The 115,343-nt window shown below is 45.7% G+C and carries 109 protein-coding genes, 2 tRNA genes and 3 pseudogenes (1 of these 114 running past the window's edge); 62 read left to right on the forward strand and 52 right to left on the reverse strand.

Features of this window, described 5'->3' with window-relative positions; all coding sequences use genetic code 11:
- The 3 genes from QXR61_01565 to QXR61_01575 all read left to right on the forward strand — a co-directional run.
- A partial coding sequence (locus tag QXR61_01565; protein MEM3756640.1) for a carbohydrate ABC transporter permease occupies nucleotides 1–616 on the forward strand: 616 nt, incomplete at its 5' end.
- Nucleotides 617–751: 135 nt separating this feature from the next.
- Entirely contained in the window at nucleotides 752–2,236 is a 1,485-nt protein-coding gene (locus QXR61_01570) for a DUF4147 domain-containing protein (protein MEM3756641.1), read from the forward strand.
- A 43-nt stretch (nucleotides 2,237–2,279) separates the two neighbouring features.
- Complete coding sequence (locus tag QXR61_01575; GenBank protein ID MEM3756642.1) at nucleotides 2,280–3,551, forward strand: enolase C-terminal domain-like protein; 1,272 nt, start codon at nucleotides 2,280–2,282, stop codon at nucleotides 3,549–3,551.
- A 31-nt stretch (nucleotides 3,552–3,582) separates the two neighbouring features.
- On the opposite strand, the gene QXR61_01580 is transcribed toward QXR61_01575, so the two are convergent.
- A complete protein-coding gene (locus tag QXR61_01580; protein MEM3756643.1) occupies nucleotides 3,583–4,683 on the reverse strand; it encodes a hypothetical protein in 1,101 nt (366 codons plus the stop codon).
- A gap of 237 nt (nucleotides 4,684–4,920) precedes the next feature.
- Here QXR61_01580 and QXR61_01585 point away from each other — a divergent pair, with 237 nt between their 5' ends.
- Complete coding sequence (locus QXR61_01585) at nucleotides 4,921–6,093, forward strand: Gfo/Idh/MocA family oxidoreductase (GenBank protein MEM3756644.1); 1,173 nt, start codon at nucleotides 4,921–4,923, stop codon at nucleotides 6,091–6,093.
- A gap of 3 nt (nucleotides 6,094–6,096) precedes the next feature.
- On the opposite strand, the gene QXR61_01590 is transcribed toward QXR61_01585, so the two are convergent.
- The gene (locus tag QXR61_01590; GenBank protein MEM3756645.1) at nucleotides 6,097–6,603 is read right to left on the reverse strand and encodes a zinc-ribbon domain-containing protein; all 507 of its coding nucleotides are present in this window, start codon (nucleotides 6,601–6,603) and stop codon (nucleotides 6,097–6,099) included.
- A 182-nt stretch (nucleotides 6,604–6,785) separates the two neighbouring features.
- Here QXR61_01590 and QXR61_01595 point away from each other — a divergent pair, with 182 nt between their 5' ends.
- From QXR61_01595 to QXR61_01605, 3 genes are all read left to right on the forward strand, one after another.
- A complete protein-coding gene (locus QXR61_01595; GenBank protein MEM3756646.1) occupies nucleotides 6,786–8,165 on the forward strand; it encodes a TrpB-like pyridoxal phosphate-dependent enzyme in 1,380 nt (459 codons plus the stop codon).
- A 231-nt stretch (nucleotides 8,166–8,396) separates the two neighbouring features.
- A complete protein-coding gene (locus tag QXR61_01600) occupies nucleotides 8,397–9,518 on the forward strand; it encodes a TIM barrel protein (GenBank protein MEM3756647.1) in 1,122 nt (373 codons plus the stop codon).
- A gap of 80 nt (nucleotides 9,519–9,598) precedes the next feature.
- Nucleotides 9,599–11,824, forward strand: coding sequence for a DUF5696 domain-containing protein (locus tag QXR61_01605; protein ID MEM3756648.1), 2,226 nt, complete (start codon nucleotides 9,599–9,601; stop codon nucleotides 11,822–11,824).
- A 162-nt stretch (nucleotides 11,825–11,986) separates the two neighbouring features.
- On the opposite strand, the gene QXR61_01610 is transcribed toward QXR61_01605, so the two are convergent.
- From QXR61_01610 to QXR61_01640, 7 genes are all read right to left on the reverse strand, one after another.
- Complete coding sequence (locus QXR61_01610) at nucleotides 11,987–12,667, reverse strand: ribonuclease activity regulator RraA (GenBank protein ID MEM3756649.1); 681 nt, start codon at nucleotides 12,665–12,667, stop codon at nucleotides 11,987–11,989.
- Nucleotides 12,668–12,777: 110 nt separating this feature from the next.
- On the reverse strand, nucleotides 12,778–14,151 hold the full coding sequence (locus QXR61_01615; protein ID MEM3756650.1) for a sulfatase: 1,374 nt from the start codon (nucleotides 14,149–14,151) through the stop codon (nucleotides 12,778–12,780).
- A gap of 274 nt (nucleotides 14,152–14,425) precedes the next feature.
- On the reverse strand, nucleotides 14,426–16,123 hold the full coding sequence (locus QXR61_01620; GenBank protein ID MEM3756651.1) for a post-COAP-1 domain-containing protein: 1,698 nt from the start codon (nucleotides 16,121–16,123) through the stop codon (nucleotides 14,426–14,428).
- A 50-nt stretch (nucleotides 16,124–16,173) separates the two neighbouring features.
- The gene (locus QXR61_01625) at nucleotides 16,174–16,380 is read right to left on the reverse strand and encodes a hypothetical protein (protein ID MEM3756652.1); all 207 of its coding nucleotides are present in this window, start codon (nucleotides 16,378–16,380) and stop codon (nucleotides 16,174–16,176) included.
- A 261-nt stretch (nucleotides 16,381–16,641) separates the two neighbouring features.
- Nucleotides 16,642–16,719: transfer RNA gene (locus tag QXR61_01630), tRNA-Lys, on the reverse strand.
- 216 nt (nucleotides 16,720–16,935) lie between these two features.
- Complete coding sequence (locus QXR61_01635; GenBank protein MEM3756653.1) at nucleotides 16,936–17,232, reverse strand: hypothetical protein; 297 nt, start codon at nucleotides 17,230–17,232, stop codon at nucleotides 16,936–16,938.
- Nucleotides 17,233–17,280: 48 nt separating this feature from the next.
- Complete coding sequence (locus tag QXR61_01640) at nucleotides 17,281–17,724, reverse strand: hypothetical protein (GenBank protein ID MEM3756654.1); 444 nt, start codon at nucleotides 17,722–17,724, stop codon at nucleotides 17,281–17,283.
- 129 nt (nucleotides 17,725–17,853) lie between these two features.
- Here QXR61_01640 and QXR61_01645 point away from each other — a divergent pair, with 129 nt between their 5' ends.
- The 4 genes from QXR61_01645 to QXR61_01660 all read left to right on the forward strand — a co-directional run bounded on the left by QXR61_01645 (nucleotide 17,854) and on the right by QXR61_01660 (nucleotide 22,213).
- Nucleotides 17,854–19,746 carry a beta-propeller domain-containing protein gene (locus tag QXR61_01645; protein MEM3756655.1) on the forward strand — a complete coding sequence of 631 codons (1,893 nt, stop codon included), beginning with the start codon at nucleotides 17,854–17,856 and terminating at the stop codon, nucleotides 19,744–19,746.
- Between the two features lie 133 nt (nucleotides 19,747–19,879).
- Nucleotides 19,880–20,455, forward strand: coding sequence for a pyruvate kinase alpha/beta domain-containing protein (locus tag QXR61_01650; GenBank protein MEM3756656.1), 576 nt, complete (start codon nucleotides 19,880–19,882; stop codon nucleotides 20,453–20,455).
- Between the two features lie 13 nt (nucleotides 20,456–20,468).
- Nucleotides 20,469–21,530: an aldo/keto reductase gene (locus QXR61_01655; protein ID MEM3756657.1), complete on the forward strand. Its 1,062-nt coding sequence runs from the start codon at nucleotides 20,469–20,471 to the stop codon at nucleotides 21,528–21,530.
- Nucleotides 21,531–21,595: 65 nt separating this feature from the next.
- Nucleotides 21,596–22,213, forward strand: a complete 618-nt coding sequence (locus QXR61_01660) for a DUF4443 domain-containing protein (GenBank protein MEM3756658.1) — start codon at nucleotides 21,596–21,598, stop codon at nucleotides 22,211–22,213.
- 2 nt (nucleotides 22,214–22,215) lie between these two features.
- Here the strand turns inward: QXR61_01660 and QXR61_01665 are convergent, their stop codons facing one another.
- The 3 genes from QXR61_01665 to QXR61_01675 form a co-directional block, all read right to left on the reverse strand.
- Nucleotides 22,216–22,980 carry an ATP/GTP-binding protein gene (locus QXR61_01665; protein ID MEM3756659.1) on the reverse strand — a complete coding sequence of 255 codons (765 nt, stop codon included), beginning with the start codon at nucleotides 22,978–22,980 and terminating at the stop codon, nucleotides 22,216–22,218.
- Between the two features lie 59 nt (nucleotides 22,981–23,039).
- Nucleotides 23,040–23,867, reverse strand: a complete 828-nt coding sequence (locus tag QXR61_01670; protein ID MEM3756660.1) for a nicotinamide mononucleotide deamidase-related protein — start codon at nucleotides 23,865–23,867, stop codon at nucleotides 23,040–23,042.
- Between the two features lie 102 nt (nucleotides 23,868–23,969).
- Nucleotides 23,970–24,182: a hypothetical protein gene (locus tag QXR61_01675; GenBank protein ID MEM3756661.1), complete on the reverse strand. Its 213-nt coding sequence runs from the start codon at nucleotides 24,180–24,182 to the stop codon at nucleotides 23,970–23,972.
- Nucleotides 24,183–24,326: 144 nt separating this feature from the next.
- On the opposite strand from QXR61_01675, the gene QXR61_01680 reads away from it, so the two are divergent.
- Nucleotides 24,327–24,415, forward strand: a tRNA-Ser gene (locus tag QXR61_01680).
- A gap of 402 nt (nucleotides 24,416–24,817) precedes the next feature.
- Here QXR61_01680 and QXR61_01685 read toward each other — a convergent pair.
- Nucleotides 24,818–25,243: a ParB/Srx family N-terminal domain-containing protein gene (locus QXR61_01685; GenBank protein ID MEM3756662.1), complete on the reverse strand. Its 426-nt coding sequence runs from the start codon at nucleotides 25,241–25,243 to the stop codon at nucleotides 24,818–24,820.
- Between the two features lie 462 nt (nucleotides 25,244–25,705).
- Between QXR61_01685 and QXR61_01690 the strand changes: the two genes are divergently transcribed.
- Nucleotides 25,706–25,927 carry a hypothetical protein gene (locus QXR61_01690; GenBank protein MEM3756663.1) on the forward strand — a complete coding sequence of 74 codons (222 nt, stop codon included), beginning with the start codon at nucleotides 25,706–25,708 and terminating at the stop codon, nucleotides 25,925–25,927.
- A gap of 52 nt (nucleotides 25,928–25,979) precedes the next feature.
- Here QXR61_01690 and QXR61_01695 read toward each other — a convergent pair whose 3' ends face one another.
- Both QXR61_01695 and QXR61_01700 read right to left on the reverse strand, forming a co-directional pair.
- Nucleotides 25,980–26,423: an integrase gene (locus QXR61_01695; GenBank protein MEM3756664.1), complete on the reverse strand. Its 444-nt coding sequence runs from the start codon at nucleotides 26,421–26,423 to the stop codon at nucleotides 25,980–25,982.
- 110 nt (nucleotides 26,424–26,533) lie between these two features.
- Nucleotides 26,534–26,716, reverse strand: coding sequence for a hypothetical protein (locus tag QXR61_01700; GenBank protein ID MEM3756665.1), 183 nt, complete (start codon nucleotides 26,714–26,716; stop codon nucleotides 26,534–26,536).
- A gap of 262 nt (nucleotides 26,717–26,978) precedes the next feature.
- Here QXR61_01700 and QXR61_01705 point away from each other — a divergent pair, with 262 nt between their 5' ends.
- Together QXR61_01705 and QXR61_01710 are read left to right on the forward strand one after the other, a co-directional pair.
- Nucleotides 26,979–28,217 (forward strand): hypothetical protein, encoded by a 1,239-nt coding sequence (locus QXR61_01705; GenBank protein ID MEM3756666.1) that lies wholly within the window; start codon nucleotides 26,979–26,981, stop codon nucleotides 28,215–28,217.
- Between the two features lie 38 nt (nucleotides 28,218–28,255).
- A complete protein-coding gene (locus QXR61_01710; protein MEM3756667.1) occupies nucleotides 28,256–28,933 on the forward strand; it encodes an SAM-dependent methyltransferase in 678 nt (225 codons plus the stop codon).
- An 11-nt stretch (nucleotides 28,934–28,944) separates the two neighbouring features.
- Here QXR61_01710 and sfsA read toward each other — a convergent pair whose 3' ends face one another.
- Nucleotides 28,945–29,673 (reverse strand): DNA/RNA nuclease SfsA, encoded by a 729-nt coding sequence (sfsA, locus tag QXR61_01715; protein MEM3756668.1) that lies wholly within the window; start codon nucleotides 29,671–29,673, stop codon nucleotides 28,945–28,947.
- 155 nt (nucleotides 29,674–29,828) lie between these two features.
- Between sfsA and QXR61_01720 the strand changes: the two genes are divergently transcribed.
- Complete coding sequence (locus QXR61_01720) at nucleotides 29,829–30,911, forward strand: mRNA surveillance protein pelota (GenBank protein MEM3756669.1); 1,083 nt, start codon at nucleotides 29,829–29,831, stop codon at nucleotides 30,909–30,911.
- Between the two features lie 15 nt (nucleotides 30,912–30,926).
- Here the strand turns inward: QXR61_01720 and QXR61_01725 are convergent, their stop codons facing one another.
- Nucleotides 30,927–32,291 (reverse strand): phosphomannomutase/phosphoglucomutase, encoded by a 1,365-nt coding sequence (locus QXR61_01725; protein ID MEM3756670.1) that lies wholly within the window; start codon nucleotides 32,289–32,291, stop codon nucleotides 30,927–30,929.
- Nucleotides 32,292–32,419: 128 nt separating this feature from the next.
- On the opposite strand from QXR61_01725, the gene QXR61_01730 reads away from it, so the two are divergent.
- Nucleotides 32,420–32,845 (forward strand): DUF371 domain-containing protein, encoded by a 426-nt coding sequence (locus tag QXR61_01730; GenBank protein MEM3756671.1) that lies wholly within the window; start codon nucleotides 32,420–32,422, stop codon nucleotides 32,843–32,845.
- 15 nt (nucleotides 32,846–32,860) lie between these two features.
- On the opposite strand, the gene QXR61_01735 is transcribed toward QXR61_01730, so the two are convergent.
- Together QXR61_01735 and QXR61_01740 are read right to left on the reverse strand one after the other, a co-directional pair.
- The gene (locus QXR61_01735; GenBank protein ID MEM3756672.1) at nucleotides 32,861–33,205 is read right to left on the reverse strand and encodes a hypothetical protein; all 345 of its coding nucleotides are present in this window, start codon (nucleotides 33,203–33,205) and stop codon (nucleotides 32,861–32,863) included.
- Nucleotides 33,206–33,401: 196 nt separating this feature from the next.
- On the reverse strand, nucleotides 33,402–34,361 hold the full coding sequence (locus tag QXR61_01740; GenBank protein ID MEM3756673.1) for a DHH family phosphoesterase: 960 nt from the start codon (nucleotides 34,359–34,361) through the stop codon (nucleotides 33,402–33,404).
- Between the two features lie 131 nt (nucleotides 34,362–34,492).
- On the opposite strand from QXR61_01740, the gene QXR61_01745 reads away from it, so the two are divergent.
- Together QXR61_01745 and QXR61_01750 are read left to right on the forward strand one after the other, a co-directional pair.
- Nucleotides 34,493–35,602, forward strand: a complete 1,110-nt coding sequence (locus QXR61_01745) for an SPOUT family RNA methylase (GenBank protein ID MEM3756674.1) — start codon at nucleotides 34,493–34,495, stop codon at nucleotides 35,600–35,602.
- Between the two features lie 54 nt (nucleotides 35,603–35,656).
- The gene (locus tag QXR61_01750; protein MEM3756675.1) at nucleotides 35,657–36,397 is read left to right on the forward strand and encodes an aldo/keto reductase; all 741 of its coding nucleotides are present in this window, start codon (nucleotides 35,657–35,659) and stop codon (nucleotides 36,395–36,397) included.
- Between the two features lie 9 nt (nucleotides 36,398–36,406).
- Here the strand turns inward: QXR61_01750 and QXR61_01755 are convergent, their stop codons facing one another.
- Nucleotides 36,407–37,939 (reverse strand): alpha-L-arabinofuranosidase C-terminal domain-containing protein, encoded by a 1,533-nt coding sequence (locus QXR61_01755; GenBank protein ID MEM3756676.1) that lies wholly within the window; start codon nucleotides 37,937–37,939, stop codon nucleotides 36,407–36,409.
- 78 nt (nucleotides 37,940–38,017) lie between these two features.
- Here QXR61_01755 and QXR61_01760 point away from each other — a divergent pair, with 78 nt between their 5' ends.
- Nucleotides 38,018–38,434, forward strand: coding sequence for a heavy metal-binding domain-containing protein (locus QXR61_01760; GenBank protein ID MEM3756677.1), 417 nt, complete (start codon nucleotides 38,018–38,020; stop codon nucleotides 38,432–38,434).
- Between the two features lie 28 nt (nucleotides 38,435–38,462).
- Here the strand turns inward: QXR61_01760 and QXR61_01765 are convergent, their stop codons facing one another.
- Both QXR61_01765 and QXR61_01770 read right to left on the reverse strand, forming a co-directional pair.
- Entirely contained in the window at nucleotides 38,463–39,041 is a 579-nt protein-coding gene (locus QXR61_01765) for a TMEM165/GDT1 family protein (GenBank protein MEM3756678.1), read from the reverse strand.
- A gap of 13 nt (nucleotides 39,042–39,054) precedes the next feature.
- Nucleotides 39,055–40,152, reverse strand: a complete 1,098-nt coding sequence (locus QXR61_01770) for a tyrosine--tRNA ligase (protein MEM3756679.1) — start codon at nucleotides 40,150–40,152, stop codon at nucleotides 39,055–39,057.
- 80 nt (nucleotides 40,153–40,232) lie between these two features.
- Here QXR61_01770 and QXR61_01775 point away from each other — a divergent pair, with 80 nt between their 5' ends.
- The 3 genes from QXR61_01775 to QXR61_01785 all read left to right on the forward strand — a co-directional run bounded on the left by QXR61_01775 (nucleotide 40,233) and on the right by QXR61_01785 (nucleotide 42,321).
- A complete protein-coding gene (locus tag QXR61_01775) occupies nucleotides 40,233–40,748 on the forward strand; it encodes an RDD family protein (protein MEM3756680.1) in 516 nt (171 codons plus the stop codon).
- A gap of 177 nt (nucleotides 40,749–40,925) precedes the next feature.
- Entirely contained in the window at nucleotides 40,926–41,957 is a 1,032-nt protein-coding gene (locus QXR61_01780; protein ID MEM3756681.1) for an isocitrate/isopropylmalate dehydrogenase family protein, read from the forward strand.
- 94 nt (nucleotides 41,958–42,051) lie between these two features.
- The gene (locus QXR61_01785; protein ID MEM3756682.1) at nucleotides 42,052–42,321 is read left to right on the forward strand and encodes a hypothetical protein; all 270 of its coding nucleotides are present in this window, start codon (nucleotides 42,052–42,054) and stop codon (nucleotides 42,319–42,321) included.
- Between the two features lie 496 nt (nucleotides 42,322–42,817).
- Here the strand turns inward: QXR61_01785 and QXR61_01790 are convergent, their stop codons facing one another.
- Nucleotides 42,818–43,108 carry a hypothetical protein gene (locus tag QXR61_01790; GenBank protein MEM3756683.1) on the reverse strand — a complete coding sequence of 97 codons (291 nt, stop codon included), beginning with the start codon at nucleotides 43,106–43,108 and terminating at the stop codon, nucleotides 42,818–42,820.
- 64 nt (nucleotides 43,109–43,172) lie between these two features.
- A complete protein-coding gene (locus tag QXR61_01795) occupies nucleotides 43,173–43,802 on the reverse strand; it encodes an arylamine N-acetyltransferase (GenBank protein MEM3756684.1) in 630 nt (209 codons plus the stop codon).
- Nucleotides 43,803–44,036: 234 nt separating this feature from the next.
- On the opposite strand from QXR61_01795, the gene QXR61_01800 reads away from it, so the two are divergent.
- The 4 genes from QXR61_01800 (at nucleotide 44,037) to QXR61_01815 (ending at nucleotide 49,450) form a co-directional block, all read left to right on the forward strand.
- Nucleotides 44,037–44,282, forward strand: coding sequence for a ribbon-helix-helix domain-containing protein (locus tag QXR61_01800; protein ID MEM3756685.1), 246 nt, complete (start codon nucleotides 44,037–44,039; stop codon nucleotides 44,280–44,282).
- A gap of 63 nt (nucleotides 44,283–44,345) precedes the next feature.
- Complete coding sequence (locus QXR61_01805; GenBank protein ID MEM3756686.1) at nucleotides 44,346–47,039, forward strand: SdrD B-like domain-containing protein; 2,694 nt, start codon at nucleotides 44,346–44,348, stop codon at nucleotides 47,037–47,039.
- A 179-nt stretch (nucleotides 47,040–47,218) separates the two neighbouring features.
- Nucleotides 47,219–48,343, forward strand: coding sequence for a hypothetical protein (locus tag QXR61_01810; protein MEM3756687.1), 1,125 nt, complete (start codon nucleotides 47,219–47,221; stop codon nucleotides 48,341–48,343).
- A 204-nt stretch (nucleotides 48,344–48,547) separates the two neighbouring features.
- Nucleotides 48,548–49,450 carry a hypothetical protein gene (locus QXR61_01815; protein ID MEM3756688.1) on the forward strand — a complete coding sequence of 301 codons (903 nt, stop codon included), beginning with the start codon at nucleotides 48,548–48,550 and terminating at the stop codon, nucleotides 49,448–49,450.
- Nucleotides 49,451–49,767: 317 nt separating this feature from the next.
- Here the strand turns inward: QXR61_01815 and QXR61_01820 are convergent, their stop codons facing one another.
- Together QXR61_01820 and QXR61_01825 are read right to left on the reverse strand one after the other, a co-directional pair.
- Entirely contained in the window at nucleotides 49,768–51,522 is a 1,755-nt protein-coding gene (locus tag QXR61_01820) for a S8 family serine peptidase (protein ID MEM3756689.1), read from the reverse strand.
- 176 nt (nucleotides 51,523–51,698) lie between these two features.
- Entirely contained in the window at nucleotides 51,699–51,989 is a 291-nt protein-coding gene (locus QXR61_01825) for a nucleotide-binding domain containing protein (protein ID MEM3756690.1), read from the reverse strand.
- A gap of 79 nt (nucleotides 51,990–52,068) precedes the next feature.
- Between QXR61_01825 and QXR61_01830 the strand changes: the two are divergent.
- A pseudogene (locus tag QXR61_01830) lies at nucleotides 52,069–52,632 on the forward strand (4-hydroxythreonine-4-phosphate dehydrogenase PdxA).
- Between the two features lie 51 nt (nucleotides 52,633–52,683).
- On the opposite strand, the gene QXR61_01835 reads toward QXR61_01830, so the two are convergent.
- Nucleotides 52,684–53,610, reverse strand: a complete 927-nt coding sequence (locus tag QXR61_01835) for a 4Fe-4S binding protein (GenBank protein ID MEM3756691.1) — start codon at nucleotides 53,608–53,610, stop codon at nucleotides 52,684–52,686.
- A 209-nt stretch (nucleotides 53,611–53,819) separates the two neighbouring features.
- Here QXR61_01835 and QXR61_01840 point away from each other — a divergent pair, with 209 nt between their 5' ends.
- Genes QXR61_01840 through QXR61_01860 form a run of 5 tightly spaced genes read left to right on the forward strand, consistent with a single transcriptional unit; the run spans nucleotide 53,820 to nucleotide 59,230 of the window.
- Entirely contained in the window at nucleotides 53,820–55,136 is a 1,317-nt protein-coding gene (locus QXR61_01840; GenBank protein MEM3756692.1) for an alpha-glucosidase/alpha-galactosidase, read from the forward strand.
- A gap of 30 nt (nucleotides 55,137–55,166) precedes the next feature.
- Nucleotides 55,167–55,970 carry an NAD+ synthase gene (locus QXR61_01845; GenBank protein MEM3756693.1) on the forward strand — a complete coding sequence of 268 codons (804 nt, stop codon included), beginning with the start codon at nucleotides 55,167–55,169 and terminating at the stop codon, nucleotides 55,968–55,970.
- Nucleotides 55,971–56,027: 57 nt separating this feature from the next.
- On the forward strand, nucleotides 56,028–57,221 hold the full coding sequence (locus tag QXR61_01850) for a pyridoxal phosphate-dependent aminotransferase (GenBank protein MEM3756694.1): 1,194 nt from the start codon (nucleotides 56,028–56,030) through the stop codon (nucleotides 57,219–57,221).
- The gene (locus QXR61_01855; GenBank protein ID MEM3756695.1) at nucleotides 57,205–58,305 is read left to right on the forward strand and encodes a M42 family metallopeptidase; all 1,101 of its coding nucleotides are present in this window, start codon (nucleotides 57,205–57,207) and stop codon (nucleotides 58,303–58,305) included. Before QXR61_01850 ends, QXR61_01855 begins: the two co-directional genes overlap by 17 nt.
- Entirely contained in the window at nucleotides 58,283–59,230 is a 948-nt protein-coding gene (locus QXR61_01860) for a hypothetical protein (protein ID MEM3756696.1), read from the forward strand. The genes QXR61_01855 and QXR61_01860 overlap by 23 nt, the downstream gene beginning before the upstream one ends.
- A gap of 25 nt (nucleotides 59,231–59,255) precedes the next feature.
- Here the strand turns inward: QXR61_01860 and QXR61_01865 are convergent, their stop codons facing one another.
- Nucleotides 59,256–59,918: a hypothetical protein gene (locus QXR61_01865; GenBank protein MEM3756697.1), complete on the reverse strand. Its 663-nt coding sequence runs from the start codon at nucleotides 59,916–59,918 to the stop codon at nucleotides 59,256–59,258.
- 319 nt (nucleotides 59,919–60,237) lie between these two features.
- On the opposite strand from QXR61_01865, the gene QXR61_01870 reads away from it, so the two are divergent.
- A complete protein-coding gene (locus QXR61_01870; GenBank protein MEM3756698.1) occupies nucleotides 60,238–61,269 on the forward strand; it encodes a Gfo/Idh/MocA family oxidoreductase in 1,032 nt (343 codons plus the stop codon).
- Between the two features lies 1 nt (nucleotide 61,270).
- Here QXR61_01870 and QXR61_01875 read toward each other — a convergent pair whose 3' ends face one another.
- Both QXR61_01875 and QXR61_01880 read right to left on the reverse strand, forming a co-directional pair.
- Nucleotides 61,271–62,305 carry an Ldh family oxidoreductase gene (locus tag QXR61_01875; GenBank protein MEM3756699.1) on the reverse strand — a complete coding sequence of 345 codons (1,035 nt, stop codon included), beginning with the start codon at nucleotides 62,303–62,305 and terminating at the stop codon, nucleotides 61,271–61,273.
- A 63-nt stretch (nucleotides 62,306–62,368) separates the two neighbouring features.
- Nucleotides 62,369–62,821 carry a PqqD family protein gene (locus QXR61_01880; GenBank protein MEM3756700.1) on the reverse strand — a complete coding sequence of 151 codons (453 nt, stop codon included), beginning with the start codon at nucleotides 62,819–62,821 and terminating at the stop codon, nucleotides 62,369–62,371.
- Nucleotides 62,822–62,956: 135 nt separating this feature from the next.
- Between QXR61_01880 and QXR61_01885 the strand changes: the two genes are divergently transcribed.
- Genes QXR61_01885 through QXR61_01895 form a run of 3 tightly spaced genes read left to right on the forward strand, consistent with a single transcriptional unit; the run spans nucleotide 62,957 to nucleotide 65,041 of the window.
- Nucleotides 62,957–63,607, forward strand: a complete 651-nt coding sequence (locus tag QXR61_01885; GenBank protein ID MEM3756701.1) for a translin family protein — start codon at nucleotides 62,957–62,959, stop codon at nucleotides 63,605–63,607.
- A gap of 1 nt (nucleotide 63,608) precedes the next feature.
- Nucleotides 63,609–64,292: a deoxyribonuclease V gene (nfi, locus tag QXR61_01890; protein MEM3756702.1), complete on the forward strand. Its 684-nt coding sequence runs from the start codon at nucleotides 63,609–63,611 to the stop codon at nucleotides 64,290–64,292.
- Nucleotides 64,293–64,321: 29 nt separating this feature from the next.
- Nucleotides 64,322–65,041, forward strand: coding sequence for an HDIG domain-containing protein (locus QXR61_01895; protein ID MEM3756703.1), 720 nt, complete (start codon nucleotides 64,322–64,324; stop codon nucleotides 65,039–65,041).
- Here the strand turns inward: QXR61_01895 and QXR61_01900 are convergent.
- The 9 genes and pseudogenes from QXR61_01900 to QXR61_01940 all read right to left on the reverse strand — a co-directional run bounded on the left by QXR61_01900 (nucleotide 65,038) and on the right by QXR61_01940 (nucleotide 70,454).
- The gene (locus QXR61_01900; GenBank protein ID MEM3756704.1) at nucleotides 65,038–65,754 is read right to left on the reverse strand and encodes a hypothetical protein; all 717 of its coding nucleotides are present in this window, start codon (nucleotides 65,752–65,754) and stop codon (nucleotides 65,038–65,040) included. The two genes, QXR61_01895 and QXR61_01900, sit on opposite strands and share 4 nt — an antisense overlap.
- Before the next feature lie 57 nt (nucleotides 65,755–65,811).
- Nucleotides 65,812–66,336 carry a metallophosphoesterase gene (locus tag QXR61_01905; protein ID MEM3756705.1) on the reverse strand — a complete coding sequence of 175 codons (525 nt, stop codon included), beginning with the start codon at nucleotides 66,334–66,336 and terminating at the stop codon, nucleotides 65,812–65,814.
- Nucleotides 66,337–66,670: 334 nt separating this feature from the next.
- Entirely contained in the window at nucleotides 66,671–66,892 is a 222-nt protein-coding gene (locus QXR61_01910) for a 30S ribosomal protein S27ae (GenBank protein ID MEM3756706.1), read from the reverse strand.
- Between the two features lie 7 nt (nucleotides 66,893–66,899).
- Nucleotides 66,900–67,196, reverse strand: a complete 297-nt coding sequence (locus QXR61_01915; GenBank protein MEM3756707.1) for a 30S ribosomal protein S24e — start codon at nucleotides 67,194–67,196, stop codon at nucleotides 66,900–66,902.
- Between the two features lie 47 nt (nucleotides 67,197–67,243).
- Complete coding sequence (locus QXR61_01920; protein MEM3756708.1) at nucleotides 67,244–67,771, reverse strand: DUF359 domain-containing protein; 528 nt, start codon at nucleotides 67,769–67,771, stop codon at nucleotides 67,244–67,246.
- Between the two features lie 2 nt (nucleotides 67,772–67,773).
- The gene (spt4, locus tag QXR61_01925) at nucleotides 67,774–67,959 is read right to left on the reverse strand and encodes a transcription elongation factor subunit Spt4 (GenBank protein ID MEM3756709.1); all 186 of its coding nucleotides are present in this window, start codon (nucleotides 67,957–67,959) and stop codon (nucleotides 67,774–67,776) included.
- Between the two features lie 11 nt (nucleotides 67,960–67,970).
- A pseudogene (locus QXR61_01930) lies at nucleotides 67,971–68,543 on the reverse strand (DNA-directed RNA polymerase).
- 225 nt (nucleotides 68,544–68,768) lie between these two features.
- Nucleotides 68,769–69,773, reverse strand: coding sequence for an adenylosuccinate synthetase (locus QXR61_01935; protein MEM3756710.1), 1,005 nt, complete (start codon nucleotides 69,771–69,773; stop codon nucleotides 68,769–68,771).
- A gap of 108 nt (nucleotides 69,774–69,881) precedes the next feature.
- Nucleotides 69,882–70,454: a hypothetical protein gene (locus tag QXR61_01940; protein ID MEM3756711.1), complete on the reverse strand. Its 573-nt coding sequence runs from the start codon at nucleotides 70,452–70,454 to the stop codon at nucleotides 69,882–69,884.
- A gap of 104 nt (nucleotides 70,455–70,558) precedes the next feature.
- Here QXR61_01940 and cofE point away from each other — a divergent pair, with 104 nt between their 5' ends.
- Nucleotides 70,559–71,317 (forward strand): coenzyme F420-0:L-glutamate ligase, encoded by a 759-nt coding sequence (gene cofE / locus QXR61_01945; GenBank protein MEM3756712.1) that lies wholly within the window; start codon nucleotides 70,559–70,561, stop codon nucleotides 71,315–71,317.
- Between the two features lie 6 nt (nucleotides 71,318–71,323).
- Here cofE and QXR61_01950 read toward each other — a convergent pair whose 3' ends face one another.
- Nucleotides 71,324–71,965, reverse strand: a complete 642-nt coding sequence (locus QXR61_01950; protein ID MEM3756713.1) for a molybdenum cofactor guanylyltransferase — start codon at nucleotides 71,963–71,965, stop codon at nucleotides 71,324–71,326.
- Nucleotides 71,958–72,857 carry a RimK family alpha-L-glutamate ligase gene (locus tag QXR61_01955; GenBank protein ID MEM3756714.1) on the reverse strand — a complete coding sequence of 300 codons (900 nt, stop codon included), beginning with the start codon at nucleotides 72,855–72,857 and terminating at the stop codon, nucleotides 71,958–71,960. Before QXR61_01955 ends, QXR61_01950 begins: the two co-directional genes overlap by 8 nt.
- 84 nt (nucleotides 72,858–72,941) lie before the next feature.
- Here QXR61_01955 and QXR61_01960 point away from each other — a divergent pair, with 84 nt between their 5' ends.
- Nucleotides 72,942–74,069 carry a uroporphyrinogen decarboxylase family protein gene (locus tag QXR61_01960; GenBank protein ID MEM3756715.1) on the forward strand — a complete coding sequence of 376 codons (1,128 nt, stop codon included), beginning with the start codon at nucleotides 72,942–72,944 and terminating at the stop codon, nucleotides 74,067–74,069.
- A 53-nt stretch (nucleotides 74,070–74,122) separates the two neighbouring features.
- Here the strand turns inward: QXR61_01960 and QXR61_01965 are convergent, their stop codons facing one another.
- On the reverse strand, nucleotides 74,123–75,070 hold the full coding sequence (locus QXR61_01965) for a zinc-binding dehydrogenase (GenBank protein ID MEM3756716.1): 948 nt from the start codon (nucleotides 75,068–75,070) through the stop codon (nucleotides 74,123–74,125).
- A 108-nt stretch (nucleotides 75,071–75,178) separates the two neighbouring features.
- Between QXR61_01965 and QXR61_01970 the strand changes: the two genes are divergently transcribed.
- Complete coding sequence (locus QXR61_01970; GenBank protein ID MEM3756717.1) at nucleotides 75,179–75,871, forward strand: DUF72 domain-containing protein; 693 nt, start codon at nucleotides 75,179–75,181, stop codon at nucleotides 75,869–75,871.
- Between the two features lie 9 nt (nucleotides 75,872–75,880).
- Here QXR61_01970 and QXR61_01975 read toward each other — a convergent pair whose 3' ends face one another.
- Entirely contained in the window at nucleotides 75,881–77,233 is a 1,353-nt protein-coding gene (locus QXR61_01975) for a tRNA (N(6)-L-threonylcarbamoyladenosine(37)-C(2))-methylthiotransferase (GenBank protein MEM3756718.1), read from the reverse strand.
- Nucleotides 77,234–77,370: 137 nt separating this feature from the next.
- Between QXR61_01975 and QXR61_01980 the strand changes: the two genes are divergently transcribed.
- Entirely contained in the window at nucleotides 77,371–79,764 is a 2,394-nt protein-coding gene (locus tag QXR61_01980; protein ID MEM3756719.1) for a DNA polymerase domain-containing protein, read from the forward strand.
- 23 nt (nucleotides 79,765–79,787) lie between these two features.
- On the opposite strand, the gene dnaG is transcribed toward QXR61_01980, so the two are convergent.
- The gene (gene dnaG, locus QXR61_01985; GenBank protein MEM3756720.1) at nucleotides 79,788–80,927 is read right to left on the reverse strand and encodes a DNA primase DnaG; all 1,140 of its coding nucleotides are present in this window, start codon (nucleotides 80,925–80,927) and stop codon (nucleotides 79,788–79,790) included.
- 190 nt (nucleotides 80,928–81,117) lie between these two features.
- Between dnaG and QXR61_01990 the strand changes: the two genes are divergently transcribed.
- The gene (locus tag QXR61_01990; GenBank protein MEM3756721.1) at nucleotides 81,118–82,275 is read left to right on the forward strand and encodes a uroporphyrinogen decarboxylase family protein; all 1,158 of its coding nucleotides are present in this window, start codon (nucleotides 81,118–81,120) and stop codon (nucleotides 82,273–82,275) included.
- Between the two features lie 53 nt (nucleotides 82,276–82,328).
- Here QXR61_01990 and QXR61_01995 read toward each other — a convergent pair whose 3' ends face one another.
- Together QXR61_01995 and QXR61_02000 are read right to left on the reverse strand one after the other, a co-directional pair.
- Nucleotides 82,329–82,751: a toprim domain-containing protein gene (locus tag QXR61_01995; protein ID MEM3756722.1), complete on the reverse strand. Its 423-nt coding sequence runs from the start codon at nucleotides 82,749–82,751 to the stop codon at nucleotides 82,329–82,331.
- A gap of 61 nt (nucleotides 82,752–82,812) precedes the next feature.
- Entirely contained in the window at nucleotides 82,813–83,688 is an 876-nt protein-coding gene (locus tag QXR61_02000) for a coenzyme F420-0:L-glutamate ligase (protein ID MEM3756723.1), read from the reverse strand.
- A gap of 72 nt (nucleotides 83,689–83,760) precedes the next feature.
- On the opposite strand from QXR61_02000, the gene QXR61_02005 reads away from it, so the two are divergent.
- The 4 genes from QXR61_02005 (at nucleotide 83,761) to QXR61_02020 (ending at nucleotide 88,692) form a co-directional block, all read left to right on the forward strand.
- Nucleotides 83,761–85,479 (forward strand): lipopolysaccharide kinase InaA family protein, encoded by a 1,719-nt coding sequence (locus QXR61_02005; GenBank protein ID MEM3756724.1) that lies wholly within the window; start codon nucleotides 83,761–83,763, stop codon nucleotides 85,477–85,479.
- A 60-nt stretch (nucleotides 85,480–85,539) separates the two neighbouring features.
- A complete protein-coding gene (locus QXR61_02010; GenBank protein MEM3756725.1) occupies nucleotides 85,540–86,856 on the forward strand; it encodes an MBL fold metallo-hydrolase in 1,317 nt (438 codons plus the stop codon).
- A 105-nt stretch (nucleotides 86,857–86,961) separates the two neighbouring features.
- Nucleotides 86,962–87,612 (forward strand): corrinoid protein, encoded by a 651-nt coding sequence (locus QXR61_02015; protein MEM3756726.1) that lies wholly within the window; start codon nucleotides 86,962–86,964, stop codon nucleotides 87,610–87,612.
- Nucleotides 87,613–87,618: 6 nt separating this feature from the next.
- Nucleotides 87,619–88,692: a uroporphyrinogen decarboxylase family protein gene (locus QXR61_02020; protein ID MEM3756727.1), complete on the forward strand. Its 1,074-nt coding sequence runs from the start codon at nucleotides 87,619–87,621 to the stop codon at nucleotides 88,690–88,692.
- A gap of 23 nt (nucleotides 88,693–88,715) precedes the next feature.
- Here QXR61_02020 and QXR61_02025 read toward each other — a convergent pair whose 3' ends face one another.
- Nucleotides 88,716–89,816, reverse strand: coding sequence for a uroporphyrinogen decarboxylase family protein (locus tag QXR61_02025; GenBank protein ID MEM3756728.1), 1,101 nt, complete (start codon nucleotides 89,814–89,816; stop codon nucleotides 88,716–88,718).
- A gap of 257 nt (nucleotides 89,817–90,073) precedes the next feature.
- Between QXR61_02025 and QXR61_02030 the strand changes: the two genes are divergently transcribed.
- Nucleotides 90,074–91,822 (forward strand): ABC transporter ATP-binding protein, encoded by a 1,749-nt coding sequence (locus QXR61_02030; protein ID MEM3756729.1) that lies wholly within the window; start codon nucleotides 90,074–90,076, stop codon nucleotides 91,820–91,822.
- Between the two features lie 3 nt (nucleotides 91,823–91,825).
- Nucleotides 91,826–93,643: an ABC transporter ATP-binding protein gene (locus tag QXR61_02035; GenBank protein MEM3756730.1), complete on the forward strand. Its 1,818-nt coding sequence runs from the start codon at nucleotides 91,826–91,828 to the stop codon at nucleotides 93,641–93,643.
- A 26-nt stretch (nucleotides 93,644–93,669) separates the two neighbouring features.
- On the opposite strand, the gene QXR61_02040 is transcribed toward QXR61_02035, so the two are convergent.
- Entirely contained in the window at nucleotides 93,670–94,665 is a 996-nt protein-coding gene (locus tag QXR61_02040; GenBank protein ID MEM3756731.1) for a zinc-binding alcohol dehydrogenase, read from the reverse strand.
- Between the two features lie 125 nt (nucleotides 94,666–94,790).
- On the opposite strand from QXR61_02040, the gene QXR61_02045 reads away from it, so the two are divergent.
- The 4 genes from QXR61_02045 to QXR61_02060 all read left to right on the forward strand — a co-directional run bounded on the left by QXR61_02045 (nucleotide 94,791) and on the right by QXR61_02060 (nucleotide 98,968).
- A complete protein-coding gene (locus tag QXR61_02045) occupies nucleotides 94,791–96,650 on the forward strand; it encodes an aldehyde ferredoxin oxidoreductase family protein (protein MEM3756732.1) in 1,860 nt (619 codons plus the stop codon).
- Nucleotides 96,651–96,658: 8 nt separating this feature from the next.
- Nucleotides 96,659–96,928 (forward strand): MoaD/ThiS family protein, encoded by a 270-nt coding sequence (locus QXR61_02050; protein MEM3756733.1) that lies wholly within the window; start codon nucleotides 96,659–96,661, stop codon nucleotides 96,926–96,928.
- A 71-nt stretch (nucleotides 96,929–96,999) separates the two neighbouring features.
- Nucleotides 97,000–97,989, forward strand: coding sequence for a class II fructose-bisphosphate aldolase (locus tag QXR61_02055; GenBank protein ID MEM3756734.1), 990 nt, complete (start codon nucleotides 97,000–97,002; stop codon nucleotides 97,987–97,989).
- Between the two features lie 115 nt (nucleotides 97,990–98,104).
- A complete protein-coding gene (locus QXR61_02060) occupies nucleotides 98,105–98,968 on the forward strand; it encodes a sugar phosphate isomerase/epimerase family protein (GenBank protein MEM3756735.1) in 864 nt (287 codons plus the stop codon).
- Between the two features lie 24 nt (nucleotides 98,969–98,992).
- Here the strand turns inward: QXR61_02060 and QXR61_02065 are convergent, their stop codons facing one another.
- Together QXR61_02065 and QXR61_02070 are read right to left on the reverse strand one after the other, a co-directional pair.
- A complete protein-coding gene (locus QXR61_02065) occupies nucleotides 98,993–100,333 on the reverse strand; it encodes an NAD(P)/FAD-dependent oxidoreductase (GenBank protein MEM3756736.1) in 1,341 nt (446 codons plus the stop codon).
- Nucleotides 100,334–100,415: 82 nt separating this feature from the next.
- Nucleotides 100,416–100,889 (reverse strand): hypothetical protein, encoded by a 474-nt coding sequence (locus tag QXR61_02070; GenBank protein ID MEM3756737.1) that lies wholly within the window; start codon nucleotides 100,887–100,889, stop codon nucleotides 100,416–100,418.
- 138 nt (nucleotides 100,890–101,027) lie between these two features.
- On the opposite strand from QXR61_02070, the gene QXR61_02075 reads away from it, so the two are divergent.
- From QXR61_02075 to QXR61_02085, 3 genes are read left to right on the forward strand one after another with little or no spacing between them, the layout of a single operon-like run.
- Nucleotides 101,028–101,741: a hypothetical protein gene (locus QXR61_02075; protein MEM3756738.1), complete on the forward strand. Its 714-nt coding sequence runs from the start codon at nucleotides 101,028–101,030 to the stop codon at nucleotides 101,739–101,741.
- A complete protein-coding gene (locus tag QXR61_02080; protein ID MEM3756739.1) occupies nucleotides 101,738–102,742 on the forward strand; it encodes a triphosphoribosyl-dephospho-CoA synthase in 1,005 nt (334 codons plus the stop codon). The genes QXR61_02075 and QXR61_02080 overlap by 4 nt, the downstream gene beginning before the upstream one ends.
- An 18-nt stretch (nucleotides 102,743–102,760) precedes the next feature.
- Nucleotides 102,761–103,801, forward strand: coding sequence for a nucleotidyltransferase domain-containing protein (locus QXR61_02085; protein MEM3756740.1), 1,041 nt, complete (start codon nucleotides 102,761–102,763; stop codon nucleotides 103,799–103,801).
- Here the strand turns inward: QXR61_02085 and QXR61_02090 are convergent.
- Nucleotides 103,796–104,848 carry a hypothetical protein gene (locus QXR61_02090; GenBank protein ID MEM3756741.1) on the reverse strand — a complete coding sequence of 351 codons (1,053 nt, stop codon included), beginning with the start codon at nucleotides 104,846–104,848 and terminating at the stop codon, nucleotides 103,796–103,798. The genes QXR61_02085 and QXR61_02090 overlap by 6 nt on opposite strands.
- A 203-nt stretch (nucleotides 104,849–105,051) precedes the next feature.
- Between QXR61_02090 and QXR61_02095 the strand changes: the two genes are divergently transcribed.
- Complete coding sequence (locus QXR61_02095; GenBank protein MEM3756742.1) at nucleotides 105,052–105,906, forward strand: aldo/keto reductase; 855 nt, start codon at nucleotides 105,052–105,054, stop codon at nucleotides 105,904–105,906.
- A gap of 88 nt (nucleotides 105,907–105,994) precedes the next feature.
- Nucleotides 105,995–106,333 (forward strand): hypothetical protein, encoded by a 339-nt coding sequence (locus QXR61_02100; GenBank protein ID MEM3756743.1) that lies wholly within the window; start codon nucleotides 105,995–105,997, stop codon nucleotides 106,331–106,333.
- 121 nt (nucleotides 106,334–106,454) lie between these two features.
- Here the strand turns inward: QXR61_02100 and QXR61_02105 are convergent, their stop codons facing one another.
- Nucleotides 106,455–108,647: a transaldolase family protein gene (locus QXR61_02105; GenBank protein ID MEM3756744.1), complete on the reverse strand. Its 2,193-nt coding sequence runs from the start codon at nucleotides 108,645–108,647 to the stop codon at nucleotides 106,455–106,457.
- A 162-nt stretch (nucleotides 108,648–108,809) separates the two neighbouring features.
- Here QXR61_02105 and QXR61_02110 point away from each other — a divergent pair, with 162 nt between their 5' ends.
- The 5 genes and pseudogenes from QXR61_02110 to QXR61_02130 all read left to right on the forward strand — a co-directional run.
- Nucleotides 108,810–109,724 carry a dihydrodipicolinate synthase family protein gene (locus QXR61_02110; protein MEM3756745.1) on the forward strand — a complete coding sequence of 305 codons (915 nt, stop codon included), beginning with the start codon at nucleotides 108,810–108,812 and terminating at the stop codon, nucleotides 109,722–109,724.
- A gap of 5 nt (nucleotides 109,725–109,729) precedes the next feature.
- The gene (gene ilvD / locus QXR61_02115) at nucleotides 109,730–111,409 is read left to right on the forward strand and encodes a dihydroxy-acid dehydratase (GenBank protein ID MEM3756746.1); all 1,680 of its coding nucleotides are present in this window, start codon (nucleotides 109,730–109,732) and stop codon (nucleotides 111,407–111,409) included.
- Nucleotides 111,410–111,575: 166 nt separating this feature from the next.
- Nucleotides 111,576–113,094, forward strand: a pseudogene (gene glpK / locus QXR61_02120) (glycerol kinase GlpK).
- 18 nt (nucleotides 113,095–113,112) lie between these two features.
- Complete coding sequence (locus tag QXR61_02125; protein MEM3756747.1) at nucleotides 113,113–114,621, forward strand: NAD(P)/FAD-dependent oxidoreductase; 1,509 nt, start codon at nucleotides 113,113–113,115, stop codon at nucleotides 114,619–114,621.
- Nucleotides 114,594–115,343, forward strand: the 5' portion of a protein-coding gene (locus tag QXR61_02130) for an FAD-dependent oxidoreductase (protein ID MEM3756748.1). It continues 507 nt past the right edge of the window; 750 of the gene's 1,257 nt are visible here — the first part of the coding sequence; the start codon lies at nucleotides 114,594–114,596; its stop codon lies beyond the right edge, outside the window. Before QXR61_02125 ends, QXR61_02130 begins: the two co-directional genes overlap by 28 nt.

Genomic DNA, 115,343 nt, shown 5'->3' on the forward strand with positions numbered 1-115,343 from the left:
CAGCCTCATAGTGTCATTAAGCGTAATGTGTATAGCGGTCGCATTAGGCTCCCTGGCAGCCTACAGCCTAGTCTTCATCTATTACCGCGGAAAAGACTTAGCGTCATCCTTCATCCTGTTCGCATATGTTTTTCCAGGCTTCGTCTTAATGGTCCCAATATACATGATCTTTAGCTCTCTCGGATTAAAGAACACATATCTAGGCCTCATACTTGCGGATCTCATTGGAGCCGTGCCTTTTGCCACATGGATGCTAAGGGGTTACTTTATGGGTATACCCGCAGAGCTAGTCGACTCAGCAAAAGTTGATGGTTGCAGCCATATTTCAATCTTATTTAGGATAATTTTGCCCGTAGCTGCGCCGGGAGTGGTGACAGCCGCCATCTTTTCATTTGTTAGCTCGTGGGGCTCACTTCTATTTCCACTATTGCTTATAGAGGGCGAGAGGCTGCTTACCCTACCGCTGGGGATAATGAGGTTTGCTTTTGGAGAAGCCTATCACTGGGGTCCGTTAATGGCTGCGGCAATAATCTCGGCAATACCGCCAACAGTTCTTTACGGGATAGTTCAGAAGTACTTGGCGAAAGGACTGCTGGCGGGAGCTGTTAAAGGCTAATTTTAACATTCAGCTTTATTTCGGTTACTCCCTTTTATTTGGGCGGCCGAAAAGAACAAGTTGTTGTAAATTTAAAAACCCCAAGCAATTTTAAAAATCTTAGGTCATGAGGATTTGGGTTAGAAGGCGGTGGCAATGTATAATCTTAAGAGGATACTGAATTCGAAAGAATTATCCTCCCATGGAAATATTGAAGGTAGAAGAGATGCTCTAGAGATACTTGAAGCTGGGCTTGAAGCCGCGGATCCCTATAACAATATCCGAAGGCTCATCAGGATTGAAGGCAGCACCCTAATAATTGGATGTAGAGAATTTGAGCCAGCAGGGGATCCGGGAAGCGGCGACCTCAAAATCGACTTAAATAGCATTGGCTCCATTTATGTTGTTGGTGCAGCAAAGGGTGTACAGCTTGCCGCTAAAGCCATCGAGGACATATTAGGCGACAGACTAACAGATGGACATGTTATCGCTAAGAAGGGCGATGAGAAAATACTCAACAAGATTAAAGTGACGTTCGGCGCGCATCCCCTGCCGGATGAAGACTGCGTAAAAGGTTCCCAAGCCATATATGAGATTGCTAGGAAGGTCAGGAAAGGCGACCTAGTGTTTACAATTTTCGGTAACGGTAACTCAGCGCTACTAACGCTGCCGCCTCCGGGAATAACGATAGAGGATGTACGTGAGCTAACATACAAGATGCAGGTGGAGAGAGGCGTTCCAACAGGAGACTTAAATGTTGTGAGAAACCACATTGATATGTTAAAGGTTGGGAGAATTTCCCTCTTAATGAAGGATGCCCTTCAAATACATATTCTTCTATGGGATGCCGGCGACCCATTCCCGCAGGAAGCGGGCATATCGAGCTATGAGAAGCTCCTCACACAGAACCGTTGGCTGCACGGATTGCCGGATTGCACAACATTCAGGGACGCCGTTTCAGTTCTTAAGAAATGGGATATGCTGGACAAGATACCTCCCTCAATACGTAAGCATATTGAAGAGGCAAAACCAGAGTATGAAACGCCCAAGAGAGAAGATTTTAAGGACATAAACTTTAGAGTTTTCGGGGTTTTGCCGAGGAGAGGGCCGATAATAGAGGCTGGCAAAAAAGCTGAAATGCTTGGATATTCACCCATAATTCTTACAGAATGGCTGCAAGCGGAGGCTGCTGAAGCGGGTAAAGTTATTGCAAGCATAGCTAAAAATGTCGAGTTTTCAGGTAAACCCTTTAAGCCTCCATGCGTCCTTCTGACGACTGGGGAACTCATAGTGACCGTGGGTGAAAATAGGGGTATTGGTGGAAGAAACCAAGAGTTCGCTCTCTCAGCAGCTCTGCAGATAAAGGGCAGTAAAAAAATTGTTATTGGCGCCGTTGACACGGATGGAACCGATGGCCCCGGAACACAGTTCGTTAAAGGATATGGAGAAATACCTTGCCTTGCAGGAGGGCTCGTAGATGGCTACACCGCTGAAGAAGCTGAGAGGCAGGGGATAGACATATTCAAAGAGATTAAAAACCATAATTCGACAATACCGTTGATTAAGCTAGGTGACGGCATAATAACGACGCAAGGGATAAGTTTAGGCGACCTAGGGGTAACCCTTATAATTGGTCCTTAAAATATGCTATAATGGCGTAAGTATTGTTTAACGGTGTCTAAAAATGGGCACGCGAATAAAAAATGTTTATGCGGAAGAGATAATTTCTATGCGTGGGCATCCAGGAATAGAGACCACAGTTGAGCTTGAAGATGGTTCAATAGGAAGCGCAATAGTGACTGCCGGTGTCTCAGTTGGAGAACATGAAGTTCAATTTATTCACGACGGCGGTTCAAGATACGGCGGCTTAGGCGTAAAAAAGGCTGTTGAGATTGTGAATAATATAATAGGCCCAAAGATTAGAGGTCTAGACGCGACTGAGCAGCATGTCGTAGATGAAGTTATGCTTAAGTTGGATGGAACCCCGAATAAGAGTAGGCTTGGCGGAAACTCTATGGCAAGCGTATCAGCGGCGGTTTTAAAAGCCGCCGCAAAAAGTCTTCGCCTACCCCTTTACCGCTATATTGGCGGGGTTCGAGCTAAGGTTCTTCCGGTGCCCGGCGTCGGCGCGGTTGCTGGTGGAGATAGGTATGGCGGAGGGCAGAGATCTGGGGAAAAACCGAGCTACTCCTTTATGGCGTATGGTTTTAGGAGTTTCTCTGAAGCCTCATATGCCTGCTGGGAGATCAGTAGAGAATTCTTTAGGATCACAAACGAAAAGCTGGGGCGGAGAGCCTCGGTCGGCTCATTCCTACTTCTAACGCGCGCAGATAAATTTTCGCATGATCGGGAGATTTGGGAGATGATGACTGAAGCCATAGAGAACTTAGGGTATAGAAATAGGATTGGCATACAGGTCGATGTGGCGGCAACAACATACTATAATAGAGAGAAAAAGATCTATGAAGGGCTTTTCTCTAGGGATCCTAAAACTAGAGAAGACTTAATAGAAATCTATAAGGCTGCGGTGAAAGACTTTCCCTTCGTGATAATAGAGGACCCCTTGGAGGAAGAAGACGTGGAGGGGCACGCGATCCTAACAAGAGAGCTAGGCGTAGAGATAGTTGGGGATGACTTCTTCACAACAAATATTGAGAGAGTGAAGAGGGGAATAGAGGCAAGGGCATGTAACGCGGTGCTCTTAAAAGTGAATCAAATAGGTACAATAACCGAGGCATTTGAAATGGTTGAGTTCGCATATAGGCATGGCTATGGCGTCATGCCATGCAGCAGCAGAGGCGAGGGTGTAGAAATCGCAGATTACGCTGTGGGCCTTAACACGGGCCACATAAGGGAGAGCGGATTAGGCGACGCCGCAAACAGATTAATGAAGATAGAGATGGAACTGGGACGCAAAGCAACTTTCCTGGGAAAAGAGGGCTTAAAACTCAAATAAACCCTAAAAATTTTTAACTCTAGAACCCTTTTTACAAAGGCTTCGCGCACTCGTAGATTAAAGTGGCTGGGCAAGCTAAAGTAGCCACGTAGTCGGGGCACTTTCTATAGTTCGCGTTCATGCATTCCCATGCTTTACCTTCAGATCTGCAGAATTGGGCAAGGTCTACAATTATTCGCCTAGCTAGCTGGCGGTCGGTGAGGGATACTGCGTAAGCCACCCATCCTGAAGCGGTCCCCCAGTAGGCACCGTTCTGGTATGTTCCGGGTTTAACCTCCATGAGAGTCTTCTCCCAGATATATGGCTCAGGTAAATGCCTTATCTGCCCCCACTTAACGATTTTATCGAGATGTTCGCAGAGCCAGCGGGAGATCTCTAGTGCCCTCGAGTCATCAACGGCCCCTATCCAGACAGAGTATGCTGAACCCCACACGTCTGGTTGCCTACAATCTTGGGATGCTGCGTAGAAATAGCCTTTCCCAGACCATAGTCTTTCCAAATCCTCCCTTACTTTATTCGCTTTCCTCATGTGTGTTTCAGCTTCCTTCAGCCTGTTGACCGCCCGATATAGGTCAGCCATTTTTATATGCGCCTCGTATAAGAGGAGGGAGGAGAAAAGTTCCTCTCCAGTTTTAGCTACAGTGTCCGTGAAACCGTAGGATGAATGGGGGTTGTTTGGATCTATCCAGATTAAATCAGCCCTCTCACTCATGGGAAGGGAATTTAAAGCCTTCTCCAACATGTGTGATGTATGTGTGAACGGCGTAATATCGTTGTATGAGCGCCATATCTCCCATACAATCTTGACTGCGAATTGGGGGTTATCTGTAGGGGGCTTTGACCCAAGAACTTGGTAGACTGGTCTTCCATTAGGCTCCACTCTATCGGGGATTGCGCCGTCATCTCTTTGACGGTTAACTATGAAAAAGTAGGCTCGAACAGCATCTTCATGCGGAATATATCCCCGTAGACCTTCAAGCATGTAGCAGAAATCCCTTGTCCAGAAGGCATTGTACTGTCCTCCCCCATCCGGTCTAAAGAGCGTGGTGCCATCTAACGCCTTAACCGCAGACTTATCGATGAGCCTTTTTGCCTCCTCGACAATCCACTGGAGGGATTCCTCGAAACTCATAAATGAAGATACTGGGATGAAAGAATATTAGGTTTACGTCTCAAAAAGATGGAACCTTTCAGTCTCCTCATAGAACCGTTTCTTTAATCAGCGCATGCTTTAAACTCTAAAACTTAACGTTGAGGTTAAGGCCACAGCCTCAACTTTTCCATATCCTTAAGCATAAGCAATGGAACTATTGCCCTTTTTAGACAATATAAGTGGGTTTTAGGTTAACTTAGTATCTGTGTGATCCTTATGGGTAAAATCGGTTTAGGCGTTATTGGTTGCGGATGGGCTGCTAGAGACCTATATGAGCCAGTCTTCAGGTTTCTTAGGAACGGGAGAATCGTCGCCGTCATGGATATCGACGAGTCAAAGGCTAAAGCGTTAAGCGAGATTTATGCGGTTCCACGCTACTACACTGATCTAGATAAAATGCTCAGCGATAGGGAAGTCGAAGCCGTCGTCGTCTTAACGCCCCCACATACTCATTCAGAAATAGTTGTAAGGGCGGCTGAGGCTGGAAGACACGTTTACTGTGAGAAGCCGATGGCCCCGACGGTTCAGGAGGCTGACCGCATGATCGATGCCTGTAGGCGAAATAATGTTAAGCTCATGGTGGCGTACATGAAGCGCTTCAACAAGTCCTTTAGGTTCATCAAAGATTTAGTTGACAGCGGACAGCTAGGCGGCATCTTCGAGCTTCGGGAGAGATGGGATAACGTGAGGATTTTTCCTCCGCCAGCTAAAAGGCCGCCTCGGCAGGAGAGAACCGATTACCGCTTACGGTTGATCTCTGGCGGCGGCTTCCTCCAGGAGGACGGTTCGCATCCGTTGGATGTTGCCCGATGGTGGCTTGGGGATGTGGAGGAAGTGAACGCCTACGTTATGATAGTGGATCCCGAGAGGTATGAAACAGAGAATGTGGCATGCGTGACTATGAGGCATAAAAGCGGCGCTGTTACAACCCTACATATAACGATGATAACTCACAGGAAGGGCGAGGAGAGCTACGAGCTCTTTGGAACCAAGGGAACCTTAACTATGAGGTGGCTTTATCATAGCTCAAAATCGCTTGAACCGGCTATAATCCACCTTCATAGGAATGGGCGAGAGGTTCAAGACTTAACCCTCAGCGTCTGGGAGACCCGCTGGAACCCGCTTCTAGACTTGAGAGAAAACTGGCAATACCTCAGAGAGCTCGAACACTTCTGCGAGTGCATTCTTAAAGACGAAGAGCCCTATTGCACGGGTGAAGATGGGAGGGCTGTTGTCGAGATAATTAACGCCGCCTACTTATCGGCATGGAGATGCGAGAGGGTGAAACTTCCGCTCAAGGAGACGCCCAGCTTAAGGGATTTCTTCGTAGAGCTGCGCTCTAAGAGCCCATGGAGTCTAGGCGAGGCTGAGTGGAGCAGCTGGTATTAGCGTTTAGAGTAAGAGTCTATGTCTCCACGTTTCTCTCTCAGGGAAACGTGACCAGTGTTCATGAACTATCTTCCATTCGTCCCCTACTTTAAATAGAACGATTGTTACCCTAGATTTTACATTGAAATCTAGATGTCTCATCCTCCCACTATATTTTATGATGAATGAGGCTAACGCGGCATCGCCAAACAGATCTATTCTCAGGTCGTTAATCTCATATCTATATTCCTTTAGAACCTTCAGCGCTTCGGCTTCCCTCCTCAAGCCATCAAGCCCCTGCCGCTCAAAAGGCGGCCAATCATCAAACTTAGTATAATGCTCTTTATCTATGAGACCTTGAATCGTTTCAGCATCTTTCCGCTTTATCCCCTCGATTCTTTGAAACACAATTGATTTAACGGCTTCTTGGGGATTCAGCAGCCGCTTCATCTGAGCGATATTGAAGCCGCATCGCCCACAGAATTCATCGTTTTCCTCAACTTGGTTCCCGCAGCTTGGGCAATATGGCAACGCTTCTTCCCCCTACATGTGTTTATCCGCTTTCACTTTTAGCGTTAAAGCGCATATAAATGGTTTGGCTAAACATATTCGCTGGGCTCTAACATTAACTTTATGTGAACATTTTTGTTCACAAAAGACTTAAATATTGCTTATAAGAGCATTATTTTACATTTAATGAGGGGAGTTTGCTCATGAGAAAAATCCTGCTGGATGAGGATGAGTTGCCGAAGCAATGGTATAATATTTTGCCAGACCTGCCGAAACCTCTGCCGCCCCCAATAAATCCCATAACGAGGGAGCCGGTGAAGCCCGAGGAATTGATGGCGCTATTCTCAAAAGAATGCATTGTTCAGGAGGTCAGTCAGGAGCGCTGGATAAATATACCGGAGGAGGTTCGTGAAGCATACATGCTTTGGAGGCCGACGCCGCTGTATAGGGCTGTTGGGCTTGAGAAGGCGCTTAAAACTCCCGCTAAAATATATTATAAGTATGAGGGTGTTAGCCCTCCGGGCAGCCATAAACCTAACACCGCTGTTGCTCAAGCATATTACGCTATGAAGGAGGGTGTTGAGCGCCTTACAACCGAGACTGGCGCTGGCCAGTGGGGTTCAGCTTTAGCGTTCGGCTGCATGCTCTTCGGCTTAAAGGCAACAGTCTACATGGTTAAGGTTAGCTATAATCAAAAGCCTTATAGGCGTATGCTGATGGAGCTGTGGGGTGCGGAGGTTTATCCAAGCCCTAGCACCAACACTGAGAGCGGAAGAAGAATATTGAAGGAGGATCCGAACAATCCTGGGAGCCTAGGAATAGCTATAAGCGAGGCGATAGAGGATGCGGTAACGCATAGAAATGTTAAGTATTCGCTTGGAAGCGTTTTAAATCACGTTTTACTGCATCAGACAGTTGTCGGATTGGAAGCTAAGAGGCAGATGGAGATCGCGGATGACTACCCGGATCTAATAGTTGGATGCATAGGCGGCGGAAGCAGCTTCTCAGGGCTCTTCTGGCCATTCTACTATGATAAGGTTTCAGGTAGAGCTCCAAAAGACGTTCAGTTCTTGGCCGTTGAGCCGACGGCATGCCCATCTATAACTAAGGGCTTTTACGCCTACGATCACGGTGACGCAGCGCGCTTAACACCTATGATTAAAATGTACACTCTTGGGCACATGTTTATACCGGCGCCGATACATGCAGGCGGGCTAAGATATCATGGGAAGGCTCCAACGCTGTGTCTGCTCAGCAAAGAGGGCATAGTTAAAACCGTCGCCTACAATCAGGTTGAGGTGTTTAGGGCAGCACACCAGTTCATGAGGGCTGAAGGGTTTGTCCCAGCACCGGAGCCAAGCCACGCGATAAAAGCTGTCATAGACGAAGCCTTGAAATGTAGGGAGACCGGGGAGGAGAAAACAATACTGTTTCTGCTCTGCGGGCATGGGCACTTCGATATGCAGGCCTTCGACGACTACTTATCTGGGAAGCTTCCGCCATACGAGTATCCTGAGGAGAAGGTTCAAGAGGCCATAAGAAAACTAAAGGATCTGTATCCTTGGCTAGAAATAGAGCGATGAAAACCGAGAAAAACTTCCGCCTTTAAACTTAGAAACTATGAGGCTATAGGGTACTTATAATCTTTACCTTTTTATTTTAGAACCAATCTATTTCTCAAAAAGAGGCTCCCGGTAGGAAGCGACGTCCGGATTTTCACTAGCCCTCAAGGTTTTTCGAGAAGACTACGGTGGGAATTAAAAAAATTTAAAAATGCTGTTGAGAAAAAACGTTATAAAAAGGAGGTTGTTTTGTTGAGGGTTGATAAATCTAGATTGCTGAAGCTTGAGTCAGAGTATAAAGGTTATCTCGAAGGAGAGAGGCTTAACAGGTTCTTTGAAGAGTTTGGCATAAAGTTTTCCGCTGGACACTGGTCTGCCGGCGACTTCATGGATAGGTTCGGCACCAGCGGATATTTTCCGGAGTTAGACTCCAGCATTGAGGCCCAGTTAAGGAGGGTGGCTGAGGCCGGTATAAGAGGCGTAGAGTTTCATGACCTGCTCTTCTTAGATGGGAACCTTAGGGTTTCAGAGGATCGGATAACGAAGACCAAAGAAACCCTCCAGAAACTCAATATTGAGACATCTAACGTGAATGTTAACATGTTCACTGACCCTAGATGGAAGCTTGGAAGCGTAACCCATCCAAATAAGGCTGTTAGGGAGAAGGCGCTGGAGATTCTCTTGCAGGCAGCCGATATAGCTAAGGAGTTAGGTAGCCCAAGCCTAAGCTTCTGGCCGGGTCAGGATGGATGGGACTATAACTTTGAATCTAATTATGGGTTAAAGTTTGAATGGTTTCTAGACGCTTGCATTAAGGTGGCTAAACGCTGCAAGGATCTTGGATTAAAGTTCGGCGTAGAGGCGAAGCTTAAGGAGCCTAAAGAGGGCAACATGATTGTTCCAACAACCCATCTTTCAGGCTGGTTGGCTTATAAGGTTAATGAGGAGTTGGGTTCGAAGGTTATGGGCGTAACCATAGATTATGGGCATGAGATGATGTACGGCGTTGAGCCAGCCTTCACGGTATACGCGCTGCATAAGATGGGCGTCCCAATAGTAGGATTCCACGTGAACACGGCGAAGTATAGAAGCAACGATGAAGATAGGGTTTTTGGAACTGGGGACGTATGGTGTTTCGTCGACTACCTTTATGCGGCTATAGACGTAGGTTACGATGGATGGTTCGGCGAAGACCAGTTCACGTATCGCATGGATCCAGTGGAAGCCATGAGGCTGAGCAAAGAGATTTTTGGGAACCTTATGAAGAAGGCGCTTCTAATATACGCTAGAAAAGACGAGCTTGAAGAGGCTAGAGAATCAGGGGATCAAGCGAAGGCAATTAATGTGGTGAAGAGAATAATATTTGCCGAGTGAGGTTTTTCAACTTTTCCTTTCTCTTAATTACCCCTGCATTTTTAGCATATATGAAGGTTTAGCGTTGAATGGTGGCTTACATGCGTGAAGGCGCGCTGTCTATTTTAGATAGCCCTTTCATTAGGCTTGAATTCTTCGAGGATGGCTCATACCGGATACTGGATAAGCAGACTCAAGTCGTGTGGCGCTCTAACCCATACATTAAACGCTTCGGTTCAGCATCGCTCTGCGTTGACGGCGGGACGCTTAACGTCTCCTTCAACAATTTCGATCTTGTTGAAAGCGATGGCAGAAACATCAGGATGGTTTATCGCTTAAAGGATGTGGGCGCTGAAATCAGATTTAACATAGGTCTACTAGATGACGATAGGTCTCTGGAGTTCTCCTATGAGACTAGGGGAAAAATATCTGTAGATAGCTTAAGGCTGCTTGACGACGGCTTTTGGATAACAGATGCTGATAGAGGATACATGGTGATTCCCGTTCGAGAAGGCTTAATCGTTAGATCCGATAGCGGCATACCGTTCATTCACCGCTTCGGGACATTTGATTACGAAGGCTGCCACATGGAGATGCTGGGTCTCGTCAAAGATAAGTCGGCGGTCTTAGTTACATGGCACGAACCCTATGTAGCCGCGGAGATTAAGAGCACATTGAACGAGGGCGTCACAGACGCGAGGCAGATCCTCTCCCTATCCATGTATTTAAGGAAGACCGCGAGGTCTCTGAGAATATCCTTTCTGGGTGAAGGGGACTACGTTTCTATAGCCAAAGCCTATAGAAAGATAGTTCAAGAGAAGGGGTGGCTTGCCACCTTAAGGGAGAAGGCTGAGAGAAACCCGGAAGTCGTTAAGCTCCTCGGGGCATCAAACTTTAAGCTCTGGAGCTGCTTAACCAGGCTCATGGATTATAAAATGTGGGAAGAACTTGTTCAAGTTAACTGGACGTTTAATGAGGCTGCTGAGGTAGCGGAGCATTTAAGAAGAGATTTGGGGATAGAGAAGGCGCTGTTTATCATAGGTGGATGGATACGTAGGGGATACGATAATCAGCACCCGGATATTCTTCCAGCAGCGCCTGAGTGCGGTGGAAATGAGGGGCTGGCGAAAGCCTCTAGGCGAGTTAGGGATCTAGGATACTTGTTCTGCCTCCACGATAATTACCAAGACATTTATAGGGATTCGCCCTCTTGGAGCGAGGATCTAATAATGAAGGGACCTGATGGACAGCTGGTTAAGGGGGGTTTCTGGGCTGGCGGGCAGGCGTGGCTGGTTTGCTCAAAAATGGGTTTGGAGATGGCTAAGCGAAACATGCCTGAGGTTAAGGCGCTCTTCAATCCAAACGCATATTTTGTCGATACGACTACTGCTTCACCGCTATTTGAATGCTACGATGAGAAGCATCCGCTGACAAAATGGGACGACATGGAATATAAGCAGAGGCTTCTAGAGTACACTGCGTCGGTTTTCGGCATATCTGGCTCCGAGTGCGGGAGAGAATGGGCGGTACCCTACAGCCACTTCTTTGAAGGATTAGTGGGAGTTAGCGGAAGATACTACCATGCCCTGAACCCGGAATCTATCAGCGCGAAGGTTATTCCGCTCTTCGAGATGGTTTATAGGGATTGCGTTGCGGCGTATGGTAAGTACGGCTACGATCCAAGCGAAGCCGCTGAATACGTTCTACACCATATTGTTATGGGGAGACCGTTACACTACCACTTCTTCGATCAGTTTGGCAGAGGAACATATTGGAAGAATGCGCCTAAAGATGAGCCGAGGGGGCACCCGTTTAGTTCAAGTTGCTTTATTAGGGCGGATGGAGGGTGGGCTGAAGGACTATGCATGCTGGACAGATTCATTAAAAACACCCATGAGATACTGTCGCCACTATACGAGATCACGGCTGAAAAACCCGTCACAAAACATGAGTTTCTAACATCCGATTTCAGCGTTGAGCGTGTGGTTTTCGGCGAAGATGTTGAGGTCGTTGTCAATAAGGCTCTCGGCTTCGTCAGATGGGGGGCAAAATATAAGGACTACGTCTACAACTCTAAGATGGGCGGCGAAGTTGTTCTTCCGACCTTTGGCTTCGTGATCGAGTCGCCCACGTTCATAGCTTTCCATGCGATGAAGTGGGATGGCATAGAATATAGGGAGCCGGCTCTATTCACCGTTAGAAGCCTAGATGGAAAACCGATCTCTGAATCAGGGAAGATAAGGGTGTTCCACGGTTTCGGGGATCAAAGGATAAAGATTAGGCGGAAAGTGCACGTTGTGCCTAAAGAAGAAATACTTTATTTCTGAGGCATATTGCTTACCCGAATAAAAGTTTATTGCCACTAACTCTGAGGCGCTTATTGGAAAAAGGCGTCAGTAGAGAGGATATAAAACGCTAGGATCGCAGTATTGCGAAGCCTATGCTTCAAACACCTATATTTTCAGAGAACCGCGGTGTAGGGAAGCGTTTCACTCCTCCGCGCTCCGCAACCATTCTTCTTTCGGCGGGTAGGCTTCTCCTAAAGGCATACCCTCAGATATTCTCCGCCTAGACTCTTCATCTAGGCGCTCATGCTTTAAACCCAACTTTGCGGCTTCGCTTACAATCTCTTTCGGTATTACGACCACCCCATCATCGTCTGCAACGATTATGTCACCAGGGTTCACTTGAACCCCAGCGCATTCTATCGGCGTGTTTAAGGATACGGGAACTATTTTTTCACCTATATGCGCTGGCGTCGCGCATCTCGCGTAAACTGGTAGCCCAATCCTTCTTATTAGCGGTGTATCTCTTACACCGCCGTCAATGACGACCCCCGCGACGCCCTTCACCTTGAAGCCCATGGCGATGCAGTCTCCTATAACTCCGCAGTCCATCCCCATGGCATCCATCACTACTATATCCCCTTCCCTCGCTGTTAGCGCTGCCTGAAATATAGCTGACTTCCTGTAGGTGTCTTCTTCAAGCCTCTTTTTATAGGGCAGATACTTCACGGTGACCGCTGGGCCAACGATATGTGTTCCGCTGACCGTCAGCGGATATATCCCCCTCATCCAAGTGTTTTTATAGCCTAAGTCCCATAGCGCCGAATACGCTGAGGCGCTGGAAACCTTCTCTAAAATCTTTATTGATTCTAATATGTTCTCCATTCGGCAACCCCTTCAATATGTTTAATCCTGATTAATGAAATTGGAGGGCTCAATATATAGCGCTTATCATTTAATGCTCTTTAGCATTAAGCTTCTAATTGCCAAGCAGTTCATCTGCCGGTCTCGTATTTGCCCTGCAATCCCTTCACAACCCAAGGGTTCTCCGACCTATGGAAGTACAGTCCATAGTACGATGAGAGCTTTAAGGCTAAATCTATCTCGCTATCTATCAGATTGTTCCTTTCTTTCGGGTCTTCAACCAAATTGTATAGTTCGTCAGGCTGGCCTTCAGGCCTCTTCACATAGCTCCATTCCCTATTCCTTATGCAGCGGTCAGCAGCCTCATGGTAACCGGCGATAATGTGGCTTCTATGCTCCTTCCTTAAGCCTTCGATCACCTCTAGGAAGCTCCATCCCTGCATGCATCTGGTCTCAGATTTAAGTCCAAGAATCTCTAGGATCGTTGGCAGAATATCTGGAAACTGTATGAGAGCGTATATGTCTCTATGCTTGAAGCCCGGAATATGCATTATGAATGGAACCTTCAGGAGCTCGCTATACATTCTATCCGGCCCCTTAAGAAATTTCCCGTGGTCTGCGAGCGGGTGCCCGTGGTCGGCTGTAACAATTATTATGGAATCATCATAGTATCCGAGATCCTTTAAGGCTTCGAGAAAAGCGCCGAAGCAGTGGTCTACGAAGGCTGCTTCGCCAGCGTACAGCCCTCTAATGTAATTTATCTGCTCCCTCGTCGCCCACTTCTCAGCGTAGCCACCCATGGGCAGTATAAGCCTAGGCCCATTATACGCTGGATCTGTGTAAACGTTGAATCTTGCAGGCGGATCCCAGGGTTCATGGGGGTCGAAGCAGTCAACCCAGAGAAATATGTGCTCGTACACGCGGTTATCTTTAAGCCACTTGGCGGCTTCATTGAAAACTTTGGCTGGAAAGTAGTCTTCCTCCGACTTAAATTCGTCGGTGTTCGCTAAAAATTTGGCGACAAGTTTTCTCCAGGGCTCAGGATAATTCTCGTTCACATAGTTTTCCACTTTCCTTTTTGGTGGTGAGGACACGTAGGCGTCGTATTCCTGACCCCTAATCCACCTGAAGCAGTGGAAGCTTCTATGGAAATTCATGTCGGGTCTAAATAGGTGGTATGTGTCTGATATGAGCCCGCAGACGAAACCGCGTTTAGACAGTATGTCCGCGGCAGTTATGTCCTTCGGGTATGGGAGGAGCTGCTGCCACGGTCTGTATGGGAGGGAAAACATGCCGGTTAATATTTCATATCTCACGGGTATAGTCGGTAATCCCGAAGGGTAAACGTTGTGGAAAACAACGCTATCCTCGGCGAAAGAATCTAGGTTAGGTGTTTTGCACGCGGGGACATTCTCAAAGACTCGTTCACCCCTATTATAGTAGCTTATGTGATCCTGCCTAAAACTATCTAAAACAATCAGTGTCAGGTTTTTAACGTCGCTCAAAGCGACCCCTCCACCTTAATAACCTTGTTAAAGGCATCATCTTTTAAATGTTAGTCCACCGCTATAAGAGCGATAAAGCGTAGAGAATCCGAACTCTCGAGGCCCTAGGAGGATTATTTTTGCGAATTTAATGTCCGCAAGTTTTTGCTTGCGAAGCCTTGGCTTAAATTTTCTAACCTGAAAGGTTTACGTCTTTGACAGCGGGGTAAACATGGGGTAGTTTCCAATTTTATTATGGAAAATAAAAAAGAGGGGAATTAGTTGGAGCGGGAGTTTACTTGTGGATGACTATGCTTCCGCCTGCAATTGTTTGGTCGAAACCGTTGTCGTAAATGACAATTTCTACTCCGTTGACTTCTGTCCAGATTTTGATTCTAAATGTGTCGAGACCAGTTTTTCCGCCGTCTCCGGCCCATAGCATAAATTTGTAGCCGCCTACTCCGTTAAGTGTGCCTGAGCCTTTGAAAGTTGCTTTGCTTCCTGCAACAACCAGCCACTCGTAGCTTGTGCTCTTAAAGTTCAAGCCCGCGGCGTGGAACTGGAACTCCGTATTGCCCGTTGGAACATTTGCGCCCTTCTGGTATTTGGATACGAAGCCGAAAGTAGCCTTACCCGAAAGCGATGGATCTAGCTTGTAAGCTCCCGCAGGGGAGTTTATCCAGCCTCCGCCAGTAACAAAGCCAGCGCTTGGATCATAAACCACAAAGAACACTTCAAAAATAGCATTATTCCCTGCATTATCGACAGCTGTAATGGATAATGTATAAACACCCGCACCCAGCGACTCTCCATCAAATACAGTTCGTGTTCCAAAAGAATCCTTTAAGCTTGCTGTTATCGACGCTACTCCACTTACCTCATCGCTTGCACTGAAACGCAAAGTGAATGGTGCAGGATAGACACCGCAATCTGCAACATCAGTCCTTATGACTGGAGCTGTCTTGTCAATTTTGATTTCTTGGGATGGAAGCTCGTAGACGTTTCCAGCGTTGTCAGTAGCCCGGTGATACAGGGTGGTGGTTCCCTCATCACTGATGGTGAATGGCCCAGAATATGCGATCCAGTTTTGGCCGTCAAAACTGTACTCTACTGAAGCTACTCCAGAAACTTCATCCGATGCGGTTAAGGTGACTGTAACGTCTGAAACCCACCAGCCATTAAGCCCTTCAGTTCCAGTAAGAGTCTTAGAAAGCGTTGGTGGTGTGATGTCAACGCTGAAGGTTTGGGATGCGGGCGTCGGATCTTCGTTTTCTGCTTGATCTTTGGCTTTTACCTCGAAGGTATGGGAGCCTTCACCTAATCCAGTCAACGTTATTGAAGTGGCGGAAGAGAACGCTGACCATTCGCCCCCGTCTAACCTCCAAGAATAAACAAGATTTCCAGCGGGAGTGACGTCGTCTGAACCTGACCAAGTAAAAGTGGCAGTTTGAACGTTGATCCAGCCGCTGGGACCCGAATCAATACTAGTATCAGGCGGCGTATTGTCAGCACTTACTTTGATTGAGAATCTTATTCCAGTTCCAGCACCAATTGTATTAGATGCAGAATCTTCCCCTGGCTTTAGTTTGAGTGTGAAATTATATGTTTTATACGCGGCGTTACTCGGAATCGTCAGCGTTAACTTTACTTTAACAGTGTCATTGAGGCTTTCCCATTTGTATTTTGTTTTTGGAGATTGTATCTCGTCGATTAAAGTCCATCCGGTGGGCAAAACGCTTTTATCCCAGCCTTCCGTGGTGACGGGAGGGCTTTCTCTTGGATTACCAGGTTGACCTGTAGGGGCTAATCCAAGGGTTACCGTTACGCTTGTGCTTCCTCCTGGGCTGACTGTTGCCGAATGTGTACTGGGCGAATAGGTGAACGGGTCATCTTCTATGCATTCTTCAGCTTTCACAAGAGATATGGCTGTTGGCATTATCATTGCTGCCAGTATTAGCATTATTGCGGTTAAAGCCGCCAATTTTTTCAACATTTTCTCTTTCCCACCTCGTTTCCTATTGGGGAGTTATCATCGCTCACGCTTTAACGGGGGTTAGATCCCCATCTCAGTCCCCCGGCTGAGAGCCCCCAAGCTGAGGGTTGAACCAGCCGCTTAAGCGCCCAGTCGCCTACCTCACTCTTCCCACTATTGGCTTTTTCAGCCCAGCTTAAACAGTAGCCATCAATATCCTTGAAAATTCTAAGCAGAATAGAAGCAACGCCGAAAACCACACATTCAACCCTTAACATCAGACTCCACACAGCTGGAGACTCTCAAACAATAGACATAATTACATATATTCTTCATAACCAAACTTAATAAAAATTAACATCAAAAAATAAAAATAACCATAACAAAATGCAGGGAAAGCATTAACAAACCAGAGAGCAGCTATCAATTCTATTACCTTACAGATAGGATAATAAGCACCATCCGGAAGCTTCCCATCAGCTGGCGGAGAAGAGCGCAAAGTTAAAGAGCGCTGTTTCATGAAAAGCAGCAAGAGTCCTTGGCGGGCCCGGGGGGAATTGAACCCCCGACCCCCGGGTTAAAAGCCCGGTGCTCTATCCTTGCTGAGCTACGGGCCCCTAGCAAATATTCTGGTGATTAAAGAAAAATTTATTGTTTTCTATTGCGATGAACTTTAGGCGCGGTGCGGATGATTTAGTTTATGAGCTCATAAACCAAACAAAGCCAAAATTTAGTTTATGAGCTTATGGCCCATGAAACGCGGAAGAGAGGCAAAGGCAAGTAGAGTGAGAATTCGCCACATCGCCATAAAATCTTCAATCGTAGATTTTGTTTCAAACCCTTAACTTTCTTTTAACAATTATGGAGACAACCGCCGCCGGTATTGCTCCAAAAACAACGGTCGATACGAGATCAAGCCAATTAACCTTTACAACCGGAGCCGCGGGCACTGTTAACGCTTCTGCTTTTTCAGCCGCCTCAGCCCTCTCTACAAGGTTTGCGCTTTTCGGCGTTTCAGGCTTCACTCCACCGTAAGTTTCTATGCCCGTAGGTAGAAGCATAAGGGGCGCCAACATTAATGTTACGCCGAGAAACGCTGCAAATATTAAGCTGATAAATGTTTTCTCCAACGCTCATCCCATCTCAAATATTACTCATGTTTGTTCCCTCTAATTATTCTATGTTTTTGAACGGCTCTCCAACAGCAGTTTAATCGTCTCAGCCCAAAGGATCACTGAGGCTAGCAGGCCGAACATCAACGCCACAACATTATGAGTACTCCAAGTGTGTTCGTAGAGAACTATGTAGGTGATAAGCATGCTCGTCATCCAAACAGCGTAAAACATGAATCTGGGCACCATGTATCTCCCCAGCTTAACAAAGAACTTTAAAACGCCGACCTTAACCTCCTGAGCGAGAAAATACTCGCCGGTAGCCGTTTTACCCGCCAGCCCAAGAGAGACCAGCTTGTCAAGGTGGTATGCTGCTAGGCTTGGGCTCGAAAACTTCAGCTGTCTCTGAACCTCTCTAACGCCAACCCTAGAGCCGGATCTCTCCAGCAGATACATGTAAACTTTGAGCGTTTTACCTCTAAGACTGGATTCTAGGTCAGATTCTTCCATGGAAATGCTCCATAAAACATTTAGTTAAAGAGCGGTTTTAAGATTTAAGATTGTTCAATCTACTTGAACGATTGTACTAAAACATAGGATAATGAGCCTCGACGCGGAAATATCTTGTGGTGAACGAAGTTGAAGTCTCGCACATGTTTAGCCATAGCGTTGCTAGCCTTAACCGCATTGGCGGCCGCTTGGGCGGTGACAGCGGTCTTTCGGATAGGCGAAAACGAGAAGGAGAAGACCACCCTTTTAAAAACCTTCGTCTCTAAAGACGAGATCGCCGCCTTTATCAGCGCCAAAATCAAGTCCGCGGAGAACGACCCCCTCGTAGGTAGGCTTATAGGCCCCTTCAGGACTACTGTGAGAACTTTCGCTGAAGCCGCCGCTCTTACATCTGCAGCTAAAGCGCCAGACTATTCGACGACGAACATTCAGGTTGAAGGTGTTGACGAGGCCGATATAGTTAAAACAGATGGGCGGATAATCTATGCGGCATCGTCCAACAGTTTGATAAGCATAGTTGAGGCATATCCGCCGGAAGAGATGAAGGTTCTTTCAAAGATCAGCGTTGATGGACGGGTCATCGGCTTATTTATAGGCGAAAATAGACTTGTGGTTCTCGTAGAGGAAGCCGTGAAGATCACGGCGCCATCCGAGTCTGAGAAAGAAGCGATGATAGCTCCGCTTCCAACATACTTTCCATGGAGAACGTCCATTAAAGTCTTCGATGTATCTGCGCCTGAGAAGCCTGTAAGCGTCGGCGAAGTTACTCTTGAGGGCAGCTATGTATCTTCGAGAATGATAGGTAACTATGTTTACGTGGTTTTAACGTACCTGATTCCGGTATGGACAGAGAACTTAACGGTTCTTCCAAAGTGGGCTGTTAATGAGGACTGGAGGGAGATTTCTCCGCCCAACGTATATTACTCGGACTCCATAGAGGCCCCTTCAAGCTACACGTTGATGGCGGCCATAGATATTTTAGACGTAAACCGTTCGACGGTGAAATCCGTGTTAACGGGCTACGCTTCACATATATACATGTCTAGGAGCAACCTTTACATAACTTTCCCAGTCTTAGATAGGTCTCTGGGCGGCTGGGGCAAGACAGAAGTCTATAGAATAGCTGTAAACGGGCTGGAGATCGAGTGCAAAGCGAAAGGCGAAATCCAAGGCGAAGTATTAAACCAGTTCTCAATGGACGAGCATAACGGATACTTTAGGGCAGCTACAACTACATTCATATATGAGCCGAGCAACGGCAGCATGAAGATGGAGAGCAACGTATACATCTTAAACGTGGAGGACTTAGAGATTGTTGGAAAGATTGAGGGCTTAGCCCCCGGAGAACGAATCTACGCCGCGCGCTTTATGGGCGACAGATGCTACCTCGTAACATTCAAGAAGGTTGACCCGCTATTCACAATCGACCTCTCAGACCCCTCATATCCAAAGGTTTTAGGAGCACTTAAAATACCGGGATACAGCGACTACCTCCACCCATACGATGAAAACTACTTGATAGGGATAGGGAAGGAGGCTGTTCCAGCCGAGGAAGGCGACTTCGCATGGTATCAGGGCTTAAAAATATCGCTCTTCAACGTATCTGACGTAGAGCGCCCAGAAGAGGTTGCCAAAATAGTTATAGGCGATAGGGGCACGGAGTCACCAGTCCTATTTGACCATCACGCACTGCTCTTCGATAGAAAAAGAAACCTGCTTGTAATCCCCATTGTTGAGGCGAAGATATTTGAGGAAGACTACCCCGGTGAGAAGCCGCCCTGGGCATACGGCAGACCAGTTTTCCAGGGAGCCTATGTTTTTCATATTTCGCTGGAAGACGGCATAATGTTAAGGGGCAGGGTAAGCCACATGAAAGACATGAGTGATGGCAGCATCGATCCAATGTACGAGGTTAAAAGAACGCTCTACATAGACGAAATATTATATACTGTCAGCGACGGGAAAATAAAAGCAAACGATCTAATTGATTTAAGCGATATAACTGAAATCTCGCTTGAATAGACGAGAATAATCCATTATTTTTTATTACGTTCTTTTTTCTGATAGGCCGATATTAAAAACTCTATTTTCTCCACTGCTGCAAAGCATTAATATATTGTAATAAGCAAATATTTTGAGTGCTGAGGTGCCATCTATGGGTTTAGTTGAAAAGGCAATAACCTACTTTAACAATCCGGGCGAAGACAACACCGAAATAGTCCTAGCCCTAGCGAAAAAGAGGGCTGAGGAGCTCGGCATAAGAGATGTTGTTGTCGCCTCGACGAGGGGTTTTACCGGCGTCAAAGCCTCAGAAATATTCAAAGGATATAATTTGGTCGTCGTCACCCATCACGCTGGATTTAGGGAACCTGGGCGTCAGGAGCTTCTGGAGGAGAATCGGAAAATTATAGAGGCGAATGGCGGCAAAATATTCGCTGGAACCCACATATTCGCCGGGGTTGAGAGAGCGATAAGAAGCAAGTTTAACACGGCTTACCCGGCTGAAATAATGGCGCAAACCTTGAGGTTGTTCGGTGAAGGGATGAAGGTTGCTGTTGAAATAGTCGCCATGGCCGCTGACGCTGGACTTATACCAGTAGATAGAGACGTAATAAGTATAGCTGGAACCGGTAGGGGCGCTGACACGGTGATAGTTGTTCAACCGGCGAATTCATCGAGGATATTTGACATGTTTATTAAGGAGATTATCGCCAAGCCCAGATCCAGATAGCGGTGATCCAGCGATGATTAAGAGAAGGCTCGGCAAAACGGATTTAATGGTTTCAATAATAGGTTTCGGAGCGATAAAGCTGCCGCAAATAGATTATGAGACATCAAGCAGAATACTTAACAGGGCTTTAGATTTAGGCATAAATTTTATTGATACCGCCCGATCCTACGGCGACAGCGAGGAAAAAATAGGATTTGCCATAAGCAATAGAAGAGAGGAGTTTTATATCTCAACGAAAACAGGCGCCCTCACATACGAGGAAGCCGCGAAAGATATAGAGAGAAGCCTAAAAAACTTGAGAACCGATTACATAGACCTGTACCTTTGCCATAACCCTAACCACCCGGATAAATTTGAGAAAGTTATGGGGACAAACGGAGCCCTAAAGGCTCTTAAGGAGGCGAAAAAGAGGGGGGTTATTGGGCATATAGGTTTTAGCTGCCACAGGTATCATGAGACCATGGAGAAGGGGTTAAGATCTGGGGAGTTTGAGGCGATCATGGTCTCTTACAATATACTGAACGACGAGCTAGTGGACGAGAGAATTCTACCCCTAGCTAAGGAGATGGATGTTGGCGTAATAGCCATGAAGCCTCTAGCAGGCGGCTTCCTAGCGACGCCACCCCAAGCCCTTGCCAGCAAATCAAAGATTCCAATAAATGCTGAAACAGCGCTCCGGTTTGTTCTATCCAATGATGCGGTCGCAACAGCTATTCCGGGAATGATGAGAATTGAGGAGGTTGAAGAGAACGCGCATGTGGGCTACAGCTTTTCATCGTTGAGTGAGGAAGAGAAGAAATCCATTGTGGAGGCGGCTGAATCCCTGAGCAGAGAGTTCTGCCGCGGATGCGGGTACTGTCAACCATGTCCCCAAGGCATATTAATACCGATAATATTGCGTCAGCTAGCATACTATAAACATTATGGTTTAACGGATTGGGCTAAATGGCGGTACAGGATGGTTGAAGTCAAAGCCAACTCATGCACCCAGTGCAGCCAATGCGTAAAGAAGTGTCCATACAGCCTCAATATTCCAGAAATGTTGGCGGAAGCGCATTCCCTCCTATCATCATAGAAGGATAGGAGAAATATACGTGCTTCTTAAACTAACGTTTAGTAACGCTCAGTTGTAGATGCCCTATGTCGATAAAAAACCTTTTAAATGAGATATCTTCAAAGAGCGCGCCCGGCCCCTCCCCATCCTTTAATACGCTGGATTTAATAAGGCTGCTTAGGCTACTGGCTGAATCCGGTAAAGCCGGGCGCATAAAAATATCTAGGGAGCTAGGCTTAGGTGAGGGGGCAACAAGGACTATGCTTAAAAGGCTGTCTGAAGCCGGCTTAATAGTAACTTTAAAAACCGGATGTTCGCTCAGCGATAGAGGGAGATCCCTCTGGAATAATATTGCGAAGATTATACCGAAGATTGTCGAGATTGGAAGCAACGAGCTAACCCTAGCACCCAAAAGCGTCGCCATACTGGTTAAGGGCCGTGCCGATAAGGTTAAGAGCGGGATTGAGCAGCGGGACGCTGCGGTTTCAATCGGCGCAAAGGGCGCTGTAACAATGGTTTTCAGAAATAACAAGGTTATTATTCCGGGCGTTAGCGTGGATCTGGAGAGAGACTATCCATACGCGTTTAAAGAAATAATGCGTTTGATAAATCCGAGTGAAGGCGACGTCATAATAATTAGTAGCGCAGACTCTCTTATAAAAGCGGAGTACGGCGCGTTGGCGGCGGCTTGGTCGATAATATAGGGCTAGTACGTGATTTTTTCCCCGCGGGTAAAAATTCTCTCTAAAGCCGCGTTTAAGTCGATAAAGCCACTATTAGTTTTAGATGAGACGGGTATTAGCGGAAAGTTTAATCCCAACTGGCAGATTGCCCTGCTTAACCTGTGGCTTAGTAGGCGCCTATCCCCGTTAAGCCTCTCGTTTATAGCTGACTCTAAAGCAGCCCTATCCTCAGACCACTCGATAATCGTGTCAACATCCTCTTGCGAGATAAGGTCACATTTAGAGAGCACATGAATCTGCGGGAGAAGAAAACGCATGTAGACGGCTGCTGAAAGAAACATGTTTGAAACATAGTTAAGCGGGTTTAACGAGAAGACAGCGTCAAACAAATAGATTACGGCTTTCGGATCCTTACTGATCTCGCTAGCTATATACGGCCCACTAGCCCTAAAGGCGAAGAGCTCCATTTGCCCGGGGGTATCAACAAGCAGAATGTCTGGGCCTACGGCTTCGATCTCTTCCCTGATCTTCTCTATTTCGCCAGCTATTAAATCCGCAGCCATTATCAGCGCTCCGTTCGGGCCAAGCTCATACTCATCCATTATCTCATCAATAGTTATGTAGTCGCGTATGTCTATGTCTGGCGTATAGGGCAGCTTTATCACGCCTGGATCAAGGTTCAACGTTGCAACATTCTGCTCATTCACCCTCAACCACTCGGAGAAAGCCGCCGTTAATAGGGATTTGCCTGAACCAGCCGTCCCTATTATAAACGCTATGAAGACCATGCTCAGCCATCCATCTCCATAAAACTGGCTCCTCTAGGGGTAAAGGTAAAGGGAAGGGATCAAGCCTGTATTGGCCTTATTCTCCCTCCCTTATCTGATACTAGTTCCGACATCTGCATAATCGACCTTTCAATTCTCTGCCTGGCCACATTTATATCTTCAGACGTCGTCGAGAAATGAAGCTCTATGTAAGATGTTTTCTCAGAGATCTTGGGATGTGACTTTATATAAACGTAAGGGTTCTCGCGCATAACCTGCTCTATTAAAGGCGCTAAATCCGACTCAGGAACCCCTCTAACCTCTAAACTAGCCTCATAGAAAACCATGTTTCCAGCAACTTCGCGTAGAAGCGGCGCAACAGACTCATCAAATATAGCCATCATCTCCTGCGGAACCCCCGGAAGCATAACCAAGTTTACATCCTCATGCTTGACGAGAACCCCCGGAGCCGTTCCAACTGGGTTTGGCAGAGGCTTTGCGCCCCTCGGCAACGTCGCCATTTTAATCCTATACTTCGTTAGCTCGAATTTCTTTATTCTGCCCTCGGCAACGTACTGCTCATATCGTTTCTTAATCATCTCTAGGGCTTCTTTATTCTCCTCGAGATCGCAGCCTATGGCTTTAGCGACCCCTTCAAGAGTTTTATCGTCGAATGTGGGGCCTAATCCGCCAGTCGTTATAATGAATGATGGTTTACGTTGAATGGCTTCTCTTATGGCGGAGGATATTTCGTCTAAGTCGTCGCCGACAACGGTTATTCTTCGGACAGATAAACCTAGACTCGTTATCCTTCTAGCAAGCCAATGAGCGTTAGTGTTTAAGATCTTGCCTATAAGCAGCTCGTTTCCAATACATATTAGCTCCACATAACGATTAACCGCCGACAAATCCATCGCCTCAAATATTCCTCTTAAATAAAAGGGGAAATAAAAGGATTATTTCCGAGAGTAGGGAGCTGGGTGGGTTTAAGCCTTTTGATTCCGCTTAAATCACTTCTTCTTTGACAGCCACCATTGTAGATATTCTTTTCTCATCTTTTTTCTTTCATCTTCATCCATATCCGCCTCAAAACGCTCCCTAGATTTCTCCTTAATCTCAATAAGCTCCTGATGCGTGAGAGAGAGACCGCAGCTCCTACATACATAATGCTTAGTTCGACTTATGTAAAGCATCTCGCCTCCACATTCAGGACAATATAGCATGACTAAACCCTTCAATTTAATCTAAAAAACTAAATCTAACAAAAATACCTTTTGGTTAAAAACTAAAACAATGCTGTCACATAAGCGGAGAAAAACTTTTAGATAGCATGCAGCCTTTCAATTTTTGGGTGAAACGAAGCAGATGCCGGGGTGGCCGAGCGGATAAGGCGCTGGACTCGAGATCCAGTGTCCCCTCGCGGGACGCAAGGGTTCGAATCCCTTCCCCGGCGCCAAATTTGAAATGGGGCTTAAAATTGGCTCTGTTGTTAGGGTCTTGTTTTGCTGGTTTGGGACTGTCCCGGGACGGTCCCAGGACTGTCCTATCCGGCCTATTAGGAGGTTTTCGAGGTATTGGTTTATGCCCATCTCCGCCTCTCGTGCTTTAGCCTTCAGCAGCTCGTAAACCTCTTTCTTCAGGGTTAAACCGACCATGCCGGGCTTAGGCATAGAAGTATTCACCTCTTAACGTTTTAAAATTAGGCGTTTTGGCCTATAAAAAGACTGCATCTGAAAGGTTCAGATTTTCTGGTCTTGCCGATTGATGAGGAGATGGCATAGCCCGAATAAAGGAAAACGCATATAACGTGCTCAAAATTTTTAACTTCTCCGTTTTGGTGGTTTAACTAAACGTCAGCTTAGGCTTTCTTTTTTCTTTTCGCTTCCAGGGCTTTCTGCATTTTCTCGCATCGTTCATACCATAATTTTTCATACTCCCTTTGGGATACAACCCTATTTTTAAGGTCAGCTATGGTGCGTATTCCCTCATTCTTACACCATTCGACACAGATCCTGTAGGCGTCCCAGTCCAGCTCTTCATCCTCCCAGTAGACTGGAACCTCTGAAAAACCGTGTAGGAAGGCTGCGAAAGCCCTTGTGTGTCCATCAACAAAGATAACATCATCTCCAAGCCTCTTAACTGGTATAGGCTCCATCGCCGTAGGGTTATTAGCGTCAAATGTCTTCATAACTTCAGATAGCTTTTCAGAGCAGATGTAAAGCTGGCTTGGCTGAATTTCGCTTAACTTCATCATGAACACTTTATTTGCCACATCAAACGCCACACATTATATCATCGAGTTTTATTGGCAGACGGACATATGTATTTTTTCTCAACTGAGAAAGTTAAACAATGTTTAAGGTTTTTATGGATCTGAGTTCTCTTTATCCCATCATGTGTTTAGTTTTTTCATTAAGGTTCATGGAGGGTTCGCTGCATCTGATTCTTTTAGCGGCGCGTATGAAAGGTTTAGGCTGGAAAGTACATGTGAAATTTCGGTCTGAACTGTTCAAGACTCTTTGTTCTTTTCAAACATATAAGGTTCTGTTTGAGCCAATATCTTAAGGTGTCCGGTTTGTGGTGGGGATATTAGGGGTAAGCTTTTGGGGGGTGGAGTTTTAGGTTTTATAGGGTTCGAGTGTGAGGAGTGCGGGGCTAAGTTCAACCTTTATGAGAGTTCAAGGTCGAAGTTCACTATTCCCAAAGCAAAAGGCTAACTTAAGCGTGGGGGACGGGTTTAGTGGGTTTGGAGGCTGAGGTTGAGAGCAAACTCTATCATTATATTCTTAGCGTTCTGGAGAAGAGGGGCTTCACTATTGATGGTGTGAGGTTTGATGAGCCTAAGACCCAGTTTCCTGTTAATGGTCGTAAAGCTGATTTAGTAGTTCTTCTGGCTGGGAGTAAACCTCTTTTAGTTATTGAGTGTGACGGAGAGTATGAAGCAGTAAGCTCTCAACGCCAATTTTAGCATGAGAGGTACTGCTAAAATTGATACCCCCTATACCTTTTCCGCATATTCGTTACGAAGTCTTACAGGTTTGTAGATTTGCCTTCTCTCTAAGCCCCCTGAGGTAAGCGGCATATCTGGGATAATAGGTTACCGCTTGTTTTAGCAGGTTCATGTAGTGCTTAGCGCAGACCTTAATGGGCGTCCTGCCCTGGATAAAGTCGGCCACGCTCTCAGGTATCTCCAGCTCCACCATCTTATCAAACGCAAATTTCCGTAGATATTTTAATTGGATTATGCCCCTTGCACCACTCTTCTCGCCAATTTTCTTTGCGGTTTCATATGAGATTGATCGCTTAATATTGTCAAGCAGTCTCTTAGTATACTCTGTTATGAAGGCTGCATAAGTGTTCTTATTCCCCCTTAGCATCCTGAACTGAGCGACGTAGAAGCCATCATGAGTCTCAAGCCTAACGCCCCCACCATTATAGAGCTTTAGGAACTCAGTAGCCTCAATAACCCCTTAAGCCACTGTCGAGCATAAGGTTAAAGAGAGTTTCGTAGACGCCTTTATCCCTAAGCGCCCTTAATGATTCAATAATCTCTCCCTCGCTTGGAACCCTAACATTAACCCAACAGACACCTTAGCAGGCTCTTACGCATCAAGGTTAGATAGAAGGAGTCATAACCCTTAACTTCAAGGAAACTGAAAAGGTTCCTAAGAGCATTAACGAGGTTCTTCCTCTGCCCCATAAACATCTTAGAAACATCGCTGGGAGAACCTATAGGCTGCCTAAGGAACCGATCCAAATAACTAACCATCGTTTGAATATAGTCCTCCGTAACGCCCTTAGCCCTAAACCAAACAAGAAACTCGCCCCTAACACCGTTATAATCAATCGCTTGCAGACTCGAGATCCAAACAAAGTTCTCGCCTTATTTTCGGAAAGCAGTTAATTTTGGGCCGATATATCGGTGTAAAAGTTTAGGTTTCTTGGGGATAATGCAAGTATAATTAAAACGTTAATTGGAGAAATAAGAAATGTTTATTTAGGTATGGTGTGGGTTGATTATGTCTAAGCCCTTTAGTGGAGAAGAGTTTTGGAATATTCCGCGGGACGATAAAGAGGTTTTGCGGGAGCTTGGGAGGAAGGTTTTTGAGATAGCCACTTCAAGCGTTAATGAAGAGTATATTGAACTGCAGGAGAGCATAAACAGGCTGGAGATGGTGAAGCCAATAATATATGTTTACGAGATCCCTTGGCATGAAGTGAACGTTCATGGAGAGCTCGACCTTAAGACGAAGCATCCGCTCTGCCGTATATATGAGGAGAGGCTGAGACGCATAATATATAAATGGGAGCATGGTCTCGGCGCCCCGGTCGACGACCCGAGGTTCACTTATCCAGGCTTAGAACCAGCGATCATACAGCCGCTTCAAGACTACATTATTGATTCCGGCTATGGCATACAGGTAGAGGAGGATATCGTGAAGAAGGATGAGAGAAACCCCATTGTATCTCATCGCTTTCACGTGCAAATTAAAAGCGAAGAAGACATCGAGAAAATTAAGATGCCTAGGGTCGCATTTGATTCTGAGCGCGCTGAGAGGGATTTTCAGGCGCTATGCGATATTTTTGATGGGATTATACCCGTAGAGAGGCGCGGTGTATCCTCATTCTGGTTTGCGCCATGGGACGAGATCGTGCAGTGGACGGGCGTGAAGGAGATTCTCATAGATATGTTTCGTAGACCGAGCTACGTCCATAAGCTCATAGATAGAATGGTTGCAGCATGGCTACATAGGTTAGAGCAGTACATGAGGCTTGGTTTACTGAGAGACGACCCAATGAAGCTCTGGGGGGTGGAAACAGCCCAGGTCTTCGCGGCGGCATCCCCAGCTATGCACGAGGAGTTTGCTTTGAAGCATGAGAGACCATGGTATGAGAAATGGGGATATAATTATTACGGCTGCTGCGAGCCCCTACACCATAAGATTGACATCCTGAGAAGAAATGTTCCAAGGCTAAGAAAGATTTCAATAAGCCCATTTGCAGACTTTAAACGGGCTGCTAAAAACATCCGCGATGAATTCGTAATCGCTTGGAAGCCGAGCCCCGCGGTTTTTGCCGCGTCGATCTGGGATCCTGAGAGCGTGAGGAAAGATATTGAGGAGAAATTGAGGATAGCTAGAGAGTACAACTGTATAATCGAGATCCACATGAAGGATATAAGCACCGTTAATTACCAGCCTCAGCGCCTATGGGAGTGGGCGCAGATAGCTTCTAGAATTGCGGAGAAATATGTGTAGCTTTTCTATAACGCCTCAGAAGATGGAGGTCTAGCTAAATGCGCTTAAACGGCCGCGCCGTTAAGAGGATGAGTAAGCGCTTGCCCCTCTCTAGTGATAGGATCGCTTCCCCGAATCCAGTTTTCGTGATTGAGCATCTTGAGCCTAAGGTTGGAAAGTGGCTTTATTTTGAGTATGCAAACGCTTCTAGAATTGTCGGTAGAGATAGGCTGATCTTTACAAATGTTAAGAGAAAAGAAGACGCTAAAGTCCTATCTGATTTAGGGGTGGTTAGACGCGAGAGTTTCTCTGAAATTTTTAGCCCTGAGAAGATCATAATCCTTGACCCTAAAGCCTTAGAGAGGCTTAGGCCCGGTGACTTTACGGATAAGGAAGCCGTCATAGTTGGCGGGATTCTCGGCGACAATCCACCTAGGGGAAGAACGAGAAAACTGGTGACGTCTAAGGCTCCGAGCGCGTTATCTAGAAACATCGGTGAAGGACAATTCTCCATTGACGGCGCGGTCTATGTGGCTAAACTGGTGAGCGAGGGCGTTAAGCTGGAGGATATACCAGTTAAAAGAGGCTTGCACATACGGATCAACGATAAATTCGAAATATATCTACCTTACCTGTATCCTCTACGTGATGGTAAACCAATTATAAGCGACGATCTAGTAAATTACTTGATGTCAAACGAAATAGTTCACGATGAGGAGAAGATTTTAGGGGAGTAGTCGGCTACAGCCTACATTTTAAACTGTACTCCACCGGAATCAAGGATTACGGTTCTCGGAGGATTAAAGGTTGATTTAATGGTGAAAACTTTTAAGCCCTTAAGCACGGCTCTTTCCAGCAGCGCCGCGAACTCTGGATCCACCTCAAAATTTGGTTTAACTATTAGCGCATCGGGTCTCTGGACTGAAAATATTAGCCCGGATTTGAACCCATACCCCAGCAGCGCTGTTAGCTCTATTGTGTGTTGTCTTCCCCTCTGTGTTGGTGCGTCGGGAAACAGCGCAACGGAGTCCATGACGTGAGTTACGCATTTAACCTCAATATAAAATACTTCTGAATCCTTTTCCGCTGCAAAATCTAATCTAACCCTTGAATGTTCATTCGGCTCAAAATTCTTTTTAATAATTCTGTAGCCATTTAGATCTCGAATTAACCCTGCTTTAATCGCTGTCTCGGCGAGAAAGTTTGAGAACTGAGCGTCCACGATGATTGGTAAAGCGCCGTGTTGAATTGCAAACATACTATAAACACTTTTTGCTCTTGCGCTGGCTCTCGCCTTCCGTCTCCTAAAGTACGCTGTTTCCCCGGAGCACAGCACTGTCGTAAGTCTACCTGAGTTAGGTAGATGCGCGTAAACTTCTTCACAGTCGACTCTCGCTAAAACCATGAATCGGTTCAATCTCTTCAAAAACTTTCCCGCAATGAGTTCGAAGTCGAGAGTTATAGGCAGTTTACTCATACCTAACCCGTCATGTAAAGCGTGTAAACTGAAGGCTTCACTTTACGCTTTAAAACAGAAGGTTAATAAGTTTTAATTAACCTTTTTTCAGTTTAGTTCAAATCAATCTCACGTCTAATGGATCTTAATGCCAAATAGCGTTAGAGGGCTTTTAAATGAAAATTCTAGAGAAGGATTTTAAGCATGGAAAAATTACCGTTGTTCCAGAGTTTCTCGAAGACCTCTGGGTGCTCTACACAGTTATTCAGAAGGGCGACGTTGCATATGCTAGAACCACGCGGGAAGTCCGCTTAGGCGAGAGGTACGAGAGGTCTGAGAAAGGCAAACGTATATCAGTTTTCCTAGGCCTTAAAGTTGAAAGCGTCTACTGGGATAAAAGCCTAAACCGCCTTAGAGTTCACGGCACGGTTTGCGACGCGCCTGAAGATATTGGGGCTATGGGTTCACACCACACCTTCAATGTAACTCTAAATACGCCGATTACAATAATTAAAAAGAGGTGGCTGGACTATCATGTTAAGCAGATTGAGCGGGCAGCTTCAGGTAGAACCGCGCCGATGATAATAATTTCTATTGATGATGAAGGATACTGTGCAGCTACCTTAAGTGAAGTCGGCTTAGACATAGCAGCCGAGGAGCGCATCAGTTTGCCTGGAAAACATATGGTTGATGAGAGGCAAAGGGTTCTTAATGAGATGTTTAAGTCCGCCCTAAGGGTTCTGGAAGATTTGGTTAAATCATTAAATGGCTCAATAGTTGTAGTTGGGGTTGGATTCGTTAAAGAGATGTTCATGAGGTTTTTAAGGGAAAACCAGTCGAACATTTACAGTAAGGTTGTTGATGTGAAGAGCGTGAACAGCGCTGGAAGATCTGGGATTTATGAGGCTTTGCGCTCAGGCATACTCTCTAAAGCTCTCCAGCACATCAGGGTGGTCGAGGAGTCCTCCGCGGTCGAGGAGGTTTTAAAGCGTTTAGGAATGGGGAGAGAAGACGTCACTTACGGCTTAAGCGAGGTTGAACGCGCGGTTTCCCTCGGTGCAGTTGAGGAAATATTGGTGACAGACGAGCTGATTAGAGGCTCCTCAGATGATGAGATGCTTCACCTAGAGGAGCTCATACGAAGCGTTGAAGATAAAGGTGGTAGGGTCAGAATCATCAGCATTGAACATGAGGCGGGCGCGAAACTAAAGTCCCTTGGGGGAATAGCCGCCCTGCTACGCTTTCCAATAAGCCAATAAGCTAGCGCGCCTTACCTATCCGCCTAGCTTTCTAAGGATCTCTTTCTCGGCGAATGAAACTAAACTGTTTAATTTGTCTTCGTCTTTAGCCTCAGCGTTCATCCTTATGAGCGGCTGCGTATTAGACGGCCTTACAAGAAACCAGCCGTCCTCGGTGATAACTTTAACCCCATCAACAGTTACTGTTTTATATCCTAGGGATCTAAATTCTTCTGCGAGCTCCTCAACAACCTTAAACTTCACTTCATCTGGACATCTGTAGCTTCTGACTGGTATCTGCGGGTACTTGGGCATAGAATCAATTATGTCAGAGAGTTTTCTCCCGTCTTTCGATATGACCTCAGCCACCTTTAGGCTAGCATATACAGCGTCGTCGAAACCATACATGTCTCTGAAGTAGAAGTGGCCGCTTGTTTCTCCGCCTAAAACAGCGTTCTCGCTTATCATCTTATCGTAGATGTATGTGTGTCCAACGCGGCTTAAAACCGGTTTTCCGCCAAAAGACCTTATGGTTTCCTCAACGATCATGGAGCAGCTAACCTCATAGACAACGGCTGCGCCCTTATCCCTGCTTAAATAGTATCTGGCTAGCAGCGATAAAATCATGTTGCTTGGGACTAGTCGACCCCTATCGTCGATGAAGATTGCCCTGTCACCATCACCATCAAAGCTAACCCCGAAATCAGCCCCACACTCATGTACAAGCCTCCCCAGCTCCTCTAGAGTCTGCTCGTTAGGCTCTGGTGGGTGCTTTGAGAATGAGCCATCCGGCTCACCGTATATAGTGTAGACGTCTAAACCAACCTTCCTGAAAACTCTCGGTATCAGTACGGTGCACGATCCTCCACCGGGGTCAGCCGCCACTTTCAGGCTTCCAGCCACATCCACTTTTTTCGAGACATGCTCCTCGTAATCTCTGATGGCTTCGGTGTTGATTTTAACCGCCCCTTTCTTTGATTCCCTGAAAACTCCCTTAAGCGCCATCTCCTTGAATTCTTCCATTCCGCTGCCCATGCATAAGAACCCCTTGCCAAACAGGATTTTAAAGCCGTTCCATTCAGGCGGGTTATGTGACGCTGAAACCATGACCCCGCCGTCCGCACGATAATGTCTCGTAGCGAAGTAGAGCAGCGGTGTTGTCACAACTCCTATATCCTCAACGTTTAATCCGCAAGCGGTCATACCGCTTATAAGAGCGCTGCGGAGGGATCCGCTGCTTAGCCTTACGTCTCTGCCAACGATGAAGGTTTTCCCCTCGTTGCCAGCGTAGTCCGCTAAGGCTCTCCCTATAATGTGGGCTACTCTCTCATCTAGGTCTAAGCCATAGATGCCGCGTATATCGTAGGCTCTAAAGATGCTTTCAGGTACCGCTGAGATCATCCCCAGACACCGACTTCAAACATTCAGAAATATTTATGGTGAACCAGAATATTTAATTTATTGGAGCTGTCATTTAGCGTAAAACTTAACGTGGCGTCGGATTAGGAAAGGGGGATAGGTGAAAATTTTTGAAGGCAGTTGATGAAATAGTGGCGTTTGGGCATCCGCTCATAAAGGCTACTCATAAATCTACATTTGAAGTGACGAAGGAGAGCTTTCTCACCGAGAAGGGCGACTGCATAATCGCTGTTAGAGCTAATAAAGCTGCAAGAGACCTAAATGAAGATTTTAAGGAGGCTGCGAAGAAGGCGGACGCCACTATAACAATTATTATTGAGGTGGACGGCGAAAGGGAAATCGTTAAAGCCTACGGTAATCCAAATCTGACCCTTACGCATCCAACAGACATTGTTGTCAGAAAAAGCAGCTACGTCTGCGGCAGAACTGTGGCGATCAGGGCGGATAAGGCTGCATGTGACCTCTCAAGAAGCCTTATGGGTAAACTTAAGGGGCATGAGAGACAGGTAAAGATAACGTTGATAGCTGAGAGATAGAATGCGACATATCGCTTATTTAAGTACTTTCTCTAGGTCGCTTGGCTTGTAGCATCTGATCCCGTAAGACAAGGCTCTCCTCTTAGCTTTCTCCGACACATCGTTTGAGATTAATATCGGAACCACCATTACACCCAGCTTTTCTTCAAGCAGATGCTTAACATATTCATCGAAATCCTTCTTGGTCTGCGAGATAGCCCTGGGTCCGGCTGGACTTGATAAATCTTTAACCTGAACAACTAGGATTAAGCCCCCTCTATGAAGGATAAGATCCTGAATGCGGCTTCCATGCCTCCTCCTAAGCTCGACATCCCAACCATATGATTTAGCCATTTCGGCAACATATTCTTCGAGACCCAAGTTTAAGCCTCCAACTCTTTTCCGCAAACGCTGGTTTAATTTACTCTTTGTTTAGAAGAGCATGTGCCTTAAAAGGTTTATTTAAAATGATGCCTCAGATACCCCAGGGGCCCTCATTAAATCGGGTACTGTAGCCATCTTCATCGGCGGAATAATCAGAGTTCTCCCGAAGATAAATATTTTTCGGAGACCGCTTCTATTCACCAGCCCGGCTCTTTACAGCAATATCTAGCTCCTCTATAAACTTAGGAAAGTTTTCCTTCGGTATTCTCGCCCCCGCAGCCTGCGGGTGCCCCCCTCCGCTTCCGCCGAACTTCAGGGATATGCGGCGCAGTATGCTGTTTAAATCGATGCCTTTCTCGCATGTCCTTAAGCTCATGTCTATGAAGCCTTTCCGCTCCTCGCCAGCTACCCCAACCAGCGTGTTGGCTAACGCTCTAACGTATGTTGCTGTTTTACCCGCTGAGAACGGTACGTTAAGAGCGTACGCGATGTCACCGTAAACTTTAATATAGCTGCTTAATGACCGTATTATCTCATCCTCCCGCCTAGTGTTTTCTAGCGCCGCTTCGAGTAGACCCGGATGTAGGCTTGGAGGCTGGCAGCTTGCTAGGTGAAAAACGAGTTTCCGCTTAAACTCGTGATCCCTTCTAAAACCCTCTAACCCCTGCACCAGAACGCCGGTCTCAAAATATATTGTTCTCTTATCCCATCTGCAGAGCAGCGCAGATATTACTGGAGTGTTATCCAAGTAGTCTGAAACCGCCCCATAGATCGCAACTCTGCTCATAAGCCAAGTCAATTTTTCCTGAAACAGCGTGTATGTGAGCTCGGAAGCCGAGGAGCTGACGCTGTGAATGACTTTTCCCGGAATATTCTCTAGCTGGAGGTTTTCCGGCAGCGGATGATGGTCAACATATATGAGTTCCCCCGACCCATCGATCTCTAGAAACCTTTTCAGGATAACCGCCAAATTATCTTCTGGAAGAGATATGTCACATATTATTGCGCTGTCGCCATTCTTAACATTCTCCAAGTCTTCTAGAAGGCCGGATGGATGCGTGAAGAAGACTTTAGCGTCTGGGTTAGCGGCTAAAGCTAATGCCCCAGCGCATACGCCGTCTCCGTCGCCGTGCGTAAAGATCCATTTAATCATAAGAAAACTTTTACCGCTAAACAGATATTAACTTTTCAACGTTACGTTGCTGCGCTTTAGGACGATTTTTTCCGCTAGTAATAACGCTAGACATATATCTGTTTGCTAGCATAGTAATCTTGATTCCGCTTATGAGCCTGAAAACGGATGAATTAGACTTCAGTAGGGCTTCAGTGATAGTGAAGACTCTGAGAAACTATGAGAAGGTTACAGCTCAAATTTTAAGGGAGATTTTCCCTGAAGCCAAAGTTTTAGCCGAGCCGCTGAATTTCTCAGGCTTAGTTTTAGTTTGGTCGAACCTGCCCGCGGAGGATTTAGCCAAAGAGATTGAGGCGAAGGTTCCGGAGGCGGAGAGGGTTCTGCCAATAAAATGCTATTCGCCAGCTAGAATCGAATCAATTATGGACGCCGCTAAAAGCGCTATTGAATATTTAAGGGACGCTAAGTCGTTTGCAGTAAACACCGTTAGGAGAGGGCGCCACAGCTTCTCAAGTATAGACGTAAACATCAGGGTCGGCTCAGTATTAAAGGATGCCTTAGGATGCCCAGTCAACCTAGACTTCCCAGATAAAGTTATGTTCGTCGAAATTATTGGGCCGCATGCTTACATAGGCGTAGTTGATGGAAGCGTTTTCCCAAAGAAGATGAGGCCCGGAAAATTTCAGGTTAGAGAATACTTCAAGAAGGTTTCGCTTGTTCAAATGCCGTATTTAGGCGGCTTGGAAGCCTCCCATGAGATGGGCGTTAGGATTGGTCGTGAAGCCCAAACGTTTGAGGTTGGCGAATTAGTTATTGCGCCAATAGGATCCGTTAGGGCTGATGATCTAAACGCGTTTCTCAAGGGCGTCTTCGAGGGAATAGAGTCTAGATATCAGATACAGTCGAAAACATATGCGCATAGACCCCACAGGACCGAAGTCTACGTCCAGAACCTCTACGAGCTTGTTAGGGAAAGGGCGAAAGAACCCATAATAGTTTTTGAACCTGAAGGTGAGCCAATAAGCTCCATATCATTGGAGCTGGCTGAAACAGTTATCAAGAGTAGCAGGGTAAGCTTCCTAGTCGGCTCTAGGGAGGGCATACCCCACGGAGTATTTAGATTCGCAAGCCTAGTGGTGGATCTATGTCCAGGCGTCACGATAGCAACAGATCTGGCGGCGGCTTCAGCCCTAACAGCCTTAGCGTTCGCGGTACATCAGGAGCTGAGCTGCAACGCAAAGGAGAAGGAAGAAGTGAAGTAGAGGTAAACTTTATTCTTGGGTAGAGGCATACCGTTTTTCTATGGGTGATGCAAGATGCGTAAGGTAGTGCTTGGCAATAGCGGGCTGCTGGTTTCTAGGCTGTGCATAGGGACGGATTACTCGGACATTTACGGTAGATCGCTTATTGGACGCGATATATTGGTTAAGGGCTTCGAGATGGGCGTGAATTTCTGGGATTCTTCAGAAAGCTACGGCTCCTACCCGTCTATAAGGGAGGCTGTGAAGGAGATTGGGCGCAGTAAAGTTGTTATCACTAGTAAAAGCTATAGCAGGAGCGTTGAGGGCGCAAGAAGAGATCTTGAGGATGCTTTGAGGGAGATAGACACCGGCTACCTTGACATATTTATGCTGCACGCGGTTGACACAATAGACGATTTTAAAAGCAGGCGCGACGTGCTGGACTTTCTTCTTAAAGCGAAGAGAGACGGGGTTATAAGGGCTGTAGGCGTCTCAACACACTCCTCAGTTCTCGCAATGGAGCTCGCAAGATACCCGGAGATCGATGTTGTTTTAACGGTTCTTAACATGGAGGGAATAAATATTCATGGGGGAGATTTAGAAAGCATGCATAAAGCCATAAAGGCGCTTTACGATAGCGGTAAAGGAGTGTACTTGATGAAGGTTTTAGGGCGAGGAAAACTTGCAGACAGAGCGAAAGAGGCTCTCAGATACGCCTTCAGAGTACCTTATGTTCACGCTGTCTCCGTAGGTGTAAGAAGCATTAGGGAGCTTGAGGAAGCAATTAGGGTAGAGGAGGAGGTTGACGGGGTCTAGGAGCACAGCCTATCTCCTCAATCTAAGGTTTAGTCTGCTCACCGAGTGTCTCTCAGCCCTAAACTCGAATTCTCTGCCTTCAGCTGTTGGCAGATCTTCCTCTCTAACCCACACGTTCTCTGGGAAATCGAAGTCGTTGTATGCTCTTACATCTCTAGCGTTAAGAACCGCTAAACTACCACCGTTAAACTCACCCTCACCGAGCAGAGATATCTTGACGTCAAAATCCTCATCGAGGCTCCGGTTAACCAAAGTTATCACTAGGCTTTTTCTATCTTGGCTTACTGATGCCGCCGCGTCTAGGGCTTTAAGCGGCTTAAGGGGTCTTCTCTGAGAGCGCTGCTGGCCAACATAATCTTTCTCAGCAGGCTCCCTTATTACAGGCGAATCGACATCGGTTTTTAGGGCTATGTTCCCCATGTGCGGCTGATAAATGTTGAAGACATGGTATGTTGGAGTAAAGACCGCTTTTTCGCCCCTCGTAAGGCATATGCTTTGCAGAACGTTGACCGCTTGAGCTATGTTAGCCATCCAAACCCTCCTCGAATAGCCGATGAAAAGGTTTAGGACCGATGCGGCCAGTATGGCGTCTCTCAAAGTATTCTGCTGGTATAGGCCGCTTTCAACAGTAGCCTGCGGATGCCAGACCCCCCACTCGTCGACAGCTATGCCTATATTCTTTCTGCCCTCAGAGAAGAAGTCCACCACAGATATTGCTTGCTGAATCTGGTATTCAAGGTGCTGGATGTCGAAAAGCAGGTTAAGGTATTGTTCATCGCTGAAACTTATGTCGCCGCCATAGCGCTGCGGATTACCGAAGTAATAGTGTATTGACAGGTAGTCTACCAGATGAATAAAGTCTCTTAAAGCCTCCATAAACCTGTAATTCCAGTCTCTGGACGTGTGTCCGCACGCTATCAGCTTAACTGATGGATCGGCTTGCTTGAGGAATGTTGCGAATCTACGGTATTCCCAAGCATAGTACACTGGGTCAAATGAGCCGCCGCAACCCCAATTCTCGTTTCCGACACCCCAATACTTCACCCTGTACGGCTCCGGATGACCATTCTTTGATCTAAGACTCGCATACTTGGTGTTACCGGAGTAATTGCAGTACTCAAGCCAAGCCAGAGCTTCGCTGGGACTTCCGGAGCCGACGTTGGCGCATATGTATGGTTCTGCGCCAGTAAGTTTACATAGTTTTATGAATTCATCTGTGCCGAACTCGTTTGATTCTTCGCCACCCCACCATATGTTAACTCTCCTAGGCCTTTGCTCCCTTGGGCCTATGCCATCCTCCCAATGATAAACGTCTGCGAAGCATCCTCCGGGCCATCTGATGATTGGTGCGCTGATGGATTTAAACGCGTGGAGGGCGTCTCTCCTCAGCCCCTCATAGTTCGGTATTCTGGAGTCTTCCCCAACCCATATTCCTGGATAAATGCATCGACCCAAGTGCTCAATGAAATGTCCGAAGATATGCGGGTTTATGACGCTGACCTGATCATATAACCTTACGATTAAACTTGAGGTCTTACTCAAACCTAACACCTACCTTCTAGCGACAAAAATCATAAAAGTTCCCTTAAACTATTAAGCTTTCGTAAAAGGTGGTTTTAAATGAGGTGCCCAGTATGTGAGGCGGAGGTTGACGAGGGCGCAAGATTCTGCCCTAAATGCGGCGCATCTCTAGACACGATAAAGAACATTATTGTGGCTACAACACCTACAATACCGGGCTATAGAATTAAGAGGGTGCTTGGTGTAGTTACCGGCTTATCCCCTAGGACGAGGGGCATGCTTGGAAGGTTTATCGCAGGCATTGAAACGATGTTTGGTGGTGAAGTCAAAGCCTTCACAACAGAGATTGAGAAGGCGCGCGCAGAGGCTTTAGAGAGGATGAAGGCGAAGGCCGCAGCTATGGGGGCAAACGCTGTTGTCGGAGTGGATTTGGAGACATCTGACCTTGGTTTAGGCGCAGGCATAATTGTAATATCTGCCACCGGAACCGCGGTGATAATTGAGCCGGAGGGATAGTAAACCATCAGTTGGATTGAAGACTGCCTTAATCAACTGAAAGTAGCGCTTCCGCCACTTGGATTAGCCCCAGAAGGATAAACGTGGCGGCAGCCCCGATTCGCAGAAACTTCTCCGGCACAGCCCTTAGGATCTTATGGCCTAAGAAAACGCCTATGCCAGTTATTACTGTGAACGCCAGCATAATGCCCGCCAGAACCAGTATAGGGTTTCCGAACTGGGCTGCTAGGAATATTGAGAAAATCTGCGTCTTATCGCCTAGCTCCATTAATGCAACCAGCGAAAAAGCTCTAAAAAACGATGCGCTAACATCTTTGCATATTCCTCTATTCTCTTCTCTGCGGATAAGTGAGAGTATGCCGAAAACTATGAATGTTAAACCCGCTGCAAGCCTAATAATATTCCTTGGCAGCATGCACAGCAACTCCCCACCCAGCAAAGCGCTTAACCCATCAACCATGAAGAATGCTGCCATGGCTCCAAAAAAGACTGAGGGGGCTGACGATCTGGATGAGAGCATAATTGTGCAAATCTGAGTTTTATCGCCGAGCTCGGCTAGGAAAATGATGGAGAAGGATGTTAGCAGCGGCGCTAAATCCATGCTCATATAACTTAACCTTTCATTCCCGCTTTAAGCTGGACTCTATTCTACGCATCTCGTTCAACAGATCGGGTTTCCGCTTAAAGTATTCTCTCACAGGCTCAAGTATTTTAACTAGGGCTTCAGCAACACCGCGCTTTAAGTCTAATGGATGTATTTCGCCGCGTAAATAGGCGTCCCTCAAATCCTCATACTTCTCGAAGGTTACTGGCCCGCCATATTTAGCTGGCCTCGGAACCTCCATATGGCCTAGCTCGGGGAAAACTATGTATTTTGCGTGCTCAAGGATAGGGTTTTTCTCCTCCTGTCTTGGCGGACAATATGCTGCCCTTATCTTAGCTCTGATTTCATCTGGGGAATCATGAACGAATATGCAGCTCTCAGGCTTGCTCTTAGACATTTTTATGCCTATCTTCTCGCTTAGTTTAGCATCCTCATCGAATCTGCCTTCTGAAACCTCAGCGGCCGGGGGCTGTAGCCCTGAAAGCAGCGGTGTATGTAGACATACTGGCTTCTTCCAGCCCATCTTCTCAGCAGAATCCCTGGCCAGCATGTGCGCTTTTCTCTGATCTATGCCGCCGCAAGCCATATCCAGCTCTAGATGGAATATGTCGGCGGCCTGCATACATGGATAAAATATCCATGCTGTCTCTATGTCAGCCATATCGAGCTCACGCCCCATTATTGTTAATGCCCTTCTAACCCTTAGGAGCGACGAGCCCTTAGCTATTCTTATGACTTTCTCCCAATACTCTATATCGCCCGCTATGTCCGAAGCCCAGACAAAGCGCACATTGCCAGCCGAGGTTACCCCTAGAGCCTCAAAGCATTGCTTAAAATATTCGCCGCATAAGCGTATATTCTCCATTAACCCGCCCAGCTTATTGTTTATCCAGCTGTGCCAATCCGCCAAGAATATTATGAAGTCGAACCCGGCTCTGGCGATATCTTTAATCTTAGAGCCGCAGACCAAACCCATGCCAATATGCATAAGACCCGAACATTCAAAACCCCAGTAAGCCTTAGGTCTACTTGTAGTCTCCAGTAGGAAGCGCAGCTCATTAACGGTCACAGTCTCTTCAGTGTTACGGGTAATCAGGTTTAATCGCTCCTCCACATCCAAGTGCACAGCACCCCGGATGCTTCAGCGCATAACCTTATTAAAAGGATTGAAATATTAAAGTTTGGTGCTAAACTATGCCATATTGTAGGCATTGCGGCTTTAAGCTACCGGATGACGCCTTATTCTGCCCCAACTGTGGAGCAGCTGTCCCGCCAGCAGCCCCTAAATCTAGGCCGGAGCTGGCCAGCTGGGGTGAGAGAATAGCCGCATACTTTATAGATGTTATTATAATTGGGCTTATAGTGGTTCCAATGGTCTCCATATTCCTTTTGCCCTGGAGACTTCTGATCGAGGGTTTTGGATGGGATCTCGGTGTATTTGCGAGCTTCAGTCTCACCAACGTGGTCTCGTTTCTATACTGGACTTTCATGGAGGGGGTTTACGGGCAATCTCTTGGAAAAATGATTCTGAAGATTAAAGTTGTTAGGGCTGATGAAAAACCCATGGATATCGCAACAGCGGCCATAGAAAGCCTAGGGAAAGCCTTTCTGCCCCCAATAGACTTCATTTTAGGCTTAATATTATACCCGCAGAGGCAGCAAAGATTATTTAACTATATATCGAGCACCATTGTCGTTAAAGCTAGTTAAGCACCATGACCTTTATAAGGATATACGAGCCCTAGAAAGCCAATTCAAAATAGACCTAAGCCTATGAGTTCACTTACCTATATGCGATAAATCCATTGATGTATAGAGATGCTTTAAGAAACATTTATTTTCCGCATGCTAGCAAAACTTTAGGTATCATGATGGAGGATTATTTGGATGCAGGGGACGTATAGGATAGCGGTTCTCCCCGGTGATGGCATAGGTCCGGAGGTCGTGAGCGCCGCGGTTGAGGTTTTAAGGGCTGTCCAGAAGGCTGTCAGCGGCTTAAAGTTGGAGATAGTTTACGGCGAGGCCGGATACAACTGCATAGAAAAATACGGAACTAATCTCCCACAGAAAACAGTTGAGGTTCTTAGGGGGAGCCATGCTTGCCTTAAGGGGCCTATGACGACGCCTGAGGAGCCGGGTGCTCCGCCGAGCGTTGCCGTAACCATTAGGAAAATGTTTAATTTGTATGCTAATGTTAGGCCATGTAAGTCCCTTCCAGGGGTCTGGTCCCTTAAGCCCAGCATAGACCTCGTTATCGTTAGGGAGAACACTGAAGGCCTTTATTCTGGCGTAGAGTATGAGATTTCGCCCGGAAGAGGCGTTGCCTTAAGGATTGTAACGCGTGAAGCCTCTGAGAGGGTTGCTAGGTTCGCTTTTAAGCTTGCCGAGAAGCGTAGATGCCATGTGACGTGCGTTCATAAGAGGAATATTCTGCGCGTGACCGATGGCATATTTAGGGATTCTGTCTTCCGCGTAGCGATGGAATTCTCCTCAGTCCGCGTTGATGAGGAGCATATTGATGCTATGGCTATGAGGCTTATTAAGGAGCCTGAGAGGTTTGATGTTATTGTGACCACGAATCTTTTCGGCGACATACTTTCCGATGAGGCTGCGCAGATAGCTGGCGGCATAGGGCTTGCCGCCGGGGCGAATATAGGCGATAGCTACGGCATGTTTGAGCCTGTTCACGGCTCAGCGCCCAAGCATGCTGGTAAAAATAGGGCTAATCCAATCGCAACTATTCTGGCTGCTAAGATGATGCTTGATTGGCTCGGCGAGTATGAGGCGGCTAGGCGCATAGAGACCGCTGTCGAGAAGGTTTTAAGCGAGGGGAAAGTTAAGACATATGATTTAGGCGGAACAGCGACGACAAGTGATATGGGGAACGCGATAATTGAGAAGATTCTTGAAGAATGCTAATAACCTTAAGGAATAATTTTTATCAATTCTCCTAAAGATTTTTCAGTATGCTAATTAGCAAAGTTTATATTATATGGATTGAAGTGGTTTAGATATGAGCAGAAATATATTTGCGATGATTTTCGCGGTTCTAATGGCTGCAGTAACGGTTTTAGCGGTAACATGGGGTTTCGAGTTTAATTGGCCGGATTATGTCCATGTGGACTATGGTTTTCCGCTGGTTTGGTGCACTCACACGTTGAATACTATTCATGGTCCGGTTGATGTTTGGAGGGTTGATTTAGCGCCATTAACGGCGGATTTAGCGTTTTGGCTCTCCATAATGATCATGGGGCTATTCATAATCCTTCTCGTCAAGAGATAAAAGTGGTGTATCCATCCTTAATTGCCGTTTTTCATGGCTACTTTTAATGAAGTTTCGACCTCACTCTCGTCTTTAATGTTTACGGCTCTTTTTCCCTTTTTCAGGGCGGTGTTTATGAGCTCCTCATCGGCACTTAGAAGCAATTTACTTTCAGAGCATATGCACGTTTGGATTTGGAGGGCGTCGGCTTCGTAGATATGCTCCTCTAAGATTAAGGGCCAGCCCTCTACAAATATAGATGTTAAAACAGGGATTATTTCTATGCTTTTCAGGCGGAGTAGCCCCGTATTTCGCTTAAGAACCCCGTAAGAGTTCTATTGAATTCGTTTTCATCAAGCCATTTTCTCCTTCTTCTAATATCGAGAACTCCTAGCACCTCGCCGATGTTCCAGATGGATGTTGCTATAAGCAATTCTCCTTCCCAGCATTTATCGAATATTTTGTCTCGGCGGGGCTTCCGGGTTCTGAGATGTATCTTTTAACTATTGCGCTGCTGTCAAGATAAACCTTTAGCAATGGGGTTTCCCCTCATCTCTCTGATGAGGAGCTCGGCGGCTGGTCCTCTCAGCGTAGGTCTTTCCCGCTTTATCTCTTCTGGAGACTTTAGGGTTTTAATGTTGGCGTTGATTCTTTTAAGGGCTTGCCTAACCTCTTCGTCGACTAGGGTTTCTCTCAATAGGTTTTCAACCTCATTGCTTAGCTTCCTTAATGTTCCATGCTTCCTTAGAACTGTATCCTTGAATTTAGCCCATAATTCCTCGTCTATGTATAGGCTGATTTTTCTCATGGATGCCACTAGAGAACTATACTGGTAGACCAGTATTTAAGTTGATCTAGACGGCTGGGTTGCGCTATTTCTTCTCGGTTTCTAGGTATTTGTTGATGGGGTCTTTTAGGAGTTCACTGTATTTTTCTTTGACTTTTTTCATGTCCCATCGCTCCTTTTCGCTGTATTTTAGGGTTTGGGATTCTGCTGCTTCCTTAACTGTCCCGACTATGTCGGCGTATCCTGATTCTGTGTTGACTTCTACGACGTATGTGTTGTCTTCTAGGTGGACTAGGACCCATGCGTGGCTGACCGCTTCTTCCTCGTTGTCTCTTGAGATTGTTCCGCGTCCCATGCTGACTTTGAAGCCTTTCTCCTCCAGGTATTTCATTAGGATTGCGCTCTTCTCTCCGCACTCAATCTTGGCTTTTGGCGGGCGATACTCTTCCTTGAAACGCACGCTTTCTAGCGCTTCTTTTAGGCTTTTTAGGTCTGTTATGTCTAGGAAGACTTCTACGCCTGAGAGGAGCTGGTATGGCGTGATCCACGCGTTGTCTTCTTTTGTGGCTGTTTCTATTGTGCCGTCTGGGAGCCATGTTTTATACGTGGTTATCTTTGTGACTTTTATTATCGGGGTTGCGAAGAAGATTAGAAGCGAGAGCGATGCGCATAGGGCTGCTGCTAGGAGAATTTTTAGTTGGTTTATTGCTTTCACGCTCAAATATCGGTTTATTGATTGGTGTTTAATAAGGTTTATGGGTTTGACTGTGGGTTTCGCGGTTGTCCGTTTTTCTTTTTTTCCTTTCTGTCCGTTTTTCTTACTTCCAGCATGCTTAATTAAATGCAATTATATAGGAAGGTATATATGTTACTAATATAGATTTATAATCTTGATTGATTTGAGGCCTCCGGCCGATTCTCACGTTCTCGGTCTGGGGTTTCAATAGAAATGTTAGAGCAGATATCAATGGATGCGGCAGGCTTAAGGGATAGGGAAGAAGGTGAGGGTGCGTTTAAGGCTGGTGCTAGGAAGGCTCGTGTTAGGTTTGGCGCGGTCTCCCTACCGCTTAAGATCCTTGAAGAGATAGACAATCTCATTAAAGATCTCGGCTACTGGCCTAGCCGCTCAGCCTTCGTCCGGGAAGCCTGCCTAGAGAAGATCAAGCGGGAAAAAGAGAGACTAAAAGAGCTATAAGGAAAGCTGAATGGAGGCCTCAAACCGATCGGAAAAATATGAAAGGAGGAAAAGGGTGCGAATATGAAGGGTAAGATTGGCTTACTGATGCTGGCAATCCTGATGGTATTGGTGTTAGCGTCTTTCCCAATTTATTCTATGGCTGTGGAAGCGGTCATATGGACTGATAAGAGCGATTACACGCCTGGAGAAACTGTGATAATTCATGGAGCAAACTTCGCATCGATCTCAAATATCACGATAACTATTTTGAGACCGGATAATACCATAGACACATTATATATTGCGTCTGATGATGAAGGGAAATTCATAGCAGAATACCAGTTAGATGGGATAGAGGGCGAATATAAGGTAACAGCAACAGACGGAATAAACACGGCGGAAACAACATTTACAGATGCTGTAAACATCAATTGGGTTAAACCCTCAGGTTCAAGTTATCCTCCAGAAAAAGAGAACTTTTTAACAACAGAAGATGTTTATGCCGTTGTATATTCTGGCAGTGGGTCTGGAAAAAATAGTTTTAGAATTTATATTGTGTCAAATGAACCAATAACGGGAAAGGATTTAAATGATACTTCCGGTGGATATGAGACTTTTACAATAGATAATCAAGGAACTCACGGACCCTTCCTAATTTGGAAAGCTCCAACTAAAGCAGGCACATATTACATAGTAGTCGACGACAACGAAAATGGAAAATATGATGGAGGCGACGTGTACTGTTCTTTCACCATATCGACTCCACTAGCGGAGCTTAAGGCAGATTTGAGTATAGTGAAGAGCGGTCCATATTATGCTCATGTTGGCGATGAAATAACTTTCACATTTAGTGTAAACAATTCTGGCCCGGACAGCGCAGCTAATGTGGCAGTCACCGATGATAAGGCTGGAAAAGCCACATATGTAAACGGCGACACCAATGGTAACGGAATGCTTGATGTTGTCGAAACCTGGATCTTCACAGCCACATACAAAGTTTTAGAAACAGATCCAGATCCACTAGTGAACACGGCAGAAGTAACCAGTGAAGTTAACGATCCAGATGAAAACAATAACCAAGCAACCTGGACAGTTGACATACTACATCCGAATATAACCGTTTCCAAGAGCGGCCCACAATATGCCCATGAGGGTGACACTATCACCTACACTATTACGATTACGAATCCGTCCACCGATACTATCATGTACAAGGTTTCGGTAGTTGACTCGCTTCTCGGCAATATTTCAGCGAGCTTCCCTGAGAGTTTGGCTCCCGGCGCATCTGAAACAAAGACTTTCACCTATAATGTTCCATCCCCCAGCGGTGACATAACAAATACTGTTACAGTAAAGTATAAAGATGACCTCAACTTTGAGGTGACTAAGACTGCTTCTTGGTCTATTGACGTTCTACATCCGAGCATAGATGTTATTAAGACGGCAAATGTGACTATGATTCATGAGGGCGACTGGGTTGAATATAATGTTACTGTTGTTAACACCGGCGACTGCAACCTTACCGTCACGCTTGAGGATGAACTGCTCGGCATAAGCTGGAGTGGAACGCTTAAGCCGGGCGAGAAGCATGAGGAAATAGTCCCCATTCAGCCGACAGAAGATCCAACAGAGAACACGGCTAACGCCACCGGAACGGATGCTTTGGGCGGAAAAGTTTCAGACTCCGCTTCTTGGAAGGTTGACATTCTCCACCCAAAGATTATGGTTACGAAGGTTGCCAATGTTACTAGGGCTTACGCCGGGTACGTAATCGAATACACTATTAATGTGATTAATATCGGCGACTGCCCACTGTACAACGTGAACGTTACAGACACATTGCTTGGCACACTGCCCACTAACGGATTCCTAGGTGTCGGCGAAAGCGAAAGCAAGACATTCACTAAGACATATACTGTTGAGGCTGGAGACTCAGATCCGCTAGTGAACAATGTCACCGCAGAGGGCAAAGACGCCTTAGGCCTATTTGTTTCAGCCAATGCCAGCGCCTCAGTAGACTTGATCGCCAAGATATGTGGATACAAATTCTATGACGCTAACGCGAATGGCGTATGGGATTATGGCGAGCTAGGTGTTGCAGGGATAAAAATAGAGCTATGGCTCGGCGGCTCAAAGATTAATGAGATAACAACCGGCTCTGATGGAAGCTACTGCTTTGATGAATTAGATGCTGGAAACTATACTATTGTAGAGGTTCTGCCCGATAACTGGGCGAACACGACGCCAACCAGCATAACAGTTGAGCTCAAGTCGGGAGAAATAAGCAAGGACAATAACTTTGGAAACGTTTGCTTAAAGCCTGGCTATGGCGGTAGGACATTGGGCTACTGGGCTAATGCAGGCAACAAGCTAATCACGAAAGAAGACGTAATCTATCTTAACAGCCTGAACCTATATAAGCCAAGTGGATGGTATCCGCCATTCACCACCAATAACGGCAATAATGGCCTTCTGACTGCGAGAAGCCAGATTAGAACCTATCTGCTTAGGGCTACAGCAAGAGATATGAGGTGGATGCTATCAGCCCAGCTAATCGCCACAGCGCTAAATGTCCGCCACAGATACCTAAGCAACTCAACAATAGTCTACGTTGGGCCGTCAACATATGTGCCAAGCGGCTTCATAACAATTGAAGAAATAATTATTAATGCTAATACAGCGCTATCGAACGGAGCCGAGCAGGAGTACTGGAAGAATATACTCGACGCCTTAAACAACAATAGGCTGAAATTTGTCTGCCAAAATCCCTGCTAACCGATAACATACCCATAAGAGGGTGAGGGCTAATAAAGCCCTTTAAACCCAATCCCCCTCTTTTTTTATTTATATACCTCCGCCCGATAAGAGCCTCTAGAAGCCCCGGAGAAATGGAAACTCTTATATTTGCTTAACAATATACATCATTATTAAACGACATAAAAGGAGAATATTTTATGGGGAGATTCAACTTTTCTAACACTGCGCTTTTAACCGTGCTTCCCCTCTCTCTTCTGCTAATAGCCCTCTTATTCAATTCAGTAGCAGTCTACGCCAAACCAGATAACGGCTCAGGCTCAACAATTGAAATAAGTAACGGCATATTAACAGTGTATGTTGAGAACGAAACCGGCTTCGGTATCGGATCATACACTATTTGTACCGGACCAAACCATCCAGCTCCCGACAAAAACGTCTTTTACGGAGGCTCAGTCGGCAGCGCTTGGTCATCATACAACACAATAGTTGTTAACGAGACAAAGAGAATGTACGTCACAACATCATATAAGGAGATTATACCCGACCCCAACTATACCGTGATATGCCTAGACGAGAATTTAACCTCAATCCACCACACTAATAGAATAGTTGTTATCAAATGGAGGACTGATGAGAACCTCTTCATTACGCAGGAGATTGAGATCTTAGGCTCAACAATTCACGACACATACGTTAGAGTAACGGTGTCCATAAAGAATGAGGGCAGCCAGAAGTATACTGTTGGCATAAGATACCTCTGGGATATTATGATCGCAGATAACGACGGCTCATGGCTTAGAACCGTTAATCCCAGCTCCAATTGGCTCAGCAGCGAGACTGACTGGCTCCCACCAGACTTCAGTTATTGGGAGGCAACAGACAACCCAAACAACCCAACATTCACGATCTACGGCTCCATCAGCGAACCATCTTGGCTCAGAATACCGGCAACCCCACCCAAAGGATTCATGTTCGCCGCATGGGGCGGAGGCTCAAACCCTAACCCAGGCCTATATGACTATGCATATAGCTTCTCACACTTAGCGAGAACTATCGCTGATTCCAACCTGGATAGCGCCGTCGCATATTATTGGGAGAAAAAGATAGACGTCGGTGAAAACTGGAGCGTAACGGCGTACCTCTGTACCTCACCTCCCCTTCCGCCTCCCGTAGGCGGCTTCATCATAGATTCAGATCTAAGTATCACCAATCATAGTTGGACTTTACACATCAATTCCCTAGCCATACTCACACTCCTCTTAAGCGCAACCATCTTGACCATAGTCTCCTATAAATCCAAGTTTCGAAAAAGAAAACAATAATTAACAGTAGTTGGCTCCATAAGAGCGATTCTAGCGATTCTAAGGAGGCTACTAATACTCTCAACATAACTCCAATATTAAGCATCATCCTGCTCCATCTTACTCCAAAGCCACTACGCTTTTCTCAGCATCATCCCGCTAGGCGTTAACCCTTAAATACCCCTAAACCCACACTAAACATGTTAGCAAAGAGTGAACCAAGTAATGGAGTCTTTAAAGAGAGAGTTCCTAGAACTACTGGATAAGGACTTGGAGTTCCGCTACGCTGTTGCAGGCTACCTAGGGCTATCTGAGATACTCAAGAGACTTGACACCTTAGCCGAAGAACAAGTAAGATTAGCCAAAGAACAAATAGAGCTTAGAAGAGAGCAGGCTAAGCTAGCCGAAGAACAAGTCAAACTCAGAGAAGAACAGACAAAAATATGGACAGAGATGAGAGCGCTGAGGGAGGAGCAGGCAAAGATATGGACTGAGATTAAAGCGCTAAGAGAAGAACAGACAAAAATATGGATGGAGATAGCTAGGCTTAGAGAGGAGCAAACAAAAATATGGACAGAGATCTCCGGACTCAGGGAGGAGCAGACAAGAATATGGGCTGAGATAAAGGCGCTTAGAGAGGAGCAGACGAAGATTTGGGCTGAGATAGCTGGGCTTAGAGAGGACTTCAATAAAATGAGGGAGGACTTCAATAGGATGTATAGGCAGCTGGATATTAGGCTTACCAGGGTTGAGCGCACATTAGAGAAGATAACATTAGATATTGAGGAGGAGGCTAGAATCATAGTTAAGTATAGGCTTAGGGAGATGGGCTACGAGGTCGAAGTAGGCTCACTAATATTGCCAGAAGCCGAAATAAACATTTACGGCGCCTCAGATGAGATATGCGTTATAGGCGAAGCATCCGTCAGAGCGCCCGCAAACATAGTAGACAAAATAAACAGTAACCTCGAGAAACTAAGAACCCTATACCCAGACACGCTAAGGCCGAAAATATTGAAGGTCGTTTACACGAGCCTAGCCATGCCAGACCTAATTGAGAGAGCCGAGAAAGAGGGCATATGGGTTCTAAAGGCAACAGGCGACATCGTTAAGCCTAAGAATTTATAACTAAATCAACCTCCAGCCAAAGCTCAAAAGCATGAATACATTTATTCCCGCATAAACATCATCTTCTCGCTTCTCTCCAATACCTTATCATCTCTGCCGAATCATAGTCCGCTGAACCACACTTGCTAAAGATCTCCTCTCTAATGGCATCCATCTCTCTAGCCGCCCTAACCCTCTTAGCCCCCTTTATCCATTCCCCTCGAAACCCCTATACGAATATTTCACTCAAACACATACGCTTCCAAATCAACTATTAAATTCCAAGCTAAGAAAACAAAAGATTTAGCGAAGTTAACTTAAGCGGCGCCCAGCAGAGACTACTTTCTGTTTGAAACGTAGACTTTTATTGTTGCTTCGGCGGCATTCCCATATTTGTCGTAGGCTTTAGCTGTTATCGTGTGCCATCCATCCTTAACAGACCTAGTGTTCCAGCGATATACGTATGGCTCAGCGCTAACAGTGGCAGCCAGCTTACCGTCAACATAGAACTCAACGCGGCTTACGCCAGACTCATCCCAGGCGGAAGCAACGACATCAATCGTCCTAGAGGCGGTCGAGCCATCCAGAGGCTTAACAATGCTGACGGCGGGCGGCTTAACATCCCTAAAATTAACGACGTTAACGGAGACAGCATTAGACTCGCCAACATTGCCAGCAGCATCATAAGCCCTAGCAACCAACGTATATGCGCCGTCAGGCTCAGTGGTAGTATCCCAATAGAACTCATAGGGCTCCTCAGAGTCAACGGCAAACAACACGCCATTCTTGAACAATTCAACCCTAGCTACGCCCCTATCGTCGCTCGCGCTAACAGACACGACAACAGCGCCCGAAACAGTATCCCCGCTCCTAGGATAAGTTATCTCAACCCTAGGCGGAGTAGTGTCAGGAGGAGGCGGAGCCGCTCCGGCGGCAGCTTTAAGGGCTTCGTAGGCGTTAACCCTACCCCAACCATAATAAACATCGTAGCCAGTATCACCCAAATCAACAGCAGTAGACTCAAGAATTTGCTCTATATCCGCTGGTGTAAGGGACGGATTGGCCGAGAAGATTAGGGCTGCTACGCCAGCAACAATAGGCGCCGAGAAAGACGTCCCAGAGACAGAGCCGTAGCTCCCACCTTTAACGGTCGTATATATGCTTACGCCGGGAGCCGATAGGTCGACATAAGGCCCATAAGACGAGAAGCTCGCAAGGATGTCGCCACTAGCTGTGGCGCTAACCGATACAATATATGGGTTATCCGCGTAACCCTCATACTTGCCAGTATTACCAGCAGCCGCAACAGCCAAACCACCCTTATCCATAAAATATTTCGCAGCGCTTGAGAGCGATGAACCGCTGAAAATCTGGAAGCTCATCACAGCAACCTTAGCGCCGCGGTCAGCAGCGTAGGTGAGACCCTTGCTTAGAAGCGAGTAGCTGGTGTAGCCGCTCGTATCCGTAACCCTAACTGGCAAAATTACACAGTTCCACGCCACGCTGGCCACACCGATCCCGTTATTCGCTATGGCGGCCGCTGTCCCGGCAACCTTGGTCCCATGCCCATAAACATCGCTTGTATCAGCATTATTATCATAGAAATTCCAGCCCTGAAGCAGCTTACCAGCCAAATCCGGATGTGATGGGTCAACACCGCTATCAAGTACAGCGACAACAATGCTTTGGCTTCCGGTTGAAACGTCCCAAGCGCCCGGAGCACCTATCGTTGGAAGATGCCACTGCTTAGAGTAATATGGGTCGTTAGGGGTCTGAGAAGGCTCGATTAAGCGGTTCTCCTCAACAAAATCAACCATGGGGTTCCTCATCAAAGCGGATTTAACGCGCTCCGCCGCCCCCTCCGGAACCGATATCACCAAGACGCTTATCTGCGGTATCTTATCGGTAACGCATGCGCCTATAGAGCGGAGCAAACCTTCGCCAGCATGCCTACAGACACCGGGCTTAAACCTCAACAGTAATTCAGCTCTGCTAGGTTTAGTGGAAACAACAAGCGTGGGAAGCATGGCTGAAAAGAGCAGCGGCAGCAAAACCACGATAAGCATTAATCTGCCGCTAAAACGAAAAATCATATCTAAATAATCAGCCTCCTATCGTAAATAGGCGAAAAATAAATTAAAATTTATGAAGAACAAATATTTACGAAGAAACTCTAAAAATAATTTATATTGACGACTGAAAATTAGAAATCTCTAACGATAATGTGCTGAAATAAAGCTGATAGAGAGAATCTGTATTTGAAGTTCCATTAGGCGGGTAAACCCTTCTTTAACCCCTCTATAGCCCTTAGAATCGCGTCCTCTCGGCCGAAACCCCCAGCCTTAGTTATCACCAGCCCCCCATCAAACCCGCCGCCCAATACGACACCATATGGGATTCCCGGCATAACCTCACCACAAACTCTAACTCCACACGCCCGTATATGCTTCATCACTCTTATGGCGGTATCTCCGCCCACAACTATTATTCCAGCAGCCTTAAACTCGCCAGAAACTTGGGTGGCAACCTCTCCTAACACGTCAGATATGGCCTTTGACATCCTAGTCTCTCCGAACCCAAGAGAAGCTGCCGCTCTACGAGCAATTAAAACATCCTCTTTCGATTCAACTCACATAGGCAATCTTAGAGTATCGCATGTGACGACCCATGTCTCCCTAAGGAACGCGTGCGACTTAATAAAGAGGGAGCGGGTCTACAAGGTGATAGTGTTAACAGATGGAGCCCTGAAAGACATGGGCGTGAAACATCCTAAAATAGCCGTAGCTGGCTTGAACCCGCATTGCGGTGAGGGAGGGCTTTTCGGAGACGAGGAGATTAAAGAGATTGCGCCCGCCGTTGAAATGGCAAAGAGAGACGGCATTAATGTTATCGGTCCACTGCCAGCTGACACGGTGTTTGTGAGAGCTATGGGTGGAGCTTTCGATGCTGTAGTAGCAATGTATCATGATCAGGGACATATACCGGTGAAGATGCTTGGCTTAAGGTGGGATGAGAAGAGGCAGGGGTGGACACGTGTTAGGGGTGTAAACCTTACAATAGGTTTACCGATAATACGCACGTCGGTGGATCATGGCACAGCATTCGGGAAAGCTGGGAAAGGAGAGGCGAACCCGCAAAGCATGATGGAGGCGATTAAAACAGCGGCGAAGATGGCGAGAAAACGCATTAATAAATCATCTTAATGTCTAATAAATCATCCGCGTATGAAAGAATGAGGCGTTCAGCCGATACTATCATGGAAAGATTGGTTTTATAGCTTTGGTTGGACAAGCTGCGACACATCTTAAGCAGTATATGCATTCTGGGTCAGTGATTTTCTCTCTAGGAGATTTTAGTATTGGAACCTTCATTGGACATTTCTCCTCGCATATGCGACATCCGATTTTTGTGCATCGTACTATATCCCTTCTCAAGCCTAGTAGGCTGAATCGGCTTACTAGCGCTAATAATGCTCCTTGAGGACACATGTATCTGCACCAGACTCTCGGAATATACGCCGCTAAAAATAGGATGGCGATCAGTATCACCAGTCTAACAATTAGGAGCGGCGTTATGGTAAAGTATTCAAGTCCAGAGTATATGGAGAGCGAAAGAGCGGATAGCAGTCTGGGGAGAACGGCGAAAAGCGTGTCGGATGGACTTAAAATGTTAAATGGTGCTTGAGCAAACAACCCTAACGTCTCCCTATATATTCTCCCGCTTTCGCTGAATTGTGCGAGAGATAATGAGGCGCTTATCAGCAAGGTTAAACCTAAGATAACGTATTTTATGCCTATAAAGCTTCTATGCGCTTCAGGCGACACCTTAAATCTCTTAGTTTCATGGATCGCCAGCATATCTTGAATCAAACCCATTGGGCATATCCATCCGCATAAAGCCCTGCCGGTTAAAACGCCGAACAATAATATTGAAGCTAGGGGTAACAGTGGGAATAAAGAATCATACATCATTTTCTGTAGAAGACTCATGGCTTCGCCAGCTATTTTAAAGGGTGAGCCGGATGGCAGCAGTATCGGCAATACTAGCGGAACAGCCAGTAAGCCAAATATGGCTGAGTTGAGAAGAATTAAAAAGAAGAATTGAACAATTCTCCTAGCGACCTCCAATAGGACAAGCCTAGATTTTAAGTTCGCGAGCCAAGCGTTTTTAAGGCCCCTCATAAACGACGACGCCTCAACATTCCATTTAAATCAAAGTATTCTAGGAAACCTTAATAACGGTTTTTAAACGCTCTCGTAGCCTGATGGACTAAAAATTCATAATTCCTATTTGTTCGATATTCTCATGGTTTTTAGCAAGGCAGATATAAGAGAGTATCTTCTCTAATCTAATGAGGTTAAGGTTTATAGTAAAGTTGGAGCGTTATTAGATGGTGAAAATCGCCATTATTGGCGCCGGAAGCCATGTGTTCTCCAGACGCCTCATAACCGACCTGCTATCCTATCCGGAGCTTAGGGAAAGCACTATAGCGCTAATGGATATTGATAGAGATAGGCTTGATCTCATAACCGCTTTCACTAAAAGGCTTATTGAACAGCGCGACTTCAAGACTAGGGTTGAGTCCACAACCGATAGGAGAGTTGCGCTCGATGGCGCCGACTACGTAATAGTCTCAATTAGAGTTGGAGGTCTTAAAGCGTATAGGCTTGACCTTGAGATCCCAGCGAAATACGGCGTCATTCAAGGTGTTGGAGATACCATCGGCCCCGGAGGAGTTTTTTATGGTTTACGCCACGTTCCAGCGATCCTAGACATATGCTATGATATGGAAGACCTATGCCCAGAAGCCCTACTCATAAACTACACGAATCCAATGGCTATAATATGCTGGGCAATAAACGATTATACGCGCATAAAAAGCGTCGGATTATGTCACAGCGTTCAAGGGACAGCTGCTGAGCTAGCGCGCTACCTAGGCGTTCCAGTCGATGAGCTCTCTTACTGGGTTGCAGGCATAAACCACATGGCCTGGTTCCTAGAACTTAAGTGGCGTGGAGTGGACGCGTACCCCATGCTTAGAGAGAAATTTAAGGATCCAAGCGTCTATATGAGGGATGATGCCCACTGGGCTGGGGCAGACATCGTTAGAGTTGAGATTTTTAAGGCGTTTGGATACTTTAACACCGAGTCCAGCCAGCATATGTCGGAGTATCTTCCATACTTTAGGAAGAGGCCCGATCTGTTCGAAAGGTTTAAGCTGGTTAATCCCTTAGAAAGATTGGATTCCATGGAGAGTAGGAGAGCAATGCAGGATGAGGAGCTGAGGAAGCTTCTCGCTGAGGGCTACAGGTTCCCCTTAGATAGAAGCCAAGAATACTGCTCACATATAATTCATTCTATTGAGACAGGCATCCCAAGGAGAATACATGGTAATGTTAAAAACAGTTGGCTTATAACGAACCTGCCATATGGATGCTGCGTTGAAGTCCCGTGTCTAGTCGATAGGGCTGGTATACATCCATGCTATGTGGGCGATCTACCCCCTCAATGCGCAGCACTAAACAGAACAAACATTAATGTTCAGGAGCTAGCCGTTAAAGCGGCTGTTGAAAAAGATAAAAGATTGGCGTTTCAAGCTATTCTTCTCGACCCGTTAACGAGCGCGATATTAACTATAGATGAGATAGAACATATGGTTGAAGAAATGTTCAGGGCAGAAGCAGAGTACTTGCCCGGCTTTAAATAAACCCTATTCTAGGGGAAGGAGCGATTAAAGATGGATGTAATTAAGGTGCCCGAAATAGACTTCGAGAAAACCATCAGTGAAATAGTTGATTTTATAAGGGGTGAGGTTGAGAAGGCAGGGGCAGCGGGGGTTGTTCTCGGCTTAAGCGGCGGCATAGACAGCAGTTTAACCGCGGCTTTATGTGTTCGAGCCTTAGGCGGAGATAAGGTTTTAGGCGTAATTATGCCTACCAGCTTCACTCCAAAAGAGGATCTGGAAGACGCGTTAGAGGTGTCTAGAAAGCTCAATATGAAGACGATTTTAGTTAACATTGACGACATATGTGAGACTATCGTGAAGGCTTTAAAAGTGAACCCGGATGATCCAAGGGTTAGGATGCCGCTGGCTAACGTGCGCGCCAGAGTTAGAATGTTGATACTGTATTTCTACGCGAACCTATACAACTATCTTGTTGTCGGAACAAGCGATAGAAGCGAGTATTTGATAGGCTATTTCACCAAGTACGGTGACGGCGCAGCCGACTTCTTTCCCATAAGGCATCTCTATAAGACGCAGGTTAGGGAGCTAGCAGCATATATGGGTTTGCCGGAGAGAGTTGTGAAGAAGCCTAGCAGCCCGCAGCTATATCCTGGGCATAAATTATTAGATGAGATACCAGCAGACTATTCGATAATAGACCCGATACTGGTTGGATTATTCGAGAAGAATCTTCCAGCGGATAAAGTCAGCGAGATACTTAACGTTCAACTTGAGATCGTTAATGATATAAAGCGTAGATACATGAAGAGTATGCATAAAAGGCTTACTCCGCCAATGATAGAGACTAAAAGATAAAATCGGAACCTTAATTTAATTAGGTTTAAAGACCTAGGAGTAGTTGAGGGAGATGTTATGAGGCTGGCGGATAGAATGAACATTATTAAGCCTTCTGGCACCATAGCGATGGCTGAGAAAGCCAGAGAACTGGCTAGAAGCGGAAAAAAGCTGTATAATCTTGATGTCGGCGAACCAGACTTCGATACGCCTGAGCATATAAAGAGGGCTGCGATAGAGGCTCTGGTGAGCGGCTTCACCCATTATACTTCAAGCCTCGGCATAATTGAGCTTAGAAGAGCCATTGCGGAATACCTAAAAGATAAGAAGGGCTTGGATGTTAACCCGGAGAAAGAAGTTATCGTGACCCCGGGAGCTAAGCACGCCATATACTGCGCCTGCATGGCCACCCTAAATCCCGGCGACGAGGTTCTCGTCTTAACCCCAACATGGCCTACGCACTTCACATGTGTTGAGGCTGCTGAAGCAAAAGTTGTTGAGGTTCCATGCGGCGAATCATATAGCCTAGATGAGGAGCTCCTTAAGCGAAGCATAGGCAATAAAACGAGGATGATAATTGTTAACTCACCGAACAATCCGACTGGCGGAGTTCTAAGCGTTAATGAACTTAAGGCTATTGCCGATTTAGCGGCCGACCACGATCTACTCGTCTTGTCAGATGAGATCTACGATGAAATAATCTACGATGGTTTTCAAACTAGGAGCATGGCGAGCTTCGATGAGATTAGAGAGAACGTAATTCTCGTAAATGGCTTCAGTAAAGCCTACGCTATGACTGGCTGGAGACTTGGCTACACTGTTGCAAACGAGACCATAATAGATGCCATGAATAGGATTCAGCAGGCTACAACCACTTGCCCAGCGAGCTTCGTGCAGAAAGCTGGTATAGCCGCCTTGAAGGGGCCGCAGGACTGCGTTAGAAAGATTATCGAGGAATTCGATAAAAGGAGAAGGTATGTTGTTAGGGCTCTCAACGAGATTCCAGAAGTGAGATGCGTCATGCCGAGGGGTGCATTCTATGTTTTTCCGCGCTTTCTTAGCGTTAACATGCCTAGCTTTGAGGTCAGCATGAGACTCCTTGAGGAGGAAGGAGTATCCACTACGCCTGGAAGCGTTTTCGGCTCGTGTGGTGAGGGCCATATTCGCATATCGTATGCCACGAGCCTCGAGGTAATTGTGGAGGCCGTGGAAAGGATTAAGAATTTCGTCAACAAATATTCAAACGTGAGGGTTGGTGATACAATTGTTTGATGGAAAATCCATAGAGGTTTTAAAGAGAATGGTTGAATCATTTGGCCCTTCAGGCTTCGAGAGGGAAACAGCTAGAATAATAAAGGATTACATGAAGGCATACTCGGACGAGATTCTAACTGATAAACTTGGCTCAGTAGTATTTGTCCGCAGAGGCGAGTTTGAAAGGCCTCATGTCCTCCTAGCAGCCCATATTGATGAGGTTGGATTCGTCGTCTCCGGCGTAGACGAGAACACTGGTTTTCTATCGTTTAACCCTCTTGGCGGATGGTGGGATCAAGTACTTTTATCGCAGAGAGTCGTTGTTAGAACTGAGAAGGGGGATCTTTATGGCGTTATAGCGGCTAAGCCCCCGCACTTATTGACCGATGAGGAGCGGCAGAAACCCGTTGACAGAAGAAACATGTATATTGATATAGGTGTGACCTCCGCTAAAGAGGCTTATGATATGGGAGTTAAGATCGGCGACCCGGTTGTTCCATGGTCGCCTTTCATGCTAATCAATAATGGTAGGGTTGCCATGGGTAAAGCCTTCGACGACAGGATAGGCGCCTTCGTGATGATGGAGACCATTCGAAGAATAAGGGAGAGCGGAATAAGCCACCCAAACACAATTTATGGTGCTGCGACGGTTCAAGAGGAAGTCGGAGCTAGAGGCGCGCAGACGGTCTCCCATATAGTTGACCCCGATGTTGCGCTCGTGATTGAGGTTGATATAGCTGGAGACGTTCCGGGAATAAAGCCTAATGAAGCCCCAACAAAGATGGGGAAGGGCCCAGCCCTATGCACGTATGATAGTAGCATGATTCCGAATCAGCCTCTGAAAGAATTCGTTATCAAGGTAGCTAGGGAGACTGGAATACCGTTGCAGTTATCTCAAATTGCTAGGGGCGGAACTGATGCTGGCAGAATCCATATTAGTAGGGCTGGATGCCCCAGCGTTGTTATAGGCATACCCACTAGGCACATACATAGCCACGTCGGGCTCATGAACATGGACGATGCTGAGAACGCTGTTAAACTTATGATCGAGCTTATAAGAAGGCTTGATAGAGAAAGAGTTGAGAGCTTTACAGCCGTATAAATTTGAGGGGTTAAAAGAAATGATTGCTGAAGAGAAAATTATTGATGGCTTTAGGGTTAAGGTTGCGTCAATAGGCGACATGCTTATTGGAGCTGCCTGCGATATAGGTCCAAGAATAATTTATCTCGCTAGTGTTAAGAGACCGGAATTGAATCTTTTCGGGGTTCTTCCAAACGCGGGGGTAGAGACATCTGAAGGGTTCTGGAGAATTTATGGCGGCCATAGGCTTTGGGCTGCCCCTGAGGCTAAGCCCCGCTCATATTCACTTGACAATCAGCCAGTAAATATAGAAACTGATTCCGACTCGCTGACAGTTCACGGAAACCCGGAGGAGAAAAACTCCATACAGAAGGAGATTACCGTAAAAGCGAACCCGGATGGAGGCGTTCAAGTAGTTCACAGGATTAGAAATATTGGCCGCTGGCCGATTAGGCTAGCGTGCTGGGCTCTCTCAGTGATGCGGAGAAACGGCTTCGCAATAGTGCCCATCAAACCCATGAAGGTTGACGCTGAGGGACTACTGCCAGATAGGCACATCTCAATCTGGCCTTACACAAATATAGCGGATAAGAGGCTCGTGTTAACGAGCGAGTACATATTTGTTAAGCAGGATCCTAAAGCCGCTGGACCGCTTAAAATCGGCGCAAAAGCCAACCCTAATTGGGCAGCTTATTGGGTTGAGGGAATGCTGTTTCTCAAACAATTTAATTATGAGGGTGGAGCGGAGTATCCGGACTTCGGCTGCAGTGTCGAGGTTTACACAAACCCTGATATGCTTGAGCTCGAAACTCTTGGGCCGCTTAAAACCGTTGAGCCGTCCGGCGTGATTGAGCATGTGGAGGTTTGGAGAGTCTCAAACGTTGGGAAGATTAAAATGAAGCCGGAAAATATTAGGGAGAAAATTGAGCCATTAATAAAAGTTTAACTAAAACTGAACCCTTTTTCCCCGTCTACCCCGTCCACTCTATATTCTTTTCGGATATCTCTTTCCAGCATTCATTGCATATTGGCAGAAAACGCCCATTATAGTAGATACTTAATTTAATGTCGGTTCTCCTGCAATTCGGCTTCCACGGATTCATGCAGTGCGAACCGTCCGGTGATTTAGGTTCTGATAGGCTTCCGGGTAATCGACAGGCTCGCTCGTTTGGCGCCCTATTTTCCCGACCTAGGCTTAAACCCGAGCTAACATGGTTCTTTCGCTTTTTTAACGAAGTATTAGCCTTTAGATTCACGTGGTTTTTAATAGTCTTCACTGTTTTATTGGTGAGAACGCCGATAGATCTTACGCCTAGCTCTATAGTTGCGCTCATGCTCCGCCAAGTCTCTTCATCTATATCGCCGACTAGATTCTTAAACCTGAGGTCAACTAGTAGGCTTTCTAAAACTCTCGCCTCTTCAGATGCCATAGCCTCCCAGAACTTTACGCTTTCCTCGATTTTCTCCTTCAGGTTTACGGCCACCGTCTCTATCTCAGCCGCTATTCCGTCAAGCACATTAAACGTCCCCTGAGAAACCTTGCCTTCACCTAGCAGAAGTTTCAGGGTCTCCCTCTTACGCTTTAATGATGCGATCTCGAGGTTTAGCTCCTCAAGAATCTTTGTGAAAGACATTCCTCATCGGAAAAATGAATTGTTAAGTTAAAAATTAAATTATTTAAATATGCCAGTATATCCCACAATATTTGCGTCAGCCCTTAAGCCAAAAATAGCCCCGCGCCTTTTTAAGAAAAAATGCAACTTTTACCTGCAGGGAGGATAAGAGTCGAACTTAACGCTGACAAAAATTTTACCTTACCCACTGAATATATATGGGTCGAATGATTTTCACGGCGTTAATAACCCAAATATTTAGACGTCGAAGTGGAAAAGCAAAAAATAGGGGGAAGCAGCAAAAATAATCTACTTGCAGGTTGACGGAGTGATGCACCTAATGTCTGCGCCCGTTAGAATCGGAATAGTTGGTTGTGGCAGCATTAGTTGGGAGCATGTTAGGCGACTTAGCCTGCTAAGTAGGAATGAGACTCAAGTATCCGCTTTATGCGATGTTGACCAGCAAAGAGCCAGGAACCTCGCCGAGTACGTGAATATTTACAGGAACCTTGCTCCTGAACCACTAGGCTCAGAGAGCATCTTTGAAGACTATGATGATATGCTTGAAAAAACCGACTTAGATGCCGTAATTATCTGCACACCCCATAACCTACATTATGAACAGACAATTAAGGCTTTTAGGCGAAACTTACATGTGCTCGTTGAGAAGCCTATGGCGGTTTCAGTTAAAGAGACTGAGGAGATGGTGAATGAGGCGTCGAAGCGAAAACTCGTTTTAACCGTTGGATACCAGAGGCACTGTCAACCCGAATACTTCTATGCTAGAAACAAGATTTTAAGCGGCGAATTAGGCGAGCCGCATATGATAGTTGGCTGGCTGGTTCAGAATCTTGTAGCCGCCGGAAGATTTTATCTAGATCCAAAAGCATCTGGTGGGGGTCAGATTAAGGCGTCTGGAACCCACCTTATAGACATAATTCTATGGATAACCGATTTAGAGCCTGTTAGAGTTAAGGCGTTTATGGATAGGGCTGGGTTACCCGTCGACATTTACGCCGTTTTAGCGGTTGAATTATCTAATGGCGCGTTTGCTTCAATAGCTATATCTGGGGGTCATCCGAGACCGCATATGGGTGTAACGGATGAGGTTAGGGTTTGGTGCTCTGGGGGAGCCATACACATAGTGGATGGGTCGGTCTACGTTGAGGATTCAGATTCGAACGTAACGAGAATCGATAGGGGAAAACTCCCAAAAACAAGTCCAAACCCAGATGTAAACTTCGTAAGAACAATATTGGGTAAAGAGGAAAACCTTATACCCGGTATATGCGGGTTGAGGGCAACAAAGCTTGAGGAAATGGCTTACATCGATGTTGGTCAGCCGATTCCAAGCAAACTTAAAAGGCTCTAGGTTACGGAATATCAGAAACCCCTAGTTTTCTCGCTAAATTTTTTATTTCCTCCCAAGTCTTCTCCGGCACATATATGCCCTCTCTAAGCCTAATCTTCTCAGTTAAATGTTCTGGCTCGCCGGGCACAAGTATCTCCTTGAAGCCAGGTCTAGGCTTAGAGCTCTTTATCACTCTTATTAAATTGCTGACTTTTTTCTTAAAATCTTCAAGAGACATGAATTTCTCAACGTTTATGACCTCAAAGAAAACACCGTTTCCTCTCTTATCTTCTTCGTATGCGCAGCCAGCGCTAGTCAATATTCCGCTTAAGATTTCGACAGCTAATCCCAGCCCAAATCCCTTGTGACCGTGCTCGTCTCCACCTAAAGGCAGTAACGCTCCACCATCGTAGAGATCTTTTGGATCGTTGCTTGGATTACCATTCTTATCAACTATCCATCCATAAGGTATTTTCTCACCTTTATGAAGCGCTACCCTAACCTTTCCTTCGGCAACAACGCTAGTAGCCACATCTATAACAAGCGGGAAATCCAAATATGAGGGGAAAGCGAAGCACATAGGCCCTGTCGAAAGCAGCCTTTCCCTACCGCCAAATGGGGCAACAAACTTAGTTGAATTGACCATCACTATGCCTATCATATCTTTCTCAGAAGCCATTATCGCGTAGTCGGCAAGCCTGCCGATATGATTACAGTTGAAAACGCAGACAATGCTTACAGCGTTTTTCCTAGCTTTCTCTACAGCTAGATCCATAGCCCTTTTGGCCACAACTTGACCAAAACCCCAGTTACCGTTCAAAATAGCCGTGGACGAGGTTTCCTTAACAATCTCAATGTTAGCCCCCGGTTTTATGGATCCCTTCTCGATCTCGTTTATATATTGTATTACGCGGATAATACCGTGGGAATCATGGCCAACCAAGTTGGATTTTACGAGCAATTCTGAAACTAAACGAGCCTCTTCCAGAGGCACACCCGCGGCCAAAAATATTTTTGTCCCAACATCTATTAATTGGTTAGCGTGAAATATCGGCATAATCAGCTCCTCCAGGTTTAACCATTGTAGAAATTATAATCTTTCCACTTCTTGCTATAAAAGTTATGTTTTTTCAGCCTCCAGCTTTTTCTTCAGTTCCTCTGGAACAATAAAGCCCACCAACCCTCTCTTCGAAAGCTGGTTGAAGTAAGCGTTTAACGAGATTTCAGCCTCCTCAGGCAAAATCTTATACTTTTCAACCAAGTAGTTAGCTATGTCGCCTATAGTCCTCTCCCCATCGCATAATTCCCAAACGATTGAACCCACCTTATCCAGACTTATCACTCTTTCCTCAGGTTCGGGAGGAAAAAGTCTATCTAATATTCCTTTCTTCGTTTTGCTCTGAGTCTGAGAGGGCAGTCTCAGCGGAACTTTTATTTTCACTTCCCTTGTTTTCTTATCTTTCTCCCATTTTAAAGCCGGGTTTCTAACAGGTTTAACCTGCAGGAAATAGCTTCTAGGTATTTGCAGCCCCTCTTCCTTCCTTCTTCTTCTGAATAATCTACCGAACACCATTTTGCATCTCTCAAAAAATAGGAAGCTTCTCCTACTTAAATCAATTATTCTCCTTTCTTCTTCAGGAATTTTGGGATCGGAACCGTTAAGAAAACCGAGAAGAATAAATTAATGGGAGAAAGAGGTGTTGAATGCTTGAGTCTAAAAGATATCCTCAGTAAAATAAGAGATGATAGCCTAAGAAAAGACGAAGTGCGCCAAGAGGTTCAAACAGCCGTTAGGAGAACGACTAGATTATCCAAACAGGCAATTTTCCTAATTCATAAAGGAGTGATTGATGGTGCAGAATCTCTCTTGGAAGAAGCCCGCTTAAACCTCGATAAAATAAAGTCGATTTCAGAGACGTATCCGGAACTATTTTTCGCTGGCCTCGTAGACTCGGCCTTCGAAGAGTATTCTGAGGCGCACATACTTTTAAAGCTCGTTAAGGATGGGGTTTTCGTTAAGCCGGAAGAGATAGAGGTTTCGGGGGAGTCTTATGTTCTAGGTTTGGCGGATGTTATAGGCGAGTTGAGGCGAAGATCCCTAGACCTAATAAGGCGAGGCGACGTTGAGGGGGCTGAAGAATGCTTAACGCTCATGGAGAACATTTATAATGAGATAATAGGCTGTGATGAGCTGCTGATTTTGGTCTCTGGGCTTAGAAGGAAATGCGACATTGCTAGGAGAGTAATTGAAGCAACGAGAGGCGATATAACTGCAGAGGTTAGAAGGACTGTGCTTAATAACACGATGAGGGAGTTCCAGAAAATCCTGGAAACCGTGATGGATCGTGAGAGACAATAATTTGACGGTTTACCAAGATCTCCTTAAAAACATTAGTTTCTCGGTGGAAAAAGCTAGGAAACTGCAATTGCTTCTCTCAAAAAAGGTTATTGTGCAGGACCGCGTAAATACGCCCATTAAGTACGTTGCTGGGGTTGACGTCGCATATCATGACAAATTATCTATTGGAGCGGTGGCTGTTTTCGAGTATGCTTCGCTTAGACCAGTAGAGCTTAAGCTGGCTAGGGTTGAAACCCGCTTCCCATACATACCAACGCTCTTATCTTTCAGAGAGGTTCCCGCAGCAGCCTCAGCGATAAAGAAGCTGGACGTTAAACCCGATGTTTTTCTGGTTGATGGGCAGGGGGTCGCGCATCCCTACCGCTTTGGACTTGCAAGCCATTTAGGAGTGGTATTAGATTTATGCACAATAGGTGTTGCGAAGAGCCTTTTATGCGGAGAAGTAATTGAGTCAGAAAACTCTTATTGGAAACCCATAGTTCATGAGGGTGAGATCGTTGGTGGAGCAGTGTTCACAAAACCTAATGCAAAACCAGTTTATGTTAGTGTTGGACACAAAATCTCTTTGGAAAGTGCGGTGAAAGTGGTTTTAGCATGCTTAAAAAAACATAGGCTACCGGAGCCGCTCCACGAAGCGCATGTTGCCGCTCAAAGGGCTAAAAGAGAAATTAAAAGATCCTTATAAGATAAATAATCATATATGGGGGCTCCTGATTGAAAGCAGAGTTAGATCCGAGAATAAGAAGAGCCGTGAATAGGATTAAGGATAAGTCTTTGAGAAGGAAGATTTTAGATTTTTTAAGCGATTTGTCGGTGGAGGTTGAAGGCAAACAGTATTCCGGGCTTCCATTGGACGATGCCCCTGCAAGCAGATCCTACCATCATAGCCATCCGGGTGGGCTAGTCGACCATATACTGTCAACGATAAATATTGCCCTAGCTCTCTGCGGCTCGATTGAGAAAGTATATGGGGGGAAAGTCGACAGGGATCTGGTCATAGGTGGAGTCATATTGCATGACATAATGAAGACGCTGACGTATGAAAAGAAAAGCGACGGATCATATAGAAACTCGCCTCTAGGCGAACGCATAGATCACTTAACCCTACTGGTCTCAGAGATGTTAAAGAGAAACTTTCCGCTTAACTTAATCCATATTGTAGCAGCCAGCCATGGTCAGGCCGGGCCGATATCCCCTAAAACTATTGAAGCATTAGTATGCCATATCGCAGACGATGCTGACTCGAAAATGAATGGGGAGGTTCTGAACGCGGCTAAATACTTGGTTAGGGAGGCGACCGGTGAATCATGGGACATAATAGATTCGAAGACAGCCTTCAAAATTATAGCTTGGAAAGCTGAAGGTGGGTGGGATAGTTTAAAGTCGGAGATCGAGAAGCTTAAACAAAATATGAGGGGCACGTCAATTAACTAAAGGTGTTCAAGCCACGCTCTGCCTAGCATGGATTTTATTCCATAAAGAGCTGTTATAAGCAGGTTTATCAGGAGCATTGAACGCGAAGGCACTATGAATAGAAGAATGTCGGATGAAAAATTGCCTTCAGCATACCAAATAAATGCGAGTAGAACAGCGTATGCCGAAATGAGGCTTGATGCCGAATATATCCAGAAAATTATCTTGTTTGCCCTATGAATCTTATCCTTAAGAGTTTTAAGAAAGCGCGCTATTATTGGAGATATATCGGATATATCGTCCACTACGAGGGTTATCCCAAAATAAAGTAATAGCGTTAGAAGGGGCTGCTTGCCGCATATTTCAGCGATCAAGGTGTTCGGTTGCATAAAGTAATGGATAATAAAAGACGAAAGGCTCAATAAAAGATATAAGATGATTGATAGGAAACCGTAAATATAGTGATGAAACAAAAATCTTTTAACATTTACTTTTCCCATGATTCTTGCTGAAACGATATTTAGAATGGACGTTAAAGCTACCGAGGAAAAGAGAATAGCGTTCAATATGCTTGAGAGAATATGAGACACGAGAAGCTTTTCTAGCGCGGTATATGCGGCGAACCCCTCTACCGAGTTCGCTAGAAGAACTAGGGTAACTATGGAATTAAATATTATCAGTAGGCTGATCATTTTCTTAACTAAAGACGTTAGAGATTTCTTCAACCTTGGCATTAAAGTAGGAAGTAACCCACCGTGATTTAAGCTTTGCTCATTCCCGGCTTTTAGGGATTAGCAGCGTTTAAGACTTATTATCTTAGCTCTCATTTCTTCCATGTTTAACACAGCTATTGTCGCATTGCCGGAAAGATAGCCGCAGGCTTCACCCGGATTAATAGCTAGGGTTTTCCCAACATTAATGTTCTCAACTTTATGCGTATGACCGTAGACAACGACATCGTAATAATTTGAGTTTATTAAAGCCTTAAGCAGTTTTTTCTCTTCGCCGTGAAGTAACGCTATCTTTAAGCCGCCCAAATCTATTTCGGCAAATTTACCCTGAAGCTCAGCCCCTATCTCCTCAAACCTCTTTCTCAAAAGGTTTTTGTCACCATCATTGTTGCCGAATACACCGATAAGCCTAGCTTTTAAGGGTTTAAAGCGTAAAACCGAGAATGGTGAAACATAGTCCCCTGCATGAAGCACGAGGTCGACTTCTTCACAATTCAGCGCCTTCACGGCCTCATCAATCAACTCAAGCCTATCGTGCGTATCGGCAATAACACCAATCTTTTTAAAGGATGGAATAGCATCCACCTCCTAGAATAGCGGAAACCAAAATATTTTAGTTCCTATGAAATGATAACTTTTTCGAAAAAACAATACGCTTTTAAGAAGATATGTTAATAATTTAGTTTAAGGCACCATATCTTTAAAGGATTGAGAAAATTATGGCTGGCAGAAAAATAAACATTTTTTATCTGGTTTCATTCATATGCACAATAATTCTCATAGCATACATCTGGCTGATATTTCTGCCACAGGTATCAGGTTACCCTGGGCAAGAAAATTTATCTCTAGTGATATTTTTAACGATTGCGCTCCTACTGGCCGCAGCAGGGATCCAACTGTTCCTCTTAATCAGCTCATCTCAGTCAGAAGAATAATCTTTCTCTTCGCTTGGCTTACCAGGGTTTCTTGCAGACTTATACTTCGTGAAACCGCAGTGGCCGCAGGTATAGCGGTTCCCATGATCAGCCATAAAATATCCGGGTCCGCATCTATCGCAGAAGGGGAGCAGCCTCTTGATCTTTCCACCGTCAATTTTATAGCACGAAGATATAGGCTTGTCCTTCTTTTCTTTTCCCGGCATCCGTGCTTCACTCCTCACCTTTTATTTGAGGAGAAGATCTTAATATTATGTGTTTTGCTTCTATTGCTTTAGCATTTTCTGGAGAATTATATAGATGAGCTTCGCCGACAGACATGGCTGCCCCGGTCACGCTCTCCATCCTTCTAATGTAGACTCTATCTTCGTCAACCTTAAGCATGCTAGCCAGTTCCTTCCTAACCTCAATACGTGAGGGAGTCGGCGCGCCACCATGATGTAAAGCGAAGATTATCTCATTCCTTTTGAGCAGCTCATTACGCTTATTGTTTAAGATTTTGATCTTCAAGGCGATTCTCCTCCATTTTAAGCCTTATCTTAAAGGGAACCTCTACTTTAGTTTTCCGGTCTGCGCTCCATTCTACCCAATATTTCAAGCATTCTCTTCTTAGATTTCTCGTCGACGTTGATTACGACAATCCCCTCGCCGGGTTGACCATAGATCACCATCGAGTTTTCCGGGGCGAGAAGGACAGCGACTATAGTCAACAGGTCCTCTTCACCATCTACTAGAACTTTAACCAACCCCCTAGAGTTTAATGCTTCGCCAATGACGCGCCAAGCTTCGCTAGTTATAGTGCCAGCAGGATTAGTGAGTATGAAACTTTTATCAACTTTAAAGCATAGGGGCTCCGTGGGTTTACGCATAGACTTATTGTCCACTATAAAAACATCCACCTTAAGTCCTCTCCTAAGCATGCTTTCTGAAACGACGTCGCCAACGGAGATAATCTTTTTCGGCTTCAATGAATCCATTAACTCCCTAAGCTTCCCTGTGGTCTCATCTACTGAACCGCGGATAAGAAGCCCTAAAGGCGACTTTAGTTCAGATCTGAGGGCTTCTGGGAGAAAAAGAGTATCCATCTTCACCTCACTTTTATTGCGTAGCGCCCCTTCCTCTCGATTTTCATAGCCTTCGCTATCGCCGATCCTTCAGGATCAAATATTATTACCATGCCGCTGAAGTCCTCACTTAAATCCGTTGACTTACAGTTCGGGCAGACTTTCTCTTCAGTTATGTAATGGCACCTTCTACATGCCCTCTCAACCATCTCGAACACCGTTAAGATTTAGTTTCTTTCCCTTTCTCCTCAATTTCACCCCTCAGTTTCTCTAAGTCCTCGTTAATCCACTCAAGCTTACCTAAGAAGGGTTGCCGCGCTGTAACACCGATCTTGCCGAACCCAGCTCCCCTGCTTATCGACACAGCGGTTATTCTCACACGAACCTTATCGCCTACAGTTATCTTCCGTTTAGTTTCCTTACCCATTAAAACACCCTGCTTCTCATCATACGTTATAAAGTCATCAATGATTTGAGAAATGTGAAGTAAAGCGTCAACCGGACCGATTCTCACAAACGCCCCGAAATCTGCAACCTCGACAACCTCCCCTTCAACGACCTCTTGGATTTTAGGCAGGAAAGTTAGAAGCGAGAAAGTTACTTTGTGGTGGGTTGCAGCGTCTCCGGGAATTATTTTCCCAACCGGTGAAACCTTAACATCTGTGACAGCTATTAAATAACCTAGCTCTTCGTCAATAACGCCAACATATTTTGCTTTAAGCTGCTCCAATGCAACCTTCTCAAGCGGCTCATTAAACTTCTCGGGCGGTATACGGACAGTATCCTCAACAACCGCTAAATTGAACGTAACGCTAACTCCTCCCTTTCATCATTATATAATGGGTTAACATGCGTTTGAATGAGCGCTATAGATGCTATATAAAAGTGATTTAAAAACTTTTTGAAGATGTATAAAAACCTGGGAAGATTTCACTTAAGTGTAACGCTGTTATATCTCATCCATGAATCCTTGAAAAGAGGATGGGCAAGCGATGCTTAAAGGATTAATTCTCTGCAGTTATTCAAATCTTCTATCTATTATATCTAATGCTTCGGGCCCAGTCCCTATAAGCGTCACCGGTATCTTTATTTCGCTCTCTATCTTCCTAATGAACTCTTTGGCTTCAGCAGATAAATCGCTAAATGACCTTGCACCCTTACATTCTGGGAATAGGACATCCATCTTGGTTACAGCAGCCTGCGTGGCGCTGTTAAGCATAACAGCCCTTTTAGCCAGATCAAAGTTGAACGGCGCAGCCCTCCTTCTCCTGCCAGTTACAGTAGCCACCTCAGCCCATCCTCTCTTCTCAGCTTCCTCCCACGGTATCTCGCCGGGTAGAGGCCCGGCCCCAACTCTGGTTACAAAAGCCTTAAAAACAATTATTACTTCATCAACTTTTTTCGGCCCAACTCCTACGTCTGAGCATGCCGCCGAAGCTGTCACATCCTTAGATGTCACGTAGGGGTAGGTTCCGTGCCATAGGGATAAGTATGTCCCTTGGGTTCCTTCAATTAAAACGTTTTCTCCACAATCAATAGCGGTGTTGACTTCTAGGGGCACATCCACTAGGAAGCGTTGAAGTTCAGGCACATCCCTAGCGAGCTTCGCTTTCCTCAACACTCTGTCAGCATTACATGGCCCTGTTCCAGTCCCTGTCGTCTTTATTTCAGATGCCAAATGACCGCCTCTATCAGCCTCTATGTGTCTGGGCTCAATTATGGCGCACTGCGGGTCTAAGCCAGCTCTATTCTCAACACCTAATTGTTTGACCTCCTCTAGAAAGACGTTCGGGTCAACTAGGACGCCGGGGCCTATTAGTAGACGGCACTTTTCATAAAGGAACGCGCTAGGTATCATGCGAACCCTATATGTTTTGCCACCGTGCACCACGGTGTGCCCTGCATTAGGCCCTACGCCAGCCCTAGCGGCAACGCTGATTTTATCCTTTAACGCTAGATACGATATGATTTTGCCTTTTCCCGTGTCGCCGAAAAAGCCGCAAACAACAACGGTGCATGGCATATCAGCTAACCTCCAAAGTAAAAATTATGCCTTTCTTCTATATATCTTTGCAAAAATTTATTCGCAAAATGTTGTGAGATAACGAGGAAAAGCTGGAGTTTAGTTGGTTTATCTACATTCTTGGCGATGAGCTCTACAATTGAGCGGACTTTTCCATTCTGTGTAATCGAGCATAACGTTTCTAAAGGCCTCTATGACGAGTTTAACCTTACTACTGGGTCTAGGCGGCTTAATATATAGCGTGAAAAGAAGCCTTCCCTCATGTCCTACCATGTGAAGCTGGCAAGTGTAAAGGGACGTCCCTTCCACAAGCGCTTCAAACGTCCAAGAAGGCCCATCTTCTCTTTTTGTGGACTTTAAGTAGCTTATCTTAACGTTTCTGAACGTTCTTGAACGAATCTCTCTCGCAACGTTAGAGTCACCTCTCAGCACGATTGTTATCCTTTCTAAGTGTGCCATGAACCGAAATGACTGAGTGAAGGTTGTCAGAATCTGTTCATCCGCCATTAACGGGTCTATTAGGGGCAAACCGTTTAATTCCCTTTTCCTGAATAGCCTCTTTGAGTCATAGATTCCTGCGATGCGAAAGCTGCCTACGAACCACAGGGGCGTCATGCCTGTCGATATATTTATGTTAACCTCATCGCCGACCTCAACTTCCAGTTTTTGGGCTATGATCAAGCTTATGAGAATTTAGGTATTAAATTGTGATTTTATTTTTTGGGAAACTTCTTAGTCTTCAGTTTTCACAGACTTATATATTTGAATGAATTTGATTTTATGTTATGCGCATAATTAGGATAATTCCCGTAACCGGGTTGCCCATAATCAGGGATGGGGACGATTTAGGTTTACTGATATGTGAGGCTGCAGCTAAACAGGGCACTCCAATAGAGGACGGAGACATAATTGTTGTAACACATGTAATCGTGTCGAGAGCTGAAGGAAACGTGGTAAACCTTGATGATATTGTTCCCTCAGAGTTCGCTAAGACGATAGCCGGCGAGTTCGGCAAAGATCCAGCCCTAGTCGAGGTTGTTTTGAGGGAATCTAAATCGATTGTCCGCATGGGCGACGGCCACATAATCTCTGAAACAAAGCATGGCTTCATATGCGCAAACGCTGGGGTAGATAAATCCAATGTTCCGGGCGAAAGAAACGTAGCCCTGCTTCCTAAAGACCCAGATTCATCAGCTAGGAGAATAAGGGAGAGAATTAAAGAGGTCTCGGGGAGGGATGTGGCCGTTTTAATCTCGGATACTCATGGTAGACCGCTGCGTAATGGCGAGATAAATGTGGCGATCGGCGTATCGGGAATTAAGCCTATCAGAGATAGGCGGGGCGAGAAGGATTTGTTTGGGTATACGCTTAGGGTTAAGCAGACAGCCATAGCCGATGAGCTGGCTTCAGCGGCTGAGCTGGTTATAGGGCAGGCTGATGAAGGCATACCTGTAGCCATAATTAGGGGCTACCCGTATGAGAAGTCCGAGGATGCGACGGGCCGCGACCTTATAAGGACGCGGGAGAAAGACCTATTTATCTGAGAGATCTTATGGCATGTTACAAGCGTTAAGCCCTTTCCTGATGATGGTCTCGGCCTTCCTTAGGTCTAGGGGCGTGTTAATGTTGAGAAAAGTGAGCATTTTCGGATCGATTTCTTGGATAACTATGGTTGATATGTAGCGGACGCTTTTAAGCAGCGATATCATTGACTGCATCCTTTTCTCGCCTTTCTCAATAGCCTTTCTCGCAGCCTCCAGCGCAGTCTTCGTCCTATAAACTGCTTGCAGGGGCTCTATATAATCATTCGGCCACCTTGGAATAACGGCGTCAACGTTAACCGCTATATCAAACAGCAAATCTACAACTTTCCTTGAGACGAATGGTGTGTCGCATGGCAATATGATGGCATATTCGCTGCCAGCGCTCGTAAACCCGGTAATTGCTCCAGTAAGCGGACATGGTGGAAGACCTTCGAGGTCGGCAACCACTTTAAATTTATCGGGAAGCAACTGTAAATATGAGGTTGATTGGCTCTCCGACCTCACGCAGACAATTACTTCATCTACTAGGTCTAGAACCCTCTCAATAACATGTAGTATCAGCGGTTTACCAGCTAACTGAACAAGCCCCTTATCAGATCCAAACCTCTGCGAGCCGCCGCCAGCAAGAATTATAGCTGCCCTATCCAATTCTTTCTTCTCCCTTCTTCACTTTAAAAATAACGTACTTGACAATCTCATCCGCTATATTAATGCTTGTCACCTCCTGTAAGCCCCTCCAGCCTGGTTGGCTATTAATCTCAACTATGAAGGGGCCTCTTTCGCTCTCTAGTATATCTACGCCGCTTACTTCGCAGCCAACAACCTCCGCAGCCTTCACTGCCATGTCTTCGATCTCCCTTGTAGGCTTATAGGGGGCGGGTTTAGCTCCGAGGCTAATGTTAGTCTTCCATAAACTTGAGATGCGGCGCATCGCGGATAAAACCGAACCCCCTAAAACGAGCACTCTTAAATCATAGTTTCCATGCGGTATATACTCTTGAACATATATGACTTGATTGTAAAACTCAAGGGTTCTGAATATCCTCTCGGCAACATCAGGGTCAGAAACCCTTGTTGAACCTATTCCACGCGAACCAAATATCGGCTTAACAACAACGTCTCCGCCAAGCTCGTGAAATGCCTTGAGGGCTTCTCCAGCGCTTTCAGCCACAATTGTCCGCGGCACAGGTAGCCCAGCCTCCTCAAGAAGCGATAAAGCGTAATACTTGTCAACCGACCGTTCAATAGCGTGCGGAGGGTTCAGTATGTAGAGACCCAGCCTTTTAAGCCTATGTAGTAGATCCATCCTAAATATTATTTCTTCGAGTGAACCGCGCCCAATCGGGCGAACTATTATGGCTTCTAGATCCCTTAAAACGTCGGTGTTTTCGAGGGAAACCTCAGGTTTAAACCCAACCCTCGCCACAAGATTTGGAAAACTGAAGCAGACTGGCTGAAAACCATGCTTAAGAACGGCTTCTCTTAACTGAGTTGAGCACCAGGAATCCTCGTTCCGCGTCAAAATACCTATTTTCCCCATATCTTTCACAAGGATGATAAAGCGTTTTTTCCTCAATATATACATGGCGAACTATAACTTTTAAGTGAAACTAGTTAGGTTTAAATGAAGGGTATGGGCTCAGTATATTCTATGAGAACCCACTCGCTATCTTCTAGAGAGAATTACTTAAGGAGCGTTGAATTCAGAAGTCCGGAGTACATACCGTGCCGAGTAATGGTCACATGGCCCCTCTGGCTCGCATATGGGGAGAAACTTGAGAGAATATATCAGGCACATAAATTTGTCATCCAACCTAAAGACGTCCACCCTTCTTGGAAAGACGTCATTAAATCAAATGAAAAGCTAAGCGATGCGCAGCGGTTTATTCCGAGAGCAAGCCGCATGCTTACAGATCCCTTCGGATGCGTATGGAGCTTCAACATAGAAGGCTATCAAGGCCAAGTTGTAAGGCATCCGCTCGAAAGATGGGAGAACTTTAAAAACTATGTTTTTCCAGACCCGGAGAAGGGTTTGCCCTCAGAGGGTTCAGATAAACTTACACCTTGGAGCGAGATAGCAACAAATATCGAGAGGATGAGATTTGAGGGAAAACTGGTTCAAATATCGCTCACGCACGGCTTATTTTTCCAGAGACTCTACTATCTACGCGGCTTCACAAATTTAATGAAGGATTTCATGCAGCGGCCGCCGCAGATCTACGAATTGGTGGATAAGCTAACCGAGTATATTTTAGAGCTGGTTGATAGGCTTCTGGAATGCGGTCGAATAGACGTTGTATATATTGGGGATGATTTAGGAACTCAGACAAGAATGCCCATCAGCCCATCCACATTCAGAGAATTCATATACCCAAGCTATAGGAAAATCTTTGGGAGAATAAGGGATAGGGGAGTTCACGTGTATTTCCACTCGGATGGACACGTTGTAGAAGTATTGGATCAGATTATTGAGGCTGGAGCAAGCGTGCTGAACGTTCAGGACAGAGTGAACGGCTTAGAAAACATAAGAGCTTTATGCAGGGGCAAGGTATGCGTGGACATTGATGTTGATAGGCAGTATCTCGTGCCTTTCGGGAAACCGGAGGAAATTAAATCCCACATTAAAAGGATTGTTGAATGCCTCTCTCTGAAGAGGGGTGGTTTAATGATTGAGGCGGAGGTTCACCCGCCAACACCGCTAGCCAACATTGAGGCTCTCGCCGAATCCATGGAGGAGAATATGTGGCTGTGAGCCCTATCCGCTATTGCAATGCTGTTTCTGAACGAAATATTCTGCCCGCTTAGCTAGAAGGTTAGAACCCCCTTGATGTAGTCTAGCGGCTTTTTTGAGGCTAGCTCAAAGGCTTCCTGAGCCTTCAAGTACGGGAATACGTGGGTTATTAAAGGTTTTTGATCAATAACCCCCTTCCTAAGAAGGCTTACGGCGTCGATGAAATCTTTGTTAAAGTTTTCGGAGAAGGATGGAGAAGTATTCAGTATCGTTAACCCTTTTACATGCCATTTCTCCGTTGGAACTTTCTCGTCAACCACATGTCTCCCAAAGATAACGAGTCTTCCACCGCTCCGAACTAAATCCGTCGCTAAATCAATGGTTCCAGGTGCCCCTGATGCTTCAATCACAATATCCGCTTCTCCGCCAAGTATCTCGAAGGTCTCCTTTACTACATTATTTCTCGAAGGGTTAAGAGTGTGCTTAACCCCGAACTTCTTAGCTAGATCTAGACATTTGTCTCTAATATCGATCGCGACGATCTCGCCGACAGTATCCTTCGGTACGAGTTGAATTAATAGTAGACCCATGTAGCCGCAACCGACAATACAGACTTTGTCGCCTACCCTAATATTAGAACCCTTTATCCCTGTAACAGCGCAGGCTAATGGCTCCGAGACCCAATAGATTAAATCTTTTTCATCGATATTTTCAGGGATCTTCGCCACGTTCCGTCTCTCCGTCTTATAGTACTCGGCAAAGGCTGGTCCACCGAGCGCCGTAACCTTATCTCCGGGCTTAATGTCTTTAACATCTTCTCCGACCTCGGCAACGATCCCTACACCCTCATGACCCATAATTTTTCCTCCGGGGAGCTTCCCTTGAAATACGTAGACTTCCCCCATGCATATCCCGCAAGCCTTGGTCTCTATTAATACTTCGTTTCTCCTCGGCTTCGGGATGTCTGCCTCAACTATTTTGGCGACGCTTTTATCTAGAAATATGCCTCGCATCCTCGCCATATGGATCACGGTCTCAATTTTCGATTTTAAGATATTTAAAATGCTCTGAAGTATATATTGTCCTGTTAGCTGTTTTATGATACTGTGATTGTGATAATGGTGGTTTGATTGGAGGTCTACGTGGGAACATCCGGATGGATGTATGGCTGGAATACGGGAGGAAACCTAGACTGGTATGTTCAAAATTCTGGTTTAAACGCCGTGGAGCTGAACGCGAGCTTTTATAGGTTTCCTTCTTTAAACGCTGTAAAGACTTGGAGAGTTAAGGGTGAAAGGCTTAAATGGGCTATTAAAGTTAACAGGTTGATAACCCATGTATTTAAATTCAATGATAGGGCCTTTGAATTATGGCTTAGGTTCAAAGAACTATTTAGCGTCATGGATCATTTAATAGACTTCTACCTCTTCCAGCTTCCGCCGTCAATTAAAGCATCTTATGCTCAAAGGATAGAGAAGTTCTTCGCTAGAACCGAAATCGGGCAAAGATTCGTCCTAGAAGTCAGAGATCTCTCATGGTTTAATGAGAACACCGTTAAATGGGCTTCCAATCTCGGCATGGCTCTTGTAAGCGTTGATTCGCCAGACTTTCCAAGAGAAATTTTTAACATTAATGGCACAATATATTTGAGAATGCATGGAAGAACCTTTTGGTACTCCCATAACTATAGCGATGAAGAGCTGGCGGATGTGAAAGAAAAAATTCTGAGAACCAGCCCTGAAAAAGTCTACATATTCTTTAACAATAATACAAACATGCTGCGTAACGCTCAACATATGTTCAAGAAACTTGCATCTCCATAAGCGTTCTTTTCATCCAGACCGTATTACTTCCGCTTCTAAATAGTTTACGTGGGCCGCTGTTACCTCAACACTAATGAATTTTCCAAGCAGATTCTCCCCACTCTTAACAACTATCGGTTTATAAGCATAGTTTCTTCCAATCCATGAGTCTCCCTGCCCCTTCTCGTCAACAAGCACTTCACCCCTCCATCCAACCCACCTATAGTTTCTCTTCAAAGAGATTTTATTCGCAGCATTTGTCATTAAACGGCTTCTGTAAGCGACCTCTTTGCTCTCAACCTGCCTCATTCTAGCGGCCAACGTGTTCGGCCTAGGGAAGAACTTAGATATGTTAACCACATCCGGTTCAACCTCCTCCACTAGCCTTAGGGTCTTTTCAAATGCCTCCCTGCTTTCTCCCGGAAAACCACATATGATGTCTGTGGCGATGGTGATGTCTGGAAAATCCTTTCTGAATGCTTTGACTATAGCCTTAAATTCCTCAACGGTGTATTTACGGTTCATCATCTTTAAAACATCGTTATCTCCGCTTTGAACCGGCAGATGAAGAAACTTGAAGATCCGCTCGTCTTTATAGACATCTATTAGTTCAGGCAACATCCTTATAGCATGGTTTGGGTTCATCATGCCAACCCTTATGAAGAATCTGCCGCCAATGCGACAGCACTCTTTAAGTAGATCAACAAGATTTGTGCCAGCATCTAATCCATATGCTCCGTTATCTTGGGATGTCAACCAAACCTCCTTAACCCCCTCAGAAACGGCTTCCTTAAGCCTTTCCACTATGAGCTCTTTTGGATAAGAGAAGAGCACGCCTCTGGCAAATCTAACGCAGCAAAACGAGCATGCGCCTAAACATCCCTCGGCTATAGGAATAATTTCAATCGCTTGATTAACCCTGATCTTCGGCTGCCCAACCTTAATAACTGGTTTTTCGGAAAAGAGAATTCTTCCCCTCTCATTTTTTTCCGCGGCTTTCAACGCTAAACCAATCTTGTCAACGCTATATGGATCTAAAACCGCCGATATGTTTTGGGAAGCCTTCATTATCGCATTAAGGTTTATTTTTGGTAGGCAGCCTGCCACTATGATTGGTTTATCGAGGTTGCTCAGCGCCCGCAGCCTACTCAATATGCGGTCTTCAGTGGGCTTTTTAACGCCGCAAGTATTCATTAGAATCACGTTGGCTTCTTCGGGTTTACTGACTGGGCTATAGCCTGAGCGAAAAATATATGCAAGCATTATTTCGAGGTCAGCTTTATTCGCTGCGCAACCATAGTTTTCAATATAGATGGTTCTTCCTAAACCAGTCTTCCCTTCGATGATTAAGGTCTCTGAATCAAGAGTAGATTCACTATACATTTTTCAACTAAGTCAAATAGATAAGGTGCCGGTCATATAAACTTGCATCTTTGCCTAAACAATACCTTATCTGTCTCAGCTAGAACTAAACCTTAATCTTCCTCATCAGCCTAAATTAATTTTAGGTGGAGGGAGAATTGCCTACACACCGTTTCTGGCTACTGGACATAAACTACGAGGTGAAAGATCATCAGCCGGAGATCTGGCTTTGGGGCGTTAGCGAAAATGGGGAGAGAGTCCTAGTGATAGACAGGGGTTTCCCAACATACTTCTACGTTTTGCCAGCACTTGGCGAGGATCCTGAAAAAATAGCTGAAAGGATAGAATTGGCGAAAACTAGCCTGCCATTCATTACGGGCCTAGAAGTGGTTGACCGAAGATTTTTTGGAAAACCCATAAGGGCTGTAAAGGTTTACTGCCAAGATCCGGAACTGGTTCCAGAATACGTGAAGTACATTTCGAAAATTAGGGGAGTTGAGAGCTGCCTAGAAGACGACATTAGATACTCAATGCGCTACTTAATAGACAATAATGTTGTTCCCTGCGGCTGGCATGAAGTTGAAGCTGACGAAACCCCTAATATCATGGGTGTGCAAGTCGAGAAGGTGCTGCTGGCGAAATCTAGGCCCAGATATCTCCCGGATGTTATTAAGATGCCGGATTTAAGAATTATGGGCTTTTCAACGGCGTTTTATAGCCGTAAAGGTTCTCCGAAGCCTGAGATAAACCCTGTTGTCGTAATATCGGTGGCCACGAATGCTGGTGAGGAAAAGCAGTTTGTCGCCGATCCCTCCGGAGATGATGGCGAGATTATTGAGGCTTTCATCAATTATGTGAGGGAGTTTGATCCCGACATAATTGTTGGGTTTGAAACCAACAGAAGAGATATTCAGTATTTGATGGTGCGTGCGAGAAAAAACGGTCTAACTCTGAAAATAGGCAGGACGGACGCTGAGCCTCATACAAGCACGTATGGCCACATGTCGATAACTGGCAGAGCGCACATAGACCTATTTGATTATGCCGATGAGTTTCCTGAAGTTAAGATAAAGACTCTGGAGAATATCGCTGATTACTTAGGCGTCATGAAGATTGGGGAAAGAACTCTAATTGAGGATTTTGAGGTTGCGCAGTATTGGGAGGATGAGAGGAAAAGGCCAATTTTATTGAAGTTCTCAAGGGAGAACGCTAGATGCGTGATGGGGGTTATAGAGCGCATAATTGATTTTGCGGTTCAGCTTTCTAGCCTAGTTGGCTTACCGCTGGATCACGTTGGCACAGCAGCAGTAGGCTTTAGAGTTGAATGGTTTCTGATACGTCACGCCTATCAGATCGGTGAATTAACTCCGAAAAGGCTTGAGAGACCATACATCCCATATGCTGGAGCAATAGTTCTGGAGCCTAAGCCCGGAATACATAATGATGTCGCCGTTTTAGACTTTAAATCCATGTATCCCAGCATAATGATAACCTTTAACGTTTCACCTGACACGTATATTCCGCCCGAAGAGCCGGAGCCTCCGTCTGGAGCTTACGCGGCGCCGGAGGTTAATCATAGGTTTAGGAAGGAGCCGCGTGGCTTTTACTCTGAGGTTTTATCAAAGCTCGTTAAGGCTAGAGACAAGATACGTGAGGACCTTAAGAAAATAGATTTGAGAAGCCCTGAATATAGGCTGCTGGACGCGCGGCAGAAAGCGATTAAAGTGATCGCGAACGCAACCTATGGTTACGCTGGTTGGATAGGTGCAAGATGGTATATTAAGCCTGTGGCTGAAGCTGTTACGGCTTGGGGTAGATATATTATAATGAATGCTATAAAAATGGCTAAAAGCTTAGGCTTAGAGGTGATTTACGGCGACACAGACAGCATATTTGTGAAAAACGATCCTGAGAAGATTGAGAGCCTATCTAAAATGATTGGGGAAAAATTGGGGTTAGAGATTAAGCCAGATAAAATATATTTGCGCGCCCTTTTCACCGAAGCAAAGAAGCGCTACTGCGGGCTAATGCCGGACGGCAGGCTCGATATGGTTGGGTTAGAAGTTGTTAGAGGAGACTGGGCTAACGTTGCTAAAAATATACAGGAGAAGGTTTTAGAGATAATACTGAAGGAGCAATCGGTTAAGGGAGCCGTAGAGTACGTGCGCAGATATATAGCGGATCTAAGAGAAAGGAAAGTTCCATTTAAAGACTTGATTATATGGAAGACCTTAACGAAAAATTTGGAGGAATACGAGGTTAAAGCCCCCCATGTCGAAGCCGCCAAACTGCTCCAGAAGGAGGGCTGGGTGCTAAACGTTGGAGATAAGGTGGGTTTCATTATATCTACAGGTTCAGGCAAGCTTTATGAGCGGGCTAAACCATATATTTTCGCCTCATACAGTGATATAGATATAGAATATTATATAACCAACCAGATTATTCCAGCGGCACTAAGAATATTATCACTCTTTAACGTTAAGGAAAGCGATTTGCTGCCGCCTAAATCCGCTAAAGCGCAAACCCTCTTTGATTTTCTAGGCAAAAAATAGAAGAGTATTAGCGTTATGGGCGGCTAGTCAAGTATATCGTCAAAAGTTAGCAGGTTCACGCTCAAAGGCTGCTTAACAATTTCTGATATACGCGCCGCTATAAGATACTTAATGTTCTTTTCGCTAGCTATATCGACGAGCCTCTGGGTTATTATGCCGTCAAAAACCACGGTGTTTACTCCCTCAAACTCTTTTAATTTATCGGCGAGCTCGCTCACTGGAAGCCTACCTATCTGCTCCATCCTATCGTTAAATAGCACGGCCTCAAAGGTTCCCTTAAGGCTTTGGGCAGCCTCAGCTATCTCCCTAGGCATAAGCACCTTCTTCCTCTTCTTCCTTCGCTCAATTATTTCTCCAACCGGAACCTTATTCTGCAGGGCGATCTCAATCTCCTTCGCGGTTAAATCTTCAACCTCTTTCCCCCTTGGAGCTCTAGCCACATACTTTATGTTTGCAACCTGCAGCAGTTCTTTAAGGATTAGGTCGCCGCCATGATCCCCGTCGAGGAAGGCTGTTGCCTCTTTCTCCTTGGTTAATTTAATTACTGTTTCCGGTATCTTTACGCCCTCCAAGGCTATAACGTTGTATATTCCGTGCTTCACAAGATTTATTACGTCAGCTCTACCCTCAACAATAATAATATCTTTAGCTGAGTCAACATCCGGACCAGCTGGAAGTCTCTCTGGACCATACTCTCTAATCTTAGGTGACCTAAGTATTTCTGCAACCTCACGAAATATCTCCTCTGTTTCAGGCATCGTTTCTAGGCTCCATTTGTGCAGTATCTCCTTAGCTCTCTCAATTATCGCTTTACGTTTTGTCTCTCTAACATCCTCGATTTTTTCTAGAGAAACGCGGGCTGCGCATGGCCCAACCCTATCTATGCTTTCAACGCTCGCAGCTATTATTGCTGTTGAGACTTTATCTAGGCTTGTCGGTATAACTATTGTTCCAACAGTTTTATTGTCCTTTTGGGAGGCGATTTCCACCTCTATTCTGCCAATTCTCCCGGTTTTTTGGAGCTCCCTTAAATCTAATTCCGCGCCGAAAAGTCCTTCTGTTTGCCCGAACACGGCACCTATAACGTCAGGTTTCTCAACTACTCCATCAACCTCAAATTTCGCTCGAATCACATATTTAATAGCGGGTAATGGTGATGTCATAAGCCGTCAAACCTCACGAACACTATTTTATTTCTCTTAAACAATCCATCTGTTGACTTTAATTCACCACCAGCCAACGTATAAGAATATATGTTGATCAAACATATATTCTTAACTTTGCTTATCTTCTAGAGATCTAAGTAACCCTGCGAAGAGCAGGCGCTGCCAACATGGATGGGAAGGGAAAAGTATGTTAACTCCCAGGGAAAGAATGATCCGGGTTTTCTGTCTTGAAGAGCCTGACAGAGTGCCAGTGTTTGAGCAGGAAATTCAGCCCCCAACATCTGAAGCTGTCTTGGGCCGGAGCTGCACCATTAACAATAAGAGGCTGCTTCTCGAGATTCTTGAGAAGGGAGAAATGAGCTGCAGTCTGCTAGATAGGATGGTTGAAGACTATGTCGACTTGGCCAGAAAGCTTAAGCTGGACGCTCTTGTCTTAGGTTCAAATATAGCTCCCGGCGATTTCACTCCCTATACGCGCATTTCAGAAAATGAGTGGCGGGGCGATGGGGTTGCCATTTACTATTTTTCTGGCAGCAATGAACTAATGACCATTGACCTCGAGATCCGTGAGAGGGGTATTGAGGGCTTAAAGCGTAGGATTGAAGAGCTAAGAGAGCCATTAAATATGGGTCCAGAAAACTTTTATGTCTTCAAAAGGGTCAAAGAAGAGTTGAGAAGAAGGAATCTTGATCTATTCATCTTCGTCGGATGCACTTTGTTTGATTGGCATGGAAGAGGATGGACTGATCTTGCGTTAAAATGGTTGTACACTAAACCAGGCTTGATGAGGGAATATCTAGACGCCTATAATAGAAGGGTTATCGAAGTGGTGAAGATGGAAATCGATTTAGGAGCAGACGCAGTGTTAGACGGAGGCGACCTCGCTTATAGGCATGGACCTATGCTTTCGCCCAGAATGTATAGGGAGTTTCTGCTTCCCTATCAAAGAATGCATTCAGATATTTTTCATAGGAGAGGCGTTTTTGTCGTTAACCGCTCAGACGGAAATATATGGCCAATAGCCGACGACTTTCTAATAAGTTCAGGGGTAGATGGTTACTGTGAAATAGATAAAAGCTCTGGCATGGATCTAGGCGAGCTAAAGGAGAAATATGGACATAAGATCTGTCTCCTAGGGAACGTAGACTGCGCAAAAACCTTGGTCTTTGGAAGTATAAAAGACGTTATGGAAGAAACAATAGATTGCATAATGAAGGCAGCGCCTGGAGGAGGTTATGTCCTATGTTCAAGCAATGTCATACATCATGGAGTTAAACCCGAAAACTATTTGGCTATGCTGAAGGCTGGTCGAAAACATGGCAGCTATAATAGAAGACTAGGTTAAAGCGAAACGGTAAAGCCCCCACTTATAGCAGAAGATAATATTAGACCCTGCGATCAATCAACCCAACAATTTTCAACCTTTCTTCTTAATGTTCTTATGTACGTAGATAATCCTTCAATATCTTTTATGTCGTTGCCGAGCAGGTTTGAAAGAGACTGCCAAAAGCTTAACTCCACCCTGATTCTCGCTGCCTCGAGGGATTTTGCTAAACGCTTGGTGATCTCCTTCCCACGCCTATCGAAATCCATGAGCAATATAATTTCCCTGCTACCGGTAGAGATTATCTCATCTACAATCTCCGGGAGGCTCTTTCCACATGATTTTATGGCTATGACGCCGTTTATGATCCCTATTTCTCTAAGAGCTTTCACGTCTTTTTCTCCTTCGACTATAAGTAGGGCGCCCATGGAAGCCTCGCTCTTTAACTTCTCAATTATGCAGTTGATCTTCTCAAGCTTCCGTTCAAGGCTTGACATACGATTCCTCAGCCGGAACTAAACGTAACTAATTAACGTGACAATATTTTTACTTTTTCCCTCATTTTTCGGATTTAAGAACCCTAACTATAACTATGGGTTTGTGCTTAAATCTTTTAAGCATGCTCCAAGTAACTTCCGTTAGACCGACATGAAATTTTTCAGCCATATCCCAAACAGTTCGCCCCGCTCCAAAACCCCTCTCCTTCTCAGCCGCCCTAGCTACCTCCAACGCCAAATTCACGTCAATCACCACACCAGCTAAAGCCAAGGGCGTAGGTCTCTGCTTAAGCTTTAAGGCTCTGCCAATAACGTATGCTATGACGCCGGGGAGCGTGCGAATACCCTTCATCGGGTTTGGCCTATGCGTGAAATGAAAGTTTCCCAGAGAGTATGTTTTATCGGTGTCAACTATCATGACGGCCACTTTCCTCTTCAATCTTTTCTCCAAATAACCCTGAATCTCTTCAGCTACTTTCTGCGGTTTTTCTAGAGGCAGGCTGACATACGCGTAGGGAAGGTTGCTTCCATCAATTCCGCCTTCAGAACCCCACATGAGAGCATGAAGAAAGCCAGCGTATCTTAAAGCCACCTCTTTATGAGCCGATCCTTCTTTCAACGGGTATTTTCTCAACCGCTCCACATTTATCTTCTTCATACGGCATAGTTGCCCTAGAAAATAGCCCCAGAAAAACCTCATCCAGACTCTGGCTAAAAAACGCGCTAGGAGGCCGGGTTTAACTTTCTTTTCGTCGACTATAAGCCCCTTAGCCACGGATATAGCCTTCTCCGAGACTACGAGTATGTCGCCATCAGAGATTTTTCCCTCAACGGAAGCCGCTATTTTCTCTAAGTAATCGTCTCTTGGCATCCAGTAACCTGTCTCTATAGCCTTCGCGGTAAGCGTAATCCTCCGCGCTTTTTCGCCGTTAGTCATCCTTTATTTCCCCATAATTATGATAATAGTTATTAGCCAGAAAGACAACTATTGTTTCGGAAAGACAAAAATATGTTTGTCGAATTAGAGAGAAACAGCATAGAAGCATTTATTGAATCCTTCTTAAGGGAAGAAAATCTGGATTCTTTGGCTGCCCTAATATATGGCCCGCATGCCGGTGGCTATGCTGATGAAAAAACTGCGGTAAACATTTTAATTATTGTGGAGTCAAGTAAACCTATTTTGAAGCATTATTCAAGAAGATTTGGCTCAGTGAAAACTCGGCTCCTCATAGCTGACAGGAAAACGTTTGAGAAAGATGTGGAAAATGAAGGGTTGGGCGGCATACTTGCCGATATCTTAATGACTCCTTACGAACCCATATTTAATGAAGAATACCTATGGAGACAGGAAGCTAAGTTCAAAAAGAGGGTTGCTGACAGCATTTTAAGAAACCTGATTTTAAGCTTTCCAGAAATGTCGAGAGAATTCATCATTAAGCCCGAATACTTAATGTTTGAGAGCATGAGACGAAGAGCCTCCTTATTCCCACTAATAATTTATAGGTTTCTTAACGTCACCAGATCTGATGTAAAAGAGAGAAACTATGCCTTAATTATGCGGGGTTTCACTGAAGCCTTAAAGGAACTTGCTAGTGAGGGGAAAATTCAAACTTTTAATGATACCTTTAAAATCTCAGAGGATTATGTAAAGTCTTTTCTAAGAAAGAAAATTGCTTGGCGTTTTACGAGACTGTTTAAAAATATACGTATCAGCATTTTACGTCATGTTCTTAGGGTTCTCCCAAGTATCGTGAACCCGTTCCTAGATGAATATAGAATTTATAGGAAGCATGTGGCTAATTTTGGAACCGCCAGAAAAATCATGTTTAAGCTTGAAGATCCAAGAAAATATATTTTTGTGCCAACATCCTCCGGAATAACACCGTTCACAGAGAAAATAACGATAGAGGAATTTCTCAAAAAACATATGTCTCAAAAACATGCTTTAAAACATGAAATTAAAAGGCTGGGAGGAGTTCTAAACAGCGTATACCTGCTAAGAATTTCTGGCTGCGAGAAGGAGGAGAGAATAGTTATCAAGATATTTAAAGATTGGTATGGATGGAAATGGTTTCCGCTAGCATTGTGGACTTTAGGAACAAGGGACTTCGCCATCTTGGGAAAAAGCAGGCTTGAAAGGGAATATGCCTTAAACAATTTTCTGTTAAAAAACGGGATAAATGTTCCAAAAATAGTCTATGTAGCCCCCGAGGAGAAGCTGCTTTTCCGAGAATTTATAGAGGGAACCAGTTTATCTAAAGTGATCAAACTTCTGTTTAAGAGTGGAGAGAACAGCGACAGCAAAATTAAGATGCTCAAAATTATTAGACAGGTTGGGGAAGAGATGGCAAAGGTTCATAGTTTAGGCGTAGCTATCGGCGATTGTAAACCGGAAAATATACTGCTGTCGTCGGATGAAAGAATATTTTTCTTGGATCTTGAGCAGGCTGAAAGGGGAGGAGATCAATCTTGGGATATAGCTGAATTCCTATATTATCTCGGGCATTACGCACAGTTTTCGCCGCCTAGGCATATTGAAGAAATCGTGAACAAGTTTATAGAGGGATATCTCGAGCTTGGCGGCAAGGTAGAGGTTGTAAAAAGGGCTCTCTCACCCCGCTACATAAAAGTGTTCGGGCTTCTCGTTCCTCCACACGTAATATTCGCTATCTCCGATACCTGCAGGAAAATTCTAAAATCTGAGAGGGCGCATCATGAGCAATATTGAGTTATAGGAAGACATAATAACAAAGTAAAAACCTATTTATGTTGAGGGGCTAAATTGAGTGTGAAGATAACTTTCTATGGCGGAGTAAACGAGGTTGGCGGAAATAAAATTCTCATAACCGATGGAGACACGCGAATTCTCTTAGATTTTGGCGCATCCTTCGCGTTAAGGGACAAGTTTTATTCGACGCCTTTTCTTTCGCCTAAGAGCGGTCTAGATCTGATAAAGCTTGGGATACTGCCGGATTTGAAGGGGGCGTATCTTTTCGAGGAAGCAGATCCCAATATAGACGCGGTTTTCCTCTCGCATTCACACATGGATCACATGGCTCACATATCATTTTTAAAGAGGAATATACCAATATACTGCGGCGAGACAACGGCTAAGATACTTAACGCGTTAAGCGACGTACATCCGGCAAGCGTAGAGTTCAACTTCGAAGGGGTCAAGTTTAAAACTTTCCGCACTGGCGACAAAATTAAAGTCGGCTCTATAGAGATCATTCCAATACACGTCGACCATTCGGTTCCAGGCTCTTACGGATTCATAATCCACACGTCTTCAGGCTCAATTGTCTACACTGGTGATTTCAGGTGGCATGGTTCAAAGCCTGAGCTAACAGAGGATTTAGCGTCATATTCAGCCAGTGAGAGGGTTGAGGTTCTCATATGCGAGAACACAAACATGACTGAGGTTGAGGTTTCCTCGGAAAGCGAGGTTATGTCAAAAATCAATAGCTTAGTCAGCAACACCCCAAAACTAGTTCTAACAGAGTTTGCATGCGCAGACATCGATAGGTTAAGATCATTCTATGAAGTCGCTTTAAGAAACAATAGAGTGCTTGCAATATCTTTGAAGCAAGCCTACCTGTTGCATAAACTTGAATCCGACCCCCACCTGAATGTTCCCAAGATTACTGACGGCTCCATTCTAATATTTCAAAAGGAGAAGAAAAGGTATTTTCGATGGGAGCAGGAGGTTATGAATTTAGGTGAACTGATAAGCCCCCGTGAGATCTCGGAAATGCAGGATAAAATAATACTTTACATGTCATTTTTCGATTTAAGCTGGCTTGTTGACATTAGCCCCTCGCCTGGAAGCTGCTACATTCTTTCTGCGTCTGAACCATTCAATGAGGAGATGGAGATAGATTTCAACAGGCTGTTAAACTGGCTTGAACATTATGGTCTTCCGCAATACCATGTGCATGTTTCAGGACACATAATACCGCTACATCTCAGAAAATTCTTGGAGATCGTTAAGCCTAGAAAAGTATTCCCTATTCATGGAACATACGTTAAGCTCTTTAAAAAATTTGTTGGGGATCTGGGAAGTGAGATAACTTTACCTGAAAGAGAAAAGGAGTATGAAGTATAAAGAGCCATTTTTTTGTTAAAGCTCGGTTTTAGCGCGCATAATATGCTTTTAGGTTTGACAAGATTTTTAAGCAGGTATAATCTTCTTCTTTTTGTGGTGTTAAATATGAGCAGTAAAGATGAGATTCTAAATAAGATTAGAGACGCTATTGTAAACTTAGATATTGATAATATTCAGAGACTTTGTATGGAGGCGCTTGAAGCCGGTATATCAGCATACGATATTGTGATGAAAGGAATGTCTAGGGGCATGGAGATAGTTGGCGAGAAGTATGAGAGAAATGAGTACTTTTTAGCCGAGTTAATAATGGCTGGCGAAGTGATGAAAGAGGGCATGAAGGTTTTAGAGCCCCATTTAAAGAGCGGCGAAGTAAAGAAGATTGGCAAAGTAGTTCTCGGAACTGTTCGAGGAGACTTGCATGACATTGGCAAAAACATTGTCGCCACGCTGCTGACAGCCGCTGGTTTTGAAGTCATAGATCTGGGAGTAGACGTTTCACCCGAGAAATTCGTTGAGGCTGTTAGGGAAAACAACCCGGATATAGTTGGCATGTCGGCCCTACTGACGACAACAATGATTGAAATGGAGAACATTATAAAGGCGCTTAAAGACGCTGGGCTGAGAGATAAAGTGAAGGTAATCATTGGTGGAGCACCGATAACAAAGGAGTTCGCGGATAAAATTGGCGCCGACGCTGCGGCGAGGGACGCTGTTGAAGGCGTAAACATATGTAGGTCATGGGTTTCCTCAAAGTGACCTTGCATGAAGAACGAGCTGAAACCGCGGGAAAGAATCAAACTAATTTTAGAGCACCGTGAAGCGGACCGTATTCCAATTCATGATAGCCCTTGGGCAGCAACAGTAGATCGCTGGAGATCTGAGGGGTTGCCCTCCGGGGTTTCGCCCGCAGACTACTTTGGGTATGAGATCGCTATTTTTAGCGCCGATACAAGTCCGCGTTTCCCCGTTGAGGTTTTATACGAGAATGAAGAGTACATTGTGGAAAGAAACTCTTTTGGCGGAATAAGGAAAAACCACAAGGATTATTCTACGACGCCGATGATCATTGATTATCCCTGTAAAAGCAGGGAAGACTGGGAGAAAATTAAGCCTAGACTTAAAGCCGACGACTACAGGGTTGACTGGGTAACAGGGCTGCAGTCTTTTCATCGTGAGAACAGTCGCGGACGCTTCATAATGTATGGGGCCGCTGTAGGATACGATAAAATACAGAGTTATGTCGCATCGGAGAGGCTGTTGAAGGCGATCATTAGGGAGCCGGATTGGGTTATTGACATGTATTGGACTGATGCTAAGCTAGTCATGGAAATGTGTGAACGAATGATGAGAGGGGGTTTCAAGTTCGACGGGGCCTTCCTTTACTGCGACTTAGGTTATAGGGGCGGATTATTCTTCTCGCCCAGACATTTTGAAGAGCAGCTTCATCCGGTGTTTAAGGAGCTATGCCGCTTCTTCCATAGCCACGGCATGTACGTGTTCTTGCACTGCTGTGGGCGTGTGAAAGACCTTATCCCATATTTTATTGAGGAAGGGATTGACTGCCTGCAGCCCCTTGAAGTAAAAGCTGGAATGGATCTTGTGGAGCTGAAGGAGAAATACGGTGACAAGATGACGTTTATGGGCGGCATAGACGTAAGGCTTATGGCTCTCGACGACCCGAAGCCGATAGAGGAAGAGATAAAAAAGAAGATTCCGATAGCAAAGGAAGGCGGAGGATACATTTATCACTCAGATCACTCCGTTCCAAAAAACGTCAGCTTTCAAAACTACAAAAGGGTTATAGATTTAGTCAAAAAATACGGGAAATACGAGTAAAATTTCCTTTAAATCTTTTTTCGTTAGGAAAACGGACTATTCCTCCTATATTTTCTACTTGCTTTCAACAGCAGATTGAAGTTTTCTATGCTCATCTCAATAGGTATGCCGCCCTCAGAGCCTAAGATAAATCCACCTCCCGGCGCTCCAATTCTAAGTCTATCAAGTAGATGCTCTTTAAGATCGGCGGCACCCATGAGACCGATGTTTTTACTTAAGCCTCCCAGAAAACAGAGGTCGCCACCATATCTCTCCTTTAGTTCCTTTAAATCCATGTTATCGGTGGGGCCCACAGGGTTAAGCATATCTAGCTTAGCCCTGACGAGAAGCGGAACTAAAGCGTCAATCTTGCCATGACTATGCATGTTGACGAACGCACTATACTTATGCGCTAGATCTATGGCTCTTGCATGCCATGGAAATATGAGATCCTCATAGAGTTTTGGGCTCATGAATGTTCCACGGGAATGGCCTAGGTCATCAGGCCATTCTATCATCATGGCGCCTCTCTCAAGCAGGTTCTTTTCGGCTTTTAGGTTAAATTCACCTATCTTAGCGATAAGTTTCCTGTAGAAATCCCTTCTCATATAGATGTCTTTTAGGATTGTTTCTAGGGGGCCTCTTAGAAAATACCAGATCCCTGAGAAGAAGCCGTTTATGCTGCATGAAGGAAAGAAACCCTTCTCAACCACGTATTTTATGGCTTTCTCGACACCCTCATATCTTGATGGGTCTTCAGGGTCTGGAAGTTCCATTTTATCTAAGTCCTCTTCGGTTTTAACCGGGTAGTCTATGTATTGTCGCGCCCACACATTTTTCTCCGTTCCTACGCGCCATTTAGCGCCAGTCTCCCACTCAACAATCCTCCATTCTTCACCAGACTCAATCACTCTTTTTATTTTAAACCCGGCGTTCGCCACCCCAATTATAAAATTATCCATGTAATCGGCTATTTTTATAGCCATATCCAATCCTTTCAACTCTGAACCAGTGGCGCCTAACTCTGCTAACGGAATAAATTTGGCTCTAGATGCCTCATTCGTAAAATCTAAAACTTGGGGTGTAATCGGCGGCTCTTCATGAAGCAATGTTGCTAGGACGCAGTTAAATCTACTGATGATCATAAACTTAACCCCATCTATTCCAGATGCTCCTATATCGTATTTTTGGCGAATCCGACTATAATATTATCGCCTAGCCAACTTTTATCATGCCTCTGCCTGCCCCCATTATTCTATTTGAGAGCGCTTTCCTCAACCGAATGGGACTTTATTTAAGTTAAGTTTATATTACTGAATGTCAAATTTGACATCAACATTGATATATTGCTATAAACTCAACGTTTATTGGATAAGATGTGAATAATTAAGGTTGAAAAACAATGGCTAAATCGCCGATACTTAGGGTTTATAGATACGTGATTAAGGAATGGAAGATTCTGATACCCGCCATAGGTTTTTCTTTCGCCTCAACGATCTTTGCAATGATGATACCGTGGTATGTTAGGGAACTATTAAACTCCGTAGTTTCTTACGATGCTAGTAAACTTCTCCCCTTATCGCTATCTGTTATCGGGTTAACTTTTCTGGAAGGGCTTTCAGCGTTCATCGTTAGATACCTTTTCGAAACAATGGCCCAGAAGACAACTTATAGGCTCAGATTAGACCTTTACAATCATCTGCACGAGCTTTCTTATGGTTTCTACGATAAGGTGGACATTGGTGAAATAATTGTTAGGGTGACTAACGACATGGATAATTTAAATCGCTTCATAAGCTTCGCAACCATGCCGCTGCTGAGCGTGATCTTCTCATGCTCAATCGCGCTCTACATACTTTTATCTCTGAACGTTGAGTTAACTCTAACAGCGATATCCCTGCTGCCATTTATAGCGCTGATAACGATCTCATTCAATAGGAAGGTTTACCCAATACTTGAAAACAGCTGGAGAGCGATGAGCCAATTCAACAGCGTTGTGCAAGAATATACTTCTACGGTGAAGATCCTAAAGGCTCTTGGAATAGAGGACGTTTTCGGAAAGATCTATAGATCTAGATTAGATAGCGTATACGACTTAAACATGAGGTTTCAAAAGTATGCCTCAATATCGTGGCCTTCAATAGGGCTTGTTTCAGCGGCCATTCAGCTAGTAGTCTACTTATATGGTGGGTTTAAAGCTGTTTCAGGGGTTTTAAGCATAGGGGACATCGTAGCATTCATATTATATCTTTCCATGCTCAATTGGCCGTTAATCGGGCTAGGTTTCTTCGTCCTAGATTATCAGAGGGCATCAGTTTCAGCATCCAGAATATTTGAGGTGCTTGATAAAGAGCCCGAAGTTAAAGACCAGCCCGGAGCCATCGATTTAAAGGAGGTTAAGGGCCACATAAAATTTGAAAACGTTACATTCGGGTATAGTCACGATAAACCTATAATAAAAGATGTTAGTTTTGAGGTTAAACCCGGAGAGAAGGTCGCCATAGTTGGCCCAACAGGTTCGGGAAAATCAACCCTGATTAAACTCATACCAAGATTTTATGACCCTATAAGCGGACGCATACTTATAGATGGCGTAGACATAAAAAACATTAAAATTAAATCTCTTAGGAAACATGTTGGGATAGTTCACCAAGACACTATGCTTTTCTCCGGGACAATAAAAGATAATATAACGTACGGTAGGCCTGATGCCTCCATGAGCGAGGTGATTGAGGCCGCTAAGGCTGCGGGGATCCACGACTTCATAATCAGCCTGCCTAAGAAATATGAGACGAATATTGCGGAGAGAGGCGTAACGCTTTCAGGAGGGCAGAGACAGAGGATAGCCATAGCGAGAACGCTTATAATTAATCCGAAAATACTGATTCTAGATGACCCTACGTCGAACCTTGATGCTGAAACGGAGAGCATGGTTCTTGAAGCCTTAAAAAAGCTCGTTGAGGGTAGAACCGTGATCATAGTGACCCAGAGGCTCTCGATGCTTAAGATGGCGGATAGAATAATGGTTTTAGAGGACGGTAGAATCGTTGAGGAAGGTAGGCATGAAGACTTAATGAAGCTTAATGGAGCGTATGCGAGACTATATAACGCTCAGTTCGCTCATCAGGAAGGATTTGCTGGAGGGTTGTAGGAATTGGGGTGGGTATTAGCCAGATACGCGAGGGAGGGCGCTGAGGGGAAGCCTAAGAGCTCCCCGATCAAAATAATTGCTAGACTTATGAGGCTTATATGGCGGTATAAGGCTAGGCTATTAATCTTTATCTTTGCAGCCTCAGCGGTTCTGATTCTGAACGTTTTAGGACCGTATATTGGACGAAAGATCGTGGATGAGGGGATAATTGCTAGAAACCCGAACGTTCTAGTGCTATATGCATCTATTCTCGCGGCTATAGCGGTATGCAGCTGGCTTCTGGGGGTTATTAGAACCTATAGCATCGCGTGGTTAACGCAGAGGCTCCTCTACGATTTACGTGTTTCTCTTTTCGCCCATTCAGTGGAGTTAGACTACGCCTTCTTCTCATCCATGCCAGCTGGCCAAATCATATCTAGATTTACTAGTGATGTTGAAGCGGTTGGGCAGACGGCGACCACAGGCTTCATAGACGCTGTATTCAACACTTTAACCATTATAGGAGCGGTCGCCGCCATGCTGAGCCTGAACGTTAATCTCACATTGGCAACGCTGTCTCTGGTGCCGCTAATAATTATTTCAGTAATATTTCTGGCCAGAAGAAGCTATAAGGCTTACAGGGAGGTTAGATCAAAGGTTGGAGAACTAACCTCAAATATCGAGCAGACAGTCTCCGGCATGAGGGTTTCGCAATCCTTCTCCGATAGGGATAAAGTCGACCTGAGAAGATTTGAAAGAGTAAGCTACGAAACCATGCGCGCAAATATTAGGGCAACGCTTGTTATGGCGCTTACACGTCCGGTTTTAAGCATAATAAGGGCTGCAACCGTCGCTATACTGGCTTTTTATGGCGGGCATCTGATCATAAGTGGCGAGACAACGATAGGTACACTAATAGCCTTCTACAGCTATGTGGAAATGTTCTTTAATCCCGTGATAACTCTAACCGTGTACTATAACATGTTGCAGTCAGCTCTAGCAGCCGCGGAAAGAATATTTGAGTATCTTGAGACGAAACCATCAGTTAAGGATTCAAGCGACGCCGTGGACTTTGAGATTAAGAGCGGCGAAATAATCTTCGAAAACGTGAGCTTCGGATATGGTGAGACAAAAGTCTTCGAGAACTTTAACCTTAAGGTTAACCCGGGGGAAATACTAGCTGTTGTCGGGCCGACGGGCGCTGGAAAGACAAGCTTGGCGAACCTTATATTAAGGCTATATGATCCCCAGGGTGGACGCATACTTATAGATGGTGTAGACATAAGGAAAATTAGGTTGAGTTCTCTTAGAAGGCAGATATCTTTGGTTCCACAGGAGCCGATACTCTTCAAAGATACTGTTAGAGAGAATATTCGCTACGGTAAGCCCGACGCCAAAGATGAGGAGATCATTAGGGTTATACATGATCTTGGGCTTGAGCCGATTATAAAAACTCTGCCTGAGGGGCTTGACACGATGGTGTCTGAGGGCGGCGCTAACCTCTCTGTTGGGCAAAGGCAGCTGATAAATGTTGCTAGAACCCTTCTCCGGAAACCGAAAATAATAATACTTGATGAGGCGACCAGCAGCGTAGACCCCTACACCGAGAGCTTGTTGCAGGAGGCTTTAAAGAGGCTTTTAAGCGGCAGAACATGCATAATAATCGCGCATAGGCTCTCGACGACTTTTCTAGCGGATAGAGTCATAGTTTTAGATGGAGGAAAAATAGTTGAGGAAGGGACACATAACGAGCTGCTGAAGAGAGGAGGCTTGTTCGCAAAGCTCTATGAGCTTCAGATAGGTGAATTGATTAAGGCTGAAACCTTGAGCAGATCTAGATGACACTTAGGCATCTACTGCCTGAACACTCATGTTTTCTTCCACTCTAAAATTATTCCCAGAGTGGATTCCCTTGATTCAATGATCTTTCTGTACGCGTTTGCCGCCGCCTCAAACCGCACTTTCTCAGTAATTAGGTCTCGAACTTTTAGAAGCCCCCTGCTTAATAGTTTCAAACTTAGTTTTACATCATCTCTCTGCGTCCAGAACCTGCGGCTTGACTCATAGTATGGCCTAACATTGTTGTGGGCCCCTATTATCATGGCGCCTTTCCTATGAACCAAGCTATAAAAGTTGACTGTTGAAACGCCTCTTGGGCTGCCCAGAAGAACGACTCTTCCACGCGTTCCCACAAGTTCAAGCGCTAGGGGAATTGCGTCCGGGTTACCTGTAGCCTCAATGACAACGTCGACACCCTTTCCCTCCGTGATTTTCGTCACCGCGTCCCTTAAGTCTACTTTGCTGGGATTCAATGTTTCGTCGGCGCCGCATTTCTTCGCCACATCCAACCTATAATCATAAACGTCGACGCCTATTACAGGTATCCCTCCGCTCAGCTTCGATAATTGTAGGGCTAAGTTGCCAACCAGCCCTTGACCTAGAACCAGAACAGATTCTCCGATCTCTATGTCCGCTTTTCTAATCCCTTGCATCGCTATGGAAGCTAAAGCGAAGAATGACGCCTCGTCAAAGGATAGATTGCTAGGTATTTTCTCTATCTCTTTTTCTTCGGCGAGCACGTGGCTGGCATGAGGTTTCTGTGAAACCACTCTGTCGCCCACATTAAATGATGAAACGGCTTCACCTTTAGCGCACACTATTCCAGCATTCGAGTAGCCCGGATACATAGGGAACTTTGCAGGCGTATTCGGCAAAGCCATTAAAAACGCTGTCTCCGTGCCGGGACTAATTAACGTTGAAACGCTCTCTATAAGCACCTGTTTAGGACCGGGTTTATCCGGGATGAAATCTTCTACTTCAACTAAACCTATATCTTTGAAAACAATGCGTTTCCCCTTCAACATGGACAAAACGGATCCCTCCAACTAATTGATGCTTCTATTTCCACATGGGCAGCTTAAACTTTAAAGCTTAATATCCTGAAATAATACTTTATACAGTTTTTAGAGTAAGGGTTGAGGTGCTGCTAATGGTTGGAGGATACGCTGGTAAAATCGTGGAGGTTAATCTTTCTAACGGACGCGTTAAAGAGGAAAACTTGGATCTCTCGTTGGCTAGGAGATTAATTGGGTGTCTAGGAATATCCTCTAAGATTATGCTTGAGATGGTTGATAGAGATGTGGAGCCTTTAAGCCCGGAAAACAAGCTTATTTTCGCCACAGGGGTGCTAACGGGGTCTAATGCGCCGGCTGCCTGCAAATCTATTATAGTTTCAAGGTCTCCTCTAACAAATATTTGGGGCGAATCCATTTTTTCAGCCAACAGCGGCATCGAGCTTAAGCGTGCTGGGTACGATATGCTTCTGATGGATGGAAAAGCTGAGAAACCGGTCTATCTTTGGATACATGACGGCGGCGTTGAAATTAGGGATGCCAGCGGCATTTGGGGCATGGACACGTTTACAGCATGCGAGTCCATAAAGAAGGATTTGGGTGAAAGAAAGGCGGCTGTAGCATCTATTGGGCCAGCTGGCGAGAGACTTGTTAGATTAGCCTCCATTATAAGCGATAACGGTAGGGCTGCTGGGAGATGCGGTTTAGGCGCAGTTATGGGTTCAAAGAACCTGAAAGCCATAGCGGTGCTGGGTTCACGGAGAATAGATGTTGCTAACCCTGAAGCGCTCGCTGGCCTAAGCAGAGAGATTGTGGAGATTGTGAAGGATAGGATGAAAGCTTTCACGGAATATGGAACATCGAGAGGCGTTGTAGCGTTCGAGGAGATGGGTAACCTGCCAATAAAGAATTGGACAATGGGGAGATTTCCCGGAGCTGAGAAAATCTCAGGCATGAAAATGGCTGAAACAATTCTATCTGATAGAAAGTCTTGTTTCTCCTGCCCCGTAGCCTGCGGGAGATACGTTAAGATAAGCGAGGGGCCCTATGCCCCGCTGGAGGGCTATGGCCCAGAATATGAAACTATCGCGGCTTTGGGCTCATTATGCATGAATGATAATCTAGAGGCAATAGCTAAGGCGAACGATCTATGTAACAGGTTTGGTTTAGACACAATATCGGTTGGAGCCACCATAGCCTTCGCGATGGAGTGCTATGAGAAGGGCATAGTGACGAAGGAAGACACTGGAGGAGTCGAGCTGAGGTGGGGTGACCCGGACGCCATAATTAAAATGGTTGTTCTCATCGGTAGGAGAGAAGGGTTCGGGGCAATATTAGGCGAGGGCGTTAAGAGGGCTGCTGAAATTATCGGGAAGGGCGCCGAGAGATACGCTATGCACGTTAAGGGCCTTGAAATACCCATGCATAATCCCTATAGGTTTAAGGAGATGGGGTTGCAGTACGCTGTATCGGAGAGGGGGGCTTGCCACTTGAGGGGGCTTTCAATGCTCCCATCCAGAGGGATTCTTCTTCCAGACATCGGGTTTAACGAGAAGCTCGATGGATTCGCCATTGAGGGGAAAGCCCATGTGGTCAAGGTAATGCAGGATGTTTGCCGCGTTGTTGACGCTCTAGGAATCTGCAAGTTCGTCTATCTATTCGGCGGCGTCCCCTTAAGGAAGATCGTGCAACTATACACTGCGGTAACCGGTTGGGAAACAACATTAGAGGATCTCTTGAGGGCTGGTGAGAGAATATGGATGCTCCAGAGACTGTTTAACGTTAGAATGGGAGTTAGCCGCAAAGACGACACCTTACCCAGAAGATTTCTAGAGGAACCTATGGTTGATGGCGCAGCTAAAGGGCAAACTGTTAATTTAGAACCTATGCTCGAAGAATATTACGTTGAGCGCGGACTAGACTGCGAGGGAAGACCAAGAAGAGAGAAGCTGCTTGAGCTCGGATTAGACTTCACCGCCAAATATGTCGACTGGTGAATAAGGCAGTGGTAAGAGTCAAGATTATACTGTTAGACGAGAATTTAAGGAAAAGTATCGCTGAAAAAGAAATAGTTTTTGAGCTTCCGGAAGGATCCACCATTAGAGAACTGCTGAAGAAAGCTATGGAGCGGTACGGCGAAGCATTTGTAAAGGCGTTGAGGCCGGAGGTGTCCATAATGTTGAACGGGCAAAACATAGAGTTTCTAGGAGGGTTTAACGCGAAGCTCGCGGATGGGGATCGGGTTGCCATAGTACCTATTGTGGCTGGCGGATGACGGAGAAAGAATTTTATATATCCTTTCTCTCTCATAACATGAGAGCAATAGTCTGATTGTGGTGATGGTTAATGCCCCTTGTTAATGAGAAGGATCTGCTTCTACCAGCGTTGGAGGAAGGAAGGGCTGTAGGAGCCTTCAATGCCAACAACATGGAGATGGTTCAAGCATTTATATGGGCTGCTGAAGAGGTAAGTAAAGAGCTGGGTGAACCAGTAGACTTAATAATTCAGGTTAGCCCAGGAGCCGCCAAATACGCAGGCTGGTCTATGGCTGCTGGAATGGTTAAAATAGCTGCCGCCGAAACGGATATTCGAGTTGCATTAAACCTTGATCACGCAACCGAGATCAGCCATGTGAAAAAAGCTCTTGAAACCGGTTTCACAGCGGTTCTCATCGATGGGTCCTCGCTGCCGCTGGAAGAGAATATTCGTTTAACACGTCAGGTCGTTGAAATGTGCCACGCTAGAGGCGTACCGGTTGAGGCTGAATTGGGTAAGATACCTAGAATCGAAGACTACTTCTCTAAGGGAGATATCGCCTATTTAAGGAGCTTGCCGCCAGCTGAAGCTGTAAAGATTATACGTGAAAAAGCCGGTAAATCTGTTGAGGAACTTATGGCTAAGCCTGAAGACGTCGAATACTTCGTTAAGAAGACTGGATGCGATTTTCTCGCCGCAGCGTTTGGCTCGATACATGGCATATGGGACGATATATGGCCTATAAGGGTAGATAGGCTAATAGCTATTCAAGAAAGGATGCGTATACCATTGGTTTCACATGGCTCATCCGGCATCCTAATGACGCCAAAAGACGCTGAGAGAAAAGGAATAAAGCTGCTTAAGGGTGAAGGAACCCTACTAGACGCCATTAAAACCGGCGGGGTGACAAAGGTTAATGTCGCAACAGCCTTATCCATAGCTTTCATAGAGGGCTTCATAGAGGCCTATAAGGCTAATCCAAGCGAAAAAGACTTCCGGAATTTCGGCGACGCTGCCCGCAGGAGAGTTAAGGAGAAAGTTAAAGAGTACATGCGGCTCTTCGCCGGAAAAGTAGAGTAAAGGATACCTCCTGAAAAATTTCCTTCAATAACAAAATTTTTCATTTTGAATTGATTTCGGGATGGAATGGATAGAGATCTATACATAAATGGTTTTTAGAGGGTTACGAAGCAATATGTTTAAAATATCGGTCATATCGGATGAGGTATCTCAGGATCTTAGGCGCGTAGCCGCTTTCGCAAAAAGATTTAATCTTGATGGCGTTGAAATTAGGAGCGTCTGGGGAAAGGGGCCGCATCTCCTCCTTCGGGAGGCAGATGAAATCAAGAGAATTTTATCTGAATATGGGTTAAAAGTTAGCGCGATAGCTTCACCTTTCTTTAAGGCGGATATCGACAGTGAAAGCGAGTATAAAGAACATCTAGATATATTAAGAAGATGCATTGAATTAGCGATTAAGCTGGACGCTAAGATAATTAGGGGGTTCACGTTTTGGAGAAAGGGCAATATGGAAGACTACATTGACCGGATACTGGAAAAGTACCGGAGACCCCTAGAGATCTTAGAGAGCGAGGACGTAATTTTAGGCGTTGAAAATGAGCCTTCAACATTTGCTGGAAATGGGAGGGAGCTCGCCCTATTTCTCTCCAAAATTAATTCAAAGAAGGTTGGGGCTGTGTGGGATCCGGGAAACGACATTTTCGACCCATCGGGCGAAGTGCCTTATCCCGACGGTTACAGGTACGTTAAGGGCTGGATTGTCCACGTGCATGTTAAGGATGGCGTTAGGATGGGGAGTGAGGGAAAACCTGAAGTTACAGCCTTCGGTGAGGGCGAAGTAGCCTTTAGGGAGCAGTTTAGAGCCCTGAGAGACGACAAATATGGCGGATATATTTCGCTGGAAACGCATTGGAGGCCTAAAAGAAAGATTCCAGAAGATATTTTAATGAAGCCGGGTGGAGATGAATTCTCCTATGCTGGTGAGGAGGCGTCAGAAATATGTATAAGGAACCTTCTTCAAATGCTGAATACTCTATGAAAGGCCTGCAAGAATTATATTTCGTCAATTCTTCAATATTTCCTGAATTTTCAAACGCCACTTCGACATCTCGTTAGGCGACTGCGGGTAATCTTCATAGGCTTTTTTAACGGCCTTAGATTTTCTAGCCATCGCATACAGTTTTCTTAGGAAAGATACTCTTCCAAGCCCTATGAAAACTCTCCTCGTCGCATCGGTTATGTTTAAACGCACGTCCCCCTCTAACCCAGCCTTCAAGACGTCCTCCTCTTTTATCAGCCTATACTTCATCCCGTAATTAATATCCTCGTTCGTCAGGTTTTGCAGGAAAACACGGAAGACATCTAATCCCGCCTGCTTTGCGCCGTAAGTCTTCATGTAACGTACATTTATCGGCCATAAATTCTCTATGCTAGGCTCACCCTTCTCCAGCGCCTCGGAGATAACCTCTCCGGATATTTTACCAGCCATCATTGACGGGCCCATGCCTCCCCCGTGAATCGGGTTTACATGGCATGCCGCGTCGCCTATAACAACTATGCCGTTGCTGACGAACGAGTCTAGCGGGCGTCTCGTCGGGACAATGCCGCCCCCGCCGTGAATAAGCCTTGAACCTTCGAAAATCTGCTTGCTTAAAACAAACTTGTATAGCTGGTCTCTTGGGTTTGGAAAGCTGCCGATGGCGGCTACGCCTAACCCAACGTTGACGCTGCTTCCCCTCTTGGGGAAAACCCAGTAGTATCCGCCCGGCGCAGCCTCCAAGTCTAGGTATATTTGGCAGAACTCAGGCTCCTCTATTTCAGTCTCTAAGACGCGTATCTCCCTATAGCATAAAACCTCATCTTTCCTATCTATTGTTGTATCTATCCCCATCTCAGGCGGGAGTCTTCTTCGTAGTACAGCGGCGTAGCCGCTTGCGTCTATCATAGCTCTCCCCTTAATCTCCATCTTTAAATTTGTTCTCAGATCTTTAACGATTACTCCCCTGACGAAGCCGCCTTCTATGATTGGTTCAAGGGCTTGTGTTGAATCCAGAAGCGAAGCCCCAGAGTCCATGGCTTCCTTAAGCAACCTTTGTCCAAAGGCCCGCCTATTCACTATAAAGCCGTGGAGACCTTCTCCGACAAGCCGAAAGACCGTCTCAAGGTTCGGCGAGTAAACTTTTATGCCCATTATGGTTCTCTCGAGCTCCTCTCCGCTTGGATATCTTAAGCCTAGATTATCGAAGTGATGTTTTCCTATGGCGTCGCCGCATACTTTGTCGCCGATAGATCCAGCATCCTTATAGTCGATTAGGCAAACCGATAAACCGGTTTTTGCGGCGGTTCTAGCAGCCATACAGCCAGCGGTTCCAGCGCCGACAATAACGACATCAAATTTCTCCATGATAGCCGCGCCTCTCCTTAAATATGCACATCTATAGCCGGATTGGAATTAAACTTTTACGGGAAACAATCCGGGCTTCACTCTACGGCCCCATCTCCTCCTTAAATATCTCCAGCAGCCTCTCCTTATCGATTCCAAGTTTACTTGCAAGCTCCTTTATCCACTTCACATATGATCTGAAGACGTTGCATGCGATCTCAACTTTATCTTTTGTTGAAAGGTTCTCCTCCTCAACTAGAAGAAGCGCAAACCATCTGCCCAGATCTGTGAGCGTGTATGCCTTAAGCCAAACCGCCCTTCCAGAAGACTCGGTTTTCTCCATATGCTCGCCCAGTATGCCAAGATCCACAAGGGCCTTCAAATGCTCTATAATTGTTTTATTAGAGTAGCCTAAATCCTCAATCAAATCTCTCTGATAAATCTTCTCAGAGAAACCTCTCCTCAAAGCAAACTTCAGAATGTCAACCGGAACGGAGGAGCCGAAAACCGCCCTCAAAACCTCATACTTGCTACCTTTGGGTAGGAAAATTACATATGGATAAACTCTTCTATCCATATTTCCGCCAAAAATCTTCTTCGGCGAAACAAGATAAATAGTTTTATGTTGCTGAGCGCTCAGCTCGACCGAAAACTTAATATATTTTATGAAATAAGTTACACAAAAATGTAAAAAATTACACAAAAAGTGATGGATATGAAGATTACAAGCGTCCAAGCGTCGTTGACGGCGATATTTGCGGCTCTACAGGCGATTTTAACAATATTCCCGCTAGGCATAACTATTGGCGTTGCCGGCACGATAACTTTGGGCGCTGCGGGCGGCCCCCTAATAGGCATTTTGCTCGGCCCATACCTCGGAGGATCAGCCGCCCTAATAGGCTCTCTAGTAGGGTGCTTCATTAACCCTTCAGGCGCCATTTTTGGATTTTTAACCATTATACCGCCGTTTCTAGGTGCTGTGGGAGCCGGCTGCGTTAGGTTTAACAGAGGATATATTGCAGGCGCAATTATCCTCGCATCGCTTATGGTCTTTTACGCGCATCCTTATGGGCAGCAAGCCTATATTTACCCGTGGCTTCACGTAGTCGCCATGATAATAGCTTTCTCGCCACTAGCTGTTATGGCTAGCTCATCTTTCGCTTCTCTGAGTTTCTCTAGAACTTTATTTGGCGTAACCATGGCGTCTTTTGTGGGCGTTATGTCAGATCATATCGCTGGAAGCGCAATAGCCATATGGTACTTCAATCTACCCCCCGCGATATGGTATTCGGCGATGCCAGTTTATCCGATAGAGAGAATCATAGCGATGATAATAGCCGCAATCATAGCCGCCCCAATCTACCAGAGACTTAGGAAAGCTGGTCTCCTATATGGAGTAGCGCACCAACAGTCAAGTGATGAAAAATGAAATCTAGGGAGATAACTGAGTATATTAGGCAGAGAGCCGAGCTTGCAGCGGCTTTGGAGGTTAGCGGTTGGCCTAAGCCCGGCAACGTTCACAGGACTAAAGATCATGCCGACGCTAGGTTTGAACATTTTCTGGCTGGCGCAGTAGCTCTGGGCCCTTCTATCGCGGCTGCATCCTTAAGGGGGATTATGGCGGCTAGGGGTAAAATAAGCCTGTCAAAGGTTGGTGTGGGCCGGCTCATTAAGGTGGCTGTGCGTGACATGCTGTCTTCACATAATGGTGGAAACACTCATCTAGGCGTCTGCCTACTCTTCGTTCCTCTCTCAATTGCCGCTGCGAAAACCTATGTTGAGGAAAACGGTTTTTTGCTGGAGCCTTTAAGAAGAAATTTCGATGCCATTATGCGCTCAACAACCCCGATAGATGCGGTTAGAGTTTATGAGGCCATAGCCATAGCGAGCTCCCCGAATGAGCTGGGCAGCGTCAGCGGAGGGAAGGCTCCAGACATATATGAGACTAACTTCAAAAGGAGGATTTTAGGTTCGGGGATAACCCTCTTCGACGCCATGATGGAGGCCTCATCCTACGATACAGTTGCGAGAGATCTTGTAACAGGCTTAGATATCTCCTTCAATGTCGGTTTTAGAGAGCTGACCAAGACCTTTAACATCACTAGGGATATAAATATCGCTGTGGTTCACACTTTCCTGAAAATACTCTCAGAGTTTCCGGACACGTTCATAGCTAGGAAGATAGGCCTCAAGAGAGAACGCGATATCAGAAGGGCTGTTGAGCTGGGCATTAGGGAGACTGCGTGGATATCTGAAGCCGCGAAGAGAATCCTTGAGCTGGGCGGATTAATGACAGATGATGGTAGAGCCGCCTTATGGGAGCTGGATGAAAAGCTTCAGATGCTCGGCAAAAATTTCAGCCCCGGAACAACGGCGGACCTAACAGCCTCATCCATAATGGTTGCTCTCTTAGCCGGCCTGAAATTCTAGGATCAGCGGTGCTTAATCTTGGGTTTTAATCAACCTATCAGGGCTCGTGAGGGCGACTTCATAGAGACAGTTGAGGGCTTAATCTTTGATGTTAAGGGGCTTATTCACCCGCCGGATAGGACGATAGCTTACTTAAGGTATTTTGAGAGCCCTGAGGGTGAGAGGATCAGGGGCTCTAAAAGATACATGAAGGTTTATTCGCTAAGCGATAGGGACGCCGTCCTAAGGCAGAAGTATCCGCACTACATTTACTATGATGATGTTTTCGGCGAGTGGCTTGAGGGCGCACCCAACAGCCTCATTATAGAGCATTATCAGCCGATACAGAAGGCTTTAAGCCTAATTAGGGGGCGGGATCTAAGCGCCATTGAGGCGCAAGCAGTCAGGTTTATTCAGGAGATTCGTGATTACGCGGGCATTCCCATAGGTAATCTCGGCGTTTCAGGCTCAATCCTAGTAGGACTCTACGCCTCCAGCTCCGACATCGATGTCGTAGTTTATGGTAGGAGGGAGTCCGTAGCCACATATAATGGTTTAAAGGAGCTTTTAAGCGAGAAGAGGAGCGGTTTCTCACCCTACGACCTCAGCGACCTCAAGAAGCTATACGATTTCCGGTCTATGGATACTTGGATGCCATTCAACGAGTTTTGCAAGGTTGAGTTGAGGAAGGCTTTTCAAGGAAAATTCCTTGGCAGAGACTTTTTTGTCAGGTTTGTGCTCGATTGGTGCGAGGTCGATGAGAAATATGGCGATAGAGTTTATAGGAGCGTTGGTTACGCTAGAGTTAAAGCGCTAGTAGAGGACGACTCAAACGCGATATTCACGCCGTGCCTATACAGGATCTCTGAGGTTAAGCTGCTTGGGGGCGAATGTGATACGCGATTACTGAGGGAGATAGTTTCCTTTAGGGGGAGGTTCTGCGACCATGCCAGAAGAGGCGAACATGTTGTTGCGCAGGGCAAAGTTGAAAAGGTTGTTGAGAATGATGGAAGCGAGTATTACCGGATGGTTTTAGGCGCCAAACCTTCGGACTTCATGATTGTTGAGGGCATGCTATAGCAGCGGCTTCACATAGTCTTTCCCGCGGGCTTCCTGAGAACCTACAAGGACCCTATGGTACTCTTCGCCCCTCTTATTGTCGACGACATGCTCTAGTTTCCCATAGGCAACTATCTTCTCGCCTCTATTAGCTATGCCCGCATAGAGCCCCTCGTAGGAAGCAACCTCACATATATCGTCAACCCGCAGCCCCTCTAAGACCTTAACATCCTCAACAAGGTATTTTGCCGGCATGAAGTCGGATTCCGAATCATCAATAACTGTCGCTGTAATCTTAACCATACCTCTAGGCCTAAAAACCCTCTCGCCATACTTCTCTTTAACCTCACGCTCAAATTTAACTGGGTGCGTCGAGAACGCTGTTCCCCGGAATAATCCAATGTTCCATTTCCTATTCAGCAGCGTTTTAGCCTCCTCATATGTGAGCGGATAAAGCCTCAACTTATTTAGACACCACTCCTCGGCTTTGGCGCCACTGAACCTTTGCAGATCCGCCGCCCTATCGGAGTAGATCCGTGTGAGGGCTTCCTTCACGTGTCTAGAATTCTCCATCCCGTAAACTGTCAAGTCTATGTCTGAGAACGGCTGGTGTATGCCTAAGAGGATCGAGCCAGTCACACCGAAGTTCTCCAGCGGGACTCCGCTCTCATCGGATATTTTGAGGGCTAGGTCCAATGCTTTCCTCTCTAGGGGATCTAACTCCTTCCGCTTAGCTTCAGTCAGCCGCCTCATTTTTTCTTCGGGTTTAAAATGGTAGAGTATTTTCTCGACGGGGACAGCCGACATCTTTATGCCCATAGCATGCGAATAATATAGATATTCCGGATACTGCTCAAGGAACTTAAGGGTATCTATAAGATCAAGCATCGTGTAGCGTCGCATGATCCGACGGAACCTTACGTCGTTCCTACCCCAAAGACCATTCTCAGCTGGAACGTACTTAACGTAAGAGATTACTCTGTTAGGCGGATGGATTGATCCGACAACGCAGAATAAAAAGCGCTCAAGGGTCTGGACGAAATCCCTATCCCTAAACCCGCGCTCCAAGTACACTTTCACCCTTCAAGTACGCTGACAAATCAATAAGACATAGCGGCGACGTATTTAAAGCGATGCTCCCTGCCTAACCTTTTCAGAAAGAAGAAAATAAAAATAATATTATGGTTTTATGGTTTGGATGGCGCAATCCCCTCCGATTAGATATCTTAATAAGGCTTAGGTACAATTGTTTATTGGCTGGTGGTGAAGTTTTGGAGCGGCGTAGGTATGGTAAAACTAACGTTGAGCTCTCAGTTATTGGCTTCGGCGGGATCCTCGTCATGAATGAGAGCCAAGAGTCAGCTAACCGGATAGTTTCCGAAGCTATTGAGAGGGGAATAAACTATTTTGACGTGGCTCCAAGCTATGGTAATGCCGAGGAGCGTCTGGGACCCGCACTTAAGCCTTATCGCAGCTCGGTTTTCCTAGCATGCAAGACCGCTAAACGCGCCAAGAAGGAGGCTTGGGAGGAACTCCATCAGTCGCTTAAACGGCTGTGCACAGATCATTTAGACTTATATCAGCTGCACGGGGTCACAACGCTCGAAGAAGTTAAACAGATATTCGGTGAGGGGGGAGCGATTGAAGCCCTCGTGGAGGCTAGGGAGCAGGGAATAGTTAAATACTTGGGTTTCTCAGCCCATAGCGAGGAGGCTGCCCTAGCCCTCTTAGACCTATTCAACTTCGACAGCGTCTTATTCCCGATAAATTGGGTTTGCTGGCATCAAGGCGACTTCGGGCCTAGGGTTGTTAAGAAGGCTGCTGAGAAGAACACCGCGATCCTAGCGATAAAAACCCTTGCGAAAAGAAGATTAAGAGAGGGTGAAGAGAAGAAGTGGCCTAAATGCTGGTATGCCCCAGTTGAGAGCTTCCAAGAGGCTTTGATGGCTGTTAGATTCACGCTCTCTCTGCCGGTAACATCCGCTGTCACCCCAGGGCACATTGAACTGTTAAGATGGATGTGCGATGCGGCTGAAATGTTTAAGCCACTATCAAAAGATGAAGAGATGGAGATCGCTGAGAGAAGTAAAGGCTTAGAGCCAATATTTTCCAGCCAGCATCATTGATGTTTACTGTTAGGCACATAGCGGCATATTTCAGCATATTAATTAAGGTTAAATTTTCTTCTCCATACTCTGACATTCGGTGTCGTCTATGAGGCTTAATGAAGCCATTATGCTATCTAAGGACCTTAGGATTTTTGGGCGAACTTTTAGTGAGTGCGCTAAAGTTATGGGCGATACCACTCAGGTTGTTAAATCCGTTAAGCCCTTAATGGGTAATTATGGAAGCAGCGGTTTAGGCTCAAAGCTCATCGCGGCTGGCATGGCATGCATAGTTTTTCCAGAACCGGTTGTCTCGGACATTATTGGGTCAACATTGATCGCGGCGGGGATGCTAATTAAGAGCAGAAGGGGGCTAACAGCTATGGATGTGCTTAAAGAGACCAGAAAGATAATGAATGATCTAAGAAGAATCAGTGTAGAACTGTAACCGTTTTTAGCACATCTATATGGGGACGGCTTAGAAAACCAATATAAAAATAGCCTTTTTATGGTTTGTTTCCCCAATCTCCCCTACATTACTTGAGAAACCTGGAGAAGAAAAAGATGTCTTACTGTTGAACTTCAAGTTTTCTAAGAAACTTTTTAGCGTACTCGACGCATTTCCTTTTGAAATTCTCGTAGCTTTCTGAGAACTCATTCATCGTTTTTACGGTTGCGCCATAATTTCTCCATTCAGAGGGCTTTAAACCCCTGCAGCCATATTTTTCTGGAGCGGTTATACCTACCTTCTTTAGGAGGGCGATTTGCTCATCTGTCAACTCGAAGGCTTTGATGAACTCTTCAGCAATATGCTTCCATCCGGAGCACATTATTCTTAGGGGTATCTCCGGATCAACGCTCTCGAAAACCGACTCCCTATATTTAGAGATATTGAAGTCTCTGTCTAGGCTTCTAAGCAGAACACTCATTTGGTGATTAGGAAACTCCGTATGCGTCATGTGGGAGCTGGCGAGTAAAAGAAGAGTCTCCTCAGGCTTCCTTTTTGAAGCCGGCAGCGCATCTATCCCCTGAATAACCGCATCAGCTTGCTCTCCGCTGAGACCGAACTCTGATTGAATGTAATATAACCATTTACCTATGTTTTGTGGGCTGAAAAAGATCTCATAGACTCTCTTAGTTATAAGTATCCCGCTTAATCCGATCGCCTCCTCAATCTTAGCTAGGTACTCAGCAACCTTCTCTTTCGAGCCGTAGGGAACCCCATGCGAAGCGAGAAAAACTGTAAACGGCTCCTTACTAATTGGGCTAAGGAAGCGTCTACTGCAAAGCAATTTTATCTTTTCATCCATAGACTTCTTCTCCTTCACGTTATCCCAGACACCCATGGCTTCTGCGAGCTCCTTTAAGGCCCCCTCTTTATCCGAGCTCTTCTCAAGAGCGCTTCTCAAGAGCTCCTCGGCATGAACCTCCCTTAGGTGATCGTCATGTCTGCCAATCATGCTTGTCTCATAAACGGTCGTTAACCGTAAACCTTTTTTAACCGCTTCAGCCCGCCCCCTAATCTTCGCGAGGATCAACTCAACCTCTTGGGAGACCGTAAACGTCACAGTATTATTTGTGCCGATCCCTAAGCTCTCAAGCCTTCTCGTCAGCTCAATCGATGCGGGTGAGCTTCCGGCAACCTTAAAAACAATGTTTGGTCTACCGTGCTCGATGCTTGTTGAATATCCCCAGAGAAGATAATGATCGTATTTCTTGAGGAACTCTTCGGCGTCAGCATATATTTTCAAGGCTTCCCTGAAACTCTTCTCGTAATCATCCGCTATTGTGGGGTTAAGCTGCAAGCTAACCATGCCGTGACGCATGTTTGAGGCGATAGCTATGGGTCTGAAAACCGCGAGGTTTGGCCAAATACAGACCTCCGTGCCTTTCGCAGTGATTTCATCGCCGTAAAGATCAGGGTTTTCCCTTAACTGCTCCTTAAGACCCTCTACGGCGGTCTTGAAATCTGGACATAGATCCTCCCCCTTATAGCCTTCCCATAAAGTAGGGTCATCGTCGAAAGCCGCGGCTGCTAGAACGGGGTTTGTTGAAACCTGAACAAAACCTAAGTGTCTAAGCCACCTCAAACCTAAAGCATAGTCGTTGCCGAACTTGCATAAGCCTTCTTTACTTAGCCGATAATACACGTTGTTCCTGATGCTTTCTTTAGCGGATTTTAGGAAAGACTCCATTACATTATTTAAGTCAACCTTCTTCTCTAAGTCCTCGGCTATATGAGCAACCATGGCGCCGGGCGGACGATGAAAGCCGCTCATAACCTTCCTCATGTCTGAAAGAAATAGTTTGATTACGGCTTGGGCTACCTTGGCTTCGCCTAGATTCCTACGCTCTAAAGCCTCCATCTCTTTGGCAGCCTCAACTATGCTGGCGAAAGCCTTAGCTGCTTCAACATCGGAAAAACCGATGATTTCTTTCTCGAATCCAACAATGTTTAAAGCCGCTTGAATTAAAGCGTCATATATTCGTGCACATGTAAGGATTTTCCTTTCCTCTTTCAGCAAATCTAAATTCATGTTCCCGATGAAAACCCTATTGAACATGAAGCTAAATTTCCTGTTAACTCCAGCAACAACGTCTTCTAAGCTACCGATCATCTCCCTGTTCAACAGGTGGTCGGCAGCTAGCTTGGTGTAACCCCTTACCGCTAGACGAACAACATGATCCGCGTGGTCAAAGCTGAGCGCCGGAAAATCTAAAGGCTCCGGCTTAGAGCATAGGATTATTTTCTCTATACTCATTCCAGTATGCCACCAGCATCTACAAGACTAAGCATCATTAAAATTACCTGAAAACTCAAATAGTTTTAAAAGGTTTGCGTCTCGCGGTTAAGTCTATCTGAATGATATGGTTTCCACGTTCTTCGATCACTTTTATATCCCGCGATGCAAGACTTATTGAGGGTGATTTTACTGAGAAACCTGAAGAGTTTAAGGGGTATCGTTCCCTCCCTACATACGATCACTTCCCCAAACGGTGAGCTCTCTGAGGAAGATATTAGGTCTGAGGTTAGGTTTAATATTGAGTGCGGCGTGCATGGTCTCGCCGCGGGTTTAGGTGCCGGGGAATTCTATAAGTTTTCTGATGAGGAAAGGAAAAAGCTGTTTGAGATAGTTGTTGACGAGGCTAATGGAAAGGTTCCTGTTTTAATAGGAGCTTGGCACACTGGGACGGAGCCTGCTTTAATGCTAGCTAAATACGCTGAGGATATCGTGGCTGACGGCGTAATATTGGTGCCGCCATTCTTTAATAGGGTGGAGTCAAAACTCTGTCTTTACGAGCATTTCTCTAGAATAGCGGGGAGCATTAGCATCCCGGTGATGATACAGGATAATGAGGATGCTTTTGGAGTACACATATGCCCCTCCCTCTATAAGAGGCTGGTTGAGGAGAACCCTAACATCTATCTAGCCAAAATAGAGGGGGCCGGAACACTAGAGAAAATAAGGGTTCTGAAAGAAATGCTAGGGGATAGAATAGCGATTTTCGGCGGGTCGGCTGCAAGACTATTTTATGAAGAGATGGCCCTTGGAGCCAGTGGGAATATTCCAGACGCTTGTCTACCGGATCTGCTTGTAGATGTTTTCAACAAGTATGAAAGCGGCGACGCTGAGGGGTCAAAGAAAACCTACGAGAGGTTCAGGCGCTGGCTCAACTTCCTGCTTCTACACCCGCTTCAGGCAGCCGAGATAGAGAAAGAGACGCTTAGGTTAAGGGGCGTCATCAGGTGCTCCCATACGAGAGGGCCTAAAATCGGCTTAAGCGAGGAAGATAAGCAAGTTTTAAAAAGAATATTGGAAGAGATTTGTGTGATTTAGGAGTGTTGAGTAAATTGAAGCTGAGAAGCGAGAAGATGGGCTGGATTCTTAGGGGTTTAATTAGGGCTGGAGGATACAATTACGAGACTGGGAAACCCATAGTGGAGATCGTTAACACTTGGAGTGAATGGAATCCCGGCCACAATCATTTAAGAAAGGTTGCCGAAGCGGTTAAGCGTGGAGTTTTATCCGCTGGCGGCTTTCCGCTAGAATACAATACGCTTTCCCTATGCCCGGGTCAAAGCCTTCCAAACCGCAATCTGCTTGCCCTAGAGGTTGAATCGGTTATTTGCGGTGTAGGTGGAAAAGAAGATCCGGCACCATACGCTGAGCCAGCTGACGCTGTAGTATTTATTTGCAGCTGCGATAAGGATGTGCCAGCTCTTTTAATGGCTGCAGCCCGAATAAACCTGCCATCAATATTCGTTTTGGGCGGGGCTATGCTTCCAGGCAAATTTAAAGGTGAAGATGTTGTATGCTGCACCGATGCACAGCGATTAGAGCGCGACTTCAGGGCTGGAATAATCACGGAGGAAGAGTGGAGAGAATTTCAGAACAGTGTCTTCCCGTGCTCAGGGGCCTGTGGGCCCATGGGAACCGCAAACACGATGCAGTGTATGGCTGAGGCCCTCGGTATGGCGCTGCCCGGCTCAGCATGCTCTCCAGCCACGTTAGCTGAAACATATTGGAGAGCTGAGGAAAGCGGGCGGAAAATCATGGAGTTGCTTAAAGAGAATGTAAGGCCGCGGGACATAATGACTGAGAAATCTCTGGAAAACGCTATAAAGGTTCTCATGGCTATTGGGGGTTCAACCAACGCTATAATTCACCTCATAGCTATAGCACGCGAATTGGATCTGAATTTACCGTTAGAAAGATTTGACGAAATAAGTAAGAGGACACCGTTCCTAGTTGATGTGAAACCCAGCGGTCGTTACGCCGCCGTAGATTTTCATGCTGCTGGCGGGGTGCCAGCCTTAATGAAGCAGATGGAGCCTACGCTTAATCTTGACGTCTTAACTGTTACTGGTAGGACGCTTAGAGAGAATCTGGCGAACGTTCGCGTCAAGGACGCCAACATAATTAGACCGTTAAACCAGCCGCTTTTACCCGAGGGCGGCATAGCGATACTTAAAGGGAATCTGGCTCCTAGAGGGGCAGTTATCAAGCATTCCGCTTCAATAGATCGCAGGCTGCTCCAACATAGGGGGCCAGCCCTTGTCTTCAACTCTCCTGAGGAAGCTTACAGGTATTTGCTGAGAGAGGATATAGAGATTTCCGAGGATCATGTTTTAATTCTTAGGTATCAGGGGCCTAAGGCTGCATGCATGCCTGAAACCGGTGCATTGCCGATACCGACGGCTCTGGCTAAGAGAGGCGTTAAAGATATTGTGAGGATAACTGATGGAAGGATGAGCGGCACGCATTTTGGGACAATAGTTCTACATGTGTCGCCTGAAGCATATGTAGGCGGCCCATTAGCTGCCGTGGAGAATGGCGATATAGTGGAGCTTGATCTTACGCGAAGGCTACTAGAGGTTAAATTGACAGACAAGCAGATCAAGGAGAGGTTAGAGAGATGGGTTCCGCCTGAACCCAAATATAATTATAGGAGGGGGCCTCACGCCCTTTGGTTTAACTTCTGTACGCAGGCTGATGAGGGGTGCATTTATCCGTTCATGTAAATTTCTAGATTGTCGGATAGGCTTATAATAGTCAACGCCCATCTTTCTCTAATATATTATGTAATCTGTGTTTGGTGCCCTCAGCGGATAATTGCATAGGCTTAAAGGTGAAAAGGTGCCTTAAGACTAATGGCTTAGGTTTTGTAATAATATGGTGGGCGAGAAAATGCCGTGTAAAGATGATCGCTACATTATGGCTTTAGATGAGGGGACAACAAGCGCTAGAGCGCTCATATTTAGTCAGGAGCCTAGTGTTGTAGGTTTAGGCCAACATGTTTTCTCGCAAATTTATCCGCGCCCAGGATGGGTTGAACATAACCCTGATGAGATATGGATTGCTCAACTGGCAGCTATCAAAGATGCCCTTAAATCTGCGCATGTAGGGTTTGAAAAGATTGCGGTTATAGGGGTGACGAATCAGAGGGAGACCACTATACTCTGGGATAAAGCAACGGGTAAACCAGTATATAACGCCGTAGTTTGGCAGTGTAGGAGAACCGCTGAGATCGCCGATGAGCTTAAACGTGAATATGGGGACATGTTTAAGGATAAAACCGGTTTAATCCCAGACTCGTATTTCTCAGGACCAAAAATTAAATGGCTTCTGGAGAATGTTCCCGGCTTAAGGGAGAGAGCGCTCAGAGGCGAAATACTGTTCGGCACTGTCGATACCTTTCTAATTTGGAGGCTTACTGGCGGAAGAGTACATATTACAGATTATAGCAACGCTTCTAGAACCCTGCTCTTCAATATCCATAAACTGTGCTGGGATCAGGAGCTACTAGAGATTTTAGGTGTGCCTGAAAGCATGCTGCCTGAACCGAAGCCCTCAAGCCAAATTTACGGCTATACTGATCCAGAATTGTTTGGCGCCAGCATCCCGATAGCCGGCGACATAGGCGATCAGCAGGCAGCACTATTTGGGCAAGCGGCTTTTAGAGAAGGTATGGCTAAATGCACCTATGGGACAGGAAGCTTCCTGCTAATTAACATCGGCGGCGCCCCACGTGAATCCAGAAATCTCCTAACAACGGTGGCGTGGTGCATAAATGGGGAAGCGACATACGCTTTAGAGGGAAGCATCTTCATATCGGGCGCAGCCATACAGTGGCTTAAGGAGGCTCTGGGACTTATAAGCGACCTATCTGAGATAGAGGTTTTAGCATCATCAGTTGAAGGTAGCGAAGGCGTATTTTTCGTACCAGCCTTCGTCGGGCTTGGGGCTCCATACTGGGATCAGTATGCGAGAGGATTAATTATAGGGTTGACTAGAGGCACCGGTCGAGCGCACATAGCGAGGGCTGTGCTTGAATCAATAGCCTATCTAACGCGGGACGTCATTGAAGCTGCGAAAGACGCTGGCGTGGGGATCAGCGAGCTTAGAGTGGATGGCGGCGCCTCAAAAAATAACCTTTTAATGCAGTTTCAAGCGGATATCTTGGGTTTAAGAATTGTTAGGCCAAGGATCCTTGAGACCACAAGTCTGGGAGCGGCTTACATGGCTGGTTTAGCAGTAGATTATTGGGGCAGTTTATCGGAGATATCTTCTATGTGGAGGGCTGAAAAAAATCTTTGAGCCGGCGATAAGCGAGTGTGAAAGAGACAGATTGTATAGGGTTTGGAGAGAAGCCGTGAAGAAATCTTTAGGTTGGGCTAAGGTGCTTAAGGAAGCCGGTCTAGAGTAGGATAGGAGAAAGGCGCGTATGCGCGAAAAACCCATACGCGTAGCCGTAATTGGGGCTGGGGTCGTAGGTGCAAGCATATCAAGGGTTCTCTCCATGTTCGAGGACTTTGAGGTCATCCTAGTGGAGAAAGAGGCGGACGTGGGTTGGGGCGTCAGCAAGGCCAACACTGGTATAATTCACGCGGGCTACGATGATGAGCCGGAGCTGTATCCATTAAGGGCTAGGTTATGCGTTGAAGGAAATAGGATATGGCGTAAATGGGCTGAAGACCTCGATATACCGATTAAATGGTGCGGCTCCCTAGTTTTAGCCTTCGACGACGATGAAGCAAACATTCTTAAAGAACTCTTCCGCAGAGGCTTAAAGAATGGCGTTGAAGGCTTGGAGATAGTTGGCGCAGGGGAAGTTAAGGTTTTAGAGCCAAACGCTTCGGAAAACGTTACAGCAGCCCTCTGGGCTCCAACCGCCGGCCAGATATCTCCATGGGACGCTGTGATCGCCCTTGTGGAGAACAGCGTCGCAAACGGTGTAAAGCTGCATTTATCTACTGAGGTTAGAGGCGTGAGGGTTAAAGGTGGATGCGTTACTGGTTTGGAGACGAGTAGAGGTTTCCTAGAAGCCGACTGGGTTATTAATGCATCCGGCCTATATGCGGATAAAATAGCTGAGACGGCGGGTATAGGGGGTTATAGGATAAAGCCTAGAAGAGGCGAGTATTTCGTTTTTGATAGGGAGGCTGAGCCGAAGGTGACCAGAATCCTGTTTCCGACACCTACGCCGATATCCAAGGGGGTTGTCGTAACGACGACTGTTGAAGGAAACCTTATGATCGGGCCAAGCGCTGAGGATTTAGCCGAATACCAAAGGGATGAAAAGGGCAACACTCGCAGCGGCTTAGATTATGTTTGGAGCTCAGCCTCCAAGCTTGTGAAGAAGCTTCCGCCCAGAAGCATGATTATTAGATTCTTCGCTGGTTTAAGGCCTGAGCCGACTGGTGGAGACTTCATAGTGAGAAAGTATGATGAAGTCCACGGCTTCATAGATGCTGCGGGCATGCGTTCGCCGGGATTAACCTCGGCTCCGGCGGTAGCTTACATGGTTCTAGATCTGCTTAGATCTGACCTCGGCCGTGAGCTCAAGCGAAAGGAAGACTGGAACCCTTATAGGAAGCGTATATTAAGGTTTTTTGAGCTGACGCATAGCGAGAGGAGCGCGTTAATAAGTAGGGAGCCTAGGTATGGCCGAATAGTATGCGTTGACGAGATGGTGACTGAGATGGAGGTGGTTGAGGCAATCAGGAGGGGGGCGACAACAATAGATGGCGTTAAATTTAGAACTAGAGCCTGCATGGGCAAATGCCAAGGATCATCATGCATGTATAAGATCGCAGTGATACTGTCCAGAGAGTTGGGCATACCGCTCTGGAAGGTTTCAGTTAAAGGATCTGGGACAGAGATAGGCATAGGAGACGTTAAAGCATTATTTGAGGAGGAAGGGGAGTGCGAGAGAAGCAAAGAGACCTCGTAATAATAGGCGGCGGGCCAGCCGGGCTTGCAGCAGCGGTGAAAGCTTGGAACCTTGGCATTAAGAGCATATCTCTCATAGATGAGTCTGAAAGGCTAGGCGGCCTTCTACCGCAATGTATACATCCAGGCTTTGGGCTACATTATTTTAGGGAAGATTTAACTGGCCCAGAATTCGCGGCTAGGCTCATAGAGAGGCTTAGGGAAACAGGGGTTGAGGTTTTAAGTGGAGCACATGCCGCCCAGATTGAAGTTGAGCCCGGCGGCTTAAAAAAGGTTTATGGATACAGGTATGGGGAAGCCTTTAAAATTGGATCTAAGGCTATCATTTACGCCGCTGGCTGTAGAGAGAGAACCCGTTTCGAAGCCGGTATCCTAGGCGATAGGCCCTCAGGCGTCTATACGGCTGGCGAGGCGCAAACATTAATGGATATTTATGGTATTTTACCCGGCAAGGAGATAGTGATCGTTGGTTCAGGCGACGTTGGCTTAATAATGGCTAGAAGGTTCGCTCTAGAGGGCGCAAGGGTCAAAGGCGTTGTCGAGATGATGCCATATCCCGGAGGACTAATGCGCAACATTGTTCAATGCTTGGAAGATTTCGCAATACCGCTATACCTAAGCCACATAGTAGCCGAGATAAAGGGTTCAAGAAAGGTTGAGTCAGTTAAAATAGCAAAAGTTGATGATAAGCTTAGTCCGGTAGAAGGGTCTAGTTTTGAGATA

The organism is Candidatus Bathyarchaeia archaeon (assembly GCA_038882715.1).
Lineage (GTDB): Archaea > Thermoproteota > Bathyarchaeia > Bathyarchaeales > DTEX01 > DTEX01.

Excerpts from the sequence above, each read along its gene's own strand:
- QXR61_02075 (MEM3756738.1), top strand. The coding sequence starts at position 101,028 with ATGAAGATTACAAGCGTCCAAGCGTCGTTGACGGCGATATTTGCGGCT.
- QXR61_01710 (MEM3756667.1), top strand. The coding sequence starts at position 28,256 with ATGCGCTTAAACGGCCGCGCCGTTAAGAGGATGAGTAAGCGCTTGCCC.
- QXR61_01725 (MEM3756670.1), bottom strand. The coding sequence starts at position 32,291 with ATGATCTCAGCGGTACCTGAAAGCATCTTTAGAGCCTACGATATACGC.
- QXR61_02015 (MEM3756726.1), top strand. The coding sequence starts at position 86,962 with ATGAGCAGTAAAGATGAGATTCTAAATAAGATTAGAGACGCTATTGTA.
- QXR61_01955 (MEM3756714.1), bottom strand. The coding sequence starts at position 72,857 with ATGGGGAAAATAGGTATTTTGACGCGGAACGAGGATTCCTGGTGCTCA.
- QXR61_01850 (MEM3756694.1), top strand. The coding sequence starts at position 56,028 with ATGAGGCTGGCGGATAGAATGAACATTATTAAGCCTTCTGGCACCATA.
- sfsA (MEM3756668.1), bottom strand. The coding sequence starts at position 29,673 with ATGAGTAAACTGCCTATAACTCTCGACTTCGAACTCATTGCGGGAAAG.
- QXR61_02020 (MEM3756727.1), top strand. The coding sequence starts at position 87,619 with ATGAAGAACGAGCTGAAACCGCGGGAAAGAATCAAACTAATTTTAGAG.
- QXR61_01595 (MEM3756646.1), top strand. The coding sequence starts at position 6,786 with ATGAGAAAAATCCTGCTGGATGAGGATGAGTTGCCGAAGCAATGGTAT.
- QXR61_01625 (MEM3756652.1), bottom strand. The coding sequence starts at position 16,380 with ATGTTAAGGGTTGAATGTGTGGTTTTCGGCGTTGCTTCTATTCTGCTT.
- QXR61_01900 (MEM3756704.1), bottom strand. The coding sequence starts at position 65,754 with ATGCCAAGGTTGAAGAAATCTCTAACGTCTTTAGTTAAGAAAATGATC.
- QXR61_01910 (MEM3756706.1), bottom strand. The coding sequence starts at position 66,892 with ATGCCGGGAAAAGAAAAGAAGGACAAGCCTATATCTTCGTGCTATAAA.
- QXR61_01865 (MEM3756697.1), bottom strand. The coding sequence starts at position 59,918 with ATGTCTTTCACAAAGATTCTTGAGGAGCTAAACCTCGAGATCGCATCA.
- QXR61_01820 (MEM3756689.1), bottom strand. The coding sequence starts at position 51,522 with ATGATTTTTCGTTTTAGCGGCAGATTAATGCTTATCGTGGTTTTGCTG.
- spt4 (MEM3756709.1), bottom strand. The coding sequence starts at position 67,959 with ATGGTTGAGAGGGCATGTAGAAGGTGCCATTACATAACTGAAGAGAAA.
- QXR61_01675 (MEM3756661.1), bottom strand. The coding sequence starts at position 24,182 with ATGCTATATTGTCCTGAATGTGGAGGCGAGATGCTTTACATAAGTCGA.
- QXR61_01650 (MEM3756656.1), top strand. The coding sequence starts at position 19,880 with ATGGGTTTAGTTGAAAAGGCAATAACCTACTTTAACAATCCGGGCGAA.
- QXR61_02125 (MEM3756747.1), top strand. The coding sequence starts at position 113,113 with ATGCGCGAAAAACCCATACGCGTAGCCGTAATTGGGGCTGGGGTCGTA.
- QXR61_01665 (MEM3756659.1), bottom strand. The coding sequence starts at position 22,980 with ATGGTCTTCATAGCGTTTATAATAGGGACGGCTGGTTCAGGCAAATCC.
- QXR61_01760 (MEM3756677.1), top strand. The coding sequence starts at position 38,018 with ATGAGGTGCCCAGTATGTGAGGCGGAGGTTGACGAGGGCGCAAGATTC.
- QXR61_01785 (MEM3756682.1), top strand. The coding sequence starts at position 42,052 with ATGAGCAGAAATATATTTGCGATGATTTTCGCGGTTCTAATGGCTGCA.
- QXR61_01705 (MEM3756666.1), top strand. The coding sequence starts at position 26,979 with ATGTCTAAGCCCTTTAGTGGAGAAGAGTTTTGGAATATTCCGCGGGAC.
- QXR61_01835 (MEM3756691.1), bottom strand. The coding sequence starts at position 53,610 with ATGAGGGGCCTTAAAAACGCTTGGCTCGCGAACTTAAAATCTAGGCTT.
- QXR61_01720 (MEM3756669.1), top strand. The coding sequence starts at position 29,829 with ATGAAAATTCTAGAGAAGGATTTTAAGCATGGAAAAATTACCGTTGTT.
- QXR61_01640 (MEM3756654.1), bottom strand. The coding sequence starts at position 17,724 with ATGGAAGAATCTGACCTAGAATCCAGTCTTAGAGGTAAAACGCTCAAA.
- QXR61_02060 (MEM3756735.1), top strand. The coding sequence starts at position 98,105 with ATGTTTAAAATATCGGTCATATCGGATGAGGTATCTCAGGATCTTAGG.
- QXR61_01790 (MEM3756683.1), bottom strand. The coding sequence starts at position 43,108 with ATGAGAAAAATCAGCCTATACATAGACGAGGAATTATGGGCTAAATTC.
- cofE (MEM3756712.1), top strand. The coding sequence starts at position 70,559 with ATGCGCATAATTAGGATAATTCCCGTAACCGGGTTGCCCATAATCAGG.
- QXR61_01960 (MEM3756715.1), top strand. The coding sequence starts at position 72,942 with ATGAAGGGTATGGGCTCAGTATATTCTATGAGAACCCACTCGCTATCT.
- QXR61_01575 (MEM3756642.1), top strand. The coding sequence starts at position 2,280 with ATGGGCACGCGAATAAAAAATGTTTATGCGGAAGAGATAATTTCTATG.
- QXR61_01740 (MEM3756673.1), bottom strand. The coding sequence starts at position 34,361 with ATGATTAAATGGATCTTTACGCACGGCGACGGAGACGGCGTATGCGCT.
- QXR61_02080 (MEM3756739.1), top strand. The coding sequence starts at position 101,738 with ATGAAATCTAGGGAGATAACTGAGTATATTAGGCAGAGAGCCGAGCTT.
- QXR61_01845 (MEM3756693.1), top strand. The coding sequence starts at position 55,167 with ATGGATGTAATTAAGGTGCCCGAAATAGACTTCGAGAAAACCATCAGT.
- QXR61_01745 (MEM3756674.1), top strand. The coding sequence starts at position 34,493 with ATGAGCCTGAAAACGGATGAATTAGACTTCAGTAGGGCTTCAGTGATA.
- QXR61_01585 (MEM3756644.1), top strand. The coding sequence starts at position 4,921 with ATGGGTAAAATCGGTTTAGGCGTTATTGGTTGCGGATGGGCTGCTAGA.
- QXR61_02070 (MEM3756737.1), bottom strand. The coding sequence starts at position 100,889 with ATGGATAGAAGAGTTTATCCATATGTAATTTTCCTACCCAAAGGTAGC.
- QXR61_01990 (MEM3756721.1), top strand. The coding sequence starts at position 81,118 with ATGTTAACTCCCAGGGAAAGAATGATCCGGGTTTTCTGTCTTGAAGAG.
- QXR61_01605 (MEM3756648.1), top strand. The coding sequence starts at position 9,599 with ATGCGTGAAGGCGCGCTGTCTATTTTAGATAGCCCTTTCATTAGGCTT.
- QXR61_01580 (MEM3756643.1), bottom strand. The coding sequence starts at position 4,683 with ATGAGTTTCGAGGAATCCCTCCAGTGGATTGTCGAGGAGGCAAAAAGG.
- QXR61_02030 (MEM3756729.1), top strand. The coding sequence starts at position 90,074 with ATGGCTAAATCGCCGATACTTAGGGTTTATAGATACGTGATTAAGGAA.
- QXR61_01920 (MEM3756708.1), bottom strand. The coding sequence starts at position 67,771 with ATGGATACTCTTTTTCTCCCAGAAGCCCTCAGATCTGAACTAAAGTCG.
- dnaG (MEM3756720.1), bottom strand. The coding sequence starts at position 80,927 with ATGACATCACCATTACCCGCTATTAAATATGTGATTCGAGCGAAATTT.
- QXR61_01965 (MEM3756716.1), bottom strand. The coding sequence starts at position 75,070 with ATGGCGAGGATGCGAGGCATATTTCTAGATAAAAGCGTCGCCAAAATA.
- QXR61_02040 (MEM3756731.1), bottom strand. The coding sequence starts at position 94,665 with ATGTTGAAGGGGAAACGCATTGTTTTCAAAGATATAGGTTTAGTTGAA.
- QXR61_01805 (MEM3756686.1), top strand. The coding sequence starts at position 44,346 with ATGAAGGGTAAGATTGGCTTACTGATGCTGGCAATCCTGATGGTATTG.
- QXR61_01750 (MEM3756675.1), top strand. The coding sequence starts at position 35,657 with ATGCGTAAGGTAGTGCTTGGCAATAGCGGGCTGCTGGTTTCTAGGCTG.
- QXR61_01880 (MEM3756700.1), bottom strand. The coding sequence starts at position 62,821 with ATGGTGTTCGGTAGATTATTCAGAAGAAGAAGGAAGGAAGAGGGGCTG.
- QXR61_01870 (MEM3756698.1), top strand. The coding sequence starts at position 60,238 with ATGTCTGCGCCCGTTAGAATCGGAATAGTTGGTTGTGGCAGCATTAGT.
- QXR61_02025 (MEM3756728.1), bottom strand. The coding sequence starts at position 89,816 with ATGATCATCAGTAGATTTAACTGCGTCCTAGCAACATTGCTTCATGAA.
- QXR61_01975 (MEM3756718.1), bottom strand. The coding sequence starts at position 77,233 with ATGTATAGTGAATCTACTCTTGATTCAGAGACCTTAATCATCGAAGGG.
- QXR61_01995 (MEM3756722.1), bottom strand. The coding sequence starts at position 82,751 with ATGTCAAGCCTTGAACGGAAGCTTGAGAAGATCAACTGCATAATTGAG.
- QXR61_01610 (MEM3756649.1), bottom strand. The coding sequence starts at position 12,667 with ATGGAGAACATATTAGAATCAATAAAGATTTTAGAGAAGGTTTCCAGC.
- QXR61_01780 (MEM3756681.1), top strand. The coding sequence starts at position 40,926 with ATGCAGGGGACGTATAGGATAGCGGTTCTCCCCGGTGATGGCATAGGT.
- QXR61_01935 (MEM3756710.1), bottom strand. The coding sequence starts at position 69,773 with ATGCCATGCACCGTTGTTGTTTGCGGCTTTTTCGGCGACACGGGAAAA.
- QXR61_02045 (MEM3756732.1), top strand. The coding sequence starts at position 94,791 with ATGGTTGGAGGATACGCTGGTAAAATCGTGGAGGTTAATCTTTCTAAC.
- QXR61_01840 (MEM3756692.1), top strand. The coding sequence starts at position 53,820 with ATGGTGAAAATCGCCATTATTGGCGCCGGAAGCCATGTGTTCTCCAGA.
- QXR61_01765 (MEM3756678.1), bottom strand. The coding sequence starts at position 39,041 with ATGAGCATGGATTTAGCGCCGCTGCTAACATCCTTCTCCATCATTTTC.
- QXR61_01810 (MEM3756687.1), top strand. The coding sequence starts at position 47,219 with ATGGGGAGATTCAACTTTTCTAACACTGCGCTTTTAACCGTGCTTCCC.
- QXR61_02055 (MEM3756734.1), top strand. The coding sequence starts at position 97,000 with ATGCCCCTTGTTAATGAGAAGGATCTGCTTCTACCAGCGTTGGAGGAA.
- QXR61_01570 (MEM3756641.1), top strand. The coding sequence starts at position 752 with ATGTATAATCTTAAGAGGATACTGAATTCGAAAGAATTATCCTCCCAT.
- QXR61_02105 (MEM3756744.1), bottom strand. The coding sequence starts at position 108,647 with ATGAGTATAGAGAAAATAATCCTATGCTCTAAGCCGGAGCCTTTAGAT.
- QXR61_01800 (MEM3756685.1), top strand. The coding sequence starts at position 44,037 with ATGTTAGAGCAGATATCAATGGATGCGGCAGGCTTAAGGGATAGGGAA.
- QXR61_01775 (MEM3756680.1), top strand. The coding sequence starts at position 40,233 with ATGCCATATTGTAGGCATTGCGGCTTTAAGCTACCGGATGACGCCTTA.
- QXR61_01825 (MEM3756690.1), bottom strand. The coding sequence starts at position 51,989 with ATGTCAAAGGCCATATCTGACGTGTTAGGAGAGGTTGCCACCCAAGTT.
- QXR61_02065 (MEM3756736.1), bottom strand. The coding sequence starts at position 100,333 with ATGGAGAAATTTGATGTCGTTATTGTCGGCGCTGGAACCGCTGGCTGT.
- QXR61_01660 (MEM3756658.1), top strand. The coding sequence starts at position 21,596 with ATGTCGATAAAAAACCTTTTAAATGAGATATCTTCAAAGAGCGCGCCC.
- QXR61_01620 (MEM3756651.1), bottom strand. The coding sequence starts at position 16,123 with ATGTTGAAAAAATTGGCGGCTTTAACCGCAATAATGCTAATACTGGCA.
- QXR61_02000 (MEM3756723.1), bottom strand. The coding sequence starts at position 83,688 with ATGACTAACGGCGAAAAAGCGCGGAGGATTACGCTTACCGCGAAGGCT.
- QXR61_01875 (MEM3756699.1), bottom strand. The coding sequence starts at position 62,305 with ATGCCGATATTTCACGCTAACCAATTAATAGATGTTGGGACAAAAATA.
- QXR61_02005 (MEM3756724.1), top strand. The coding sequence starts at position 83,761 with ATGTTTGTCGAATTAGAGAGAAACAGCATAGAAGCATTTATTGAATCC.
- QXR61_01815 (MEM3756688.1), top strand. The coding sequence starts at position 48,548 with ATGGAGTCTTTAAAGAGAGAGTTCCTAGAACTACTGGATAAGGACTTG.
- QXR61_01655 (MEM3756657.1), top strand. The coding sequence starts at position 20,469 with ATGATTAAGAGAAGGCTCGGCAAAACGGATTTAATGGTTTCAATAATA.
- QXR61_02100 (MEM3756743.1), top strand. The coding sequence starts at position 105,995 with ATGAGGCTTAATGAAGCCATTATGCTATCTAAGGACCTTAGGATTTTT.